The 115,343-nt window shown below is 52.3% G+C and carries 111 protein-coding genes and 5 tRNA genes (2 of these 116 cut by a window edge); 69 read left to right on the top strand and 47 right to left on the bottom strand.

Translation table 11 applies throughout. From position 1 onward, the window contains the following. The 5 genes in view from HVZ39_RS06175 to HVZ39_RS06155 are tightly spaced (at most 2 nt apart) and all read right to left on the bottom strand, a layout consistent with a single transcriptional unit that may run on beyond the window. Nucleotides 1-1,069, bottom strand: the 5' portion of a protein-coding gene (locus HVZ39_RS06175) for an oligosaccharide flippase family protein (protein WP_181633342.1). Its footprint begins 143 nt before the window's first position; the window shows 1,069 of its 1,212 coding nt (coding positions 1-1,069); it begins with the start codon at nucleotides 1,067-1,069; the stop codon falls past the left edge of the window. Next, nucleotides 1,066-3,195, bottom strand: coding sequence for a tyrosine-protein kinase domain-containing protein (locus HVZ39_RS06170; protein ID WP_181633341.1), 2,130 nt, complete (start codon nucleotides 3,193-3,195; stop codon nucleotides 1,066-1,068). Before HVZ39_RS06170 ends, HVZ39_RS06175 begins: the two co-directional genes overlap by 4 nt. Before the next feature lie 2 nt (nucleotides 3,196-3,197). Further along, complete coding sequence (locus HVZ39_RS06165; protein ID WP_016154118.1) at nucleotides 3,198-3,755, bottom strand: polysaccharide biosynthesis/export family protein; 558 nt, start codon at nucleotides 3,753-3,755, stop codon at nucleotides 3,198-3,200. A gap of 1 nt (nucleotide 3,756) precedes the next feature. Next, a complete protein-coding gene (locus HVZ39_RS06160) occupies nucleotides 3,757-5,043 on the bottom strand; it encodes an outer membrane beta-barrel protein (RefSeq protein WP_181633340.1) in 1,287 nt (428 codons plus the stop codon). Continuing rightward, on the bottom strand, nucleotides 5,033-6,448 hold the full coding sequence (locus tag HVZ39_RS06155) for an undecaprenyl-phosphate glucose phosphotransferase (RefSeq protein ID WP_047499487.1): 1,416 nt from the start codon (nucleotides 6,446-6,448) through the stop codon (nucleotides 5,033-5,035). The genes HVZ39_RS06160 and HVZ39_RS06155 overlap by 11 nt, the downstream gene beginning before the upstream one ends. A gap of 1,048 nt (nucleotides 6,449-7,496) precedes the next feature. Between HVZ39_RS06155 and HVZ39_RS06150 the strand changes: the two genes are divergently transcribed. From HVZ39_RS06150 to HVZ39_RS06135, 4 genes are read left to right on the top strand one after another with little or no spacing between them, the layout of a single operon-like run. Next, nucleotides 7,497-8,069: a fimbrial protein gene (locus HVZ39_RS06150; protein WP_181633682.1), complete on the top strand. Its 573-nt coding sequence runs from the start codon at nucleotides 7,497-7,499 to the stop codon at nucleotides 8,067-8,069. Between the two features lie 54 nt (nucleotides 8,070-8,123). Beyond that, nucleotides 8,124-8,795: a molecular chaperone gene (locus HVZ39_RS06145; protein ID WP_047499484.1), complete on the top strand. Its 672-nt coding sequence runs from the start codon at nucleotides 8,124-8,126 to the stop codon at nucleotides 8,793-8,795. A 13-nt stretch (nucleotides 8,796-8,808) separates the two neighbouring features. Beyond that, complete coding sequence (locus HVZ39_RS06140) at nucleotides 8,809-11,361, top strand: fimbria/pilus outer membrane usher protein (protein WP_181633339.1); 2,553 nt, start codon at nucleotides 8,809-8,811, stop codon at nucleotides 11,359-11,361. A 10-nt stretch (nucleotides 11,362-11,371) separates the two neighbouring features. After that, nucleotides 11,372-12,454 (top strand): fimbrial protein, encoded by a 1,083-nt coding sequence (locus tag HVZ39_RS06135; RefSeq protein WP_181633338.1) that lies wholly within the window; start codon nucleotides 11,372-11,374, stop codon nucleotides 12,452-12,454. Here the strand turns inward: HVZ39_RS06135 and HVZ39_RS06130 are convergent. Beyond that, a complete protein-coding gene (locus tag HVZ39_RS06130) occupies nucleotides 12,447-13,898 on the bottom strand; it encodes a sensor histidine kinase (protein WP_181633337.1) in 1,452 nt (483 codons plus the stop codon). The genes HVZ39_RS06135 and HVZ39_RS06130 overlap by 8 nt on opposite strands. Then, nucleotides 13,885-14,559: a transcriptional regulator TctD gene (gene tctD, locus HVZ39_RS06125; RefSeq protein WP_181633336.1), complete on the bottom strand. Its 675-nt coding sequence runs from the start codon at nucleotides 14,557-14,559 to the stop codon at nucleotides 13,885-13,887. Before tctD ends, HVZ39_RS06130 begins: the two co-directional genes overlap by 14 nt. Nucleotides 14,560-14,712: 153 nt before the next feature. Here tctD and HVZ39_RS06120 point away from each other — a divergent pair, with 153 nt between their 5' ends. Genes HVZ39_RS06120 through HVZ39_RS06110 form a run of 3 tightly spaced genes read left to right on the top strand, consistent with a single transcriptional unit; the run spans nucleotide 14,713 to nucleotide 17,664 of the window. Further along, the gene (locus HVZ39_RS06120) at nucleotides 14,713-15,690 is read left to right on the top strand and encodes a tripartite tricarboxylate transporter substrate binding protein (protein WP_016154127.1); all 978 of its coding nucleotides are present in this window, start codon (nucleotides 14,713-14,715) and stop codon (nucleotides 15,688-15,690) included. Between the two features lie 14 nt (nucleotides 15,691-15,704). Next, nucleotides 15,705-16,139 carry a tripartite tricarboxylate transporter TctB family protein gene (locus HVZ39_RS06115; RefSeq protein ID WP_016154128.1) on the top strand — a complete coding sequence of 145 codons (435 nt, stop codon included), beginning with the start codon at nucleotides 15,705-15,707 and terminating at the stop codon, nucleotides 16,137-16,139. Nucleotides 16,140-16,149: 10 nt separating this feature from the next. Continuing rightward, nucleotides 16,150-17,664 carry a tripartite tricarboxylate transporter permease gene (locus tag HVZ39_RS06110; RefSeq protein ID WP_016154129.1) on the top strand — a complete coding sequence of 505 codons (1,515 nt, stop codon included), beginning with the start codon at nucleotides 16,150-16,152 and terminating at the stop codon, nucleotides 17,662-17,664. Between the two features lie 43 nt (nucleotides 17,665-17,707). Here HVZ39_RS06110 and HVZ39_RS06105 read toward each other — a convergent pair whose 3' ends face one another. Continuing rightward, nucleotides 17,708-18,598, bottom strand: coding sequence for a LysR family transcriptional regulator (locus HVZ39_RS06105; protein WP_181633335.1), 891 nt, complete (start codon nucleotides 18,596-18,598; stop codon nucleotides 17,708-17,710). 98 nt (nucleotides 18,599-18,696) lie between these two features. Here HVZ39_RS06105 and HVZ39_RS06100 point away from each other — a divergent pair, with 98 nt between their 5' ends. The 7 genes from HVZ39_RS06100 (at nucleotide 18,697) to csiR (ending at nucleotide 26,892) form a co-directional block, all read left to right on the top strand. Then, entirely contained in the window at nucleotides 18,697-19,299 is a 603-nt protein-coding gene (locus tag HVZ39_RS06100) for a short chain dehydrogenase (protein WP_181627037.1), read from the top strand. Between the two features lie 260 nt (nucleotides 19,300-19,559). After that, nucleotides 19,560-20,537 carry a glutarate dioxygenase GlaH gene (gene glaH / locus HVZ39_RS06095; protein ID WP_181633334.1) on the top strand — a complete coding sequence of 326 codons (978 nt, stop codon included), beginning with the start codon at nucleotides 19,560-19,562 and terminating at the stop codon, nucleotides 20,535-20,537. A 19-nt stretch (nucleotides 20,538-20,556) separates the two neighbouring features. Then, nucleotides 20,557-21,825, top strand: a complete 1,269-nt coding sequence (lhgO, locus tag HVZ39_RS06090) for an L-2-hydroxyglutarate oxidase (RefSeq protein ID WP_181633333.1) — start codon at nucleotides 20,557-20,559, stop codon at nucleotides 21,823-21,825. Between the two features lie 23 nt (nucleotides 21,826-21,848). Continuing rightward, nucleotides 21,849-23,297, top strand: a complete 1,449-nt coding sequence (gabD, locus tag HVZ39_RS06085; RefSeq protein ID WP_016154134.1) for an NADP-dependent succinate-semialdehyde dehydrogenase — start codon at nucleotides 21,849-21,851, stop codon at nucleotides 23,295-23,297. 25 nt (nucleotides 23,298-23,322) lie between these two features. Beyond that, entirely contained in the window at nucleotides 23,323-24,606 is a 1,284-nt protein-coding gene (gene gabT, locus HVZ39_RS06080) for a 4-aminobutyrate--2-oxoglutarate transaminase (protein ID WP_046274853.1), read from the top strand. 153 nt (nucleotides 24,607-24,759) lie between these two features. Continuing rightward, on the top strand, nucleotides 24,760-26,160 hold the full coding sequence (gabP, locus tag HVZ39_RS06075; protein WP_016154136.1) for a GABA permease: 1,401 nt from the start codon (nucleotides 24,760-24,762) through the stop codon (nucleotides 26,158-26,160). Between the two features lie 45 nt (nucleotides 26,161-26,205). Next, nucleotides 26,206-26,892, top strand: coding sequence for a DNA-binding transcriptional regulator CsiR (gene csiR, locus HVZ39_RS06070; protein ID WP_049270954.1), 687 nt, complete (start codon nucleotides 26,206-26,208; stop codon nucleotides 26,890-26,892). Nucleotides 26,893-26,904: 12 nt separating this feature from the next. Here the strand turns inward: csiR and lysM are convergent, their stop codons facing one another. Together lysM and HVZ39_RS06060 are read right to left on the bottom strand one after the other, a co-directional pair. After that, on the bottom strand, nucleotides 26,905-27,354 hold the full coding sequence (gene lysM, locus HVZ39_RS06065) for a peptidoglycan-binding protein LysM (RefSeq protein WP_016154138.1): 450 nt from the start codon (nucleotides 27,352-27,354) through the stop codon (nucleotides 26,905-26,907). 96 nt (nucleotides 27,355-27,450) lie between these two features. After that, nucleotides 27,451-27,609: a YqaE/Pmp3 family membrane protein gene (locus HVZ39_RS06060; protein ID WP_003037242.1), complete on the bottom strand. Its 159-nt coding sequence runs from the start codon at nucleotides 27,607-27,609 to the stop codon at nucleotides 27,451-27,453. Between the two features lie 184 nt (nucleotides 27,610-27,793). Between HVZ39_RS06060 and HVZ39_RS06055 the strand changes: the two genes are divergently transcribed. The 3 genes from HVZ39_RS06055 (at nucleotide 27,794) to HVZ39_RS06045 (ending at nucleotide 28,890) form a co-directional block, all read left to right on the top strand. Continuing rightward, nucleotides 27,794-28,093, top strand: a complete 300-nt coding sequence (locus HVZ39_RS06055; protein WP_016154139.1) for a metalloregulator ArsR/SmtB family transcription factor — start codon at nucleotides 27,794-27,796, stop codon at nucleotides 28,091-28,093. 9 nt (nucleotides 28,094-28,102) lie between these two features. Beyond that, on the top strand, nucleotides 28,103-28,630 hold the full coding sequence (locus tag HVZ39_RS06050) for a rhodanese family protein (RefSeq protein WP_016154140.1): 528 nt from the start codon (nucleotides 28,103-28,105) through the stop codon (nucleotides 28,628-28,630). An 80-nt stretch (nucleotides 28,631-28,710) separates the two neighbouring features. After that, on the top strand, nucleotides 28,711-28,890 hold the full coding sequence (locus tag HVZ39_RS06045; RefSeq protein WP_016154141.1) for a hypothetical protein: 180 nt from the start codon (nucleotides 28,711-28,713) through the stop codon (nucleotides 28,888-28,890). Nucleotides 28,891-28,926: 36 nt separating this feature from the next. On the opposite strand, the gene stpA is transcribed toward HVZ39_RS06045, so the two are convergent. Further along, entirely contained in the window at nucleotides 28,927-29,328 is a 402-nt protein-coding gene (gene stpA, locus HVZ39_RS06040; RefSeq protein ID WP_019077523.1) for a DNA-binding protein StpA, read from the bottom strand. Between the two features lie 557 nt (nucleotides 29,329-29,885). Between stpA and alaE the strand changes: the two genes are divergently transcribed. Next, entirely contained in the window at nucleotides 29,886-30,335 is a 450-nt protein-coding gene (gene alaE, locus HVZ39_RS06035; protein ID WP_016154144.1) for an L-alanine exporter AlaE, read from the top strand. Nucleotides 30,336-30,371: 36 nt separating this feature from the next. On the opposite strand, the gene HVZ39_RS06030 is transcribed toward alaE, so the two are convergent. Together HVZ39_RS06030 and HVZ39_RS06025 are read right to left on the bottom strand one after the other, a co-directional pair. Next, entirely contained in the window at nucleotides 30,372-30,722 is a 351-nt protein-coding gene (locus tag HVZ39_RS06030; RefSeq protein WP_016154145.1) for a DUF2002 family protein, read from the bottom strand. A 124-nt stretch (nucleotides 30,723-30,846) separates the two neighbouring features. Next, nucleotides 30,847-32,181, bottom strand: coding sequence for a PLP-dependent aminotransferase family protein (locus HVZ39_RS06025; RefSeq protein ID WP_181633332.1), 1,335 nt, complete (start codon nucleotides 32,179-32,181; stop codon nucleotides 30,847-30,849). 90 nt (nucleotides 32,182-32,271) lie between these two features. Between HVZ39_RS06025 and HVZ39_RS06020 the strand changes: the two genes are divergently transcribed. The 14 genes from HVZ39_RS06020 to emrB all read left to right on the top strand — a co-directional run bounded on the left by HVZ39_RS06020 (nucleotide 32,272) and on the right by emrB (nucleotide 46,375). Beyond that, entirely contained in the window at nucleotides 32,272-32,703 is a 432-nt protein-coding gene (locus HVZ39_RS06020) for a carboxymuconolactone decarboxylase family protein (protein WP_131346641.1), read from the top strand. Nucleotides 32,704-32,928: 225 nt separating this feature from the next. After that, on the top strand, nucleotides 32,929-33,174 hold the full coding sequence (gene nrdH, locus HVZ39_RS06015; RefSeq protein ID WP_016157297.1) for a glutaredoxin-like protein NrdH: 246 nt from the start codon (nucleotides 32,929-32,931) through the stop codon (nucleotides 33,172-33,174). Further along, nucleotides 33,171-33,581 (top strand): class Ib ribonucleoside-diphosphate reductase assembly flavoprotein NrdI, encoded by a 411-nt coding sequence (gene nrdI, locus HVZ39_RS06010; protein WP_016157298.1) that lies wholly within the window; start codon nucleotides 33,171-33,173, stop codon nucleotides 33,579-33,581. The genes nrdH and nrdI overlap by 4 nt, the downstream gene beginning before the upstream one ends. Beyond that, on the top strand, nucleotides 33,554-35,698 hold the full coding sequence (nrdE, locus tag HVZ39_RS06005; protein ID WP_181633331.1) for a class 1b ribonucleoside-diphosphate reductase subunit alpha: 2,145 nt from the start codon (nucleotides 33,554-33,556) through the stop codon (nucleotides 35,696-35,698). Before nrdI ends, nrdE begins: the two co-directional genes overlap by 28 nt. A 10-nt stretch (nucleotides 35,699-35,708) precedes the next feature. Further along, nucleotides 35,709-36,668 (top strand): class 1b ribonucleoside-diphosphate reductase subunit beta, encoded by a 960-nt coding sequence (gene nrdF / locus HVZ39_RS06000; protein WP_019077528.1) that lies wholly within the window; start codon nucleotides 35,709-35,711, stop codon nucleotides 36,666-36,668. A gap of 354 nt (nucleotides 36,669-37,022) precedes the next feature. Further along, nucleotides 37,023-38,225 carry a glycine betaine/L-proline ABC transporter ATP-binding protein ProV gene (proV, locus tag HVZ39_RS05995; RefSeq protein WP_016157301.1) on the top strand — a complete coding sequence of 401 codons (1,203 nt, stop codon included), beginning with the start codon at nucleotides 37,023-37,025 and terminating at the stop codon, nucleotides 38,223-38,225. Further along, a complete protein-coding gene (gene proW, locus HVZ39_RS05990; protein ID WP_016157302.1) occupies nucleotides 38,218-39,282 on the top strand; it encodes a glycine betaine/L-proline ABC transporter permease ProW in 1,065 nt (354 codons plus the stop codon). Before proV ends, proW begins: the two co-directional genes overlap by 8 nt. A gap of 68 nt (nucleotides 39,283-39,350) precedes the next feature. Further along, on the top strand, nucleotides 39,351-40,346 hold the full coding sequence (gene proX, locus HVZ39_RS05985) for a glycine betaine/L-proline ABC transporter substrate-binding protein ProX (protein ID WP_016154154.1): 996 nt from the start codon (nucleotides 39,351-39,353) through the stop codon (nucleotides 40,344-40,346). Nucleotides 40,347-40,525: 179 nt separating this feature from the next. Continuing rightward, a complete protein-coding gene (locus HVZ39_RS05980; RefSeq protein WP_047358817.1) occupies nucleotides 40,526-41,710 on the top strand; it encodes an MFS transporter in 1,185 nt (394 codons plus the stop codon). 122 nt (nucleotides 41,711-41,832) lie between these two features. Further along, nucleotides 41,833-42,570 (top strand): AzlC family ABC transporter permease, encoded by a 738-nt coding sequence (locus HVZ39_RS05975; RefSeq protein WP_019077531.1) that lies wholly within the window; start codon nucleotides 41,833-41,835, stop codon nucleotides 42,568-42,570. Continuing rightward, nucleotides 42,560-42,895, top strand: coding sequence for an L-valine transporter subunit YgaH (gene ygaH / locus HVZ39_RS05970; RefSeq protein ID WP_181633330.1), 336 nt, complete (start codon nucleotides 42,560-42,562; stop codon nucleotides 42,893-42,895). Before HVZ39_RS05975 ends, ygaH begins: the two co-directional genes overlap by 11 nt. Nucleotides 42,896-42,985: 90 nt before the next feature. Next, nucleotides 42,986-43,516: a multidrug efflux transporter EmrAB transcriptional repressor EmrR gene (gene emrR, locus HVZ39_RS05965; protein ID WP_003037300.1), complete on the top strand. Its 531-nt coding sequence runs from the start codon at nucleotides 42,986-42,988 to the stop codon at nucleotides 43,514-43,516. Between the two features lie 131 nt (nucleotides 43,517-43,647). After that, nucleotides 43,648-44,820: a multidrug efflux MFS transporter periplasmic adaptor subunit EmrA gene (gene emrA, locus HVZ39_RS05960; RefSeq protein ID WP_016154158.1), complete on the top strand. Its 1,173-nt coding sequence runs from the start codon at nucleotides 43,648-43,650 to the stop codon at nucleotides 44,818-44,820. A gap of 16 nt (nucleotides 44,821-44,836) precedes the next feature. Further along, nucleotides 44,837-46,375 carry a multidrug efflux MFS transporter permease subunit EmrB gene (emrB, locus tag HVZ39_RS05955; protein ID WP_016154159.1) on the top strand — a complete coding sequence of 513 codons (1,539 nt, stop codon included), beginning with the start codon at nucleotides 44,837-44,839 and terminating at the stop codon, nucleotides 46,373-46,375. Nucleotides 46,376-46,518: 143 nt separating this feature from the next. On the opposite strand, the gene luxS is transcribed toward emrB, so the two are convergent. The 15 genes from luxS to mltB all read right to left on the bottom strand — a co-directional run bounded on the left by luxS (nucleotide 46,519) and on the right by mltB (nucleotide 57,716). Then, nucleotides 46,519-47,034 (bottom strand): S-ribosylhomocysteine lyase, encoded by a 516-nt coding sequence (gene luxS / locus HVZ39_RS05950; protein WP_016154160.1) that lies wholly within the window; start codon nucleotides 47,032-47,034, stop codon nucleotides 46,519-46,521. Nucleotides 47,035-47,183: 149 nt separating this feature from the next. Beyond that, nucleotides 47,184-48,740 carry a glutamate--cysteine ligase gene (gshA, locus tag HVZ39_RS05945; RefSeq protein WP_016154161.1) on the bottom strand — a complete coding sequence of 519 codons (1,557 nt, stop codon included), beginning with the start codon at nucleotides 48,738-48,740 and terminating at the stop codon, nucleotides 47,184-47,186. 77 nt (nucleotides 48,741-48,817) lie between these two features. After that, the gene (locus tag HVZ39_RS05940; RefSeq protein WP_003825961.1) at nucleotides 48,818-49,246 is read right to left on the bottom strand and encodes a YqaA family protein; all 429 of its coding nucleotides are present in this window, start codon (nucleotides 49,244-49,246) and stop codon (nucleotides 48,818-48,820) included. Further along, nucleotides 49,243-49,809 (bottom strand): fructose-1-phosphate/6-phosphogluconate phosphatase, encoded by a 567-nt coding sequence (gene yqaB, locus HVZ39_RS05935; RefSeq protein WP_181633329.1) that lies wholly within the window; start codon nucleotides 49,807-49,809, stop codon nucleotides 49,243-49,245. Before yqaB ends, HVZ39_RS05940 begins: the two co-directional genes overlap by 4 nt. A 148-nt stretch (nucleotides 49,810-49,957) precedes the next feature. Then, nucleotides 49,958-50,034, bottom strand: a tRNA-Arg gene (locus tag HVZ39_RS05930). A 60-nt stretch (nucleotides 50,035-50,094) separates the two neighbouring features. Further along, nucleotides 50,095-50,171 (bottom strand) — tRNA-Arg (locus HVZ39_RS05925). Nucleotides 50,172-50,363: 192 nt separating this feature from the next. Next, nucleotides 50,364-50,440, bottom strand: a tRNA-Arg gene (locus HVZ39_RS05920). Between the two features lie 91 nt (nucleotides 50,441-50,531). Beyond that, a tRNA-Arg gene (locus tag HVZ39_RS05915) sits at nucleotides 50,532-50,608 on the bottom strand. A 3-nt stretch (nucleotides 50,609-50,611) separates the two neighbouring features. After that, a tRNA-Ser gene (locus HVZ39_RS05910) sits at nucleotides 50,612-50,704 on the bottom strand. A gap of 336 nt (nucleotides 50,705-51,040) precedes the next feature. After that, the gene (csrA, locus tag HVZ39_RS05905; protein WP_000906486.1) at nucleotides 51,041-51,226 is read right to left on the bottom strand and encodes a carbon storage regulator CsrA; all 186 of its coding nucleotides are present in this window, start codon (nucleotides 51,224-51,226) and stop codon (nucleotides 51,041-51,043) included. 238 nt (nucleotides 51,227-51,464) lie between these two features. Further along, nucleotides 51,465-54,092: an alanine--tRNA ligase gene (gene alaS, locus HVZ39_RS05900; protein ID WP_047499455.1), complete on the bottom strand. Its 2,628-nt coding sequence runs from the start codon at nucleotides 54,090-54,092 to the stop codon at nucleotides 51,465-51,467. A gap of 128 nt (nucleotides 54,093-54,220) precedes the next feature. Then, nucleotides 54,221-54,721 (bottom strand): recombination regulator RecX, encoded by a 501-nt coding sequence (gene recX, locus HVZ39_RS05895; RefSeq protein ID WP_016157307.1) that lies wholly within the window; start codon nucleotides 54,719-54,721, stop codon nucleotides 54,221-54,223. Between the two features lie 69 nt (nucleotides 54,722-54,790). Next, complete coding sequence (recA, locus tag HVZ39_RS05890; RefSeq protein ID WP_016154166.1) at nucleotides 54,791-55,855, bottom strand: recombinase RecA; 1,065 nt, start codon at nucleotides 55,853-55,855, stop codon at nucleotides 54,791-54,793. A 92-nt stretch (nucleotides 55,856-55,947) separates the two neighbouring features. Further along, nucleotides 55,948-56,445: a nicotinamide-nucleotide amidase gene (pncC, locus tag HVZ39_RS05885; protein ID WP_016154167.1), complete on the bottom strand. Its 498-nt coding sequence runs from the start codon at nucleotides 56,443-56,445 to the stop codon at nucleotides 55,948-55,950. A gap of 191 nt (nucleotides 56,446-56,636) precedes the next feature. Next, a complete protein-coding gene (mltB, locus tag HVZ39_RS05880; RefSeq protein ID WP_032947148.1) occupies nucleotides 56,637-57,716 on the bottom strand; it encodes a lytic murein transglycosylase B in 1,080 nt (359 codons plus the stop codon). Nucleotides 57,717-57,980: 264 nt separating this feature from the next. Here mltB and srlA point away from each other — a divergent pair, with 264 nt between their 5' ends. From srlA to gutQ, 7 genes are all read left to right on the top strand, one after another. Continuing rightward, the gene (gene srlA / locus HVZ39_RS05875) at nucleotides 57,981-58,544 is read left to right on the top strand and encodes a PTS glucitol/sorbitol transporter subunit IIC (protein ID WP_181633328.1); all 564 of its coding nucleotides are present in this window, start codon (nucleotides 57,981-57,983) and stop codon (nucleotides 58,542-58,544) included. Beyond that, entirely contained in the window at nucleotides 58,541-59,512 is a 972-nt protein-coding gene (locus HVZ39_RS05870; RefSeq protein WP_047357858.1) for a PTS glucitol/sorbitol transporter subunit IIB, read from the top strand. Before srlA ends, HVZ39_RS05870 begins: the two co-directional genes overlap by 4 nt. Before the next feature lie 13 nt (nucleotides 59,513-59,525). After that, on the top strand, nucleotides 59,526-59,888 hold the full coding sequence (srlB, locus tag HVZ39_RS05865; RefSeq protein ID WP_016157310.1) for a PTS glucitol/sorbitol transporter subunit IIA: 363 nt from the start codon (nucleotides 59,526-59,528) through the stop codon (nucleotides 59,886-59,888). Nucleotides 59,889-59,905: 17 nt separating this feature from the next. Further along, the gene (srlD, locus tag HVZ39_RS05860) at nucleotides 59,906-60,685 is read left to right on the top strand and encodes a sorbitol-6-phosphate dehydrogenase (protein WP_003037345.1); all 780 of its coding nucleotides are present in this window, start codon (nucleotides 59,906-59,908) and stop codon (nucleotides 60,683-60,685) included. A 98-nt stretch (nucleotides 60,686-60,783) separates the two neighbouring features. After that, nucleotides 60,784-61,143, top strand: a complete 360-nt coding sequence (gene gutM / locus HVZ39_RS05855) for a transcriptional regulator GutM (protein ID WP_016154172.1) — start codon at nucleotides 60,784-60,786, stop codon at nucleotides 61,141-61,143. Between the two features lie 70 nt (nucleotides 61,144-61,213). Then, on the top strand, nucleotides 61,214-61,987 hold the full coding sequence (locus HVZ39_RS05850) for a DNA-binding transcriptional repressor (protein ID WP_003037350.1): 774 nt from the start codon (nucleotides 61,214-61,216) through the stop codon (nucleotides 61,985-61,987). Next, a complete protein-coding gene (gene gutQ, locus HVZ39_RS05845) occupies nucleotides 61,980-62,945 on the top strand; it encodes an arabinose-5-phosphate isomerase GutQ (protein ID WP_016157311.1) in 966 nt (321 codons plus the stop codon). Before HVZ39_RS05850 ends, gutQ begins: the two co-directional genes overlap by 8 nt. Here gutQ and norR read toward each other — a convergent pair. Continuing rightward, nucleotides 62,942-64,459: a nitric oxide reductase transcriptional regulator NorR gene (gene norR, locus HVZ39_RS05840; protein WP_016154174.1), complete on the bottom strand. Its 1,518-nt coding sequence runs from the start codon at nucleotides 64,457-64,459 to the stop codon at nucleotides 62,942-62,944. The genes gutQ and norR overlap by 4 nt on opposite strands. A 190-nt stretch (nucleotides 64,460-64,649) precedes the next feature. Between norR and norV the strand changes: the two genes are divergently transcribed. Together norV and norW are read left to right on the top strand one after the other, a co-directional pair. Next, nucleotides 64,650-66,098 carry an anaerobic nitric oxide reductase flavorubredoxin gene (norV, locus tag HVZ39_RS05835; protein WP_016154175.1) on the top strand — a complete coding sequence of 483 codons (1,449 nt, stop codon included), beginning with the start codon at nucleotides 64,650-64,652 and terminating at the stop codon, nucleotides 66,096-66,098. Then, nucleotides 66,095-67,228 carry an NADH:flavorubredoxin reductase NorW gene (norW, locus tag HVZ39_RS05830; RefSeq protein ID WP_181633327.1) on the top strand — a complete coding sequence of 378 codons (1,134 nt, stop codon included), beginning with the start codon at nucleotides 66,095-66,097 and terminating at the stop codon, nucleotides 67,226-67,228. Before norV ends, norW begins: the two co-directional genes overlap by 4 nt. A 109-nt stretch (nucleotides 67,229-67,337) precedes the next feature. Here norW and hypF read toward each other — a convergent pair whose 3' ends face one another. From hypF to HVZ39_RS05815, 3 genes are all read right to left on the bottom strand, one after another. Further along, a complete protein-coding gene (gene hypF, locus HVZ39_RS05825; RefSeq protein ID WP_181633326.1) occupies nucleotides 67,338-69,578 on the bottom strand; it encodes a carbamoyltransferase HypF in 2,241 nt (746 codons plus the stop codon). Between the two features lie 94 nt (nucleotides 69,579-69,672). After that, nucleotides 69,673-70,218: an electron transport protein HydN gene (gene hydN / locus HVZ39_RS05820; protein WP_003037366.1), complete on the bottom strand. Its 546-nt coding sequence runs from the start codon at nucleotides 70,216-70,218 to the stop codon at nucleotides 69,673-69,675. A 145-nt stretch (nucleotides 70,219-70,363) separates the two neighbouring features. Beyond that, on the bottom strand, nucleotides 70,364-71,377 hold the full coding sequence (locus HVZ39_RS05815) for a LacI family DNA-binding transcriptional regulator (RefSeq protein ID WP_019077540.1): 1,014 nt from the start codon (nucleotides 71,375-71,377) through the stop codon (nucleotides 70,364-70,366). Nucleotides 71,378-71,641: 264 nt separating this feature from the next. On the opposite strand from HVZ39_RS05815, the gene ascF reads away from it, so the two are divergent. Beyond that, entirely contained in the window at nucleotides 71,642-73,096 is a 1,455-nt protein-coding gene (gene ascF, locus HVZ39_RS05810) for a PTS cellobiose/arbutin/salicin transporter subunit IIBC (RefSeq protein ID WP_046274835.1), read from the top strand. A 22-nt stretch (nucleotides 73,097-73,118) separates the two neighbouring features. Continuing rightward, on the top strand, nucleotides 73,119-74,543 hold the full coding sequence (locus tag HVZ39_RS05805; protein ID WP_137380089.1) for a 6-phospho-beta-glucosidase: 1,425 nt from the start codon (nucleotides 73,119-73,121) through the stop codon (nucleotides 74,541-74,543). A 76-nt stretch (nucleotides 74,544-74,619) separates the two neighbouring features. On the opposite strand, the gene HVZ39_RS05800 is transcribed toward HVZ39_RS05805, so the two are convergent. Beyond that, complete coding sequence (locus tag HVZ39_RS05800; RefSeq protein WP_016157319.1) at nucleotides 74,620-75,084, bottom strand: OB-fold putative lipoprotein; 465 nt, start codon at nucleotides 75,082-75,084, stop codon at nucleotides 74,620-74,622. Nucleotides 75,085-75,355: 271 nt separating this feature from the next. Between HVZ39_RS05800 and HVZ39_RS05795 the strand changes: the two genes are divergently transcribed. After that, nucleotides 75,356-75,595 carry a SymE family type I addiction module toxin gene (locus HVZ39_RS05795; protein ID WP_016154182.1) on the top strand — a complete coding sequence of 80 codons (240 nt, stop codon included), beginning with the start codon at nucleotides 75,356-75,358 and terminating at the stop codon, nucleotides 75,593-75,595. A gap of 74 nt (nucleotides 75,596-75,669) precedes the next feature. On the opposite strand, the gene hycI is transcribed toward HVZ39_RS05795, so the two are convergent. The 9 genes from hycI to hycA form a co-directional block, all read right to left on the bottom strand. Further along, on the bottom strand, nucleotides 75,670-76,140 hold the full coding sequence (gene hycI / locus HVZ39_RS05790; RefSeq protein WP_016154183.1) for a hydrogenase maturation peptidase HycI: 471 nt from the start codon (nucleotides 76,138-76,140) through the stop codon (nucleotides 75,670-75,672). Beyond that, nucleotides 76,133-76,543, bottom strand: coding sequence for a formate hydrogenlyase maturation HycH family protein (locus HVZ39_RS05785; RefSeq protein WP_003037385.1), 411 nt, complete (start codon nucleotides 76,541-76,543; stop codon nucleotides 76,133-76,135). Before HVZ39_RS05785 ends, hycI begins: the two co-directional genes overlap by 8 nt. After that, nucleotides 76,540-77,307, bottom strand: coding sequence for a formate hydrogenlyase subunit HycG (gene hycG, locus HVZ39_RS05780; RefSeq protein ID WP_003037388.1), 768 nt, complete (start codon nucleotides 77,305-77,307; stop codon nucleotides 76,540-76,542). Before hycG ends, HVZ39_RS05785 begins: the two co-directional genes overlap by 4 nt. After that, nucleotides 77,307-77,849: a formate hydrogenlyase subunit HycF gene (hycF, locus tag HVZ39_RS05775; protein ID WP_016154185.1), complete on the bottom strand. Its 543-nt coding sequence runs from the start codon at nucleotides 77,847-77,849 to the stop codon at nucleotides 77,307-77,309. Before hycF ends, hycG begins: the two co-directional genes overlap by 1 nt. Before the next feature lie 9 nt (nucleotides 77,850-77,858). Beyond that, on the bottom strand, nucleotides 77,859-79,568 hold the full coding sequence (gene hycE / locus HVZ39_RS05770) for a formate hydrogenlyase subunit HycE (RefSeq protein WP_016154186.1): 1,710 nt from the start codon (nucleotides 79,566-79,568) through the stop codon (nucleotides 77,859-77,861). A gap of 17 nt (nucleotides 79,569-79,585) precedes the next feature. Further along, nucleotides 79,586-80,509, bottom strand: coding sequence for a respiratory chain complex I subunit 1 family protein (locus HVZ39_RS05765; RefSeq protein WP_019077545.1), 924 nt, complete (start codon nucleotides 80,507-80,509; stop codon nucleotides 79,586-79,588). Between the two features lie 2 nt (nucleotides 80,510-80,511). Continuing rightward, nucleotides 80,512-82,338, bottom strand: a complete 1,827-nt coding sequence (hycC, locus tag HVZ39_RS05760; RefSeq protein WP_181633325.1) for a formate hydrogenlyase subunit 3 — start codon at nucleotides 82,336-82,338, stop codon at nucleotides 80,512-80,514. Then, nucleotides 82,335-82,946: a formate hydrogenlyase subunit HycB gene (gene hycB / locus HVZ39_RS05755; RefSeq protein WP_016154189.1), complete on the bottom strand. Its 612-nt coding sequence runs from the start codon at nucleotides 82,944-82,946 to the stop codon at nucleotides 82,335-82,337. Before hycB ends, hycC begins: the two co-directional genes overlap by 4 nt. A gap of 141 nt (nucleotides 82,947-83,087) precedes the next feature. Continuing rightward, the gene (hycA, locus tag HVZ39_RS05750; protein ID WP_016154190.1) at nucleotides 83,088-83,546 is read right to left on the bottom strand and encodes a formate hydrogenlyase regulator HycA; all 459 of its coding nucleotides are present in this window, start codon (nucleotides 83,544-83,546) and stop codon (nucleotides 83,088-83,090) included. A 198-nt stretch (nucleotides 83,547-83,744) separates the two neighbouring features. Between hycA and hypA the strand changes: the two genes are divergently transcribed. From hypA to HVZ39_RS05715, 7 genes are all read left to right on the top strand, one after another. Continuing rightward, nucleotides 83,745-84,116 (top strand): hydrogenase maturation nickel metallochaperone HypA, encoded by a 372-nt coding sequence (gene hypA / locus HVZ39_RS05745; RefSeq protein ID WP_019077546.1) that lies wholly within the window; start codon nucleotides 83,745-83,747, stop codon nucleotides 84,114-84,116. Nucleotides 84,117-84,168: 52 nt separating this feature from the next. After that, nucleotides 84,169-85,041 (top strand): hydrogenase nickel incorporation protein HypB, encoded by an 873-nt coding sequence (hypB, locus tag HVZ39_RS05740; protein WP_181598946.1) that lies wholly within the window; start codon nucleotides 84,169-84,171, stop codon nucleotides 85,039-85,041. Further along, complete coding sequence (gene hypC / locus HVZ39_RS05735) at nucleotides 85,032-85,304, top strand: hydrogenase 3 maturation protein HypC (protein WP_003037411.1); 273 nt, start codon at nucleotides 85,032-85,034, stop codon at nucleotides 85,302-85,304. Before hypB ends, hypC begins: the two co-directional genes overlap by 10 nt. After that, nucleotides 85,304-86,425 (top strand): hydrogenase formation protein HypD, encoded by a 1,122-nt coding sequence (gene hypD, locus HVZ39_RS05730; RefSeq protein ID WP_019077547.1) that lies wholly within the window; start codon nucleotides 85,304-85,306, stop codon nucleotides 86,423-86,425. Before hypC ends, hypD begins: the two co-directional genes overlap by 1 nt. Continuing rightward, entirely contained in the window at nucleotides 86,422-87,432 is a 1,011-nt protein-coding gene (gene hypE / locus HVZ39_RS05725) for a hydrogenase maturation carbamoyl dehydratase HypE (RefSeq protein WP_016154194.1), read from the top strand. Before hypD ends, hypE begins: the two co-directional genes overlap by 4 nt. A gap of 206 nt (nucleotides 87,433-87,638) precedes the next feature. Then, nucleotides 87,639-89,717, top strand: coding sequence for a formate hydrogenlyase transcriptional activator FlhA (flhA, locus tag HVZ39_RS05720; RefSeq protein ID WP_181633324.1), 2,079 nt, complete (start codon nucleotides 87,639-87,641; stop codon nucleotides 89,715-89,717). A gap of 44 nt (nucleotides 89,718-89,761) precedes the next feature. After that, nucleotides 89,762-90,190, top strand: coding sequence for a TOBE domain-containing protein (locus HVZ39_RS05715; protein ID WP_016154196.1), 429 nt, complete (start codon nucleotides 89,762-89,764; stop codon nucleotides 90,188-90,190). 125 nt (nucleotides 90,191-90,315) lie between these two features. Here HVZ39_RS05715 and HVZ39_RS05710 read toward each other — a convergent pair whose 3' ends face one another. Beyond that, a complete protein-coding gene (locus HVZ39_RS05710) occupies nucleotides 90,316-90,660 on the bottom strand; it encodes a nitrous oxide-stimulated promoter family protein (RefSeq protein ID WP_003825888.1) in 345 nt (114 codons plus the stop codon). A 188-nt stretch (nucleotides 90,661-90,848) separates the two neighbouring features. On the opposite strand from HVZ39_RS05710, the gene HVZ39_RS05705 reads away from it, so the two are divergent. The 4 genes from HVZ39_RS05705 to sitD are packed head-to-tail and all read left to right on the top strand — an operon-like array spanning nucleotide 90,849 to nucleotide 94,286. Continuing rightward, a complete protein-coding gene (locus HVZ39_RS05705; protein ID WP_019077550.1) occupies nucleotides 90,849-91,766 on the top strand; it encodes a metal ABC transporter substrate-binding protein in 918 nt (305 codons plus the stop codon). Next, a complete protein-coding gene (sitB, locus tag HVZ39_RS05700) occupies nucleotides 91,763-92,584 on the top strand; it encodes an iron/manganese ABC transporter ATP-binding protein SitB (protein ID WP_016154198.1) in 822 nt (273 codons plus the stop codon). Before HVZ39_RS05705 ends, sitB begins: the two co-directional genes overlap by 4 nt. Continuing rightward, on the top strand, nucleotides 92,581-93,438 hold the full coding sequence (gene sitC / locus HVZ39_RS05695; RefSeq protein ID WP_016154199.1) for an iron/manganese ABC transporter permease subunit SitC: 858 nt from the start codon (nucleotides 92,581-92,583) through the stop codon (nucleotides 93,436-93,438). The genes sitB and sitC overlap by 4 nt, the downstream gene beginning before the upstream one ends. Next, nucleotides 93,435-94,286, top strand: coding sequence for an iron/manganese ABC transporter permease subunit SitD (gene sitD, locus HVZ39_RS05690; protein ID WP_016154200.1), 852 nt, complete (start codon nucleotides 93,435-93,437; stop codon nucleotides 94,284-94,286). Before sitC ends, sitD begins: the two co-directional genes overlap by 4 nt. A gap of 108 nt (nucleotides 94,287-94,394) precedes the next feature. Here sitD and HVZ39_RS05685 read toward each other — a convergent pair whose 3' ends face one another. Together HVZ39_RS05685 and HVZ39_RS05680 are read right to left on the bottom strand one after the other, a co-directional pair. Further along, complete coding sequence (locus HVZ39_RS05685) at nucleotides 94,395-95,237, bottom strand: EAL domain-containing protein (RefSeq protein WP_249419301.1); 843 nt, start codon at nucleotides 95,235-95,237, stop codon at nucleotides 94,395-94,397. 184 nt (nucleotides 95,238-95,421) lie between these two features. Further along, nucleotides 95,422-96,024 (bottom strand): helix-turn-helix domain-containing protein, encoded by a 603-nt coding sequence (locus HVZ39_RS05680; protein WP_181633323.1) that lies wholly within the window; start codon nucleotides 96,022-96,024, stop codon nucleotides 95,422-95,424. A gap of 456 nt (nucleotides 96,025-96,480) precedes the next feature. Here HVZ39_RS05680 and HVZ39_RS05675 point away from each other — a divergent pair, with 456 nt between their 5' ends. Both HVZ39_RS05675 and HVZ39_RS05670 read left to right on the top strand, forming a co-directional pair. Next, nucleotides 96,481-97,266 carry a winged helix-turn-helix domain-containing protein gene (locus HVZ39_RS05675; protein WP_181633680.1) on the top strand — a complete coding sequence of 262 codons (786 nt, stop codon included), beginning with the start codon at nucleotides 96,481-96,483 and terminating at the stop codon, nucleotides 97,264-97,266. Next, entirely contained in the window at nucleotides 97,266-97,778 is a 513-nt protein-coding gene (locus HVZ39_RS05670; protein WP_181633322.1) for a hypothetical protein, read from the top strand. Before HVZ39_RS05675 ends, HVZ39_RS05670 begins: the two co-directional genes overlap by 1 nt. Before the next feature lie 602 nt (nucleotides 97,779-98,380). Here HVZ39_RS05670 and HVZ39_RS05665 read toward each other — a convergent pair. Both HVZ39_RS05665 and HVZ39_RS05660 read right to left on the bottom strand, forming a co-directional pair. Further along, nucleotides 98,381-98,872, bottom strand: a complete 492-nt coding sequence (locus HVZ39_RS05665) for a hypothetical protein (protein WP_181633321.1) — start codon at nucleotides 98,870-98,872, stop codon at nucleotides 98,381-98,383. After that, nucleotides 98,859-99,665, bottom strand: a complete 807-nt coding sequence (locus tag HVZ39_RS05660) for a winged helix-turn-helix domain-containing protein (protein WP_181633320.1) — start codon at nucleotides 99,663-99,665, stop codon at nucleotides 98,859-98,861. The genes HVZ39_RS05665 and HVZ39_RS05660 overlap by 14 nt, the downstream gene beginning before the upstream one ends. Nucleotides 99,666-99,997: 332 nt before the next feature. Between HVZ39_RS05660 and HVZ39_RS05655 the strand changes: the two genes are divergently transcribed. The 12 genes from HVZ39_RS05655 to HVZ39_RS05600 all read left to right on the top strand — a co-directional run. Beyond that, complete coding sequence (locus HVZ39_RS05655; RefSeq protein ID WP_181633319.1) at nucleotides 99,998-100,795, top strand: EAL domain-containing protein; 798 nt, start codon at nucleotides 99,998-100,000, stop codon at nucleotides 100,793-100,795. A gap of 237 nt (nucleotides 100,796-101,032) precedes the next feature. Then, entirely contained in the window at nucleotides 101,033-102,202 is a 1,170-nt protein-coding gene (locus tag HVZ39_RS05650) for an autotransporter strand-loop-strand O-heptosyltransferase (protein ID WP_181633318.1), read from the top strand. Nucleotides 102,203-102,213: 11 nt separating this feature from the next. Further along, complete coding sequence (locus HVZ39_RS05645; protein ID WP_181633317.1) at nucleotides 102,214-105,558, top strand: autotransporter outer membrane beta-barrel domain-containing protein; 3,345 nt, start codon at nucleotides 102,214-102,216, stop codon at nucleotides 105,556-105,558. Nucleotides 105,559-105,619: 61 nt separating this feature from the next. Further along, complete coding sequence (locus HVZ39_RS05640) at nucleotides 105,620-106,174, top strand: LuxR C-terminal-related transcriptional regulator (RefSeq protein WP_181633316.1); 555 nt, start codon at nucleotides 105,620-105,622, stop codon at nucleotides 106,172-106,174. 1,243 nt (nucleotides 106,175-107,417) lie between these two features. Continuing rightward, nucleotides 107,418-107,978 carry a fimbrial protein gene (locus tag HVZ39_RS05635; protein ID WP_047357877.1) on the top strand — a complete coding sequence of 187 codons (561 nt, stop codon included), beginning with the start codon at nucleotides 107,418-107,420 and terminating at the stop codon, nucleotides 107,976-107,978. Nucleotides 107,979-108,019: 41 nt separating this feature from the next. After that, the gene (locus HVZ39_RS05630) at nucleotides 108,020-108,727 is read left to right on the top strand and encodes a fimbria/pilus periplasmic chaperone (protein ID WP_049040384.1); all 708 of its coding nucleotides are present in this window, start codon (nucleotides 108,020-108,022) and stop codon (nucleotides 108,725-108,727) included. Nucleotides 108,728-108,760: 33 nt separating this feature from the next. Further along, nucleotides 108,761-111,265, top strand: a complete 2,505-nt coding sequence (locus HVZ39_RS05625) for a fimbria/pilus outer membrane usher protein (RefSeq protein WP_103928523.1) — start codon at nucleotides 108,761-108,763, stop codon at nucleotides 111,263-111,265. Between the two features lie 20 nt (nucleotides 111,266-111,285). Then, the gene (locus HVZ39_RS05620) at nucleotides 111,286-112,464 is read left to right on the top strand and encodes a fimbrial protein (protein WP_047414273.1); all 1,179 of its coding nucleotides are present in this window, start codon (nucleotides 111,286-111,288) and stop codon (nucleotides 112,462-112,464) included. A 68-nt stretch (nucleotides 112,465-112,532) separates the two neighbouring features. Then, nucleotides 112,533-113,720, top strand: coding sequence for an HD domain-containing phosphohydrolase (locus tag HVZ39_RS05615; RefSeq protein WP_047414275.1), 1,188 nt, complete (start codon nucleotides 112,533-112,535; stop codon nucleotides 113,718-113,720). A gap of 69 nt (nucleotides 113,721-113,789) precedes the next feature. Continuing rightward, nucleotides 113,790-114,566: a winged helix-turn-helix domain-containing protein gene (locus HVZ39_RS05610; RefSeq protein WP_104651270.1), complete on the top strand. Its 777-nt coding sequence runs from the start codon at nucleotides 113,790-113,792 to the stop codon at nucleotides 114,564-114,566. After that, nucleotides 114,563-115,036: a hypothetical protein gene (locus tag HVZ39_RS05605; protein ID WP_047414279.1), complete on the top strand. Its 474-nt coding sequence runs from the start codon at nucleotides 114,563-114,565 to the stop codon at nucleotides 115,034-115,036. Before HVZ39_RS05610 ends, HVZ39_RS05605 begins: the two co-directional genes overlap by 4 nt. Before the next feature lie 24 nt (nucleotides 115,037-115,060). Further along, nucleotides 115,061-115,343 carry the 5' portion of a Crp/Fnr family transcriptional regulator gene (locus tag HVZ39_RS05600; protein ID WP_047414281.1) on the top strand. The gene runs 392 nt beyond the window's last position, so 283 of the gene's 675 nt are visible here — the first part of the coding sequence; the start codon lies at nucleotides 115,061-115,063; its stop codon lies beyond the right edge, outside the window.

Here is a 115,343-nt window from a genome sequence, read left to right as displayed (position 1 = left end):
ATGCGAATAACACAATCGCCAGCTGTTCCAGTTGGATACGCAGAAAATAGCGGTGGGAACCAAAAATAAGCTCAATCACCGTCAGAGGGCTTATCGCCAGCGCCGGGAACAAATAGGGCAACATGTAGCGCGACGTCTCAATGGAGTTAATCCAGTCTTCGCTAAAGCCCAGACGCATCACTATTGGATAGAAAATAAACACCCCAAGAGTACAGATAACCCCCAGAACCAACAGTAGCATCCGTACCCTGGTATATTCCTGATAATTAAAGGTGTTATTTCTGAAGTCGATAGACCACTTGGAAAAAATAGTATTGCGCACTGCGTTGCCAATGATCACCACTGGCGCCAGGCAAAAGCGGCTAACCACGGAAAAATAACCTGCCGTCAGCGCCGAGAACCAAAAGTTAATCAACATAATCGGCAAATTACTGCTGGCCATCGCCAGCACTTCCGCACTACCGACTTTGGTAATGTGATGGATATTTTGTTTGAAAAAATGCCAGTTACTGGCAGGTCGCAAATGTCTGGCCGCCACAGAGCGAATATCAAACGAATGCAAAATACAGCTTATGGTCAGCACCATCGCCGCGCAGGCCCATGACCAATAAAACAGTTGCACCTGATGCGTAACCAGAACCGAAAGTAATACCACCACAGAGACAGAGATGCGCTGGAAAATCAGAAAACGAAAATTGGCCGTGCGCAGCGACAGGTTTTCCGAGATTAAAACCCACGCCGTCGCCAGCGTCAGCAAATAGAGAAACAGGATATTCTGGTGAAACAGCCACGCTGTCAGTACGGCGTACGGTAAGGCAATGATCGTGCTTTGGAGCAGGCAAAATACGACGTTCTGTACCAGTTCGTCGTCGTGCTGTTTTGGAATTAAAAGCTGCGATGCAAAGGTACACACCTGCGCGCCCACCACGGCGATGCTGTAATTGAGCGCATAAAGCCCCACCTCAGCCATATCGTACTTGTGCGAAATCAACCAGATAGACAGCGCACCAATCAACTGCGAGATGACTGATGAACCGGCTATCGTGGAAGCGCTCTTCAGTAGACTCATACCCGGCCTGGCGTCGTCATCAGTTGATCGGTACTGAAGTTAAGTGAACGCAGACCCTCCTGGGTTTCAAGATCTTTTTCTTCAACCGCATTGAGTACCGCGCCAATCACCACGCCGTTATTTTCCTCAATCTTATCCAGCGCGCTGGCGATGTGTCCCGCCGACTCCACCCCGGCTTTCACTATGAAAACAACCCCATCGACGGCACGTTTGATCAGTTGAACATCCTGGCTCTGATTCACAGCAGCAACATCAATAATGATGCGCTGATAATGCGATTTCAGTTCGCGCATTAAGGGTTCAACGTGCTCCGACGACAACATCAGTAAAGAAGAGATGGTGCTCTTGCCGTGCGCAATAAAGTCGAGATTATCACTGAGCGTGATCCGCGCCTGTTCAAGCTGAGTCTCTCCGCGCAGCAGCTCAGCCAGGCCTGCGGATGTGGCTGATGCCAGTTCAGAAGAAAGCCCGCCCGTATTAAAGAAATCTGCATCAATAAGCAGCGTTTTCTGGTCAAAACTAAAGGAGTTCGCTAACAGATTCGCCAACAAAGAACGCCCATCACCGTGTTCCGTCGATGCCACGGCGAGCGTTTGTAATGGACGATTATCCAGCATAATCCGGGTACGGATACCGTGCACAATATCGGCATTCAGCGGGTTCTTCAGGATCATCTCCCGCACTTGCGCACGCTCTGAGGTTCCACTAAAACGACGGATTTCGCCCAGCGGGGTAACGTTGAGGCGCTTTTTCATGCGACTCAGGCTAGCGATTGAGTTATCCATCGCCGCTTTGACAATGAAATACATGATGCTAAACACGACCACCAGCATGACCACCATCACCAACAGCAGTGATTTATTCGGCTTCGCCGGGTTTAATGCGGGAACTGCGGGATCGTATAACACCGCATCGGCATTCACGTCGGACAGCGACAGCTCCTGAGTACGCTGAAAGAGCGATTTATACAGGTCTTCCATTTTATCTAACGACAGTTTTTGGCCGTTCCAGGCATCCCGTTTTGACGCTATTTTCTGGAAGATCTCTTTCTGCTGTTCCACCTGTTGCTGATAGTTCTTTTCATCCGCCAGCGCCGCCAGATATTGCTGACGTAAGCCGACTTTCAACTCACCCAACACCCATCCGGTTTGGCTTTGGATCGACTGAACATCGGCCTCTGCTTTTAAAATGGCGGGGTTTTTTGGCCCATAAACTTTGCGCAGTTCAGACAACGTACGCTGCGCCTGAATCAACGCAATGCGCAGATCCTGAATCTGAGCGTGGTTAGAGACCGAAGGCAGCGAGATAACGCTCTCGGCGGACTTCCCTGCTCCATTCACCTCGTTATAAATGGATTCAGCGGCAATACGACGTTGGGTCGCGTCGGCCAGACGATTGGTCACGATACTTAACTGCTCGGTTTCAAAACCATCGATACCGCGAAAGGTCAACAGCCCGGCATTTTGCAGATAGCTTTCCATCTCTTCTTTTTGCTTCGCTATCGACTTCTGAATCTCTTCCATTTTTTCATAATTCAGTTCGCGGGCTTTCTCTACTTTCTGACGCTTTTGCTCCAGCGTATAGTTGATGAAAGCCTGCGCGACGCCGTTGGCGATATCAGCCGCAACCTGGGGCGAAGTCGATTCATAGGTAATAGAGGCGAGGTTCGTTGTCCGAATACCGATGACATTCAGGTTTTTCGACAACGTTTTCAGCGCCAGCTCCATTCTCAGTTGCCGACTTTCACTGCTATCAGCGCCCTGAGCATCGGCTTTTTCCCCGGTAAATGCCGGGTTTTCATCCAGCTTCATATCGCGAACGGCTTGCTCGAGCACAATTCGTGAATGCATCAACGCATATTGCGTTTCGTAGTAACCACTGCGCGTTGAATCGAAACCATCAACCTGTGGGAACGGAGAAACGTTATCGGCCTGCGCCTTAATCAGCACCGTCGCCGTTGATACATACTTTGAGGACATCATGCTGATCAACGGATAAGCCACGACCCCGGCAACGATACCGGCCAGCGCGATTTTCCAGGCGTTCTTTTTCAGCGCTTTGGCAAAGCGGGAGAATTCAACAGTGCTTTCTCGTTTTTTGCCGTTTTCCACTATTGATAGTTTCATCGTCAGAAGAACCCCATGCCAATAATCACGACATCCCCAGGATGAACAGAGTGCGTTAAATCAACATTCTCAAGTAGCTGATTGCTACCTGACAGGCGAATGTTGATATCTTGACGGTCAGCACGATCTGTAAATCCCCCCGCCTGCGCAATAGATTTCTCGACGGTAAGCCCTGGCTCATAAGCGAATCCATTCGGACTTTTCACCTCGCCAGAAACATAGTATTTACGGAACTCGGCAATACTCACCGTCACCATCGGAGTAGTAAAATAATCTCCAGTCAGGCGTTGAGTTAATTCGTTAGTCACCTGTTCAACAGTTTTATCTTTTAATATAAGAGCACCAACAAATGGGAAATTAATCTCCCCACTCTTATCCAAAATAAACCGCATCGTCATATCGGGTTGACCATGAACAGCGATATTGACAGTATCCCCTGCCCCAAGTCGGTAATCCTGCTGAACAGTAGCAGGATCGTCCATTAATCTCGGGCTGGACGTTGTGCATCCGACCATCAGGATACTGAATAGCAAAACCGCGCACAGTTCTATTATTTTCATTTTAGATCTGAACCTTAGCTTTAAGCATAATCATAGAATTATCATAACCCAACGTTCTGATGACTTCCTGATTGTCGTTGGGACCGATATAAAACGAATCAGTATCCTTATTCGAATTCAACGTATCTATTTGATATTTAATCTCAAAATTGACCGACGGTGTGTAGTCATAGCTCATGGTTACGCTAAATACCCCATCTTTATCATGCCGATCTTTATTCTGTTTTTTATAGTCTTCTGAAGTGTATGAGTAATCCAGCAAGGTAGAAAAACGGTTGCCTAACCAGAAGTGCTGGTAAGAAAGACCATACTGGGTGACTAAAATATATCCCCCAACTTCCGATGGGTCTTTAATGCTTTGCGCTGAGTGCACCGTGAAAACAGACTGTTGTAACGGCTTCCACTCCCCTTTTATATCCCAGTTTAGGCCATTAAAATCATGCGAGTTTGCGTTATTTTCAAATGTCTTGTACAACCATGAAATATTCATGTCGACATTGGTTTTTCCCGTCAACTGCGACTTCAGGCCATACAGCAAATAATACTCATTAGTGTCTTTTTCTGAGTTGTTATCATAGTGACGCTGGTTAGTAATAAAGCTATAGCGAAAACGCGTTCTGGATGTGTATTGGTCAAAAATTTCTGCCACCAGGCTATTTTCGTGCCATTCCTGTTCCTGAATGTAATTGTAGAAATCTTCACTACTCTCCTGGGCGTCGGACGTATTACCGAACGTCATTTTTTTGTATAACAGCGCCAGTTCCGCTCTCCCGCGTCCATCCGGCGCGCCATAGCTGTAGCGCAATTCATTGTTGATAAAATTCGTTGTCAGCGGAGATTTAATCCCATACTGCTCGAATTGACCCGGTAGAAAACCCTCAGTGATCCCTCGACCGCGGGATTCGTGCCCAAGCGTATCCTCCAGATTGAGTGTTAAGCCGTGCTTGAGCCCATAGCGCCAGGCACCGTTAAAACGGAAAAAATGATCGTTATAGTTATCAGCGGAATCGCTTGAGTAGTTACGATAATCACCGGAGTACATCAGTAAATACTTAGCCTGACCGCGCTCTCCGATCATACTCAAAACGGGCGCTGCGCTCTGAAACGAGGAACCGATAGCATCTCTGCTATGTGGCTGATAAGACACGTTATCATTATAACCATAGTCCACAGCGACCTTGCCCTGGAAGTCGATCCCCGCAAAGCCAATGTGTGATTTCGGTGTTAAATCAGCCCATACGGGCTGCGATATCACGATTCCGGTAATCACGAGCAATTTAGTATGCATTCTTACCGATAAATCCTTTGAAAATAGTTTTAATAATAATTTTTATATCCAACCATAAAGACCAGTTTTGAATGTACTCAATATCGTACTGAACCCTTTTTTCCATCTTATAAAGCGCATCGATTTCCCCGCGGAAACCGTTGATCTGCGCAAGCCCGGTGATCCCAGGCTTAACTTTATGGCGGATCATGTAATTTTCGACCTGTTTACGGTACTGCTCATTATGCGTAACCGCATGAGGTCTGGGACCGACAATCGACATACTTCCCTGCAATACATTGATAAATTGCGGCAGTTCATCCAGTGAGGTGCGGCGTAAGAAACTACCAAACTTGGTTACCCGCGGATCGTTTTTAGTGGCCTGAATAACCGTATCGGCGTTCTCCATAACGCGCATCGAGCGAAACTTCCAGACCTTAATTTTTTGCCCGCTAAGACCATACCGATCTTGTTTGAAAAAGACTGGCCCGCGGGAAGTGAGTTTGATTCCAATGGCAATGGCCAACATTAGCGAAGAAATCATCACCATAATGATGCTGCCAAGCACCAAATCTTCCGCCCGCTTGATAAACGAACCCGCCCCTTCAAACGGCGAACTAAAAATGCCAATAGTTTGCAGGTTGTGAATGGAGCGCAGCTTGGACATGTTGTTACTGTAGGTGTAGAAGTCAGGAACAATATACGTATCTACGGTGGTGTCTGACATCATCGCCAAAAAATGACGAATGCGTTGTAAAGCCACCATCGGTAAAGCGATGTAGATTTCGTCTATATTTCCCTGCCGGGCTTCCTCAACCAGATTGATCACCGGCCCACGAAAGGGGCTTTTAACCTTATCGACGATATCGCCACAGCGGGATAAGGCGCGCTCATCATAAAAAGCCAGATCTAATGTGATATTAGCGTATTCATCCATTAACGCGTTTTCTGCCGCCAGGCCATTGTCGGTCAGACCAATAATCGCCACGCGCATACTCTTTTTCGTTGAATATTTAAAAATGAAAAAGCGAATGTAATAAAGAAAAGGTAATGGGATGAAGTACCAGTAAATAATCGCTGAATAAAAGGGGGAAGGCAGTTTGTCTAAGTAGCCGAGAGACTCGGGTTCAGCCACCGTCATGCTGACCAGTTCGTTCAGAAAAATCGCCAGTAGCGTACAAAAAACCAACCGTTTTTGATTACGTAAACCGATCGTCTTAATCTTTTGTTGATACATTTTAATGTATTCAGCAAACAGTAAGAAAAAGACTGAGAAGAGAATACTCAGAATGGCAATGGTGTTAAATGGCGCCAGACCTAACAGATGGGCGCTAAAAATTAACGTCGCATTGATTACAATGAAATCGACCAGCTTTAAAAAGACTGGATATCCCTGGCTGCTAATCTTTAGCGATTTTTTAAGCATATCTCAGCCCATTATTTATTGATCTTTAATTGTTTTTTTCTCATTTATGTTGCTAATTATATCACAAGTCTTAAAAACGCAATGGCACACTGTCAGTAAATGTAAAAAACAATGTAATACAATGTGATGGATTTCGCACCATACAAATGCAACACAATGATTTAAATGATTATTTATTAGTGATTTTTTTTAATTTCATCCTTGAAAAACATGATTAATTGCAACATAAACGTCATTGACAGATCACAATTCATAAGCTATCAGTGGGTAGAATCACATGATGATCGCCTGACAACGGCTTAACCTTACAAAAAGCAATACTTTGTCCAAACCTCGTTGCGCTACGGCCAGTGATGAGAGTCCTGGAGAGCGACAGAAGAAATCAATAAATGTATTTATAATTCCCACCATAAAAATAACTTAGTAACACATTTACAAAGCAATGATTAGCAACCTTATTATAAATAAGGTATTTTACGAAGAGTCTGCGATTGCTTTCATTTTCACGCTCAAATTTCAAAAAAAAACGAATAGTAAAAAAATTTTAGTTTAAATAATTGTAGCAACTCCGATGAGTAGAAGCGGCAAGCATGGATTAAATTAAAACGATAGCCAATCATTGAGAAAATGCGTGTTACATATTACTAATGTCAACATTCTGCATGAACACACCTTTAACATCAGAATTTTCAGCGCTTACCAACATATCGATTTAAAATAAAGAGAAGTGAATAAATGACAGCATTAAATTTTTGTTAAAAGCAGCATAAATCAACCCAGCGAACTATTGATAACAATGTATACGCTTTTGTTAAGATATATATAAAAAACCCTCCCAAAGCCATTCAATGATGCCAAAAAATTTTGTTTACTTATTTTTCGCAAATAAATAATATCCGCCCCGGATTACTTGTTGAGCAATTTACGCACGTTAATCGTTTCTTTCAAATGAAGTCCTACATCATTTTTTGACGTTGATGAACTCCAGCTGAATCTGTGCCTCTGACAAGTACTTTTCTGGGTAAATAATAAATTTAACGGAGTTATGATGATGAAAACTGCACTTACCAGCAGTGTACTGGTCGCTTTGTTTGCCGCTAATGCTGGCGCAGCAGCGAATTACGTTACCACTGCCGCAACAGGTTCTAAAGCCACCGCGACGGTCCATTTTACCGGTGAAATTGTTGCCAGTACCTGCGTGGTGAGCACAGCAAACCAGTCAGGTAAAACAGTGGCATTGCCACAAGTTACCAACCAGCTATTTAGCGGCGCGGGCTCTAGCACCGGTAATACTCCGTTTACGTTGCAATTTAGCGGCTGTAGTGGGGTAACTGGAGGAAGCGGCTATGTGGTGGTCTTTACCGGTAAAACCCCTGGCAGTAACGCAGCACTTCTGGAAGCGAAACGTGGTTCGACTCCTGCCACCGATGTTGGCATCGAAGTGGATCAAGCGGGTCATGCCCTTAATTTCGCTTCAGGTAGTAATGAGGTGATATTAACACCAGATCATAATGGCGATGCACAAATCGATCTGGTCGCCAAATATCAGCAAATTGGCGCAGCGCTGCCTGCAGCTGGCACGATCACTGCGGATATGAATTACACCGTCATTTATAAATAACGGACGTTGATTGCTATGGATGGCACTCTTCCCTGAACCTGGAAAGTGCACCTGATGAATAAAATATTCTTTTACCTGTTGCTGTGTGTGGTTAGCACCGCTCACAGCGCAATTAATTTGGGTCAAACGCGCGTTATTTATAATGAGAACGATAAAGCGGCGATGTTTGACGTCAACAATAATACAGACAAACCATATATGGTACAGACGTGGCTGGATAATGGTAATCCGGATGAGACGCCAGCCAATCTGCCAATGTTAATTACGCCCCCGATCCTGAAACTTGACGGCCATAAATCAGCCGTGTTGCGAGCTATTTATCAGGGCAACGGCTTTCCTGAGGATGTTGAATCTGTAGTGTGGATTAATGTGCAGGAAATCCCCACCATCGAGAATGAAGAAAATACCTTACAGCTGGCGCAGCGTATTCGCATCAAACTATTTTATCGCCCTGTTGGGCTGAATATGACGCTACCTGAAGCCGTTGAGAAATTACAGTGGCAGTGCCACGGTCATACTCTGCGGGCGGTCAATGCGACGCCGTTACATATCTCCCTGACGCAATTACATATTAACGGCCAAAACATTGATGCCGACATGATTAATCCACATGGCGAACGCACGTTTGCGTTGTCACAGCAAAAAGTCAGCCATATCGGTTTTAGCTGGGTAGATGATTACGGCGGCACTAACGCGGTTAATAACGTCCCGGTATCTTGCAATTAAGTTAGGGTTGCACATGATGAAAAAAAATAAGCACCCGCAACGGTACACCCTCTTTACGCTGTCAACGCTGGTCGTGTGCATACCTGCATACGCCAGCAGCACGCCGCAGTTTAATACCCGTTTTGTACATGGTACGCAAAATATTACCTCCGTAGTGCAAATAGCCCGTAATGACGGACTTAGCGAAGGCACGTTTGAATACGATATATATCTTGACCATAGCTTCGTCGAAACGCGCAATGTTGACTTTAAAAGACGTCAACCACAAGGCAAGCCGCAACCTTGCCTGAGCGCGGACGATCTGCGCAAATACGGGATTAAAATCCCTGAAGGTAACGCCGATACCTGCGTGGAGCTCACGGCTCTGATCGCAAACAGCCGCCTGACGGCAGATGCAAACTACCAGCGCATTGATATTTCAGTACCAGAAGCGTTTCTGCTTTCGACTGCGCATGACGCCGTGCCTGAATCGGCCTATGACGATGGGATTAATGCCGCTTTTGTCGGCTACAACGCCAATACGACGCACCTGATTGAACAGGGCCAGGATCATGACTCTGTTTTTGCCAGTTTTGCCAACGGTATAAACCTGGCGGGATGGCATTTTCGCAACCAGTCTACTTTCAGCTATGCCAGCGGTTCAGGCCGTCAATGGCAGGCGGTTTCCACGTGGGTGGAACGTAATATTATTGCGCTGCGTAGCCGCTTGCGCTTCGGGCAAACATATACGGACGACGATGTGTTTGACAGCATCCAGTTTACCGGGGCACAGCTCACCAGCGATGAAAACATGTTGCCTGATAGCCAGCGCGATTTTGCGCCAGTCGTTCGCGGCGTCGCCAATAGCAATGCCACAATCGAAATCCGTCAAAATGGCTATCTGATTTACAGTAAAAACGTCGCGCCGGGCGCATTTGACATTGACGATATTAACCCCAGCAACCAAAGCGGCGACCTGAACGTTAGCGTTATTGAAGCCGATGGCAGTCGGCGTAATTTCAGTGTGCCTTATTCGGCGGTACCGAACATGCTGCGTGCAGGTAACAACCGCTTTCAGTTTACGGCAGGGGAATACCGCGACGGTTACAGCGGCGGTTGGCGGCCCCGCTTTGTTCAAGGCACATTGAGTTATGGTCTCAGCTTTGGCTCCACGTTGTACGGTGGTTTCCTGACCGCAGAAAGCTATAATGCGATTGCCACCGGGATCGCGCAGGATCTGCACCAGTTCGGCGCGATCTCTTTCGATATCACTACCGCCAGAGCGCAGCTCGCCAGTGGAGATGCGTCCACAGGACAAAGTTATCGTTTCTTATACTCCAAATCGCTGAACCAGTACGGTACGGATTTCCGTCTGGTTGGCTACCGCTACAATACCTCCGGTTATTACAGCTTTAGCGACACCATTAACGAGCATAACAGCTGGTCCTCGGGCTATTACGACATCGCCTATGACGACCCGAATCAACAGCTGCGTTTTCCTGGCGAGGAGCACAACAAAAAGCATTACTACACCACTAACTACAATAATCGCCGCCAACGTTTTGAGGTCTCTGTTAACCAGCGTTTGTGGGATAACGCCTCTCTTTACGTCAGCGCCAGCCAGCAAAACTACTGGCACAACGGGAGTCACGACCGCACGATACAGCTGGGTTACAACGATACACTGGGGAAAATCAACTGGAGCGTTTATGTACAGGATACCCGTAACCAGTACGACTACCAGGACCGCAGTATCAACCTGACGCTTTCCATTCCATTCGATTTCATGGATAGCCGCGGCTTTGTCTCCACCAACATCATGCATAGCCAGCAGAATGGCGACAGCTACTCCACCAGCTACAGCAATACAGCATTTGACGATCGTCTGAGCTGGGGCGTTCAGGGCAGTACCACCGATCGACAGGATTCCTCTGCCGGGGTTAACGCCGCCTGGCAAGGTGACAAGATGAATGTTCAGGGGGGCTACAGCGCAGGACGCAACTACCAGAATATGAATATGGGCATCAGCGGCGGGGCAATGCTGCACGCAGGCGGCGTGACGCTCATGCACTCTCCTGGCGATACCATGGTGTTGGTCGAGGCCAAAAATGCCGACGGTGTCCATATCCAGCAACAAAATGGCGTGGCAATTGACGGTAACGGCTATGCGGTCCTTACCGCCGCAGACGCATGGCATTACAACGTGGTGAGTCTGAATACCGCTGATATTGGTGCCGGGCTGGATATTCCGCAGGCACAGAAAAAAATTGTTCCAACAGAGAAAGCCATCGGCAAAGTGGTGTTTGAAACCTTCAGCGGCCGCAACTATCTGGTAAATGCCGTCATGCCCGGCAATATTGCCCCCCCGGTCGGCGCGAACGTACGAGATACCAAAGGTCGTAGCCACGGTCTGGTCGGTATGCATGGCGCACTGTATGCCAGCGGCGTGGAAGACAATTCTCGCCTGGAAGTGCGCTGGGGCTCCCATGCAAATGAACACTGCTTTATTCAAATGCCGGATAACCATAACCAGCCGGTGAAGAAAATCGGATATACACAAATTACCGCCCAGTGCGTCGGCTCGTAAGGTGCAATCAATGAATCCGTTAAAAATAGTTAAACTTGTGGTGCTGCTTTGTTTGCCGATATTCAGTAGTGCAAGCTATGCGGTTACCTGTACAGCAAACAGCGTCTCCGTACACGTTGATCCCATTAAAATCAGCCACAGTACCACCGCTGGGGACACCGTTTGGGTGTCCAATCCACAAACCGTTAGCGTCACTTGCCGCGACACAGACTATATGCCCCACGGCGAAGCCGCCAGAATCTACATCGACCCTGATCATGAGTTTGCGCATTTTCTGCAGGGAACCAATATGAAACTGGTGGTGAGCATTGATGGTCGCCCCTACGATCAAAGTGCCCAGGCCGTCACCACCCAATATCAGGCAACGTTGCCCCGAACACGTTCAGACAACTACTGCAGCAGTAATAACCACAGCCATTCCAGTGACTGCCAGGCGCGCCCACAAACATTTTCTTTCACCTTTAACCTCAGTCTGGTCGCTACCGGAAAACTCCCGGATCCTTTGCCTGCGCTGGCCGGTCGCACCATCAACAAAGTTTTTGTCGTCGACGGTATTGGCAGCATTAACGCCTGCGGTTCGCATTGCTCCACCAGCAATCCGGCAAAAAACTTTGGCCCCGCGCTTAATGGCCTGAATAACATCAGTTATATCAACTGCGAACCGATCGTCTCTATCAGCTCTGACAAAGGAACGGATACCGTCGAGTTTGGCAGGATCAGCATTACCGAAGCAAAAGTGGGAAAAGATAACAGCCACAGTAAACAGTTTGCCGTTATTGCCGCAGAAGCCGCCGGGAAGCATGAATGTCGCGGCATCAACTACGCGGTAACGTTTACCGGCACCACAAGCAACAGCGGCGCAGTTTTTACCGGTCAGGGTACGCCAGATATCGGCGTTACGCTCCAGGATGCTGCACAACCCGGCTCCGGGGACATTATCAGCGGCAACCGTATCGATTTTGCCAGCAGCGCGTTTACCAACCAGAGCGACAGCCGACGCAAAGAGTTCATGGCAACCCTGTTCTGGCTGAAGAATCCTCCCCAACCCGGCACATTTAGTATTCCTGTCAATGCGACGGTGACCTTTAAATAACAGGCGCAGGACGATGCTGATCGTCCTGCGCGTCTCGCACCAGGCATAAAAACCGCAGTCGTACGCTTAACCCGCCTAATGTTTCACTCCGTGATAGCTGAGGGTGCGTGCGGTGCAGACGAGCAATGTCGTTGACCAGCGCCAGGCCTATCCCGGCGCCAGGGACATTACCGACGTTATCAAGGCGATGAAACGGTAGCAGCGCCTGGTGCACCATCTGCTCATCGATACCCGGCCCGCTATCTTCAACCACCAGCACCACCGCCTCTCCTTTTCGCAGCAGACGGGCGGTTACCACACCATGCGGCGGCGTGTATTTCAGTGCGTTATCCAGCAGATTCCCGCACAGTTCGCCAAGCAGGACTTCATCGCCCTCAATCCACACCGCATCCTGTTCCCCTTCATAGCCCAGATCGATCCCTTTACTGCGCGCCTGCGCCAGTCGCGTGAAACAACTGCTTTGCACCACCTCATACAAATTAACCGGCGAGAAGTGCCTTTCTCCTTGCTCTTTGCGCTTCACAGCCGACAGCTGTAACAGCCTTTCCGTCAGTTGAATGGTGTTATCCAGCGTGGAGCTCATGGCTTGCAGACTCTCATACCATTGCTGCGGCTGCTGGCTGGCGAGGGCCACCGCCACCTGAGTTTTTAGCACCGCCAGCGGCGTTTTAAGCTGATGGGAAGCATCCGCGCTGAAGCGCTCCTGGCGAGAGATCAGGCCGCGAAGTCGGTCCAGATAACGGTTGAATGCCACAATCAACAGACGGGTTTCCGACCACGGCAGCAGCTCCGGCAGCGGCGTCAGCAGCCCAGGCTCGCGACGCACCATCAGCGATGACAGCTGGCGCATCGGGCGTAACACCCGACGCAGCAACCAGCCGACCAGCACCAGCGTGAGCAGCACCAGTAGCCCTTGCGAAACCCACGAGGAAAACAGCAGCTGTCGCGCCAGGTAACGTCGCGATTGCAGCGTTTCGGCGACATAAATCTCGGCCATGCCGATAATGCCGCCCTCGTTGACGGGCTGCAGCAGACGCGCCACGCGAATTGCCTCCCCGCGATATTCAGTGTGATAAAACCACGCCAGCGCCGGATAAAGCCGCGTACGCGATGTCGCAGGCGGCATCGCAGGTAAATCGTCATAACCTGAGATAACCTTCCCCGCCGGGTCGACCACCTTGTAATACAATCTGTCGTTCATATTCAGCTCAAAGCTGTCCAGCACCACCCACGGCACATTCACTTCCAGCTGTTTGTTGTGCACCACCAGTCGCTCGGAGACGGTTCTGGCAGACGAGAGCAGCGTCCGGTCATACGCCTGCGTCGCCGCCTGTAGCGCGCTGACATAGCTGTTAAATGCCGACAGCCCCCACAACAACATGAGCGGCAAACCCAGAAACATCAGCAGTTGCAGGTATAACGATTGGGGTTTAACCCACTTCATCGCTACGCTCCAGCACATAGCCCAGTCCGCGCAGCGTGGCGATGCGCACATCGCTTCCCTGTAGCTTTTTACGCAGACGATGGATGTAGAGCTCAATGCTTTCGGGGCTGACCTCATCGTTTAGACTGAAGACCTGTTCAAACAACTGCTGACGCGAAACCGGTCGCAATCGACGGTACATCAGCACCGTCAGCAATGCCTGTTCGCGCGGCGTGAGCGCCAGCGGCTGCCCCTGCAACAGAAAATAGCCCTCATCGTGAAACGCCAGTTCGCCCAGTTGCTGTATGCCCTGCACCTGCCCCGCGCTGCGGCGTAGCAAAGCCCTCAGCCGGGCATCCAGCTCCTCGATTTCAAACGGTTTTGCCAGATAATCATCGGCCCCGACGTTCAATCCTTTCACCCGATCGGCCACCGCGCTGCGCGCCGTCAGCAGCAGAACAGGAAACGTCTGCCCGCGTTTGCGCAGGCGCTGAACGACGTCAAGACCATCCAGTCCCGGCATATTGATATCCAGCACCGCCAGCGCGTACGTTTCGCTATGTAAAAGATGGTCGGCCGCCAGGCCATCAAAAACGCAGTCGACGGCAAAACCGTTTTGCACCAGCGCTTTCTCCAGCCAGTGAGCTAACTCACGGTTATCTTCCGCTAATAAGAGACGCATATCACATCCTGTAAAGTTTCTGCCGCATTGAAAGGGAATTGAAAGGTTAATGTTTTAACAATCATGCAACCGAACTGCTACACATCGGCTCACATAATCACAAAAATCTTCTTCCGTACCCGAAAATCCGGTTTTCCGGCGTGAGGATAAACAATGAAAAAACAGTTACTTCGTACCCTTACTGCAAGCATTTTACTGATGAGTACCTCTGTTCTGGCGGAACAAGCGCCATCGCGCACAGAATGTATCGCCCCTGCTAAACCTGGCGGTGGTTTCGATCTCACCTGTAAGTTGATTCAAGTGAGCATGATGGAAACCGGCGCTATCGAAAAACCGATGCGCGTAACCTACATGCCCGGCGGCGTTGGCGCCGTGGCCTATAACGCGATCGTCGCGCAACGTCCGGCTGAAGCGGGTACCGTAGTGGCATTCTCCGGCGGCTCGCTGCTGAACCTGTCACAAGGGAAGTTTGGTCGCTACGGCGTTGATGATGTCCGCTGGCTGGCAAGCGTCGGCACTGACTACGGCATGATTGCCGTACGCCAGGACTCACCCTGGAAAACGCTGAAAGATCTGCTGACGGCAATGGAGAAAGATCCTAACAGCGTGGTCATTGGCGCAGGCGCCTCTATCGGTAGTCAGGACTGGATGAAGTCGGCGCTGCTGGCGCAAAAAGCCAATGTCGATCCACACAAGATGCGCTATGTGGCCTTTGAGGGCGGCGGCGAACCGGTCACCGCGCTGATGGGGAATCACGTCCAGGTGGTTTCCGGCGATCTCAGCGAGATGGTGCCTTATCTTAGCGGCGACAAAATCCGCGTGCTCGCCGTGTTCTCTGATCAACGTCTGCCAGGCCAGTTAGCTAACGTACCAACCGCCAAAGAGCAGGGTTACGACCTCGTGTGGCCCATCATTCGTGGCTTCTACGTTGGACCAAAAGTCAGCGACGCCGAGTATCAGTGGTGGGTTGATGCCTTTAACAAACTCCAGCAGACCGATGAGTTTAAAAAGCAGCGCGATCTGCGCGGCCTGTTTGAATTCAACATGAGCGGTAAGCAGCTCGACGAATACGTGAAAAAGCAGGTCACGGATTACCGTGAGCAGGCGAAAGCCTTCGGTCTGGCGAAATAAGCGCAGAGGCAAAGATGATGAGCGATCGTATTTTTGCAGGTATCTGGCTGTTGCTCTGTATAGCCGGGCTGTTCGTGGCCTGGCAAATCACCAGCGAATACAGCTATGAGCCGGTTGGGCCGCGTCCCTTTCCGCTTGGCATTATCAGCCTGATGCTGGTATGCGCCGTGGCGCTGCTGTTGCGCCATCCCGACACCATCAGTTGGCCCCGCCGTCACGTGCTGCAAAAGCTGCTGACGATGGTGATTGTTCTGTTGATGTACGCCTGGGGTTTCGAATGGCTCGGTTTTCCCATCTCCACCGCCATTCTCACCGTGGTGATTGGCATGCTGTTCGGCGCAACGATTCCGGCTGCGGGTATTTCCGGCGCGGTACTCGGCATTCTGCTGTGGTATGCCTTTGACCGACTGCTTGACGTCACCTTACCACTCGGCGCCTGGCTGGGTTAACGGAGAAACGATGGATACCTGGATTTATCTTTCTCAGGGTTTCGCGGTGGCCATGACGCCGGAAAACCTGGTCATCGCCCTGATTGGCTGTTTTGTCGGTACCATTGTCGGGCTGTTGCCTGGTCTTGGACCCATTAACGGCGTGGCGATCCTCCTGCCTCTGGCCTTCGCTTTGCATCTGCCTGCAGAATCTGCGCTGATCCTGCTGGCTACGGTCTACATAGGTTGTGAATACGGCGGACGTATCTCCTCCATCCTGCTGAATGTTCCCGGCGATGCGGCGGCGATTATGACCGCGCTGGATGGCTACCCGATGGCGCAGCAAGGCCGCGGCGGCGTTGCGCTCTCTATCTCGGCGGTCAGCTCTTTCATTGGTTCGCTTATCGCTATCGGCGGCATCATTCTGTTTGCCCCGGCGTTAGCCCAATGGTCGCTGGCCTTCGGTCCGGCGGAATACTTTGCCTTAATGGTTTTCGCCATTGCCTGCCTCGGCAGCATGATGGCGCAAAACCCGCTGAAATCATTTCTGGCAGCGCTTATCGGTCTCGGCCTTGCGACCGTTGGCGTAGACGCCAATACCGGGGTTTATCGCTTTACCTTTGACAGCGTTCATCTCTCCGACGGTGTGCAGTTTATCGTGGTAGTGATTGGGCTGTTCTCAGTCTCTGAAATACTGTTAATGCTGGAACATACCAGCAGTGGCCAGACGCTGGTGCGTAAAACGGGCCGCATGTTATTTAACGCCAAAGAAGGTGCGCAGTGCGTTGGCGCAACTCTGCGTTCATCGGTGATTGGCTTTTTCGTCGGCGTCCTGCCTGGCGCGGGCGCAACCATTGCCAGCGCTATCACCTACATGACCGAGAAAAAGCTCAGCGGCAATAGCGACAGCTTCGGCAAAGGGGATATACGCGGCGTGGCGGCCCCCGAAGCCGCCAACAACGCCTCGGCCTGTGGCTCCTTTATCCCGATGCTGACGCTCGGCGTACCGGGCTCCGGCACCACAGCGGTGATGATGGGCGCGCTGACGCTGTACAATATCACCCCGGGTCCGGCCATGTTCACCGAACAGCCGGACATCGTCTGGGGGCTGATTGCGGCGCTGCTGATTGCTAACGTGATGCTGCTGGTGATGAACATCCCGTTGATCGGCCTGTTTACCCGTATGCTGACCATCCCCTTGTGGTTTTTGGTACCGGCTATCGCGGCAGTCTCCGCGGTGGGCGTGTATGCCGTCCACAGCACCACTTTCGATCTGGTGCTGATGGTTGCCCTCGGCGTGCTAGGCTACATATTGCGCAAAATGCACTTCCCGATGTCGCCGTTGATTTTAGGCTTCGTTCTCGGGGAAATGCTGGAGCAGAACCTGCGTCGGGCGCTGTCTATCAGTAACGGTAATATGGATATTCTGTGGGCCAGCGGCGTGGCGAAAGTGCTGCTGGTGATGGCGGTACTGGTTATCGTGGTCCCGCCAGTGCTACGCCTGATTCGTAAACGTAACAGCAAACCGCAGGTGGATATCAGCTAATAATATGCCGGGTAGCGGCGCTGACGCGTCTTATCCGGCATTTTCATCTTAATTCCTGAACGGCACTGAGTACGTGTTCAACAAACCGCGTCAGCTTGGGCAGCGGACGCAAATCTTGTCGCCACAGTAGATGAATCGGCCGCGGCTGCGGCGTAAACGTTTCCAGTATCCGAATCAGTTTCCCGGTAGCCAGCTCTTGCGCCAGCAGCACCTCCGGTTGTAATAACAGTCCGGCCCCCGCTACCGCCGCCATACGCAGGCCATGACCATCGTTACAGCGCAGGATCGCATCGCGCTTCCATCTGACTTCGCCCGTCACGCCAGGCAGTATCCATTCGTTGCGAGCCGTCCACACGGTATGGGACAGGCACAGATGATCCACCAGATCCGCTGGCGTAAGGGGCGTGCCATGACGGGCAAGATAATCCTTTGATGCACAGATCGCCATACGGTAAGGACACAGGTATTTCGCCACCACATCAGTCTGATGGATATCGCCAATACGGATCGCCAGGTCGACGCCTTCATTCACCAGATCAACCATCCGGTTGGTCAGATCCAGCTCAATGCGCACCTCTGGCCAGGCCTGTAAAAACGCAGCGGCCAACGGCGAGATAACGCAAGCGCCAAAAGAAGTAGGCGCGCTAATGCGCAGCGTCCCCGCAGGGGCCAGCCGCAGACGCTCTACCGAACGCTCAGCTATCGACACCTGCTCCAGCACGCGGCGGGCTTCTTCAAAATAGACACGCCCGGCATCGGTCAGGCTCTGGCGGCGAGTATTGCGCTCCAGCAGACGCGTGCCAAGCTGTGCTTCCAGTTGGGTGATATATTTTCCCACCATCACCGCAGACATCTCGAGTCTTATTGCCGCGGAGGTAAAGCTTCCGCTCTCCACCACGGCGATAAACGTTTCCATGCCGCGCAGCTTATCCATATTACAAACCTCTGGTTAGTAATCATCTAACTTATAGCCAGTTTATCCGATTTCATTTTCATTAAAGAATAGTGGCTCACACTATTCTGGAGGTGGTTATGAAAATCGTCATTATTGGTGCCAGCGGTACAGTGGGGCGCGCAGTTACAGAAACGTTAAGCCGTAAACATGAGGTGATCCGCGTAGGTCGCACGCGGGGAGATTACCAGGTCGATATCACCTCGCAGGAGAGTGTCGGGGCATTGTTTGAAAAAGTCGGTCGGATAGATGCGATCGTTTCCGCCACCGGCAACCTGTTCTTTGGCCCGCTGTCGACAATGACCGACGAGGACTTTAATCAGGGATTACAGGATAAGCTGTTAGGCCAGATACGTCTGGCATTAACCGGGCAACATTTCCTCAATGATGGCGGCTCGATTACGCTGATTAGCGGCATTATCGCCCATGAACCCATCGCACAAGGGGCGAATGCGGCAACGATCAATGCCGGGCTGGAAGGATTTGTGCGCGCTGCTGCCTGTGAGCTAGGTCGTGGTCAGCGCATAAACCTGATAAGCCCAACCGTACTCAGTGAATCCGCCGAAGCATACGATGGTTTCTTCCCTGGCTTTGAAAGCGTCCCCGCCGCTACCGTTGCCAACGCCTATCGCCGCAGCGTGGAAGGCATCCAAACCGGGCGGATTTATAAAGTCGGTTACTGACTTTGCTGCTGCCGTTGAGTTACCCTCAGCGGCAGAATAATTAACTCTTTGTTTTAAAATAACATTACCTGTCCTCCCTTCTCCTCCCCGCACTTAACCTCACTTTTTATAATGTTAAATAATTGTTGTTTTTGATCACAAATAATAAACAAACAAGCCCATTCTGTGCGCGTTTTTCAAAAATGTAGATATTTTTAATTTATGGCTACGAAACGAGCTGCGCCATATCTCCCTGACAATCTACTGAGAGGAACGATTTGATGAACGCACTGACTGCCGTAAAACCGAACGCTGATGATCCAGCCCAGCACTACAGCGGTTTCACGTTGAAACCATCAGCCCAGTCCCCACGCCTGCTGGAGCTGACTTTTTCCGCTGAGAGCACTGAGCAATTTCTGAAAGCCGTAGCGCAGTGGCCGGTGCAGGCACTGGAATACAAATCCTTCCTGCGCTTCAAAGTGGGCAAGATCCTCGACGACCTGTGCGGCAATCAGTTGCAGCCTTTGCTGCTGAAAACGTTGCTCGATCGTGCCGAAGGCGCACTGCTGATCAACGCCGTCGGCGTAGATGAAGTGGCACAGGCTGAAGAGATGGTCAAGCTGGCGACGGCGGTAGCGCATCTTATCGGGCGCTCCAATTTTGATGCGATGAGCGGTCAATACTATGCCCGTTTTGTGGTGAAAAACGTTGATAACTCAGACAGCTACCTGCGCCAGCCGCACCGTGTAATGGAGCTGCATAACGACGGAACCTACCTCGAAGAAATCACCGACTATGTGCTGATGATGAAGATTGACGAGCAGAACATGACCGGCGGTAACTCGCTGCTGCTGCACCTCGACGACTGGGAACATCTGGATCAGTACTTTACCCACCCGCTGGCGCGTCGCGCCATGCGCTTTGCCGCACCGCCAAGCAAAAACGTCAGCCAGGAAGTGTTCCATCCGGTGTTTGACGTTGACCAGCAGGGCCGCCCGGTGATGCGCTACATCGACCAGTTCGTCCAGCCAAAAGATTATGAAGAAGGCGTCTGGCTGAGCGATTTGTCCGATGCGTTGGAAACCAGCAAGGCCATTATTTCAGTTCCGGTTTCAGTCGGTAAATTCCTGTTAATCAACAACCTGTTCTGGTTGCACGGTCGCGATCGCTTTACCTCGCATCCTGACCTGCGCCGCGAACTGATGCGCCAGCGTGGTTATTTCGCTTACGCGACAAACCACTACCAGACCCATCAGTAAGCGCGAAGGAATAAAGCGGATGTATGATTTTGTGATTATTGGCGGCGGCATTATCGGCATGTCGACCGCCATGCAGCTAATTGATGTCTATCCGGACGCCAGAATCGCGCTGCTGGAAAAAGAGTCCGGCCCAGCCTGTCACCAGACGGGCCACAACAGCGGCGTAATTCATGCCGGGGTCTATTACACCCCCGGCAGCCTGAAGGCGCAGTTTTGCCTGGCCGGAAATCGCGCCACAAAAACCTTTTGCGACCAAAACGGCATCCGCTACGACGTCTGCGGAAAAATGCTGGTTGCCACCTCCGAACTGGAAATGGAGCGCATGCGCGCGCTGTGGGATCGCACCGCCGCTAACGGCCTTGAGCGCGAATGGCTGAATGCGCAGGAGCTTCGCGAGCGTGAACCCAACATCACCGGGCTGGGCGGTATTTTTGTTCCGTCGAGCGGGATCGTCAGCTACCGCGAAGTCACCGCCGCGATGGCGAAGATATTTCAGACCAAAGGCGGTGAGATTATCTACAACGCTGAGGTCAGCGCGCTAAAAGAGCACGCTGCGGGCGTTGTCGTACATACCCGTCAGGGTCAGGAATTTGAGGGAGCGACGCTGATTAGCTGCTCTGGCCTGATGGCGGACCGACTAGTGAAAATGCTCGGCGTTGAACCCGGCTTTATCATCTGTCCGTTCCGTGGCGAATATTTCCGTCTGGCGTCAGAACATAACCAGATAGTCAACCATCTGATCTACCCCATCCCCGACCCGGCGATGCCGTTTCTCGGCGTTCATCTGACCCGGATGATTGACGGCAGCGTCACCGTGGGCCCCAACGCGGTACTGGCATTTAAACGTGAAGGCTACCGTAAACGCGACTTCTCGCTCAGCGATACGCTGGAGATCCTCAGCTCTTCCGGCATTCGTCGCGTGCTGCAAAACAACCTGCGCTCAGGACTTGGCGAAATGAAGAATTCGCTGTGCAAAAGCGGTTATCTGCGGCTGGTACAAAAGTACTGCCCGAGTCTGACGCTCAAGGATCTGCAGCCCTGGCCTGCAGGCGTGCGGGCACAGGCTGTGTCGCCGGACGGCAAGCTAATCGACGATTTCCTGTTTGTCACCACACCACGCTCAATTCACACCTGTAACGCGCCTTCTCCGGCAGCAACGTCGGCGATCCCTATCGGCGCGCATATTGTCAGCAAAGTTCATGCGCTGCTGGAGAACCAGAGTAATCCCGGACGCACGCTGCGTGCGGCACGTAGCGTGGAAACATTACACGCCGCATTCACCCGTTAAAACGATTAAGACAGGACGCAATTATGCAACTTAACGATCCAACCTTATTTCGCCAGCAAGCACTGATCGATGGCAACTGGCGTGACGCCAACAGCGGCGAGACCATCGCGGTGACCAACCCCGCCAACGGTCAGCAATTAGGTAGCGTACCGAAAATGGGGGCGGATGAAACCCGCGAAGCGATTAACGCCGCTAACCGCGCTCTGCCCGCCTGGCGTGCGCTGACCGCCAAAGAGCGGGCCAACATCCTGCGCCGCTGGTTCAACCTGATGATTGAGCATCAGGACGATCTCGCCCGTCTGATGACCCTGGAACAGGGTAAACCGCTGGCAGAAGCCAAAGGTGAAATCACCTATGCCGCTTCCTTTATTGAGTGGTTTGCCGAAGAGGGCAAACGTATCTATGGCGATACGATCCCCGGCCACCAGGCCGACAAACGCCTAATCGTCATCAAACAGCCGATCGGCGTTACCGCCGCGATTACGCCGTGGAACTTCCCCGCGGCGATGATTACCCGCAAAGCCGGTCCGGCGCTGGCGGCTGGTTGCACAATGGTGCTTAAACCGGCCAGCCAGACCCCCTACTCCGCACTGGCGCTGGCAGAGCTTGCCAATCGCGCCGGGATCCCGGCAGGCGTTTTCAGTGTGGTGACCGGTTCAGCGAGCGCGGTCGGCAACGAGCTGACCGGCAACCCGCTGGTACGCAAGCTGTCATTTACCGGCTCAACCGAAATTGGCCGTCAGTTAATGCAGCAGTGCGCCAAAGACATCAAAAAAGTGTCGCTGGAGCTGGGCGGCAATGCGCCGTTTATCGTCTTTGACGATGCCGATCTTGATAAAGCCGTGGAAGGCGCACTGGCATCGAAGTTCCGTAACGCAGGCCAAACCTGTGTCTGCGCCAACCGCCTGTACGTGCAGGACGGCGTGTATGACCGTTTTGCCGAAAAACTCCAGCAGGCAGTAAGCAAACTGCACCTCGGTGATGGTCTGCAACCTGACGTCACCACCGGGCCGCTGATCGACGAGAAAGCGGTAGCCAAAGTGCAGGAACACATCGCCGATGCTCTGGATAAAGGCGCGCGCATTATCGCGGGCGGCAAACCTCACGCACTCGGCGGCAACTTCTTCCAGCCCACCATTTTGGTGGATGTGCCTGACAACGCGAAGGTCGCCAAAGAAGAGACGTTCGGCCCGCTGGCTCCGCTGTTCCGGTTTAAGGACGAGGCTGACGTCATCGCTCAGGCCAATGACACCGAGTTTGGTCTGGCCGCCTATTTCTACGCCCGTGATTTGAGCCGCGTCTTTCGCGTTGGCGAAGCGCTGGAATACGGCATTGTCGGGATTAACACCGGCATTATCTCCAACGAAGTCGCCCCGTTTGGGGGAATTAAAGCCTCCGGTCTTGGCCGTGAAGGATCGAAATACGGCATCGAAGACTACTTAGAAATCAAATATATGTGCATCGGCCTTTAATAAAATAAATACTGGAGAACACCTGATGAGCACCAACAAAGAACTTATGCAACGTCGCAGCAACGCCGTTCCCCGTGGCGTAGGACAAATCCACCCTATTTTTGCCGAGCGTGCAGAAAACTGTCGAGTCTGGGACGTTGAAGGCCGTGAATTCCTCGATTTTGCTGGCGGTATTGCGGTGCTGAACACCGGCCACCTGCACCCGCAGATCGTCTCTGCGGTAGAAGCACAGTTGAAAAAGCTGTCCCATACCTGTTTTCAGGTGCTGGCCTATGAGCCGTACCTGGAGCTGTGCGAAATCATGAATAAGAAAGTGCCGGGCGATTTCGCTAAAAAAACCCTGCTGGTGACAACCGGCTCGGAAGCGGTGGAAAACGCGGTGAAAATCGCCCGCGCCGCCACCAAACGAACCGGCACTATCGCCTTCAGCGGCGCTTACCACGGTCGAACCCACTACACCCTGTCGCTGACCGGGAAAGTAAATCCGTACTCTGCAGGAATGGGGTTAATGCCGGGCCACGTGTATCGTGCGCTTTATCCTTGCCCGCTGCACGGCATCAGTGAAGACGATGCTATCGCCAGCATTCACCGTATCTTCAAAAATGATGCCGCTCCGGAAGACGTTGCCGCCATCGTGATTGAGCCCGTCCAGGGCGAAGGTGGTTTTTACGCCGCCTCTCCTGCTTTTATGCAACGTCTGCGCGCCATTTGTGACGAGCACGGCATCATGCTGATTGCCGATGAAGTACAGAGCGGCGCAGGCCGTACCGGTACGCTGTTCGCTATGGAGCAGATGGGCGTTGCGCCCGATCTCACCACCTTCGCCAAATCTATTGCCGGTGGCTTCCCGCTGGCGGGAGTGACCGGGCGCGCCGAAGTCATGGACGCAATCCCACCGGGCGGTCTGGGCGGTACCTATGCCGGTAACCCGATTGCCTGCGCCGCCGCACTGGCGGTACTGAATATTTTCGAACAGGAAAATCTGCTGCAAAAAGCCAACGACCTGGGGCAAACCCTGCGCGAAGGCCTGCTGGCTATCGCGGAAACCCACCGCGAGATTGGCGATGTACGCGGGCTGGGAGCGATGATCGCAATCGAACTGTTTGAAGACGGCGATCACACGAAACCAGACGCCAAACTGACCGCGGAAATCGTCGCGCGTGCGCGCGATAAAGGGCTGATCCTGCTCTCCTGCGGACCTTACTACAACGTACTGCGCATTCTTGTCCCACTGACCATTGAAGATGCCCAAATCCGCCAGGGGCTGGACATTATCGCTCAGTGTTTTGCCGAAGCGAAGCAGGGTTAACACCGCATTCGACCAATAAAAAACGCAATCCTCAGGCCGGATAAGGCGGAGCCGCCATCCGGCAGACAGGGTCAATAACAATAAATACGCGTGCCCCGGCGCGGGAATGCCGGGGTGCTCTCCCAAGTGAAATACTTTCGAGAGGTTTAAAAGATGGGGCAAGTGTCACAATCACATGATTTAGGGGGCGGGCTGAAATCACGCCACGTCACCATGCTGTCTATTGCCGGGGTTATCGGCGCAAGTTTGTTTGTGGGTTCAAGCGTGGCGATTGCAGAAGCCGGTCCCGCAGTATTACTGGCCTATCTGTTCGCCGGATTGCTGGTGGTGATGATTATGCGCATGCTGGCCGAAATGGCCGTTGCCACCCCGGATACCGGTTCCTTTTCCACCTACGCCGATAAGGCCATTGGGCCGTGGGCGGGTTATACCATCGGCTGGCTGTACTGGTGGTTCTGGGTGTTGGTTATCCCGCTGGAAGCGAATATTGCCGCCATCATTCTGCACTCCTGGGTTCCAGGCATTCCTATCTGGCTGTTTTCTCTGGTTATCACGTTGGCATTAACCGGCAGTAATTTGCTGAGCGTCAAAAATTACGGTGAGTTCGAGTTCTGGCTGGCGCTGTGCAAAGTGATTGCCATTCTGGCGTTTATCACTCTCGGCGCGGTGGCGATTAGCGGTTTCTATCCCTATGCCGAGGTCAGCGGAGTTTCGCGTCTGTGGGATCAGGGCGGCTTCATGCCCAACGGTTTTGGCGCGGTGATCAGCGCGATGCTAATCACCATGTTCTCCTTTATGGGCGCAGAGATTGTTACCATCGCCGCCGCCGAGTCCGATACCCCGGATAAGCACATCGTCCGCGCCACCAACTCGGTTATCTGGCGTATCTCCATCTTCTATCTGTGCTCTATTTTTGTGGTCGTCGCGCTGATTCCGTGGAACATGCCGGGACTGAAAGAGGTGGGCTCTTACCGCTCAGTGCTGGAGTTACTGCATATCCCACACGCGAAGCTGATCATGGACTGTGTCATATTGCTCTCGGTAACCAGTTGTCTGAACTCCGCGCTGTATACGTCCTCGCGTATGCTTTACTCCCTGAGCCGTCGTGGCGATGCTCCCGCCTTTATGGGTAAAACGAACCGGAGTAAAACGCCTTATGTGGCGGTGTTGCTGTCTACGGGTGCCGCGTTCCTCACCGTGGTGGTCAACTATTACGCCCCGGCCAAGGTGTTCAAATTCCTGATCGACAGCTCTGGCGCCATCGCCCTGCTGGTTTATCTGGTGATTGCAATTTCCCAACTGCGGATGCGCAAAATCCTGCTGGCGCGAGGCGGTGAAATTAAACTGAAAATGTGGCTCTATCCGTGGCTTACCTGGCTGGTAATCGCCTTTATTATCTTTGTGCTGGTGGTGATGCTCTTTCGCCCGGCTCAACAACTGGAAGTTATCTCTACCGGGTTGTTAGCCATAGGAATTATTTGCACCGTGCCTATTATGTCACGCTGGAAAAAACTGCTATCGTGGCAAAAAGCACCGTTGCAAAATACGCATTAAACCTTTTCCCGGCGCAGGCCGGGAAAACCGTTCAGGAGTAAGACCATGACCGCCATTCCCCAACCGACGGCCATTGATGGATACCGCTGGCTGAAAAACGACATCATCCGCGGTGTGTATCAGCCTGATGAAAAACTGCGTATGAGCCTGCTGACCTCACGCTATGAGCTTGGCGTGGGACCGCTACGCGAAGCGCTTTCGCAGTTGGTTGCCGAGCGGCTGGTCACGGTGGTCAATCAGAAAGGGTATCGTGTCGCCCCAATGTCCGAACAGGAGTTGCTCGATATTTTCGATGCCCGCGCCAATATGGAAGCCATGCTGGTCGCGCTGGCCATTGAACGCGGCGACGACGCCTGGGAAGCTGAAATTCTGGCGCGGGCGCATATGCTCGGCAAGCTTGAAGCCGTTGACGCCAGTGAACAGATGCTCGACGAGTGGGATCAGCGCCATCAGGCTTTTCATTCGGCAATTGTCGCTGGCTGCGGTTCACAGTATCTGCTGCAAATGCGCGAACGGCTATTCGATTTGGCGGCGCGCTACCGGTTTATCTGGCTGCGAAAGACGGTGCTGTCGGTGGAGATGTTGGAAGATAAACACGATCAGCACCAAACCCTGACCGAAGCAATTCTGGCACGCGATGCCGCACGTGCCAGCGAATTAATGCGCCAGCACCTGCTGACGCCCATTCCGATTATTCAACAAGCGATGTCCGGCAAATTGCTGACGCAATAAGCCTGAACTTTCTTATTGTTCTGGAATACGCAAAACCTGCCCTGGATAAATTTTATCCGGGCTTTTCAGCATCGGTTTATTCGCTTCAAATATCTGGTTATACAGGTTGGCGTTACCGTATACCTGTTTGGCAATAGCGCTCAGGGTATCTCCTGATTTTACGGTATAAAACTGGCTTTCACTCGCCGGCGCAGAAGTTTTTACCTGATCGTCGACGCTGGCAATACCAGAGATATTACCAATCGCAATCAGGATTTTTTCTTTCGCTTCCTGACTTAATCCATCGCCAGAAACGGTGGCTTTACCTTCGTTAATTTGGACGTTCACTTTATCCGCATCCGGGATGCCCGTTTTGTTCAGGTGTTCCTGTACCTTTTTTGCCAGATCGGCAGTGTCATGGTTGCCAGTAACCGCATCCCACAGTTTTTCACCCGCATCTTTTACAAAATTAAAGAGTCCCATATCCACCTCGGTAGTTAACAATCAACACCAGGAAGTGTAGCAGAGGAGAAAGGAGCGCAAAGAAAACGGCGCCAGAGCGCCGTAGTAGAAAGGTAATTAGTTACGCGTTTGTATCCAGAAGGCGTGGATCAGACCCGGGATGTAGCCCAGCAGCGTCAGAACAATATTGAGGATAAATGCCCAGCCGAACCCCTTCCCCAGCAGCACGCCAAGCGGGGGCAGAATAATAGTAAAAACGATTCTCCAGAAACCCATACACACTCCATACAAGCAAAAAGTTACTCATTGTTTAAAAAGAGATTTTATCTCTAAGCATAGTCAGTGTACCTAACTCTGCCAGCCTTCCCCTGCTGTTTTACCCTCCTTTACGCTCTTTACGCTGGCGTACGTTGACCGTTTATTTTAGAATAAGCTTAATTTAGAACATACTTAAATACATATGACTGAACTTGAACAACTCCAGGCCAGCGCTGAGCAGGCTGCCGCCCTGCTAAAAGCGATGAGTAACCCGAAAAGGTTGCTGATTTTGTGCATGCTCTGCGGCTCACCCGGTACCAGCGCGGGCGAATTAGCCCGTGTTACCGGCCTGAGTCCTTCCGCCACTTCGCAGCATCTGGCGCGTATGCGTGAAGAGGGCCTGATAGACAGCCAACGCGATGCCCAGCGCATCCTGTACTCCATCAAAAATGCGGCCGTGAATTCACTGATCGCCACATTAAAAACACTGTATTGCCCATAAGGAGCCATCATGACCATTGGGACGATTTCCCCGCGCGAGGCGCAGACGCTGGTCGCACAAGGCGCAAAACTGATTGATATCCGCGATGCTGACGAGTATCTGTACGAGCATATTCCGGAGGCGCATCTGGCGCCATTACCTACGCTAGAGCAGGGATCGCTGCCTGCGAATTTACGCGCCGGGCAGGTGATTTTTCACTGCCAGTCAGGCAAACGTACACAAAACGCGGCGACAAAACTGAACGCTATTGCCGCGCCTGCGCAGGTCTGGTTGTTGGAAGGTGGTATTGACGGCTGGAAAGCCGCAGGTTTTCCGGTGGCAAAAGATCGTTCACAACCGTTACCGCTGATGCGCCAGGTGCAGATAGCCGCAGGCAGCCTTGCCTTACTCGGCGTCATTCTGGGCTACACCGTTAGCAGCGCCTTCTTCCTACTGAGCGGTTTTGTGGGCGCCGGGCTAATACTCGCTGGCGTGACCGGCTTTTGCGGCATGGCGCGATTGCTGGATATCATGCCCTGGAACCGACGTACTCATTAAGCGGTAATCATTGAAACTGCACTGTACCCGCTGATTGACGTGATCTATGGTGAGTTCTGCGATAAATAAAGGAGAGCAATATGTTTAAACCTGGCGATCTGGTTCAACCACGCATGGGTGGACCTAAACTGAAAGTTGTCGAAGTCAATGGCGATCACATTGTGGCGGTACACGCCAGTAATGAAAGCGGCGAAAAATTCACGCTAAAAGCAGCTGACGTGACGCGATATACCGAAGAGGGTGATTTTGGCGTTTGCTGAAAATAAGCGGTGAGGTCGCCCTCACCGCATTAATAATCAGATCAAAAAGTCATCAAGAGATTTACCGGCAGCCAGTGCCTGGGCAATTGGCTTCGGTGTGCGACCCTGTCCGGTCCATGTTTTTGTTTCACCATTGAGATCGGTAAAACGATATTTCGCCGGGCGCGGCTGACGTTTTTTAACTGAACGTGCCGTCGCAGGCGTCATGCTCAGCAGCTCTTCCGGATTGATCCCGTCTGCCTGCATCAGCGCCAGCAAAGTATTAATTTTTTCCTGCTGTTCTGCACGTTGGCGCTGTAGTTGTTCTTCTTCATCACGGCGTTCTTTGGTCACTACCCTAAATTTTTCAAGCATATCTTCCAGCACATCAACGGAAAATTCACGAGCCATTGCACGCAGCGAGCGGATATTATTTAAGTTTTTTAACATTGAACTCATATTAACAAAACCTCTTTAACGTAAAACATAAAAACGGTATTACCCTAAATATTGTATGCAACTGCTTATTATATTTCCAGTCTAATTTATTCGCATATTACTAATCAAAAAAGCTAATTCGTGTATTTATAGCATCCATTTTGACATCGCCTATGCGATATATTCTATTCCTCTGCTAGTCGCTATAAATATACCTGCAAGGAGTCTCAGGGTATCAGTCGAGAAACAGGCCACAACATCGCGCGGAGCCGGTGCGTATACATATTGCACATTAGTCAACATTGAGAAAAGGAGCGCAAAAAATTCAGAAAAACAAATTTCCATAACCCATTGATCTAAAATGCCTTTAATTAAATCAGCAACGAAAATACCAAAACGAACAAAAAACAAACCATTGCAGAGCATTTTATCGACAAAAAGGTAATAAATAAAAATTTTAAGCTAGTTGCTAGTTATTATCCAGGCAGATATCCTATTCAAACGCGAAAGCAACAAGACAAATCACTAGCAAGAAGGTATTCAAAACCTTTTTTTCCCTTTTTACAAGGAGCATTAACATGTTCTCTCCGCAGTCACGCTTGCGTCATGCAGTAGCAGACACGTTCGCGATGGTTGTTTATTGTTCTGTCGTGAACATGTTGATCGAAATATTCCTTTCAGGAATGAGCTTCGAACAGTCTCTGTACTCCAGACTGGTGGCTATCCCCGTCAACATCCTGATCGCGTGGCCATACGGCATGTATCGCGATTTGTTTATGCGCGCGGCGCGTAAAGCCACGCAAGCAGGATGGGGGAAAAACCTGGCGGACGTGCTGGCTTATGTCACCTTCCAGTCACCAGTGTATGTGATTATTCTATTGACGGTTGGCGCAGACTGGCACCAGATTACGGCTGCAGTAAGTTCGAACATCGTGGTATCAATGCTGATGGGCGCGGTCTATGGCTACTTTCTTGATTATTGCCGCCGCCTGTTTAAGGTCAGCAGCTATCACCAGGCTAAAGCCTGACAGATCTCTTCGCGACTGGCCCTGCCAGTCGCATTATTAGTTTGAACTAACGTCGCCAAACAACCCACTCAGATAACGCTCAAGCGCAATTCGCGAACTGAAGCCGTGCGGAATACCATAATGTTCGTGAGTCTCTCCGGCTAAATATAGCGGGAATTGCTGGTAGTGATCGCAGGTTTTAATATCCGTCGCAGGTTCCGCCAGCGAAGAGCTGCGCTCTTTTAGCGTGGGATGGATAACTAATGCGGTACGTCCCATACGTGCTTCACGGTTAACGTACACATAATTTTCGCCACGACGATAGCCGTACGTTTTTTGCGTCACTACATCGACGGTAAAGCCCACTTTTTCAAGTACGCGCGCCACCTCATCAGGTCGTAAATACATATATTTTCCTCGTTATCTTTTTTACTGCGGGCTTACCTTACCTGATTCAGCATTAGCAACGCTTTCAGAAAAGTCCATAAACGAGTGGCGATGGTGGGACGAATATCTTAAGAACCGCGCAGAATTATGTCAGCGACATCCGCAGTTGATACGCCGCCTGCTGCGCCATTTCCACCGAGCTGATGTTGGTAAACGACAGCAATATTCCCCCCTTTCCTGCTGAAGTTATTCGCCAGCGGCTTAACGCCTGAACCGCCAGCCCGACCTGATTCGCTTTGCGCACTAGCGCAACATCATCTCCGTCGACAGTTATCACCAGCTGAATCCCTCCTTCCTGAGGAATGACGTTAAATCCTTGTTCGCTCAGCGCGTTTTCCATCCATTGACGTCGCAGGGCATAATTCTGGCGCATACGTTTTAAGTGCCGCCAGAAGTGGCCATCTTGCATAAAATCCGCCAGCGTTTGCTGCCATAAAACCGGAACGCTACAGGCCGTTAGCGCCGCCTGCTGACGAAAATGTTCGACCTGAGTCAGGGGTACCACCAGCCATGCCGTGCGCAAAGCCGGAAACATCGATTTGCTGAACGTTCCGGCATAAATCACCCGCTGGGGCGCATCCAGACTTTTTAGCGGCGGCAACGGTTTACCGTGGTAGCGAAATTCACTGTCGTAATCATCTTCAATGATCCACGCCTGCGCCCGAGTCGCCCATTCAAGCAGTTGGTGGCGACGGTCTAATGACAGGGCGACGCCCAGCGGACTTTGGTGTGCGGGTGTGAGCAGCACAAAACGCGCCTGCGGGTAGTCACGGATCCCAGCGCAGACATCCAGGCCATCGGCATCAACTGCCACCGGCATCAGCTCAATGCGCTCCTGAGCCACCACGGGGTGAATCAACGGAAAGCCAGGATCTTCGACCCACATCCCCTCACCGGGTTGAGACAGAGCGCGCAGGATTAACGTCATTGATGCCGCGTAACCTGAAGTAATAAAAATCTGCTCCGGCTGGCACTCAATACTGCGTGAGACGCGTAGGTAATCGACAATCGCCTGACGTAACACCCGTTCGCCGCAAACATCGCCCACGGCCAGGTCAAAACGCGTTTGGGTGCGTAAACGCCGCCCCATCACCCGCGCCCAGACGTCCCGCGGGAAGAGATCGAGTGCGGGTAATCCCATCTGAAAAGGCTGCGGCCTGGGGTTTTCTCCGGCGAAGATAGCGGGAGACACAGGTGCGTTTTCCGGTCGCAGTTGCTCACTGACAAATGTTCCTGCCTGCCCGCGCCGCGTGAGCCAGCCCTGCGCCACCAGATCTGCATAGGCATTTTCCACCGTCGAACGTGATACCCCCTGCTCCTGGGCCCAGGTCCGACTGGAGGGCAATCTTGTGCCTGGCTTTAGTTCACCTTTCTCAATGGCGTTTTTTAACTGACGGGCGATTTGCTGATAGCGTGGCATTTATGGTCTGCTTTTTTGGCAACAATATGGCTCTCTGTAGCAGTCCATTATAGTGCTACATTGCGGGTCATCCAAACGAGGAGAAATACCATGACAATGTTACGCCAGCCCTATTATGAACTCAGTCCAGAAATCTATAACGCTTTGGTTCAGGCCAGCAAAGCGCTGGAAAACTGCGCGCTGGAACCTACGCTGACGGAACTGATTTACCTGCGAGTCTCGCAAATCAACGGCTGCGCCTTTTGCCTGGAAATGCACAGTAAGGCGCTGCGCAAATCCGGTGTTGCACAGGCCAAACTGGACGCGCTGGCAGGCTGGCGGGTGAGTCATCACTTCAGCGAGCAGGAGCGTGCGGCGCTGGCGTGGGCCGAATCCGTCACCCATATAGCCAGCACCCATGCCGAAGATGACGTTTATCTGCCGCTGCTCAACCATTTTAGCGCGAAAGAGATTAGCGATCTGACGTTTGCTATTAGCCTGATGAACTGCTTTAACCGTCTGGCGGTAGGGATGCGCATGTGATTCTGCGCTGCCGGATGGCGACATAAACGCCATCCGGCAACCTGCCATAGTTTCTATCACTTCCTCCGTCACGCTCATCACCCAGGCCCTCATCAATCTAAAATTACCATATCTTGTATGGTTGAATCTTTTTAAAACTACATCTAGTATCTCCTCTATCAAGACACACACAACCTGACGCCCTCTATCGCGTCATTCTTTTACTTTTAGATGGAAATACGAATCATGCGCATTGTTATTTACACTCGTAACAACTGTGTTCAGTGCCACGCCACTAAGCGGGCGATGGAAAGCCGCGGGTTTGACTTTGAGATGGTAAACGTCGATTTACACCCCGATATGGCTGATCGCCTGCGCGATCAAGGCTTTCGTCAGTTACCGGTCGTGGTCGCAGGGGAAACCAGTTGGTCAGGATTTCGCCCGGACATGATCAACCGTCTGCGCCCGGCTCCTCAAGTGGCCAGCGCATGAGTCAGCTCGTCTACTTTTCCAGCAGCTCCGAAAATACGCACCGCTTCATGCAGCGTCTGGGGCTGCCTGCCATCCGCATTCCGCTTAACGAACGCGAGCGGATCCGGGTAGACGAACCTTACATTTTAATCGTGCCCTCCTACGGTGGCGGCGGTACAGCTGGCGCGGTCCCGAGACAGGTGATCCGCTTTTTAAACGATACGCACAACCGGGCGTTAATCCGTGGAGTGATCGCCTCCGGCAATCGCAATTTCGGGGACGCCTACGGTCGCGCGGGTGATGTCATCTCACAAAAATGCGGCGTGCCGTGGCTCTATCGCTTTGAGCTGATGGGCACCCAAAGCGATATCGACAACGTGCAAAAAGGAGTGAGCGAATTTTGGCAACGACAACCGCAGAACGTGTAGAACAGCAGACGCTGGATTATCACGCCCTGAACGCCATGCTGAATCTGTACGATAAGGCCGGGCGCATTCAGTTCGACAAAGACCATCAGGCGGTGGAAGCATTCTTTACCGCCCACGTCCGCCCCAACTCGGTGGCGTTTGCCAGCCAGCAGGCGCGTCTGGACACGTTGGTGGATGAAGGCTATTACGATGCCAGCGTGTTAGCCCGCTACGATCGCGCGTTTGTGCTGAAGCTATTCGCCCACGCCCACGCCAGCGGATTCCGTTTCCAGACGTTCCTCGGCGCATGGAAGTTCTACACCAGCTATACGCTGAAAACGTTCGACGGGAAGCGCTATCTCGAAGACTTTGAGGATCGCGTAACGATGGTGGCGCTCACGCTGGCGCAGGGCGATGAAGCGCTCGCTCTGCAACTGACCGATGAAATGCTCTCCGGGCGTTTTCAACCCGCCACGCCAACCTTTTTAAACTGCGGTAAACAGCAACGCGGCGAGCTGGTTTCCTGCTTCCTGTTACGCATTGAAGACAACATGGGGTCAATTGGACGGGCGGTCAACTCGGCGCTGCAACTCTCCAAACGCGGCGGCGGCGTGGCATTTTTGCTCTCTAACCTGCGTGAGGCGGGTGCGCCCATTAAGCGCATTGAGAACCAGTCCTCTGGGGTGATCCCGGTAATGAAAATGCTGGAGGATGCGTTTTCTTATGCGAATCAATTAGGGGCGCGTCAGGGTGCGGGCGCGGTGTATCTGCACGCGCATCATCCGGATATTTTGCGTTTTCTCGATACCAAACGTGAAAACGCCGACGAGAAAATCCGTATCAAAACGCTCTCGCTTGGTGTGGTGATCCCGGATGTCACCTTCCAGTTAGCCAAAGAAAATGCCCAAATGGCGCTGTTTTCACCGTATGACGTGGAACGCATTTACGGCAAACCATTCGGTGATATCGCCGTAACTGAACGGTATGACGAACTGGTTGCCGACAAACGAGTGCGCAAAAAATACATTAACGCCCGCGATTTCTTCCAGCGGCTGGCCGAGATCCAGTTCGAGTCCGGCTACCCTTACATCATGTTTGAAGACACGGTGAATCGCGCTAATCCAATTGCCGGTCGTATCAATATGAGCAACCTGTGCTCAGAGATTTTGCAGGTTAACAGCGCTTCCACCTACGATGAAAACCTCAATTACGCACAAACAGGGCACGATATCTCCTGCAACCTCGGCTCGTTGAATATCGCTCATACCATGGATTCGCCAGACTTTGGTCGCACAGTGGAAACGGCGGTTCGCGGTTTAACGGCCGTTTCGGACATGAGCCATATCCGCAGCGTACCCTCAATTGAGGCCGGGAACAGCGCATCGCACGCTATCGGTCTTGGGCAGATGAACCTGCACGGGTATCTGGCACGGGAAGGTATCGCCTACGGCTCACCTGAAGGGCTGGATTTCACCAATCTCTATTTCTACACCATCACCTGGCATGCGCTGAATACGTCGATGAAGCTCGCCCGGGAACGCGGCAAAACTTTTGCCGGATTCAGGCAGTCCCGCTACGCCAGCGGTGAGTATTTTAACCAGTATCTGCAGGGCGACTGGCAGCCAAAAACCGCCAAGGTTCGCACACTGTTTGCCGCCAGCGGCATTACGCTGCCAACGCGTGAAATGTGGTCGCAGCTGCGTGAAGATGTCATGCGCTACGGCATTTATAACCAGAATTTACAAGCGGTTCCGCCAACGGGTTCTATCTCCTACATCAACCATGCGACATCAAGCATTCACCCGATCGTGTCAAAAGTGGAGATTCGCAAAGAGGGCAAAACCGGGCGCGTTTACTACCCTGCCCCGTTTATGACCAATGAGAATCTGGCCTTGTATCAGGATGCCTACGAGATTGGTCCACAAAAAATCATTGATACCTACGCTGAAGCAACGCGGCATGTCGATCAGGGGCTTTCACTGACGCTCTTTTTCCCCGATACCGCCACCACTCGCGATATCAACAAAGCGCAGATTTATGCCTGGCGTAAGGGCATCAAATCGCTGTACTACATCCGACTACGCCAGTTGGCGCTGGAAGGAACCGAAATCGAAGGTTGCGTGTCATGCGCGCTGTAAGGAGGACAACATGACATTATCCCGCGTGAGTGCCATCAACTGGAACAAGATTGAGGATGATAAAGATCTCGAGGTTTGGAATCGCCTGACCAGTAACTTCTGGCTACCGGAAAAGGTCCCGCTCTCCAACGATATCCCGGCCTGGCAAACGTTGAACGCCGCCGAACAGCAGCTGACTATCCGCGTTTTTACCGGGCTGACGCTGCTCGACACTATTCAGAACATAGCCGGTGCGCCAGCATTGATGGCCGATTCGTTAACGCCGCATGAAGAGGCGGTGCTATCGAATATCAGCTTTATGGAAGCGGTGCACGCCCGTTCGTACAGCTCAATTTTCTCCACACTTTGCCAGACCAAAGACGTGGATGCGGCTTACGCGTGGAGTGAAGAAAATACCCCACTCCAGCGCAAGGCGCAGATCGTTTTGACACATTACGCCAGCGACGAACCGTTGAAGAAAAAAATTGCCAGCGTGTTTCTGGAATCCTTTCTGTTCTATTCCGGCTTCTGGTTGCCAATGTATTTCTCCAGCCGCGGAAAACTGACCAATACCGCCGATCTCATTCGTCTGATCATTCGTGATGAAGCCGTTCACGGGTATTACATTGGTTATAAATATCAAAAAGGTCTGGAGCACATTTCTGAATCCGCACGCGAGGAGTTAAAGAATTTTGCCCTCGATCTGCTGATGGAATTGTATGATAACGAAGCGCGTTATACGGAAGAATTGTATGCAGAAACCGGCTGGGTGGATGACGTCAAAGCCTTCCTTTGCTACAACGCCAATAAGGCATTAATGAATTTGGGATATGAGGCATTATTCCCGCCAGAAATGGCGGAGGTTAACCCGGCAATCCTTGCCGCGCTGTCGCCCAACGCTGACGAAAACCACGATTTCTTCTCGGGTTCCGGCTCATCATACGTGATGGGAAAAGCTGTCGAAACCGAAGACGACGACTGGAATTTCTAGCACTCATTTCCGCGGGAAATACCGTACATTTTTCGCGGAAATATTTTAACAGGATCACACTTTTGTCGTGCAAATATAATTGTGTGATCTACACTCAATATCAGCCGCATTATTCGCCTGCATTTCAGCAATTCAGGCGACTTTTCATTGCCATTTACAAAAAATATTACCCCATTCACATTCGCGCTCAGCCCTTATATCACGGGAAGTCCCGCCACATGGCCTTCAGCAATATTCGTGCCACAAACAAATTCAGGGTTGTCTCAGATTCTCAGTATGTTAGGGTAGAAAAAGGTCACTATTTCCATCAGGTAATATATCGATATAAACAAATAACAGGAATCATTCTATTGCATGGCAATTAAATTAGAAGTTAAAAATCTCTATAAGATATTTGGAGAGCATCCGCAGAGAGCCTTCAAATATATTGAAAAAGGACTTTCAAAAGAGCAGATTCTGGATAAAACAGGGCTATCGCTTGGCGTTAAGAACGCCAGTCTGGCCATTGAAGAAGGCGAGATATTTGTCATCATGGGATTATCCGGTTCGGGTAAATCCACAATGGTACGCCTTCTCAATCGCCTGATTGAACCCACCCGCGGGCAAGTATTGATTGACGGCGTAGACATCGCCCGGATATCCGATGCTGAGCTTCGCGAGGTGCGCAGAAAAAAGATTGCGATGGTTTTCCAGTCCTTTGCCCTGATGCCGCACATGACGGTCCTGGACAATACGGCATTCGGCATGGAATTAGCCGGTGTTGGCGCGGATGAACGTCGTGAAAAAGCGTTAGATGCGCTGCGTCAGGTTGGTCTGGAGAATTATGCTCACGGATACCCGGATGAACTTTCCGGAGGGATGCGCCAGCGTGTGGGCCTCGCCCGTGCATTAGCCATTAACCCTGACATCTTATTAATGGATGAGGCCTTTTCTGCCCTCGATCCGTTAATTCGTACCGAGATGCAGGATGAACTGGTAAAACTACAGGCGAAACATCAACGAACCGTGGTCTTTATTTCCCACGATCTCGACGAAGCTATGCGTATTGGCGACAGAATTGCCATTATGCAAAACGGTGAAGTGGTCCAGGTCGGCACGCCAGATGAAATCCTGAATAATCCGGCCAATGATTATGTACGCACCTTCTTCCGCGGCGTTGATATTAGCCAGGTCTTTAGTGCCAAGGATATTTCACGTCGTAGCCCTGAAGGTTTAATTCGTAAAACGCCCGGGGTCGGTCCACGTTCAGCGCTGCAATTATTGCAGGACAAAGATCGCGAATATGGTTACGTGATCGAGCGCGGCAATAAATTCGTCGGCGTTGTCTCTATCGACTCTTTAAAAACAGCATTAAGTCAGGCGCAAGGTATTGAAGCGGCATTGATCGATGAGCCGCTAGCCGTGGATGCACAAACTCCTCTCAGCGAGTTGCTTTCTCATGTCGGCCAGGCCCCGTGCGCGGTGCCGGTTGTTGATGAGGAACAGCAGTATGTGGGCATCATTTCAAAACGCATGCTGTTACAGGCTTTAGATCGTGAGGGGGCAAACAATGGCTGATCAAACCAATCCGTGGGATACCACACCAGCGGCCGACAGTGCCGCACAAACCGCCGATGCCTGGAGTACGCCATCAGGCGCGCCAGCTGACGGCGGTGGCGCAGACTGGCTGACCAGCGCACCCGCGCCGGCGCCAGAGCATTTCAATATTATGGATCCGTTCCATAAAACGCTGATCCCGCTGGATAGCTGGGTCACAGAAGGGATCGACTGGGTCGTTACCCATTTCCGTCCGGTCTTCCAGGGCATTCGAGTCCCGGTGGATTATATTCTCAACGGCTTCCAGCAGCTTCTGTTGGGTATGCCTGCCCCGGTGGCGATTATCCTGTTCGCTCTGATTGCCTGGCAGATTTCCGGCGTTGGAATGGGCGTTGCTACGCTGATTTCATTGATTGCAATCGGGGCCATCGGCGCGTGGTCGCAGGCCATGATCACCCTGGCGCTGGTACTAACCGCGCTGCTGTTCTGCGTGGTGATCGGTCTACCGATGGGGATCTGGTTGGCGCGCAGTCCACGGGCGGCAAAAATTGTTCGTCCGCTGCTGGACGCCATGCAAACCACACCGGCGTTCGTCTATCTGGTGCCGATCGTCATGCTGTTTGGTATCGGCAACGTCCCGGGCGTGGTGGTGACGATTATCTTCGCCCTGCCGCCAATCGTGCGTCTGACCATTCTGGGGATTAACCAGGTGCCAGCCGACTTGATTGAAGCCTCGCGCTCATTTGGCGCCAGCCCGCGTCAGATGCTGTTTAAAGTCCAGCTCCCGCTGGCGATGCCTACCATTATGGCCGGGGTCAACCAGACGCTGATGCTGGCGCTCTCAATGGTCGTCATCGCGTCGATGATCGCCGTCGGCGGACTGGGTCAGATGGTTCTGCGCGGAATCGGTCGTCTGGATATGGGGCTTGCCACCGTCGGCGGGGTTGGGATCGTGATCCTCGCCATCATTCTCGACCGCCTGACGCAGGCTGTCGGTCGTGACGCCCGTAGCCGTGGTAACCGTCGCTGGTACACCACCGGTCCCGTTGGGCTTATCACTCGCCCATTCACGAAGTAATTCACCCGTTGCCCGGTGGCGCATTGCTTACCGGGCCTATACGTCCCTCCAATAATTAAGGAACAACGATGCGACAGAACGTCATTATTGCCACAGCGTTTGCCACCCTTGTCTCCACCAGCACTTTCGCTGCCGATCTGCCTGGCAAAGGCATCACTGTACAGCCAATCCAGAGCACTATCTCTGAAGAATCCTTCCAGACGCAACTGGTCGCCCGTGCGCTGGAGAAACTGGGTTATACCGTTAACAAAACAAGCGAAGTTGACTACAACGTCGGCTATACCTCCATTGCCTCTGGCGATGCAACTTTTACCGCTGTGAACTGGCAGCCGCTGCATGATGATATGTATGCCGCAGCGGGCGGAGACAAAAAGTTCTATCGCGAGGGGGTATTCGTTACGGGTGCCGCGCAAGGTTATCTGATCGATAAAAAAACCGCTGAGCAGTATAAAATCACCAACATTGCCCAGTTAAAAGATCCGAAGATCGCCAAAATCTTTGACACCAACGGCGACGGAAAAGCAGACATGATGGGCTGCTCGCCGGGCTGGGGCTGCGAAGCGGTGATCAACCACCAGAACAAAGCCTTCGATCTGGAAAAAACCGTCGAGGTAAGCCACGGTAACTATGCGGCGATGATGGCTGACACCATTACCCGCTTTAAAGAAGGCAAACCCATTCTTTACTACACCTGGACACCGTACTGGGTGAGCGACGTAATGAAACCGGGTAAAGATGTGGTCTGGCTGCAGGTGCCGTTCTCTTCCCTGCCAGGCGAGCAGAAAGACATTGATACCAAGCTGCCAAACGGCGCCAACTACGGCTTCCCGGTGAACACTATGCATATCGTCGCCAACAAAGCCTGGGCGGAGAAAAACCCGGCTGCGGCGAAACTGTTTGCCGTCATGAAGCTGCCGCTGGCAGATATCAACGCGCAGAACGCGATGATGCACGACGGGAAGGCATCTGAAGCCGACGTGCAGGGTCACGTTGACGGCTGGATCAAAGCCCACCAGCAACAGTTTGATGGCTGGGTGAAAGAAGCGCTGGCTGCGCAGAAATAACCCCCTCGTAGGCCTGATAAGCGTAGCGCCATCACACCAATGCCGGATGGTGGCGCGATGCGCCTTATCCGGCCTACACGCCCTCCTCCCAACCGCACAATCCATCACCCAACAAATCAGCAACATTTAATCACTTACGTTATGATTGTTTTCTGCAACCCATTTTTCAGTTGAAAACCATGACGAAAACCACTCAGGGACTTAGCCCTTCGCTGATCCTGTTAATGTCTATCGCCACCGGCCTCGCCGTCGCCAGTAACTATTACGCGCAGCCGCTGCTCGACACCATCGCACGTAACTTTTCGCTATCGGCCAGCACCGCTGGCTTTATCGTCACCGCGGCCCAGCTCGGCTATGCCGCCGGCCTGCTGTTTTTAGTACCGCTTGGCGATATGTTTGAACGTCGGATGCTGATCGTCTCCATGACGCTGTTAGCGGCAGGCGGCATGCTTATTACCGCCAGCAGCCAGTCGCTGGGCATGCTGATCCTCGGCACCGCCCTGACCGGGTTGTTCTCGGTAGTGGCACAGATTCTGGTTCCACTGGCGGCGACGCTTGCCACGCCGGATAAGCGCGGTAAAGTTGTCGGCACCATTATGAGCGGCCTGCTGCTGGGTATCCTGCTGGCGCGCACCGTGGCGGGATTACTGGCCAATCTTGGCGGCTGGCGCACCGTATTTTGGGTCGCATCGATATTAATGGCGCTGATGGCGATTGCGCTGTGGCGCGGTCTGCCGAAGATGAAATCAGATACTCATCTCAACTATCCACAACTGTTAGGCTCCGTATTCAGCCTGTTTATCCATGATAAATTGCTGCGTACCCGCGCGATGTTGGGCTGCCTGACCTTTGCCAATTTCAGTATTCTCTGGACCTCTATGGCGTTTTTGCTCGCCGCGCCGCCGTTTAACTACTCCGAAGGAACGATCGGGCTGTTTGGCCTGGCAGGGGCCGCAGGGGCGTTAGGCGCGCGTCCGGCAGGTGGTTTTGCCGATAAGGGAAAATCACATCTCACCACGACCACAGGTCTGTTATTACTGCTGCTCTCTTGGTGGGCTATCTGGTTAGGGCATAGTTCCGTGCCAATGCTGATTATCGGTATCCTGGTCCTGGACCTCACCGTTCAGGGTGTGCATATCACCAACCAGACGGTTATCTATCGCATTCATCCGGACGCGCGTAATCGCCTGACCGCCGGATACATGACCAGCTATTTTATTGGCGGGGCGGCAGGTTCGCTGATTTCGGCCTCCGCCTGGCAGCATGCCGGTTGGGCTGGCGTTTGTCTGGCCGGTACGACCGTTGCCCTACTCAACCTGTTGGTCTGGTGGCGAGGATATCACCGTCAGGAAGCCGTAAATTAAGCATATAGCGTATGTTTACCGCTGATTGGGCTCCGCAGGGTGTTAAGGAGCCCATCAGTCTGCTAAGGTTATAACTCATTGAACCAAGTTATATTAATTTCGGTAATGAAACCTATAACCCTATGGAAAGCCCGATATCCCAGTCTGAACCCAGTTCTGCGACGCTAACTGAAGGATTCAAAGACAGCCTGCCAATAGTCATCAGCTATATTCCGGTCGCTTTTGCATTTGGTCTCAATGCCACTCGCCTTGGCTTTACTCCGGTTGAAAGCGTGTTTTTCTCCTGCATTATCTATGCGGGAGCCAGCCAGTTTGTCATCACCACAATGCTCGCCGCAGGCAGTTCTTTGTGGGTCGCCGCACTGACCGTCATGGCCATGGATGTACGCCATGTTTTGTACGGACCTTCCCTGCGTAGCCGAATCGCCCAGCGACTGAGCAAACCCAAAAGCGCGCTGTGGGCCTTTGGCCTCACCGATGAAGTCTTTGCCGCCGCCACGGCGAAGCTGGTACGGGATAACCGGCGCTGGAGTGAAAACTGGATGATCGGCATTGCGCTATGCTCCTGGGCCTCCTGGGTGTTTGGCACGGTGATCGGCGCGTTTTCCGGTAGTGGTTTACTCAAGGATTACCCGGCAGTTGAAGCGGCGTTGGGCTTCATGCTCCCGGCGCTGTTCATGAGCTTCCTGCTCGCCTCTTTCCAGCGTCAACAAGCACTTTGTGTAACTGCAGCACTGGCCGGCGCGCTGGCTGGCGTCATGCTGTTTTCCATTCCTGCCGCCATCCTTGCAGGCATTGTCTGCGGATGTCTGACGGCTCTTATCCAGTCATTTTGGCAGGGAGGTCCCGATGAGCTATGAGATCCTGCTGCTTGGCCTGTTGGTTGGCTGCGTTAACTACTGTTTTCGTTATTTGCCGCTCCGTCTTGGAGTGGGGAATGTTCGCCCGACGAAGCGCGGCGCGACGGGCATATTACTCGACACCATTGGCATTGCATCAATTTGCGCCCTGTTGGTGGTGTCTACCGCGCCAGAAGTGATGCACGACTCTCGTCGGTTCGTGCCTACGCTGGTGGGGTTTGTCATACTGGGCGCAAGCTTCTATAAGACCCGCAGCATCATCATTCCAACCTTACTGAGTGCTCTGGGCTATGGATTAGCCTGGAAAATGCTGATTGTCTTATAGATAAAAACAATCATTTTAAATAAATAATACATTTACTTTATTTGTCACTGTCGTTACTATATCGGCTGAAATTAATGAGGTTATACCCAAATGGATAGTTCGTTTACGCCCATTGAACAAATGCTAAAATTTCGCGCCAGCCGCTACGAAGAGTTCCCTTATCAGGAAGTGCTTCTGACTCGTCTATGCATGCACATGCAGGGCAAGCTGCTGGAAAACCGCAATAAGATGCTGAAAGCTCAAGGGATTAACGAGACATTGTTTATGGCGTTGATTACGCTGGAGTCTCAGGAAAACCACAGTATTCAGCCTTCTGAACTGAGTTGCGCGCTTGGCTCGTCACGCACTAACGCAACCCGCATTGCGGATGAGTTAGAAAAACGTGGCTGGATCGAACGTCGCGAAAGCGATAACGATCGCCGCTGTCTGCATCTGCAATTGACCGAGAAAGGCCACGCATTTTTGCAAGAGGTGTTACCGCCTCAGCATAACTGCCTGCATCAGCTTTGGTCATCTCTCAGCACCACCGAAAAAGATCAGCTTGAGCAAATTACCCGTAAACTTCTGACCCGTCTTGACCAGATGGAGCAGGATGGCGCGGTATTAGAAGCGTTGCGCTAACGCGCCGACTCGCTCAGAAATCCAGATTTATAAATGAAAAAACCGACAGGCCAGCACGCATACTGCTGGCCTGTCTGATAAACAGGTCGGCTCAGCCGATGTGAAAAAAAAAGAAGATCGTGGAGAACAACATGAGCGTAAATGCGGAGACTCAAACCCCGCAGCAACCGGTCAAGAAGAATGGCAAACGTAAAAGTATGCTGCTCCTTCTGACCTTGCTCTTTATTATTATTGCCGTGGCATATGGGATTTATTGGTTTTTAGTACTGCGTCATGTCGAAGAGACAGACGATGCGTACGTGGCAGGGAACCAGGTTCAAATCATGGCGCAGGTATCAGGCAGCGTGACGAAAGTCTGGGCTGATAACACGGACTTTGTAAAACAAGGCGATGTACTGGTCACCCTCGACCAGACGGACGCAAAGCAGGCATTTGAAAAAGCCAAAACTGCGCTGGCTTCCAGCGTGCGTCAGACGCACCAGTTGATGATCAATAGCAAGCAGTTACAGGCAAGCATTGAAGTGCAGAGAACCGCGCTGGCGCAGGCACAAAGCGACTTTAATCGCCGTGTCCCGCTGGGCAACGCCAACCTGATTGGCCGCGAAGAGCTGCAACATGCGCGTGATGCCGTCGCCAGCGCTCAGGCTCAGCTTGATGTTGCTATCCAACAATATAATGCCAACCAGGCGATGATTCTCGGCAGTAAGCTGGAAGACCAGCCCGCCGTGCAACAGGCGGCCACTGAAGTGCGCAATGCCTGGCTGGCGCTGGAACGAACCCGAATCGTCAGCCCAATGACTGGCTATGTTTCCCGTCGTTCCGTGCAGCCGGGAGCGCAAATTAGCCCGACCACGCCGCTGATGGCGGTCGTTCCAGCCACTAACCTGTGGGTGGATGCCAACTTCAAAGAAACACAGCTCGCGCACATGCGTATCGGTCAACCGGCGACCGTGATCAGCGATATTTACGGCGATGACGTGAAATATACCGGTAAGGTTGTCGGGCTGGATATGGGTACGGGCAGCGCCTTTTCCCTGCTGCCAGCACAAAACGCAACGGGTAACTGGATCAAAGTCGTCCAGCGTCTGCCGGTGCGTATTGAACTGGATGCACAGCAGCTGGCGCAGCATCCGCTGCGTATCGGTTTATCTACGCTGGTTACGGTAGATACCTCAAATCGTGACGGACAAATTCTGGCAAGCCAGGTTCGCACCACGCCGGTATCAGAAAGTAATGCACGGGAAATCAACCTTGCTCCGGTCAATAAGATGATCGAAGAGATCGTGCAGGCCAACGCGGGCTAATTCAAAGGTGCGTGTGATGCAACAGCAAAAACCGCTGGAAGGCGCGCAGCTCGTCATTATGACGATCGCGCTGTCCCTGGCGACATTCATGCAGGTGCTGGACTCCACCATTGCTAACGTGGCGATCCCCACTATCGCCGGGAACCTCGGCTCTTCACTGAGCCAGGGAACCTGGGTGATCACCTCATTCGGGGTGGCGAACGCTATCTCGATTCCGATCACCGGCTGGCTGGCAAAGCGCTTTGGCGAAGTAAGGCTATTCATGTGGTCAACTATCGCCTTCGTCATTGCGTCATGGGCATGCGGGATGTCCACCAGCCTGAACATGCTGATTTTCTTCCGCGTAATCCAGGGGATTGTCGCCGGGCCATTAATTCCGCTGTCACAAAGCTTATTGCTGAATAACTATCCTCCCGCCAAACGTTCTATCGCTCTGGCGCTATGGTCGATGACGGTGATTGTTGCCCCGATATGCGGCCCTATTCTTGGGGGCTATATCAGCGACAACTATCACTGGGGCTGGATATTTTTCATCAACGTGCCAATCGGTGCTGCGGTGGTATTGATGACCCTGCAAACCCTGCGCGGTCGGGAAACCAAAACCGAGCAGCGGCGCATCGATGCCATTGGTCTGGCCCTGCTGGTCATTGGTATCGGCAGCTTGCAGATTATGCTCGACCGCGGCAAAGAGCTGGACTGGTTCGCCTCTCAGGAGATTATCATCCTGACGGTGGTCGCCGTGGTCGCCATCAGCTTCCTGATCGTCTGGGAGCTTACCGACGAGCACCCCATTGTCGACCTCTCGCTGTTTAAGTCGCGCAACTTTACCATCGGCTGTCTGTGTATCAGTCTGGCCTATATGCTCTACTTCGGCGCAATCGTCCTGCTGCCGCAGCTGTTGCAGGAGGTATACGGCTATACGGCAACCTGGGCCGGTCTGGCGTCAGCGCCGGTTGGGGTGATTCCGGTGATCTTATCGCCGATTATCGGCCGCTTCGCGCACAAGCTTGATATGCGTCGGTTAGTCACGTTCAGTTTTATTATGTACGCCGTCTGTTTCTACTGGCGTGCGTGGACGTTCGAACCAGGTATGGACTTTGGCGCATCGGCCTGGCCACAGTTTATTCAGGGTTTCGCGGTAGCCTGCTTCTTTATGCCGCTGACGACTATCACGCTGTCCGGCTTACCACCTGAGCGTCTGGCCGCGGCATCAAGTTTGTCGAACTTTACGCGAACGCTGGCCGGCTCTATTGGCACATCAATTACGACGACGATGTGGACTAACCGTGAGTCACTTCACCATGCGCAGTTAACGGAATCCGTTAATCCCTACAATCCAAACGCGCAGGCAATGTACGATAAGCTGCAGGATTTAGGGATGACGCACCAGCAGGCGTCAGGCTGGATAGCCCAGCAGATCACCAATCAGGGGCTGATTATTTCCGCCAACGAAATCTTCTGGATGTCGGCGGGGATCTTCCTGGTCTTGCTTGGCCTGGTGTGGTTTGCCAAGCCACCCTTCGGTGCGGGCGGCGGCGGCGGTGGCGCGCACTAAATATCTGATAAAAGGGATCTGCGGATCCCTTTTTTATTGCCTCCCGTAAACCACCTCCCAGGGAGATGGTTTACGGGAGGCAATAAAAAACCCCGGTTATAAGCCGAGGTTAATTTAAATACTGGAACAACTAATCAGTATGACTAAATATGCAGTTCCTGCAGTTTCTCTTTCGGCAGCGCCAGCTCTTCATTGCTGTTAACGCGTACATCATGCTCCAGAATATGACGTGCGATATCCTGTGCTTCGCTAAGAGAGTGCATCTGATACGTGCCACACTGGTAAACGTTCAGCTCCGGGATCTGGTTTTGATCCTGCACTTTCAGCACGTCCGCCATCGCCGCTTTCCACGCGTCGGCAACACGCTGCTCGTCTGGCGTACCAATCAGGCTCATGTAAAAGCCAGTGCGGCATCCCATCGGAGAGATATCGATAATCTCCACGCCGTTGCCGTTGAGATGGTTACGCATAAAACCTGCAAACAGGTGTTCCAGCGTGTGGATACCTTTCTCAGGCATCACTTCTTTGTTCGGAATGCAGAAACGCAGATCAAACACGGTGATTGCGTCGCCATGCGGGGTGTTCATCGTTTTTGCAACCCGGACCGCGGGAGCTTCCATCCGGGTGTGATCGACAGTAAAACTATCTAACAACGGCATTTAGCCACCTCCGATAAATTTTTTGAAAATAATCTGAACTCTTTGTTCCGGGGCGAGTCTGAGTATATGAAAGACGCGCATTTGTTATCATCATCCCTGTTTTCAGAGATGAAATTTTGGCCACTCCCGAGTGGCCTTTTTCTTTTGTATCAAGCGTGCTTTTCCAGCCACACGCTAAACGGCTCAGTATCAGCCGCTTCGATCTCCTGCTGACGACGCTTTGAAGCCTCGGTTTCAGCAATAAATTCCGCTTCCTGCAATATTTCTAACGGCTCTTCACGCAGCAGATTTCGGTAAGCCTCACCCAGCGCTTTACCCGTGCCGCCAATGCCTTCATCAATCATAGACCGTAGGATGCGGGCAGAGAAAGTCAGTTCTGGGTTGTCAAAACAGGCAACCAGTTCATCACAGACCTTTTGATACTCCTCTCCCCCATCGATGCTGTCCAGCGTTTGTGCCACGCGTTTCAGATCACGGAACAGATCTTTCCCTACCTTAGGCAGCGGGAACTGGGCTGTTTCACAGCCAATACCTAACGTCAGCCCAGGCTTACGACCTTCGAGAATCACCCGATTCCAGTTTTTACGCGTACACAGCAATTCATCGCTGCTCATTTCCGGGGCATCGGCCAGCGCACACCAGACCATAAACAGATCGAGGAAGCGCACCTGCTGCTCGTCCACGCCGATCGGTGAGAACGGGTTGATATCCAGTGAGCGAACTTCAATGTACTCAATACCGCCACGCAAAAGCGCGTCAGAAGGCGTTTCGCCACGACGAGTGACGCGTTTCGGGCGAATAGGCGCATACAGCTCATTTTCAATCTGCAGAACGTTGCTGTTGATTTGCAGACGCTTACCGTCCTTCTCCAGACCGATCGCCGCGTACTCCTCGGAAGGGGTTTTAATCGCGCGCTTTAATCCTGCCACATACTCATGCAAATCGTTAAACGTAATTCCGAGATTGCTTTGCGACTTATTGGTATAGCCCAAATCACTCAGGCGCAGCGACGTCGCATACGGCAGGTAATACATCCCACAGTCGGTTTTTTCAAACGGCAGGGTTGTCGGTTTTCCTTGCAGGAAAGAGGAACAAATGGCCGGAGAGGCGCCAAACAGATACGGGATCACCCAACCAAAACGGTAGTAGTTGCGGATCAGACGGAAGTAACCCGCGGAGATCTTCTCTTTAGCATCTTCGCCGTCCGTTACGCCACATTTCGCCTGCCAGAAAGCCATCGGCAATGAGAAATTGTAGTGTACGCCGGAGATAGTCTGCATCAGCGCGCCGTAACGGTTTTTGAGGCCTTCACGGTACAGCGTTTTCAGACGACCGGTATTCGACGTACCGTACTGTGCCAGTTCGATATCCTGGCCTTCGGCAATATAGCAAGGCATGCTCAGCGGCCACATACGCTCGTCGCCCAGGTTCCTGGCGGTATACCGATGCAGGTCGCGCATGAACGTGAGCATTTTCTCAATGTCGTCGCCTGGAGGCGTAATAAACTCCAGCAGCGCTTCGGCAAAGTCAGTGGTTATCCATTTATGCGTTAGCGCTGAGCCTAACACCTCAGGATGGCCTGTCGTTGCTAATGACCCATCTGCATTAACGCGCAGCGTTTCGCGCTCCAGCCCACGTTGAATCCCCTTTAACGCCTGAGGATGGTTTTCCAGCCAGGCCAGCGCCTGTGATACGTCCGGGATCAAATTGACCTCCCGCCTGTCAAAATCGTTTTAATTAGCATAATGGTATTGGTTACCCTGAAGGCTATCTCACAACACAATTAGTGCCACCACATAATGCCTTGCGTCGTAACCGCTGCGACAACTACATAGCGCAGCGCCTTGCCAAGGCATAAGAAAAAAAGTACTGGACCCCACGAGATGCGCATCCATCCAGCTAACAGGCACAGTAAATCACCCACAACCGGCATCCAGCTTAATAATAGTGTGACAGCGCCATAGCGCCGCAGCCAGCCAGTGGCTTTTTCTTGCCAGCGCGATGTTTTACGCAATGGAAAGAAACGCCCAAGGATAACGTTAGTTAACCCTCCAAGGCTATTACCCATTGTTGCTGTTAAGACTAAGACCCAGGGATGACTTACCCCAGAGACCAGCAAAGCAACTAAAACAACTTCAGAATTGCCGGGTAATAGCGTAGCGCTGAGAAAACTGCTGGCAAACAGTGACAGGAGCGATAGTCCATCACTCACAATAACCGGACATCCACCGCGTCCATTCCTGCGGCACGCGCCGCCTGCAGCCCAAAATCGGCATCTTCAAATACGACACAGCGCGCCGGAGCAACACCCATACGTTCGGCACAGAGCAAAAACGTATCAGGAGCAGGTTTATGGTGTTGTACGTGATCGGCTGCGACTACAGCATCAAAATAGCGACGCAGCCCAAGGTGTGCGAGCAGAGCTTCCGCAATCGCGCTTTCACTCCCCGTACCTACCGACATAGGACGACGACCATGCCAGGCTTTCACGACGTCAACCAATGGCAAAGGCTGGACGCTATCCAGCAGCATGTTTCTCACCTTGTCGGTTTTTTCACGCGCCAATGCATGAGGGTCAAGATCGGCATGATTCAATTCAATTACCGACTGGGCAATACGCCACGTTGGGGAGCCATTGAGGGCGACCATGGCTTGTTCATCAAAACGTAATCCATAATGCCCCAATACCTCATGCCACGCCTTACGGTGCGTTGGCTCGGTATCCAGGATGGTGCCATCCATATCAAAAATCAAACCCGCATAACGTTCGTACATCGTCTTCTCACAAGCCGAATGACCAGACGTTATTTTATCGTAATTGATTGATTTTGTCGCTGACAGCGAATTAAGGGGTGTTCCGGGAGTATGTGGAAATGATTCAAAGGAGAGAAGATGGTGCATCCGGGAGTTATCTCGGAGAAGATGGTGCATCCGGGAGGATTCGAACCTCCGACCGCTCGGTTCGTAGCCGAGTACTCTATCCAGCTGAGCTACGGATGCATCAGGGAAACTTGCTTTACTGCAGACTTGATGTCGCTGCTAAAGCGCTATCAAGTAAGATGGTGCATCCGGGAGGATTCGAACCTCCGACCGCTCGGTTCGTAGCCGAGTACTCTATCCAGCTGAGCTACGGATGCATCGGGAAACTTGCTTTGCTGCCGATATTGATATCGTAATGAGCGATATCAAGTAAGAGATGGTGCATCCGGGAGGATTACTCGGCTGCGCCTCGCCCTGTGGGCCGTTGCTGAAGCAACGTTATCCTCCCTGGTGCTCACGATTATCTCGCAGACCATGAAACAACAGTTTTGCTGTTATCTCGGAGAAGATGGTGCATCCGGGAGGATTCGAACCTCCGACCGCTCGGTTCGTAGCCGAGTACTCTATCCAGCTGAGCTACGGATGCATCAGGGAAACTTACTTACTGCAGATTTGATATCGCTGCTAAAGTGATATCGATTTTCTGTAACAACGCTAATGCGCTATTGCAGAGAAGATGGTGCATCCGGGAGGATTCGAACCTCCGACCGCTCGGTTCGTAGCCGAGTACTCTATCCAGCTGAGCTACGGATGCAAATGGCGGTGAGGCGGGGATTCGAACCCCGGATGCAGCTTTTGACCGCATACTCCCTTAGCAGGGGAGCGCCTTCAGCCTCTCGGCCACCTCACCAACACGCCTCTTGCGAGTGCTTCGAAGAACTTGTTTCTGCTCATCGTCGCTGCGTGGCGCACATATTACTTTCTGGGACTTATAAGTCAAACAATTTTTCCAGCGCTTTTATCGTTTGCACATTTCACGCGCAATTAGTCTGCAAAAACGGCAAAAAGAGTGTTTTATCAACAGATAAATTAGCAATTTCCTGAGGCAATGAACAAACGGAAAAATCGCAGGGAAAGGCAATGCGCGGATGGGAATCGAAAAAATGAGGAAGACGAAGAAGAAAAGAGAAGAAAAGGGATAATTCAATCAGGTTGCGCCTCACCAGAAAGGTGAGACGCGAAAACCTTAGTAACTGGACTGCTGGGATTTTTCAGCCTGGATACGCTGGTAGATCTCTTCACGATGGACAGAAACTTCTTTCGGGGCGTTTACGCCAATGCGCACCTGGTTGCCCTTCACCCCTAAAACTGTCACGGTGACCTCATCGCCTATCATGAGGGTCTCACCAACTCGACGAGTCAGAATCAGCATTCTTTGCTCCTTGAAAGATTAAAAGAGTCGGGTCTCTCTGTATCCCGGCATTATCCATCATATAACGCCAAAAAGTAAGCGATGACAAACACCTAAGTGTAAGCAGTCACGGCATCACATTCTGTTAAACCTAAGTTTAGCCGATATACACAACTTCAACCTGACTTTATCGTTGTCGATAGCGTTGATACAAACGCTGCGGATTGAAGTCCGCAGCGTCGACTTACGCTTATAATTATTACAGTTTTGCGCTGACCCAGCCTTTCACACTGGCTAACGCTGCTGGCAGAGCCGCAGCATCCGTACCACCGGCTTGCGCCATGTCCGGACGACCACCACCCTTACCGCCTACCTGCTGAGCGACCATTCCAACCAGTTCCCCTGCTTTCACGCGATCTGTCACATCCTTAGACACACCCGCAATCAGAGAAACCTTACCTTCCACTACCGTTGCCAGAACGATAACGGTAGACCCCAGTTGATTTTTCAGATCATCAACCATGGTACGCAACATTTTCGGCTCAACGTCCGCGAGTTCGCTGACCAGCAGCTTCACGCCATTGATATCAACCGCTTTGCTGGAGAGATTTGCACTCTCCTGCGCCGCAGCCTGTTCCTTCAATTGCTGCAATTCTTTTTCGAGTTGACGCGTACGCTCCAGCACGGAACGAACTTTGTCACCAATATTCTGGCTATCGCCTTTCAGCAGCTGCGCAATATCGCTTAAGCGATCGCTCTCAGCATGCACGGTTTGGATAGCGCCTTCACCGGTCACAGCTTCAATACGACGAACGCCCGCCGCAGTGCCTGACTCAGACACAATACGGAACAGACCAATATCCCCCGTACGGCTGGCATGAGTACCACCACACAGTTCGGTAGAGAAATCCCCCATGCTCAGAACACGCACGTGGTCGTCATATTTCTCGCCAAACAGCGCCATTGCGCCTTTGGCTTTCGCCGCTTCGAGATCCATGATGTTCGTTTCAATCGGCAGGTTGCGACGAATTTGCGCATTCACCAGATCTTCAACGGCACGGATTTCAGCAGGCTTCATAGCTTCAGTATGAGAGAAGTCGAAGCGCAGCACTTTATCGTTAACCAACGAGCCTTTCTGTGCCACATGCGTGCCCAGTACCTGGCGCAGCGCCGCGTGCATCAGGTGCGTTGCGGAGTGGTTCAAGCGAATGCGCGCACGACGAGTTTCATCAACATCAGCCTGTACTGCATCGCCAATTTTCAGAGAACCCGCAGACAGCTTACCGATGTGACCAATGGCCTGGCCATATTTCTGCGTGTCGCTCACGGCAAACGCGAAGCCTGCGCCTTTCAGTTCACCCTTGTCGCCAACCTGACCACCAGATTCCGCATAGAACGGAGTCTGATCCAGTACGACAACTGCGTCCTGACCTGCGTTAATTGCGTCTACCGCTTTACCATCAACAAACAGCGCGGTCACTTTGCCGTTCAGTTCCAGGTGTTCGTAGCCTTTAAATTCAGAGGCGCCATCAACACGAATCATCGCATTGTAGTCTGCGCCAAAGCCGCTGGCTTCACGTGCGCGACGGCGCTGTTCTTCCATTGCGGCTTCAAAGCCCGCTTCGTCAACCTTAATGTTGCGCTCGCGGCAAACGTCCGCCGTCAGGTCAACCGGGAAACCGTAGGTGTCATACAGACGGAATGCGGTTTCGCCATCCAGTGTATCACCGGACAGTTTTGCCAGTTCTTCATCCAGCAGCGCCAGACCACGCTCCAGTGTACGCGCAAACTGCTCTTCTTCGGTTTTCAGAACTTGCTCAACCATAGCCTGCTGACGCTTCAGTTCTTCACCTGCGGAGCCCATGACGTCCACCAGCGGACCAACCAGCTTGTAGAAGAAGGTATCCTTCGCGCCCAGCATGTTGCCATGACGTACCGCGCGACGAATGATACGACGCAGCACATAACCACGGTTTTCATTCGACGGGACAACGCCATCGGCAATCAGGAATGCACAGGAGCGGATATGGTCAGCGATAACGCGAAGCGACTTGTTGCTCAGATCGGTCGCACCAGTGACTTTCGCCACGGACTCAATCAGTGAACGGAACAGGTCGATTTCATAGTTGGAGTTAACGTGTTGCAGCACGGCCGCAATACGCTCAAGGCCCATACCGGTATCCACGGACGGCTTCGGCAGCGGTTCCATGGTACCGTCAGCCTGACGGTTGAACTGCATGAAGACGATGTTCCAGATCTCAATGTAGCGATCGCCATCTTCTTCTGCGCTTCCCGGAGGGCCACCCCAAATGTGGTCGCCATGGTCGTAGAAAATTTCGGTGCACGGACCGCAAGGGCCGGTATCACCCATCTGCCAGAAGTTGTCGGAAGCATAAGCCGCGCCTTTGTTATCACCGATACGGATGATACGTTCGCGCGGAATGCCGACTTCTTTTTCCCAGATTTCATAGGCTTCATCGTCAGTTTCATAGACGGTGACCCACAGACGCTCTTTTGGCAGGGCAAACCAGTTTTCACCGGTCAGCAGTTCCCATGCGTATTGAATAGCATCATGTTTGAAATAATCGCCGAAGCTGAAGTTGCCCAGCATTTCGAAGAAAGTATGGTGACGTGCAGTGTAACCGACGTTTTCCAGGTCGTTGTGCTTACCGCCCGCACGCACGCAACGCTGCGAGGTGGTTGCGCGGGAATAATTACGCTTGTCGAGGCCAAGGAACACATCCTTGAACTGGTTCATCCCGGCGTTGGTAAACAACAAAGTAGGGTCATTGTTCGGTACCAGGGAGCTGCTGGCAACTACCTGATGTCCTTTACTATGGAAAAAATCGAGAAACGCCTGACGGATCTCAGCGGTGCTCTTGCTCATAATTATCCTGAAGAAATCAAGCTAACGAAATGTCATTACCAGCATCGGCACGTAAACTGCGCCTCTGGCAATCGAAAAGTGGGAATAAGATAAGTTTTCTTTACTGGGAAGTAAAATCCCGTATGCGCTCAATCGTCAAAATTTCGCCATATTGCCTGAATATCTTCCATCAGATAGCCACGGTAGAGCAAAAAGCGCTGGACCTTTACCTTATCTGAAAAATCTACAGGTAAAGGTTCTCCGTATTTACGAATGGCCTGCGCGCGCGCAAGCCCTGCCCAGTCAATTTCGCACTCGCGCATGGCCCGTTCAACGGCTTCCCGCGAAATCCCTTTTTGGTTTAATTCCTGACGCACACGCGCGGGTCCATAACCTTTACGGCTACGGCTGGAGATAAACTGCTGAACGAAGCGGTCATCATCCAGATAACGACTTTCAATACACCAGGCGATGACCTTGTCGTAATCCTCCGGCGTTGCATCAATGTCTTCCGGTCCATTTTTTCCCATCACCGGAGCGGCCAGCTTACGCCGCAGTTCCTGCTCGCTGTGATCGCGCATCGCCAGTATACGTACAGCGCGGTCAAGAAGTCGGGAATAAGCGGAGCGGCGGGAAGTTGCTTCTGTCATAGTGAGCCTTCAGAAATGGAAAAGGGCTGCATGGTATGCAGCCCTTCTATGTGCGATAACGTCAGATTATCAGAAATCTTCGTTCGTTTCTTTTACATCTTCACCGCTGTCATCAACAGAGAAGTCTGGTTTTGAATCCGGGTTATTGAGCAGTAACTCGCGTACTTTCTTCTCAATTTCCTTCGCAGTTGCCGGGTTTTCCTTCAGCCAGTTAGTGGCATTCGCTTTACCCTGACCAATTTTCTCACCGTTGTAGCTGTACCATGCACCGGCTTTTTCAATCAGCTTCTCTTTCACGCCCAAATCAACCAGTTCGCCGTAGAAGTTGATACCTTCACCGTAAAGAATCTGGAATTCAGCCTGTTTGAACGGCGCTGCAATTTTGTTTTTCACGACCTTAACACGGGTTTCGCTACCAACCACGTTGTCGCCTTCTTTCACCGCGCCAATACGACGGATATCCAGGCGAACAGAAGCATAGAATTTCAGGGCGTTACCACCGGTGGTGGTTTCCGGGTTACCGAACATAACGCCAATCTTCATACGGATCTGGTTGATGAAAATCAGTAGCGTGTTGGACTGCTTCAGGTTACCGGCCAGCTTACGCATGGCCTGGCTCATCATACGTGCCGCAAGGCCCATGTGAGAGTCACCAATCTCGCCTTCGATTTCTGCCTTCGGCGTCAATGCGGCAACGGAGTCGACAACGATAACATCAACCGCACCGGAGCGCGCCAGCGCATCACAGATTTCCAGCGCTTGTTCACCGGTATCCGGCTGAGAGCACAGCAGGTTGTCGATATCAACGCCAAGCTTGCGCGCATAGACGGGATCCAGTGCGTGTTCCGCATCGATGAACGCACAGGTTTTACCTTCGCGCTGTGCGGCAGCAATAACCTGCAGGGTCAGCGTCGTTTTACCGGAAGATTCAGGCCCGTAGATTTCAACGATACGGCCCATTGGCAAACCGCCCGCGCCCAATGCTATATCCAGAGAAAGCGAACCGGTGGAGATGGTTTCCACATCCATGGAACGGTCTTCACCCAGGCGCATGATGGAGCCTTTACCGAATTGCTTTTCGATCTGACCCAGCGCTGCCGCCAACGCTTTCTGTTTGTTTTCGTCGATAGCCATTAATTACTCCTGTCATGCCGCTTTCGGGTTAAACCGCGAAACGTGATAGATAATGTTCTGTTGGGGCAATTATACTGTATGCTCATACAGTATCAAGTGTTTTGTAGAAATTGTTGCCACAGGGTTTGTAACGCGTAGGCGGTCGCCTGTCGACGTACCGCATCGCGATCGCCGCTGAAGCATTCCCGGCGAGTAATCCCCTCGCCGCTCGCGCTGGCAAAAGCGAACCATACCGTCCCCACGGGCTTTTCTTCACTGCCGCCATCTGGCCCCGCAATGCCGCTAATCGAAACAGCGAAATGCGCGCGGGCCGCTTTTAGCGCGCCAATCGCCATCTCCACCACCACAGGTTCGCTCACCGCCCCATGCTGGACCAGCGTCTCTTCGCGCACGCCAATCATCTGCGCTTTGGCTTCATTGCTGTAGGTCACAAACCCGCGCTCAAACCAGGCGGAGCTGCCGGCAATATCCGTAATTGCTTTGGCTACCCAGCCGCCAGTGCAGGATTCTGCCGTCGTCACGGTTGCCCCGCGCGCTTTCAACGCCAGGCCAACCTGCTCGCTTAACTGCATCAGTTCACTGTCGGTCATTTCAGCCTCTGTCAGTTAAAAAAATATGCCGGACAAGATAGCACTTTCATAACCAAGATGGGGATGAGGAGACAATTTTACGAGGGGCATTCAGAAAATAGATAAACCGCATTCAAAAGAGTACCGGATAACGCACCAGGATAGCCTATTCGGTCTACAAGGGATTGCCCCTGTAGACCGATAACAAATGATTACTGCACGCGCGCCAGCGCGACCGCCTGACCCAATTGCCACACGGCCATTGCATAGTGGGTACTGTGGTTATAGCGGGTGATGGTGTAGAAGTTCGGCAGTCCATACCAATACTGATAACCGGTACCGATATCCAGTCGCAGCAGGCTGGCCTGCTGATGATTACCCAGAGACTGCTGCGGCGTCAGGCCCGCGGCGGCAAGTTGAGAAATGCTGTACTGGGTTTTAAAGCCGTTCGCCAGCCCAGGCGCCTGGCCATTCGCCGGAACCGCGACCGTATCGCCTTTCACCCAACCGTGGCCTTTGAAATAGTTCGCCACGCTACCGATAGCATCAACCGGATCCCACAGGTTAATGTGACCATCGCCATTGAAATCAACGGCATATTGCTTATAGGAAGATGGCATAAATTGGCCGTAGCCCATCGCCCCTGCGAAAGAACCTTTCAAATCGAGCGGATCGTCGCTTTCATCTCGCGCCATTAGCAGGAAGGTTTCCAGTTCACCAGAGAAATATTCCGCACGACGAGGATAGTTAAACGACAACGTCGCCAGCGCATCCAGAATCCGCGTTTTACCCATCACGCGGCCCCAGCGAGTCTCTACGCCAATAATGCCAACGATTATTTCCGGCGGTACGCCGTAGACCTGCCATGCACGGTTCAGCGCATCTTCATATTGGTTCCAGAAGGCCACACCGTTTTGCACGTTATCCGGAGTGATGAACTGTTTACGATACCGCAGCCATGCACCGTTAGGTCCGGCTGGCGGTTGAGTCGTCGGCGCCTGGCGGTCCATCAAACGCAATACCGAGTCCAGACGCTTGGCCTGCGACAGGATCTCCTGCAACTGCTGGCGGTCAAAGCCGTGCTTATTCACCATTTTCTCGATGAACTGCTGCGCGTTCGGATTATTGGCAAAATCGCCGCCCGTTTGCATGACATTGTGCTGTGGCTCAAGCAGGAAGCCGCCGGATGGCGTACCCGTAGTCGTTTGAGTCTCTGAAGGTTTAGGTTTGCTGCTACAAGCAGCAAGCAATACGAAAAGGGGAAGTAACGCTACATAACGACGCTTGAACATGAGACATCCATTAAACAAATTCAGCCTGGGAGAAGTATGGTAAAGCATCCTCCGCCACACAAGGAAGCAGTAGTCGCTCTCCTTCACAGAATTTCCCCCCTCTTACACTCCTGACCGGCACATTTGCGCGTTCTCACGCACAACCTTTCAAATTAAAATATTTATCTTTCATTTTGCGATCAAAATAACACTTTTAAATCTTTCGATCTGATTAAAATTAGTTACCGTTTGGCAAGATAACTAAAACCCCTACAGGAGAGAATAATGATCGACACCATCACACTCGGTGCTGAGTGGTTTATCGGATTGTTCCAGAAAGGCGGAGAGGTGTTTACCGGCATGGTGACCGGTATTCTGCCTCTGCTGATCAGTCTGCTGGTCATCATGAATGCGCTGATTAACTTTATCGGTCAGCAACGTATTGAACGTTTTGCCCAGCGCTGCGCCGGAAACCCGCTGTCCCGCTATCTACTGCTGCCGTGCATCGACACATTTGTGTTTTGTAATCCTATGACACTGAGCCTGGGCCGCTTTATGCCGGAAAAGTTCAAGCCCAGCTACTACGCAGCCGCCTCTTACAGCTGCCATTCAATGAACGGCTTATTTCCCCACATCAATCCCGGTGAGCTGTTCGTCTATCTGGGGATCGCCAGCGGTCTGACCACGCTGGGTCTTCCGCTCGGCCCGCTGGCGGTAAGCTATTTGCTGGTCGGCCTGGTGACCAACTTCTTCCGCGGCTGGGTGACCGATTTCACCACCACCATCTTTGAGAAAAAAATGGGCATTCAACTTGAGCAGAAAGTACATCTGGCGGGAGCAGCATCATGACGCGTATTCGTATTGAAAAAGGCACCGGCGGCTGGGGCGGCCCGCTTGAACTGGATGCCGAGCCAGGCAAGAAAATTGTCTATATCACCGCCGGGACTCGCCCCGCAATTGTCGACAGGATAGCCAGCCTGACAGGTTGGCAGGCCGTTGATGGCTTCAAAGAAGGCGAGCCGCCAGAGAACGAAATTGGCGTGGCGATCATCGACTGCGGCGGCACGCTGCGCTGCGGGATCTATCCAAAACGCCGTATACCAACAGTGAATATTCACGCGACGGGTAAATCAGGTCCGCTGGCCCAATATATTATCGAAGATATCTATGTCTCTGGCGTGAAAGAAGAAAACATTACCGTCGTCGGTGAAGCATCCGCTGCGCCAACGCCAGCAAACAGCACGATGGGTCGCGAGTACGACACCAGCAAGAAAATTACCGAACAAAGCGACGGTCTGCTGGCAAAAGTCGGCATGGGAATGGGTTCAGCCGTTGCGGTTCTGTTTCAGGCTGGGCGAGACACTATCGATACCGTCCTGAAAACCATTCTGCCGTTTATGGCGTTCGTCTCGGCGCTGATCGGCATCATTATGGCGTCTGGCCTGGGGGACTGGATTGCCCATGGACTCGCACCGCTGGCCAGCCATCCGCTGGGGCTGGTAACCCTGGCGCTGATCTGCTCTTTCCCGCTGCTGTCCCCTTTCCTCGGCCCTGGTGCGGTCATCGCCCAGGTTATCGGCGTCCTGATCGGCGTACAGATTGGTTTGGGGAACATTCCTCCGCATCTGGCGCTACCTGCCTTGTTCGCCATTAACGCTCAGGCGGCATGCGACTTTATTCCAGTCGGATTGTCGCTAGCCGAAGCGCGCCAGGACACGGTCCGCGTCGGTGTGCCATCCGTACTGGTGAGTCGTTTTCTGACCGGCGCACCGACCGTTCTCATCGCCTGGTTTGTTTCCGGCTTTATTTACCAATAAGAGGCACTCAAAAATGACCGTGATTTATGAAACCACCATCACCCGCATCGGCCAGAGCGCCCCGGATGCACTCTGCGACCAGATGCTAATTACCTTTCGTGAAGGCGCGCCTGCGGATATAGAAGAATTTTGCTTCATCCATTGCCATGGGGAGCTGAACGGCTCTTTGCAGGCTGGGATCCAATTTGAGCTAGGCCAGCATCACTACCCGGTCACAGCCGTTGGCAGCGTGGCGGAACAAAACTTACGTGAACTGGGGCATATCACTCTGCGTTTTGACGGACTGAGTGAAGCGGAATTTCCCGGCACCGTACACGTTGCGGGCCCCGTACCGGACGGTATCGCACCGGGCTGTATTTTGAAGTTTATTGCTTAAGATTTAAGGAGATAAAGATGAATCAGGTTGCCGTTGTCATTGGTGGAGGCCAGACCCTGGGGGCATTCCTTTGCCGTGGGCTTGCGACAGAAGGGTACCGCGTCGCGGTGGTGGATATCCAAAGCGATAAAGCCGCCAACGTCGCGCAGGAAATTAACGCCGAGTTTGGCGAAGGCACCGCCTACGGTTTTGGCGCTGATGCCACCAGCGAACAGAGTGTGCTGGCGCTGTCGCGCGGAGTGGATGAAATATTTGGCCGCGTCGATCTGCTGGTTTACAGCGCGGGTATCGCAAAAGCCGCGTTTATCAGCGACTTTCAGCTTGGGGATTTCGACCGCTCGCTGCAGGTGAATCTGGTCGGCTACTTCCTCTGCGCACGTGAATTTTCACGCCTGATGATCCGCGATGGCGTCCAGGGACGCATTATCCAGATCAACTCCAAATCAGGGAAAGTGGGCAGTAAACACAACTCAGGCTATAGCGCGGCAAAATTTGGCGGCGTAGGTTTAACCCAGTCGCTGGCGCTGGATCTGGCAGAGTACGGGATCACCGTGCATTCACTGATGCTCGGCAATCTGCTGAAATCACCGATGTTCCAGTCATTATTACCGCAATATGCGACCAAGCTTGGCCTTAAGCCAGACGAAGTCGAGCAGTACTACATTGATAAGGTTCCACTTAAGCGCGGCTGCGATTATCAGGACGTGCTGAACATGCTGCTGTTTTACGCCAGCCCGAAAGCCTCTTACTGCACCGGTCAGTCCATTAACGTGACCGGTGGTCAGGTGATGTTCTAAGAAACATGATTGCCCGGTGGCGCTGCGCTTACCGGGCCTACACACATCTGTGTCGGATAAGGCACAGCCGCCATCCGGCAAAATCAAAGGAGCACATTATGGTTTCCGCACTGATTACCGTCGCCGCTATCGCCTGGTGCCTGCAACTGGCGCTCGGTGGCTGGCAAATATCCCGCTTTAACCGGGCGTTTGATCAACTCTGCCAGCGGGGTCGGGTTGGCGTAGGTCGTTCCGGTGGACGGTTTAAACCCCGCGTGGTGGTCGCCATCGCGCTGGATGAACAGCAGCGGGTTACCGATTCGTTATTTATGAAAGGTCTTACTGTATTTGCCAGGCCCGGTAAAATTGCCACGATAATGGGCAAACATCTTGATGATTTACAGCCTGATGTGATCTTTCCCCATGATCCGTTAGCGCAGAATGCACTATCATTGGCGCTTAAACTGAAACATGGGTAATTTCGTTGTGAATGCTAATAGCTTGCGAAATTATCATTTTGCAACCTAATAAGTCAGGGTAATCACGCCTATGAAACCTCGTCAGCGACAGGCGGCCATACTGGAGCACCTGCAAAAGCAGGGAAAATGCTCGGTTGAAGAACTGGCCCACTACTTTGACACAACCGGCACGACCATTCGCAAAGACCTGGTCATTCTGGAGAATGCCGGAACCGTCATTCGTACCTATGGCGGCGTGGTATTAAATAAAGACGAATCCGACCCGCCAATCGATCACAAAACGCTAATCAATACGCATAAAAAAGAGCAGATTGCTGAAGCCGCCGTCCGTTTTATTCACGATGGCGACTCGATTATTCTGGATGCGGGCAGCACCGTATTGCAGATGGTGCCGATGCTCACCCGCTTTAGCAACATCACCGTCATGACCAACAGTCTGCACATTGTTAACGCCCTTTCAGAGCTGGACAACGAGCAAACTATCCTGATGCCCGGCGGGACCTTTCGCAAAAAATCTGCGTCATTTCACGGTCAGCTGGCAGAAAACGCCTTTGAGCAGTTCAGCTTTGATAAACTCTTCATGGGCACCGACGGCATTGACCTCAATGCCGGCGTGACCACCTTTAATGAGGTGTTTAGCGTCAGTAAAGCGATGTGCAATGCCGCTCGCGAAGTGATTCTGATGGCTGACTCGTCAAAATTTGGGCGCAAAAGCCCCAATGTTGTGTGCAGTCTGGAAAGCGTCGACAAGCTGATTACCGATGCGGGTATCGACCCTGCGTTTCGTCAGGCGCTGGAAGCAAAAGGGATTGAAGTGATCATAACCGGAGAAACCAATGAGTGATGCACTACTGAACGCGGGCCGTCAGACGTTAATGCTGGAGCTACAGGAAGCCAGCCGACTGCCTGAACGACTGGGCGATGATTTTGTTCGCGCCGCCAATACTATCATCCACTGCGAAGGCAAAGTGATTGTCTCCGGGATTGGCAAATCAGGCCATATTGGCAAAAAAATAGCCGCGACCCTCGCCAGTACCGGCACACCCGCCTTTTTTGTGCATCCGGCTGAAGCGCTGCACGGCGACTTAGGGATGATTGAAAGCCGTGATGTCATGCTGTTTATTTCCTACTCCGGCGGCGCAAAAGAACTGGATCTCATCATTCCGCGCCTGGAAGACAAATCCGTCGCTCTGCTGGCAATGACCGGAAAACCGACCTCACCGCTGGGTTTGGCAGCCAAAGCCGTGCTGGATATTTCCGTTGAGCGCGAAGCCTGTCCGATGCGCCTGGCACCGACTTCCAGCACCGTGAACACTCTGATGATGGGCGACGCGTTGGCAATCGCCGTGATGCAGGCGCGCGGCTTTAACGAAGAAGATTTTGCCCGCTCGCATCCGGCGGGTGCGCTGGGCGCTCGTCTGCTAAATAAAGTGCATCATCTGATGCGCCGTGACGATGCCATTCCGCAGGTGACGCTCACCACCAGCGTCATGGACGCGATGCTGGAACTAAGCCGTACGGGTCTTGGCCTGGTGGCAGTCTGCGACGACGAGTCGCTGGTGAAAGGCGTCTTTACCGACGGCGACCTGCGCCGCTGGCTGGTTGGCGGCGGAGCGCTCACCACTCAGGTTAGCGAAGCAATGACCCATAATGGCATTACGCTGCAGGCGCAGAGCCGCGCCATTGACGCCAAAGAGATCCTGATGAAGCGCAAAATCACTGCCGCACCGGTGGTTGATGAAAACGGTAAACTCACCGGTGCTATCAACCTGCAGGATTTCTATCAGGCAGGTATTATCTAATCCTTCAGCCCCAGACGTTTCGCCAGCCGGTGCAGGTTGGCGACGTCTGTTTCCAGCGCCCGCGCACTTGCCGCCCAACTGTGATTATTTTGCGCCAACGCCCGGCGGATCATCTCCCGCTGGAATGACTCCGTTGCCTCACGCAGGTTGCGATGCTGCGGGATCTCCGCAACAACCTCCGCCTGCGGAGCCGGGGTTTCATCCTGCAGGGCAAAATGCTGCGCCTCAAGCACCACTTCATCCCCTGCCCTGGTGGCCCTTGCCAGAACAACCGCCCGGTGAATGGCATGTTCCAGCTCACGCACGTTCCCGGGCCAGCCATAATTCAACAGATGGCTACGCGCGCCGGGACTTAACACCACGCGGGAAAGTCCCAGCCGCAGCCGACATTGTTCGCAAAAATAACCGGCCAGCAGTACCACATCTTCGCCGCGTTCACGAAGGGGCGGTACGGAAAGGGGAAAGACGCTCAGACGGTGGAACAAATCCGCACGGAAATTCCCGGCCAGCACCTCTTCCCGTAAATCACGGTTCGTTGCCGCCAGCACCCGAACATCCACGCGCAGGCTGCGATCGTCACCCACACGCTGAATATCGCCGTACTGCAACACACGTAGCAACTTAGCCTGTAACGCCAGCGAGAGCTCGCCAATCTCATCGAGAAACAGCGTCCCATTGTCAGCCATTTCAAACTTACCGCTACGATTGCTGATAGCCCCGGTAAAGGCGCCTTTTACGTGACCAAACAGCTCACTTTCCGCTACGGTTTCCGGCAACGCCGCGCAGTTCAGATACACCAGCGGATTCACCGCGCGCGGCGAACCTTCATGGATAGCCTTAGCTACCAGCTCCTTCCCGGTCCCCGTTTCGCCGCTAATCAGTACGTTGAGATCGGATCCCGCCACAATCTCAATCTCTTTTTTCAACTGCAGCATATTGGGCGACAGGCCAATCATTTGGGTTTCAGTCACCTGCTCGAAGGCCGTCGATGGGCCCGGCAACATATTCTGGCTTTCCAGTTGTTCAATCAGCAGCGCATTGCTCAGCGCGCCCGCCGCCAGCGCGGCAATCAGCCTAAGTTCTTCATCGCTGAAAACATCGAATTGATCGGGCTCCATGCCATCCAGCGTTAACGCGCCAATCAGATTTTGACCGGCGAACAGCGGTAAGCCAATGCAGGCGTGTACCTTCAGGCTCTCCTGGCCCGGAATCAGCCCATCGTAAGGGTCTGGCAAATCGCTGTCAGCAGGGAAACGAACCACGTCCCCGGCGCGGGCAATCGCCTCCAGACGAGGATGCCCTTCCAGGGTAAAGCGCCTGCCGAGAACGTCCTGCGCCAGCCCATCGATCGCCAGCGGAATAAACTGTCGCGACTCATAGCGCAGCAATGCCGACGCGTCGCACTCCAACACCTGACGCAAGGTGGTTATCAGGCGTTGAAAACGGTCCTGATGTCCAATACCGCTTTGTAATTCAATGGCGATACCCGCCAGCACGTCTACGGAAAAACTCATGACGACCTCATTGTCATTTTGACAATTCATATTGTCATATTGACAATAAAATGAATAGTCATTTTGACTACCACCTTATAGGCATTAAAAAACAAACCATTTAAAATCAACAAATAAAAAGTTGGCACGCAACCTGCAATAAGCAAAACATCTTTTTTAGAAAAACGCTGAATTAATTACTGAGGTTGCTATGTCTATTCTGGTTAAAAATAACATTCATTGGGTTGGCCAACGTGACTGGGAAGTTCGTGATTTCCACGGGACTGAATATAAAACGCTGCGCGGTAGCAGCTACAACAGCTATCTCATCCGTGAAGAAAAAAATGTCCTGATCGATACAGTAGACCACAAGTTTAGCCGTGAATTCGTGCAGAACCTGCGCAGTGAAATTGACCTGGCAGATATCGACTACATCATCATTAACCACGCGGAAGAGGACCATGCCGGTGCGCTGACTGAGCTGATGTCCTGCATCCCTGACACCCCAATTTACTGCACAGCCAACGCTATTGACTCTATCAACGGGCACCACCACCACCCGGAGTGGAACTTCAACGTGGTGAAAACCGGCGACTCGCTGGACATTGGCAACGGTAAGCAACTGATCTTCGTTGAAACGCCGATGCTGCACTGGCCTGACAGCATGATGACCTACATGACCGGCGATGCGGTGCTGTTCAGTAACGACGCCTTCGGCCAGCACTATTGTGATGAACGTCTGTTTAACGACGAAGTTGACCAGACCGAACTGTTCGAACAGTGCCAGCGTTACTACGCCAACATCCTGACGCCGTTCAGCCGTCTGGTTACACCGAAAATCACTGAGATTCTCGGCTTCAACCTGCCGGTGGATATGATTGCCACTTCCCACGGCGTGGTATGGCGCGACAACCCGACACAAATCGTTGAAATGTATCTGAAATGGGCGGCTGACTATCAGGAAGACCGTATCACCATTTTCTACGACACCATGTCCAACAACACCCGCATGATGGCGGACGCCATTGCCCAGGGCATCAACGAAGTTGACCCCAACGTGGCGGTGAAAATCTTTAACGTCGCCCGTAGCGACAAAAACGAAGTCCTGACTAACGTCTTCCGCTCTAAAGGCGTGCTGGTTGGTACTTCAACGATGAATAACGTAATGATGCCAAAAATCGCTGGTCTGGTAGAAGAGATGACCGGCCTGCGTTTTCGTAACAAACGCGCCAGCGCCTTTGGTTCACACGGCTGGAGCGGCGGCGCGGTAGACCGTTTGTCCACACGCTTGCAGGATGCCGGTTTCGAGATGTCGCTGAGTCTGAAAGCGAAATGGCGTCCGGATCTGGACGCGCTGGAACTGTGTCGCCAGCATGGCCGTGAAATCGCACGTCAGTGGGCGCTTGCTCCGCTGCCGGAAACAATCGTCAAAACGGCAACCAAAGAGGAAGAGTGCGCCTGTGCCGCGGCGGCTGCCGCTGATCTTGGTCCAAGCATGCAGTGCAGCGTATGCCAGTGGATTTACGACCCGGCAAAAGGTGAACCGCTGCAGGATGTCGCGCCGGGAACACCGTGGAGCGACGTGCCGGATAACTTCCTGTGCCCGGAATGTTCATTAGGTAAAGACGTCTTTGACGTACTGGCAACGGAGGCAAAATGAGCCGCGGAATTGTCATTATTGGTTCAGGCTTCGCCGCCCGCCAGTTAGTCAAAAATATCCGTAAGCAGGATGCAAATGTCCCGCTGACCCTGATTGCTGCAGACAGTATGGATGAGTACAACAAGCCCGATCTCAGCCATGTTATCAGTCAGTCGCAACGTGCAGACGACCTCACCCGCCAGTCGGCGGGGGAGTTTGCCGAACAGTTTAATTTGCGCCTCTTTCCGCACACCTGGGTAACCGACATCGATGCCGATGCTCACGTAGTGAAAAGCCAGGAGCAACAGTGGCCATACGACAAACTGGTGCTGGCGACGGGAGCGTCGGCCTTCGTACCGCCGATTACCGGACGTGAGTTAATGCTCACATTGAACAGCCAACAAGAGTATCGCGCCTGTGAAACACAACTGCGTGACGCCCAACGGGTGCTGATTGTCGGCGGCGGCTTGATTGGCAGCGAACTGGCGATGGATTTTTGTCGTGCTGGTAAAGCGGTGACGCTTATCGACAACGCCGCCAGCATTCTGGCTTCGCTGATGCCGCCAGAAGTAAGCAGTCGCTTACAGCATCGTCTGACCGATATGGGCGTACACCTGCTGCTGAAATCGCAGCTTCAGGGGCTGGAGAAAACGGAGTCGGGGATTCGCGCCACGCTCGATCGTAGCCGCAGCGTAGAAGTCGATGCGGTGATCGCCGCTACGGGTCTGCGCCCTGAAACCGCGCTGGCGCGTCGCGCCGGATTGAACATCAATCGTGGCGTCTGCGTCGACAGCTACCTGCAAACCAGTCACCCGGACATTTATGCTCTCGGTGACTGTGCAGAAATTAACGGTCAGGTACTCCCGTTCCTGCAACCGATTCAGCTGAGCGCCATGTATCTGGCGAAAAACCTGCTCGGCGGCAATGCACCATTGAAGTTGCCTGCCATGCTGGTAAAAGTCAAAACGCCGGAATTACCCTTGCATCTGGCTGGGGATACCCAGTGCCGCGATCTGAACTGGCATATTGCCGCCGAAGCGCAAGGGATGGTGGCCAGAGGGATGAACGACGCAGGCCAGCTATGTGCCTTTGTCGTCAGCGAAGACCGCATGAAAGAGGCCTTTGCGCTGCTGAAAACGCTGCCCGTTTAAGTACAGGATACCGTTGCTTGATTTATTAACCTCACGCACATGGATGTGCGTTGCCACTTGTCGGTATGCCCCGACCTGTTGTTCTTGCCCCGCCAGTCCCGGGGCTTTTTTATTTTTGCGCCAACGCCCGCGCCGCGGCAATCACGCCCTGCCCCAACGACAACCCGCCGTCGCCCGCCGGTAAACGCTGCGGGAACAGTAAGGTAAAATCATGCAGATAAAACGCCAGCCGGGCTGACAATAAGCGGTTATGCATCACACCTCCGCTGAATACCAGCGTCTTAATCCTCCGCTCTTCGGCCTGCAAACGCATCAGGGTAGCAAACCCACGCGCCAGCGCGTCGTGAAACGCCCACGCTCTTTCGGCAGGTTTGGCCTGCCAGGTCAGCCATTGCTGCCAAAAAACCGCTAAGTCCAGCTGATTGCCATCAAGCGGCACCGTGACAGGGTGCTCAACGCCAGCACAATGCGATGCCATCGCCTCCAGCGCGCAGGCCGCCTCACCTTCATAACTCAGCGATTCCGGCGCACATTGAAGCGCGGCGGCAACGGCATCAAACAGCCGTCCGCACGATGACGCCAGCGGTGTGTTAATCCCCCGCTCAATGGCGCGCGCCAGCACGTTCCAGTTTTGATGTTGCAGCACCGATGTTTCCGGGTAGCGCTGCCAGTCAGGAACAAAGCGCAGGCACTGCGCGAGCAAATTGCGCCACGGCTGTTTTGCCGCCAGATCGCCCCCCGCCAGCGCTACCGCTGGCAAGCCGCCAAGGTGCTCGCATTCACGATAGTTGACCCGCAAACACTCTCCCCCCCACAGCGCGCCGTTTTCCCCCATGCCGATACCGTCTAACGTCAGAGCAATCACGTCACCACCATCGAGCGACCAGCCGTGCTCGGCCAGACACGCAGCGGCATGCGCATGGTGATGCAACACCGTTTCGGTTGGCAGATTCATTTCGCTGGCCCACTGGCTGGAAACATAACCAGGGTGTGCATCATGCACGATACGCTGCGGCGTAAAGTCATAAATGTTTTGGATCAGGTGCAGCGCATCACGCCACTGCTGCTGAATGCCGTCATCGCTGAGATCGCCCAAATGCTGGCTAATAACCGCCTGTTCACCACGCACCAGGCAGAAGGTATTTTTCAGATCTGCGCCCAGGCAAAGCATCGGCGGCACGTCGTGAAATCCTGGCGGCAGCGCCACCGCATCCGGCACGTAACCCCGTGAACGACGCAGCATCTCCCCACTGTCGCGTACCACAGAGTCATCCATCCGCTGCACAATTTCGCGGTTATGCAACAGGAAACCATCGGCAATTTCGTGTAAATCTTCCAGCGCCTGCGCGTTGGTAATAGCGGGCGGTCTGCCGCTGAGATTGCCGGAGGTCATTACCAACGGACACTTCATCTCTTGTAAGAGCAAATGCTGCAACGGATTCGCTGGCAGCATGACGCCCACTTCCGTTAACCCTGGCGCAATGCCCTCGCTCAATGCTGCGATATAGCGTTTCTGCACCAACACGATCGGCGCGGCTGGGGTTGTCAGCAAACGATGAGCGGGTTCAGGCAGTCCGTCATCACTGGGCAGCATCACTGCCAGAGGTTTTGCCGGACGGTGTTTGCGCAGCCTGAGCAGCGCTACGGCGTCATCATTTCGTGCATCGCACACCAGATGAAACCCACCAATCCCTTTAACGGCCACAATACCGCCTGCTTTTAGGCGCGATACTGCCGCCTGCAACGCCTCTTCTTTCTCCGCCCGCTCACCCGCGCTAAACCATTCGAGGTGGGGACCGCATGCCGGACAGGCAACGGGCTGGGCATGGAAGCGACGGTCGTACGGATCACGATACTCTTTATCGCATTGCGCACAGAGTGGGAATGACGCCATCACGGTAAACGGGCGATCGTAGGGCATGGCGCGGATGATCGTAAAGCGCGGGCCACAGTGGGTGCAGTTGATAAAGGGATAACGATAGCGGCGTTCGCCGGGGGTGCTCATTTCAACCAGACATTCTGGACAGGTCGCGGCATCCGGAACGATTTGCGTATTCATCGTGCCGCCAGCACTTTGCCGAATCGAGAAATCGGCAGGCGGCTGCGTCCAGGCGAACGGTTCGCTCTCAACGCTGTCAATGCGCGCCAGCGGCGGGCAGTGTTGATGCAATTGCGCAATAAACTCTGCCGGATCTTCCTGTATACGCACAACCACACCGTCACCGTCGTTACACACATCGCCATGTAACTGTAACCGCTGCGCCAGTTGCCAGACGTAGGGGCGAAATCCGACGCCCTGTACCTTACCGCGAATACGCAGCTGTACGCCGGAGTGGTTGTTTATTGTCATGATGAATTCCCGCGGTATTGTATCCCTGAAATGTCCGTTTGCCGGATGGCGGCTTCGCCTTATCCGGCACGTATTTTACGCGGATTTTCAGATATCAGAACAGCAAAGATGCAGTGGAATCCAGCGCCGCGCGACGGCGTTTTTCAGCGCTCAGTTGCTCAAGCTTATTGCGATCCACATAAATCAGCGCGTGAGTCGGGCAGACTTCCATACAGGCAGGGCCGGCCTCACGATGGTGGCACAGGTCGCACTTATTGGCTTCGGCTTTTTCTGCCCGGACGTTCAGACCTGCCCCGCTGTTACGAACAACCGGACGCACGACCACTTCCATTGCGCCATAAGGGCAAGCCACAACGCAGGTTTTACACCCAATACAGCGCTCCTGCATCACGTGAACAAAGCCTTTATCACGGCTGATTGCACCGTTCGGACAGACGTTAGCGCACGGCGCGTCTTCACACTGGCGACACAGCGTCGCCGTGGAGACATTAACGCCTTTGATGACGTGAATGCGGGGTAAAAAGGTTTCAGGGGTCAGCGATGCGCAGTCCTGGTTATCCTGATGGGATACCACGCAGGCCACTTCACAGGTACGGCAACCAATGCATTTATTGGCGTCTGCAATGATGAAACGGTTCATCAATTTCTCCAGCAATGACAGATTATCTACCGAAGCATTCATAAATCGTGCCAGAATTTAATTAACTGTTATTAAAGGTTTTTTATTTTGATGAATGCAGAGAAGCCGTGTCATCGTCACTAGTGACGATGACAAATGACAGCCGTCAGCGCAAAACGAGCGGCGCAACAGAGTCGCGTTGAATGAGTTCACCGGTGAAGGTTTTTGGCGGCGTAAACGCCCCGTCATCCAGCATAAAGATCAGGCGGCCTATCGTTTCCTGGATCATTTCCGTTACCGGGATTTTGACGCTGGAAAGCGCCGGAATAGTGTATGGCGCGATGGCGATATCATCGAAGCCAATCACCGACACCTGAGCAGGGACGCTCACGCCATGCGCGTGCAACTGCTTTATCGCACCGATCGCCATATCATCATTGCTGGCCACCAGCGCGGTAAAATTGACCTTATGCGAAAGCAAAGTATCGACTCCCGCCGCGCCGCAGGCTGGCGTCCATTTCCCTTTAACAATCAAATCATTATTAAGCGGAATACCATGATGTGCCAGCGCGTCTTTATAGCCTGAAAGTCGCTCCACGCCGGTAGGCGAATCCATCGAGCCAGTAATAAAACCAATCTCTTTGTGCCCGGCGGCAATGAGCTGAGTAACGGCGTTAAAACTGGTTTGCTTTTGATCGCACCACACGCAGTGGCTGGTATTTTTCCGCAGCCGCCGATTAAGCACCATAATCGGCTGGGCGTGGGCGTCGATGATATCGTCTATCTCATCCACGCTAAGAAAACGCGGATAGATCATAATCGCGTCACAGCGCAGGTCGAGCAGGTACTGGATCGCCTGACGCTCTTCCTCTGCGCTGTGCTTACCGTCAGCCAGCAACAACTGGCGTCCCTTATCTTCCGCCATCCGCGCGGTATGAAACAGCAGTTCGCTGAAATAGACGCCGTGATAAAGGGTGTTAGTTACCACCAGACCCAGCGTCTGCGTGGTTTTCGCTGCCAGACTGCGTGCCAGCAAGTTAGGGCGGTAACCACTCTCTTCAATGGCCTGAAACACGCGATCTTTGGTTTCCTGGCTGACATAGCCATTCCCGGAAAGCACCCGGGAAACCGTCGCTTTTGACACCCCGGCACGCTTCGCCACCTCCAGCATCGTGGTCATATTACTCATCCCTTTTCTCTCAATGTGACGCAGTGTACTGCACCGTTTCGCCGCTGTCCTTGCTGCTAAATTGCAAACGCTGACATCTGGTGATCGGAGTCACAATTATAAAAAATGATCAAAATTAAAACTTGCCCATTACGTGTAATTTAAACATGATTTTGTGGAACCGGTTTCCTATCTGCGTTTCATCACCCCAGAAAAGCGACCAACGTGAACGGATAAAACATAACGTACTCTACTGATAAAACAGGATTAAATCCGATGTCCAAAAATTATGCAGCGCTGGCGCGCTCGGTTGTGACGGCTCTGGGAGGCGTGGACAACATCACAGCAGTGACCCACTGTATGACCCGTTTGCGTTTCGTTATCAAAGATGACTCGCAGGTCGACAGCACGACGCTGAAGACGCTCCCTGGCGTGCTCGGCGTGGTGCGCAGCGATAACCAGTGCCAGGTGATCATCGGCAACACCGTTTCGCAGGCGTATCGCGAGGTAGTCAGCCTGTTACCTGCCAATATGCAACCTGCAGAGCCGCAAACCAAACCTCGGCTGACGCTGAAGCGGATTGGCGCTGGGATCCTCGACGCGCTGATCGGCACAATGTCCCCGTTGATCCCGGCTATTATCGGCGGATCAATGCTCAAGCTGCTGGCAATGATCCTCGAAATGACCGGCGTGCTGGTGAAAGGATCGTCCACGCTCACTATTCTGACCGTTATCGGCGACGGTGCCTTCTTCTTCCTGCCACTGATGGTCGCCGCCTCAGCAGCCATAAAATTCAAAACCAACATGTCGCTGGCAATCGCCATCGCTGGCGTACTGGTGCATCCCAGCTTCATCGAACTGATGGCGAAGGCCGCGCAGGGTGAGCACGTTGAGTTTGCCCTGATCCCGGTGACGGCGGTGAAATACACCTACACGGTGATCCCGGCGCTGGTCATGACCTGGTGTCTGTCCTACATCGAACGCTGGGTCGATCGCATCACTCCGGCAGTAACCAAAAACTTCCTTAAACCGATGCTAATCGTGCTGATCGCCGCCCCACTCGCCATCGTCATCATTGGCCCGATCGGCATCTGGATCGGTAGTGCAATTTCAGCGCTGGTTTATACCATTCACGGCTATCTCGGCTGGCTGTCGGTGGCCATTATGGGCGCATTGTGGCCGTTGCTGGTGATGACCGGTATGCACCGCGTCTTCACGCCAACCATTATTCAGACCATTGCCGAAACCGGAAAAGAAGGCATGGTGATGCCGTCGGAAATCGGCGCCAATTTGTCGCTGGGCGGTTCATCGCTGGCAGTGGCATGGAAAACCAAAAACCCGGAACTGCGTCAGACGGCGTTAGCGGCAGCCGCCTCGGCCATCATGGCAGGCATTTCCGAACCCGCGCTGTATGGCGTGGCGATCCGCCTGAAACGCCCACTGATTGCGAGTCTTATCAGCGGCTTTATCTGCGGTGCCGTTGCCGGAATGGCCGGACTGGCGAGCCACTCCATGGCGGCTCCAGGCTTGTTCACCAGCGTACAGTTTTTCGATCCAGCCAATCCGATGACCATCGTTTGGGTGTTTGGCGTGATGGCGCTGGCGGTCGTGCTTTCCTTTGTATTAACACTGCTCCTCGGCTTTGAAGATATTCCTGTCGAAGATGCAGCCGCGCAGGCCAGAAAAAACCAGGCCGCGCAACCAGGCAATATCAATAGAGCCAGCATTTGACTGGTATGAACTGAGGTTAACTATGTCTGTTTTTCCGCAAGGATTTTTATGGGGCGGCGCACTGGCCGCCAACCAGTCTGAAGGGGCATACCGGGAAGGCGGCAAAGGGCTGACCACCGTCGATATGATCCCCCACGGCACAAACCGCATGGCCGTCAAACTGGGTCAGGAAAAACGCTTTACGCTGCGGGATGACGAATTTTATCCCAGCCATCAGGCAATCGACTTTTATCATCGCTATAAAGAAGATATCGCGCTGATGGCGGAAATGGGGTTTACGGTTTTTCGTACTTCCATTGCCTGGAGCCGTCTCTACCCCAACGGCGACGAGCTGACGCCTAATGAAGAGGGTATCGCGTTTTACCGGTCCGTGTTTGCCGAGTGTAAAAAATACGGTATTGAGCCGTTAGTTACGCTGTGTCACTTCGATGTGCCGATGCATCTGGTCAGCGAGTATGGCTCCTGGCGTAACCGCAAAATGGTGGAGTTCTTTACCCGCTACGCCCGTACCTGCTTCGAGGCCTTTGACGGTCTGGTGAAGTACTGGCTAACGTTCAACGAAATCAACATTATGCTGCACAGCCCTTTTTCTGGCGCCGGACTGGTGTTTGAAGAAGGAGAGAATCAGGATCAGGTGAAATATCAGTCCGCCCACCACGAACTGATTGCCAGCGCCCTGGCAACTAAAATTGCCCATGAAATTAATCCGCAAAACCAGGTCGGCTGTATGCTGGCGGGCGGTAATTTTTATCCTTATTCCTGTAAACCGGCAGATGTGTGGACCGCGCTGGAAAAAGACCGCGAAAACCTGTTCTTTATTGATGTGCAGGCGCGCGGGGCTTACCCCGCTTACTCTGCCCGTGTGTTTCGCGAAAAAGGCGTGGTGATAGAAAAAGCGGCGGGAGATGACGATATCCTGAAAAACACCGTCGATTTCGTCTCGTTTAGCTATTACGCATCGCGCTGCGCCTCCGCTGAAATGAATACTGGCAATACCAGCGCCGCTAACGTGGTGAAGTCGCTGCGTAATCCGTACATTGCCGCCAGCGAATGGGGCTGGGGTATCGATCCGCTCGGTCTGCGCATCACCATGAATATGATGTATGACCGCTACCAGAAGCCGTTGTTTCTGGTGGAAAACGGGCTGGGGGCGAAAGATGAGAGCGATGCTAACGGCGAAATCAATGACGACTATCGCATTAGCTATTTACGCGAGCACATTCGCGCCATGGCAGATGCTATTGAGGATGGCGTGCCGCTGCTGGGCTACACCACCTGGGGCTGTATCGATCTGGTTTCAGCCTCAACCGGTGAGATGAGCAAACGCTACGGTTTTGTGTATGTGGACCGCGATGACGCGGGCAACGGCACGTTAGCGCGTAAACGCAAAAAATCGTTCTGGTGGTATAAGAAAGTGATTGCGAGCAACGGGACCGATCTGGAATAACAATGTTGCCGGATGACACTGCCATCCGGCAACACGTATTATTCAGAATATATATACCCGCTGTCTGTTATCATTTTTATTGTACAACTTTAGGATTTTGCAGCAGCGGCAAAGGCGCTTCGCCCAACGCGTGGACCTGACCAATAATTGTCGCGCTCCGGCCAATCTGTAATGACTCAACATTCGTACTATTATGGGAGCCAAACTGGAACTGAATCACGTTGTTCGTTTTATTATTTTCGTCTTTCAGGCTGACAAGATAAGAATAAGCATTGGAAATACCATTAACCTTACGAATATCAATGACCACGCCCCGCAGCTTCACCCATTCACCAAGATAGTCCTTATTGGCTTTAACAGGATTTAAGGTATAGGGCGCGACAAAATCAGCGACGGACAAGGTTGGCATTGACGCAGCTGATGACTCCCCCGGTTGAAATAATCGGTCTCCCGCAGAGAAGAACGCGTCAGCCGCCGTCTCGCACCCGCTAAGAAGAGAGGAAATAATAATTAAATTTACCAAACGAATACCTGAACGCATAAATAACTCCTGTATATTAATTTCCCATATATTCAAATTCTAAATAATTCGAGTATATAACCTCCCTGAACAACGCCGAAATATAATATAACTCCCGTATTAGTAAAAGAAGAGAATATTCCCCCCCAACTATTATCAACTTCTCATCTTTTTCATTATTTGCATTCTATTTTCTGGATCTGCCTTCCAGTTTCGGGTTTGCCCTCCCGCCTTTTTACTGGCATTTTATTCAGTAGTTTTCCATCTCTTTATTTGTAACAAGGGAGTGTTTATGTCTGGTAAAAATGGCAATGCCGAAGCGGTTATCAACAAGCCATTACGTCATTTTAAAGTCAGCTATGTCAGAGTACGGCATGAAGATCGCAAAACCGGTTTTACACGACGTATAAGCCGCCATGCTTCACTCACGATGAACGGAGACTGGCTGGAACAGGCGGGGTTCCCAACGGGCACGTCGGTAAAAGTATCGGTTACGCAGGGGAAATTAATTATTGAACAAGCAGGTGAATAGTCTGTTTCGAGGGTGTCGACGTTATCCGGATGGTGGTAATGCGACACACCATCCGGTATTCAGTGCCCTCAGGCTCAGGCTTCCGGTGCCTCTAATTCAGCGAACCCACCGTGTCCTTCCCACCCGGCTAATCGCTGATAGACGGTATCTACCGCATCTTTGATCGGCTGTGTCATCGGGTAGTAAAAACCGACAATATCCGGCTGAATGCCAAGGAAAATCACCTCGCCAACGTCGTCTTTCAGCTGATCGACCAGGTAGTTCAGCGGCATGTTGTGGGTGGTCATCATGAACATCTCGGCAATATCATCAGGATCGATAATGCGGATTTCACCAGGGTTTAGCCCCATGTCGGTAGCATCCACAATCAACAGACGCTGCGGGCGCAACTCACGGATGGCGACGATGTCGTTTTCCGGCGCGCTACCGCCGTCGATGACAACCCATTGTCCTTGAGGATTTGCAGCACACATTTCGGCCAACAGCGGCCCCGCGCCGTCATCGCCCATCATGCTGTTACCCACACATAATAAAACGTCAGTCACGATGTCTCCTCACCATCAGATAGATGGCGCTTTCCTGGTGGATATCGTGCAGCATGCTAAGCATCAGCTTGCTCCACTCCTGCTGCTGCGGGGTCTGCACGGCACGCGCATCATCGAACGCGCGCGCCAGCATCTGCACATGGTTGAAATCGATGACGATCTCGCCGTACTTCGGCACGCCTTCCATTTTCCGGCGGGCTTCACTGCCTTCGGCAAGCGTGGCAATCCACGCCAGATATTCATCCCACGGACAGGTTAACGCCGCTTCCAGGCAATCGATGATCCCAAGGTGGTGACCAATCGCCAGGCTGTAATAGACAACCTGCTGCGCCTCAGCGGGCGTTGCATCGTTCTCATCAATAAACTTACGGCTCAGTTGACTGAACACCACCGTTTCACTCATCGGATACGCGCCTCTTCGACAACATGATTAAGATGCGTGACGATCTCGGTCAGACGCGGATCATTTTCCGCTTCCAGCCAGCGCGCCACCTGATGCTCGCCCTGCCCTAACTGTGTCATATAGTCATCAGCAATCTGGCGACCATAGCGGTAGCCCGCCAGACGGCGGGCTTCACGATCCACCTTCACGCGCAGCGGCTGAACCATGTCCGGATGCAGAATTTCAGCCGGCTGTTCGTCCAGTTCACCTGGCGCACGCGCGTGAATTTTTTGTTCCAGCAGACCCAGCGCCATTGCAAAACCGTACAGCGTAGCCGCAGGCGTTGGCGGACAGCCAGGAATATACACATCCACCGGTACGATTTTATCCGTGCCGCCCCATACGCAGTATAAGTCGTGGAAGATACCGCCGCTGTTACCGCAGGCACCGTAAGAGATACAAATTTTCGGATCTGGCGCAGACTGCCAGGCGCGCAGCGCCGGAGAGCGCATGGCACGCGTTACCGCGCCGGTAAACAGCAGGATATCCGCATGGCGCGGTGATGGTACAACTTTGATACCAAAACGTTCGGCATCAAACAGCGGAGAAAGCGTAGCGAAGATTTCGATTTCACAGCCGTTGCAGCCGCCGCAGTCCACACGGTAAACGTACGCTGAACGCTTGATGCTTTTAAGCAGCGATGCTTTCATGCTGGCAATGGATTCATCCACCGTCATCGGTACCGGAATACCGTTGGCGTCACGTGGGCCTAATAAATTGCTCATCAGCTGGCCTCTTTCATATGGCGAGTCAGTTCAATACGGTCAGACGGCACCAGGCATTTCTGGCGCTTACAATCCGGGCAGGTCTCAAAGCTTTCACGGTGGTTTTCCGCACGGCTGTCGCCGTTGTGCTTAAGTAGCGCAATGGCGTAATCGATCTCTTTTTGTACCGCAAATGGGCGGTTACATACGCGACAATTACACAGCGCAAAGCGGGACTGCTGCAGGAAATCCTCTTTCTTCCACACCGCCAGTTCATACTCCTGCGACAGCTTGATTGCCGCCGTCGGGCAGACTTCTTCGCAGCGGGCGCAGAAGATGCAACGGCCGAGATTGAACTGCCACGCCAGCTCATGGGTAACCAGATCGGTTTCTACCGTCAGCGCGTTCGACGGGCACGCATTCACACAGGCCGCACAGCCAATGCACTGCTGCGGATTGTGTTCCGGTTTGCCACGGAAGTTTTTATCGACCGCAATCGGCTCCAGCGGATACGACGATGTCGGCGCCCCGGTTTTGATGACTTTTTTGATAAAGGTAAACATGGCGATTCCTTATTTCAGCGGCGAGTTTTTACGCTCGATGCTGTAGCGCTCAAGTTCTTTGTACGGCACGACTTTGCTCTTCTTCTTACGCACATCGACCACGGTCATACGGTCGGTACAGGAGTAGCAAGGATCGAGGCTACCGATAATCAGCGGGGCATCGGAAACGGTGTTGCCACGCAGCATGTAGCGCAGCGTCGGCCAGTTGGCGTAAGTCGCCGCGCGACAGCGCCAGCGATACAGTTTCTGGTTGTCGCCAGTCATACTCCAGTGGATGTCATCCCCGCGCGGCGCTTCAGCAAAGCCCAGCGCAAAGCGGTGTGGAATGTAGGTGAAACCTTCCACAGCCAGCGGGCCGCCTGGCAGGTTGTCCAGACCAAAGTCGATCATATTCAGTGCGGTGTAGACTTCATTGATACGGACTTTCAGACGAGAAATAACGTCGCAACCCTGCTCACTGTGAACTTCCATCGGCAGCAGACCATAGCCCACAAACGGGTGATCGGCGCGGGTGTCACGCGCATGGCCGCTGGCGCGTACCATCGGGCCGACGTTACTGAAGTCACGGGCAATTTCCGGATCCAGACGACCAATACCTACGGTACGCTGTTCCATGTTCGGCGTGCTGAGCAGCATATCGACCAGTTCCTGCACGTCACGACGCATCTGCTGCGCCAGTTGACGGGTCTGGATCATATCCTCTTTCAACAGATCACGACGAATACCGCCGATCAGGTTCAGACCGTAAGTTTTACGTGCCCCGGTGAGGATCTCCGCCATCTTCATGGAGGTTTCACGCACGCGGAAGAACTGCATAAAGCCGGAGTCAAAACCGGTAAAGTGACAGGCCAGGCCGAGGTTCAGCAGGTGCGAGTGCAGGCGTTCAACTTCCAGCAGAATGGCGCGGATCATCTGCGCACGTTCCGGCACGACGATGCCCATCGCGTTCTCGACGGAGGTGGTATAGGCGGTGCTGTGCGCAAAGCCGCAAATGCCGCACACGCGGTCGGACAAGAAGGTCACTTCGTTGTAACCCATGCGGGTTTCCGCCAGCTTCTCCATGCCGCGGTGGACATAGAACAGACGGTAGTCGGCGTCGATGATGTTCTCGCCGTCAACAAACAGACGGAAGTGACCGGGTTCATCAGAGGTGACGTGCAGTGGGCCAATCGGCACTACATTATTTTTCTTGTCTCCCAGTTCGTTGATGAACTCGTAGGTTTCAGCATCGGTAGTCGGCGCGGGGCGCTGGCGATAATCCATGCTGTCTTTACGCAGCGGGTAGAGTTCGTCCGGCCAGTCATCCGGCAGTACCAGACGACGCTCATCGGGCAAACCAACCGGGATCAAACCGTACATATCGCGCACTTCGCGCTCGCCCCAGACCGCAGCAGGCACGCGCGGCGTGACGGACGGGAACTCCAGCTTATTGGCATCGACCTCAACGCGCACGGTAATCCAGCACTTGGTTCCCTGCTCCATCGACAGCACGTAGTAAACGGCATAATGACCGCACAGCTGACGTTCGTCGTTACCAAACAGCACGGACAACCAGCCGCCCTGTTTGTAGTACAGGAACTCCACCACTTCCGGCAGGTAGTTCACCTTGACGGTGATCGTCAGTTGATCTTTGGTCTGCCAGGCTTCATCCAGCACGACGCCCGGGAAGGCCTGGTGCAGCGCCGCGAGATATTGTTGACCTAATTTTTCTTCAGACATGCTCAAACTCTCTTAAATCACGCCACCAGCAAGGAGACGAACGCTAAAAACGCAAACCCAAAACCGGCCCAGGTCACGCGTGAAGTGGCGCAAAAACGCAGACGCGCCATGCTGTTTTCGAACAGGGCGATGACCAGCACGCCGAGAACCAGTTTGATGACGGCAATCACCAGCGCCAGCAGCAGCCCACCCGAGGTGAAGGTTTCCATCTGTCCCCACGGCAGGAACACGCCAACGAACATTTGCAGAACGACCAGTTGCTTAAGGCTAATGCCCCATTTCAGCACCGCAAAACCGCTGCCGCTGTATTCGGTCAATGGACCTTCCTGCAGCTCCTGCTCTGCCTCTGCCAGATCGAACGGCAGTTTGCCCATTTCGATAAAGGTGGCGAAAGCACAGGCGCACAGCGCCAGAATCAACGGAATGCTGCGTGCAGCTGGCCAGTGATAAATGGTATCGGCGATATTGCTGATATGCGTTGAGCCAGCAACCTGCGCCGCAACCCACAGACCCAACAGCAGGATAGGTTCAACCAGCACGCCGAGCATCGCTTCGCGGCTGGCGCCAATAGCGGTAAACGGGCTACCGGTATCCAGGCCCGCGATAGAGAAGAAGAAGCGGGCGATGGCGAACAGGTAAATTAAGGTGATCAGATCGCCCAGTTGCGGCAGCGGTGAGCCAACGGTCACTACCGGCAACGCGGTGGCGATAGTCAGCATCACACCCACCATCACAAACGGCGTCAGGCGGAAAACCCAACTGGAATCCGCAGGCGCAATGCTCTGACGGCCCAGCAGTTTGATAATGTCGCGGTATTCCTGCAAAACGCCCGGACCGCGGCGATTGTGCAAACGCGCACGTGCCACGCGGGTAATACCGGACAGCAGCGGCGCAACGGCAAACAGCACCAGCGCCTGAATTAACGGATATAAAACACTCATTCTCAGGCTCCTCGTGAAACCACAATCACCACCAGTACCGCCAGCTCAATCAGCGCCAGGCGACGGAACAGCACCGGTGCAGCCGCATTCTGCCAGCCCGGAACCAGTGATACCGGATTCAGCCATTTGCGCAGTTTGAGTACCGGCGCAAAGGCTTCTTTCACCGGCATGGCAAAACCGTGTGCGGTAATGACCATTGACTGCTCGTGATCGTAACCACACACCCATGCCGCACCGCGTGAACGCGATGGCAGACGGTTGCCTTTGAAAATCGCCATGATGATGAACGGCAACAGCGGACATGCGATCAGCAGCAGCGTGATCATTGGCTGAGAAACGGTGGTGTTCGCGGTTTCCAGCGGCAGCGGAACGGCAGCGGAGATCATCGGCAGCAGCCACGGCGCAGCAACGCCCCCAATCACGCAGCAGATAGCCAACGCGACTACGCTAACGCCCATCAGAATTGGCGCGCAGCAGGCATTTTCAGCTTCCTTCGTGCGCGGTGCGCCAAGGAACGTAACGCCATAGACTTTCGCCATACACATCACCGCCAGCGCGCCGGTAATCGCCAGTCCCACCGCCAGCAACGGTCCTAACAGACGACCGACAAAAGCACCACTGTTGCCAAGCTTAAAGAAGGACTGGTAGATAACCCACTCACCGGCAAAACCGTTCAGCGGCGGCAGTGCGGCCATCGCCATCAGGCCAACCAGCATCGCCAGAGAGATAACCGGCATACGTTTACCGATACCGCCCAGTTTTTCGATATCACGATGACCGGTACGGAACCAGATGCTGCCTGCGCCCAGGAACAGAACGCTTTTGAACAGGCTGTGGTTTACCAGGTGGTACAGACCGCCGGTCAAACCCAGCGCAATCAGCGCAGGTTGATTCAGGGAAATTCCGGTTACGCCTGCGCCCAGACCCAGCAGAATAATGCCGATGTTTTCCAGCGTGTGGTATGCCAGCAGACGCTGAATGTTATGCTCCATCAGCGCATACAGACCGCCGACAAACGCGGTGATCATTCCCAGCACCAGCAGCGTAATGCCCCACCACAGCGGTGCATTACCGCCCAGCAGCGACAGGGAGAGAATACCCAGCAGCCCCACTTTCATGACGACGGTAGAGAACAGCGCCGCAGCCGGTGCGCTGGCGTTGGCGTGTGCCTGTGGCACCCATCCGTGCAGCGGAATAATCCCGGCCAGCAGGCCAAAACCCGCCACGCCCAGCAGCCAGATATCAGACCCGAGCGGCAGCTCCTGTGCGCGCAGGTCAAGCAGGCGCAGCTCCAGGGTGCCGTAGCGTTGCCACACCAGGTAGCAGGCAATAGCCAGCAGTAGCGTGCCGACACGGCCCAGCGCAAACCACAGTTTGCCCTCTTTGCTGCAGCCGGTGAGGAACACGGCACACAGCGCCATGATTTCCGCCATCACCACCAGCGTTCCGAGATTGCTGGCAACCACCGCACATACCGCCGCGGCCATCAGCAGATTCACCAGCAGCCCGTTGGCTTTTACCTGCGGATGACGATGCCAGTCAATGTTGTACAGGCTGACAAACAGGCCGCACAGGCCCAGCGTAATCAGCCAGATAGCGTTCAACGGGGTAATTTGCACACTGTGACCAATAAATGGCATCACACCGCTTAAAGCCAGGGCATTAGTCAGTACGGTGAAACCCGCAGCCGCTGTACACAGGCTGCCAACCGCACCGCCAACCCCGGCAATCCAGCCGCTCAGCGGTTTGTAAAATGAAAACAGAAATGCCAGAACCGCAGCCGCCGTAAACCAGGCTACGCCGCTGTTAATCAGTGAAATTGCGCTCATTTTGCATCCCCACTCTGAGCCTGCTGAAACAAGGTGAGATCGCCGAAGTCGGTATTGAAAGTCAGCTCACGCTTACGTTTGCTGGCGCGGGCAATATCCACGTTACTCACCAGGTGCAGGGCTTTGGTCGGGCACATGCGTACGCAGGCCGGACCAAGCTCGTCAAAACTGCACAGATCGCATTTCACCGCGATGGCACGAATACCCGGAACCCAGTCCAGCAACGTGCTCACGCGGGCAGGCGCTGGCGGAGCCGGAGGCGCTTTTGGCGTATTGGCGTTTGCCGGGATATGCAGCGGACGGCTACCGGAAAACTCAATCGCGCCAAACGGACAGGCGATCCCGCACAGTTTGCAGCTTACACACAGGCTTTCATTCAGCTGCACGGCACCATCAACGCGATTAATCGCATTAACCGGACAAACGGTGGCGCAAGGCGCATCTTCACAATGGTGGCAAAGCTGCGGGGCGGATTCTTTTTCATTTAACATCACTTTCAGGCGCGGCATTGACTGCAGGCCATGCTGGCGATGTGTCTCTGAGCAGGCGGCTTCACAGGTGTGGCAGCCGATGCAAAGAGTGGAGTCAGCAATTACAAAACGATTCACCAGGCATTCCTCAGGTGATAGTCATTTTTGACGAAAACATGTCTGGAAAATGTCATTTCGACATTTTTCGACATGCCCATTCCCTAAACGTCGTGACGCAGTATGAAAGTGCATCATGACAAAAGTGGGCACACCCAAGGCTTAAGCCGGGCTATGTCCCTCAATCAGCTGGCTTAAATTCACCGGCATATTGTTCTCAACAGCGGTATAGAGGCTGTCGTAGACGGTGGCGATTTTTTCGAGATAGTGCTCCAGCACCTGCTCGCGATCGCGGTTGCTGATACGCTCATCAACCTTACCATCGATGGTCAACTCAGCCTGTGCAATCAGTTGCTTATCATCACCGTCTTTCGTTTCAACGTAGTACTCGATGGTGTGGCTGTTAAAGCCGTCCGCCAGCGTGACGTAGATAGTGAAGTGTTCAAAAAGGACGAAGCAGAGATCCTTGTCCGGTGCGCAGCTCATTGCATGATGCAAACGCGCTTTTGACAGGGTGATCCCCTGAACCAGCGAGTTGCAGTAAATACGCCACTGGTCCTGTAGGCGACGATGCCGTTCAGCGATGTAATCGGCTTTTTCGCTTATTTCCCAAATAGTCATGTCAGGTTACCCGTTTAGCAGAGATGAACAGCTTTAAGCACATTTCATGCCAAAATTAAAAACCTTGATTTTCATATAGATAAAAAATCAAAGAGCGGTGACGACATGTCATTTCGTCATCGTCGTCATTGTCACGATAGAAAAAATTCAAGCTGGCATGTTTATTGCTTTTAATACGGCAACTTCATAGGAGGCGGTATGCACGAAATAACCCTCTGCCAACGGGCACTGGAATTGATTGAACAACAGGCCACGCAATACGGTGCTCAACGAGTAACTGGGGTCTGGCTCAAAATTGGCGCATTTTCTTGCGTAGAAACCAGCGCTCTCGCCTTTTGTTTTGATCTGGTATGCCGCGGGACCCTTGCAGAAGGTTGTAAACTCCACCTCGAAGAACAAGAAGCCGAATGTTGGTGCGAATCTTGTCAGCAATACGTCACCTTACTGACGCAACGCGTGCGCAGATGTCCGCAATGCAACAGCGATATGCTGAGAATTGTGGCCGATGACGGCTTACAGATTCGACGTATTGAAATAGATGAAACTCCAGCGTCGGATGCCGACGCCTAAGCGTCATCATCCGGCAACTGAAGTATCGCAAGTAATAAATCAGGAGTGAGCGATGTGTACGACATGTGGTTGCGCTGAAGGCAACCTTTATATAGAGGGTGATGAGCATAATCCCCACTCGGCGTTTCGCAGCGCGCCATTTGCCCCAGCGGCTCGTCCGGCGCTGAATATTACCGGGGTGAAGACCTCCAGTTTCACACCGAGCCAGACCGAAGAAGGCGATTTGCATTACGGTAACGGTGAAGCAGGCACCCACGCGCCTGGCATGAGTCAGCGCCGAATGCTGGAAGTGGAAATTGACGTGCTGGATAAAAACAACCGTCTGGCCGAGCGCAACCGCGCCCGCTTTGCTGCCCGTCAACATCTGGTATTAAACCTTGTCTCAAGCCCAGGCTCCGGTAAAACCACGCTGCTGACCGAAACGCTGATGAAGCTCAAAGACAGCGTGCCTTGCGCCGTCATTGAAGGCGACCAGCAGACGGTTAACGATGCCGCCCGTATTCGCGCCACAGGTACGCCCGCCATCCAGGTCAACACCGGTAAAGGTTGCCACCTTGACGCACAAATGATTGCTGACGCCGCGCCACGTTTGCCGCTTGAAGACAACGGCATCCTGTTCATTGAAAACGTCGGGAACCTGGTTTGCCCGGCCAGCTTCGACCTCGGAGAACGCCATAAAGTGGCGGTGCTTTCCGTCACCGAAGGCGAAGACAAGCCGCTGAAATACCCGCATATGTTTGCCGCCGCGTCGCTGATGCTGCTCAACAAAGTAGACCTACTGCCGTACCTCAATTTTGACGTAGAAAAGTGCATCGCCAGCGCCCGGGAAGTGAACCCGGAAATTGAGATTATCCTGATTTCCGCCACCAGTGGCGAAGGCATGGACCAATGGCTCTCCTGGCTGGAGACGCAGCGATGTGCATAGGTGTTCCGGGTCAAATCCGCACCATTGATGGCAACCAGGCCAAAGTCGACGTTTGCGGTATTCAGCGCGACGTCGACCTGACGCTGGTCGGAAGCTGCGATGAACACGGTCAACCCCGTCTGGGCCAGTGGGTACTGGTCCACGTCGGCTTTGCCATGAGCATCATTAATGAAGCTGAAGCGCGCGACACGCTCGACGCGCTGCAAAACATGTTTGACGTTGAGCCGGATGTCGGCGCGTTGTTGTATGGCGAGGAAAAATAATGCGTTTTGTTGACGAATACCGCGCACCAGAACAGGTGATGCAGTTGATAGAGCACCTGTGTGAACGTGCCGCACACCTCCCCTACACTGCTGAACGCCCGCTGCGCATCATGGAAGTGTGTGGTGGCCATACCCACGCTATCTTCAAGTTCGGTCTCGACCAATTGCTGCCTGACAACGTCGAGTTTATTCATGGCCCGGGCTGCCCGGTTTGCGTTCTGCCGATGGGCAGAATCGACAGCTGTGTGGAAATCGCCAGCCATCCGGAAGTGATTTTTTGCACCTTTGGCGATGCGATGCGCGTTCCGGGTAAACAAGGTTCTTTGCTACAAGCCAAAGCGCGCGGCGCGGATATCCGCATCGTCTATTCACCGATGGATGCGCTGAAGCTGGCGCAGGAAAACCCAACGCGTAAGGTTGTGTTCTTTGGCCTGGGTTTTGAAACCACAATGCCAACCACCGCCATCACCCTTCAGCAGGCAAAACAGCGTGACGTGCAGAATTTTTACTTTTTCTGCCAGCACATCACACTTATCCCTACGCTGCGCAGCCTGCTGGAACAGCCGGACAACGGCATCGACGCCTTCTTAGCGCCGGGCCATGTCAGCATGGTGATTGGCACTGATGCCTATAATTTCATTGCTTCAGATTTCCATCGTCCGTTGGTGGTCGCCGGTTTTGAACCGCTCGATCTGCTGCAGGGCGTGGTGATGTTGATTGAACAGAAGATTGCCGCACATAGCCAGGTCGAAAACCAGTATCGCCGCGTGGTGCCGGACGCCGGTAACCTGTTAGCGCAACAGGCCATCGCCGAAGTGTTCTGCGTCAATGGCGATAGCGAATGGCGCGGTCTGGGCGTCATTGAATCCTCTGGCGTTCACCTGACGCCAGACTATCAGCGCTTTGATGCCGAAGCGCATTTCCAGCCAGCGCCGCAGCAGGTGTATGACGATCCGCGCGCGCGTTGCGGCGAGGTATTGACCGGCAGATGCAAACCGCATCAGTGCCCGCTATTTGGCAAAACCTGTAACCCGGAGACCGCGTTTGGCGCCCTGATGGTCTCCTCAGAAGGCGCATGTGCCGCCTGGTATCAGTATCGTCAGCAGGAGTGTGAAGCATGAACAGCGTACAACTCGCCCACGGTAGCGGCGGTCAGGCTATGCAGCAGTTGATCAACAATCTGTTTATGGAAGCTTTTGCTAATCCGTGGCTGGCGGAACAAGAAGATCAGGCTCGTCTGGACCTGGCGCAACTGGTTGCAGAAGGCGATCGTCTGGCGTTTTCAACCGACAGCTATGTTATCGATCCGTTGTTCTTCCCGGGTGGCAATATCGGCAAGCTGGCCATCTGCGGTACGGCTAACGACGTGGCGGTCAGCGGCGCGATCCCTCGCTACCTCTCCTGCGGTTTTATCCTCGAAGAGGGTTTGCCGATGGAGACGTTGAAAACCGTCGTCAACAGTATGGCGGCGACCGCGCGTGAAGCAGGCATCGCCATCGTGACCGGCGATACCAAAGTCGTGCAGCGCGGCGCTGCAGACAAGCTGTTCATCAACACGGCCGGAATGGGGGCGATCCCCGCCAACATTCACTGGGGCGCACAGACCCTCGGCCCAGGCGATGTGCTGCTGGTCAGCGGTACGCTTGGCGATCACGGCGCAACTATCCTTAACCTGCGCGAACAGCTGGGTCTTGATGGCGAACTGGTCAGCGACTGCGCGGTATTGACGCCGCTTATCCAGACGCTGCGTGATATTCCCGGCGTGAAGGCGCTGCGTGACGCGACCCGTGGCGGCGTAAATGCGGTAACGCATGAATTTGCCGCCTCATGCGGGTTTGGTATTGAGCTGTCTGAAGCGGCCCTGCCCGTGAAGCCCGCGGTGCGTGGCGTTTGCGAACTGCTGGGTCTGGATGCGCTTAACTTTGCTAACGAAGGCAAGCTGGTGATTGCCGTTGAGCGTCAGGCTGCTGAAACGGTGCTTGCCGCGCTGCGCGCACATCCGTTAGGACGCGATGCCGCAATGATTGGTGAAGTGGTAGAACGCAAAGGTGTGCGTCTTGCCGGACTCTACGGCGTGAAACGCACTCTCGATTTACCACACGCCGAACCATTACCTCGTATATGCTAACAGCCGGTTGGCAGCAAGCTGTAGGCCGGGTAAGACGCATTTGCGTCGACATCCGGCCTTTACGCTGCATTATCACCTGATGGCGTTTTGCCGATCGGGTCTACGGTTCGTGTAGCAGGACCAGTCCGGCAATAATTTACGACTTATACCTATAATTCATTTACCGTTTTCGCACCGTTCTGCGGTGCTTTTCCTGGAAAAGCAATATGTCGTATACACCGATGAGTGACCTCGGACAGCAAGGCCTGTTCGATATTACTCGTACATTATTACAGCAGCCCGACCTGCCGTCTCTCAGCGAGGCGCTTTCGCAACTGGTCAAGCGTTCAGCGCTGGCCGACTGCGCGGCTATTGTCTTATGGCAGGCACAAACGCAGCGTGCGCGTTATTTTGCGACGCGTGAAAATGGTAACCCCATCGATTATGAAGACGAAACGGTGCTGGCGCATGGCCCGGTACGCCGTATTTTGTCTCGCCCCGATGCGCTGCACTGCAACTATCACGAGTTTAGCGAAACCTGGCCACAGCTGGCCTCTGGCGGGCTGTATTCTAAATTTGGTCACTACTGCCTGCTACCGCTGGCAGCAGATGGGCGAATCTTTGGCGGTTGCGAATTTATCCGTAACGAAGACCAACCGTGGAGTGAAAAAGAGTACAACCGGCTGCAGACCTTCACCCAAATAGTCGGCGTCGTTGCTGAACAAATTCAAAGCCGGGTCAGCAACAATGTCGATTACGATCTCCTGTGCCGTGAGCGTGATAACTTTCGCATCCTGGTCGCCATCACCAATGCTGTGCTCTCCCGCCTGGATATTGATGAGCTGGTCAGCGAAGTCGCCAAAGAGATCCATCACTACTTCGACATTGATGCCATCAGCATCGTGTTACGCAGCGATCGCAAAAACAAGCTCAGCATTTATTCCACTCACTATCTGGATGAACATCATCCGGCACACGAACAAAGTGAAGTGGACGAAGCCGGCACGCTCTCTGAACGGGTCTTCAAAAGTAAAGAGATGCTGCTGATTAACCTGAGCGAACGCGATACCCTGGCCCCTTACGAAAGAATGTTGTTCGAAACCTGGGGCAACCAGCTACAGACTCTGTGCCTGCTGCCGCTGATGTCCGGCAATAATATGCTCGGCGTACTTAAGCTGGCGCAATGCGAAGAGAAAGTATTCACCACTGCCAATCTCAAACTGCTGCGCCAAATCGCAGAACGCGTGGCGATCGCCGTGGATAACGCCCTCGCCTACCAGGAGATCCACCGCCTGAAGGAGCGGCTGGTCGATGAAAACCTGGCGCTGACTGAACAACTCAACAACGTGGAAAGTGAGTTCGGAGAAATCATTGGCCGCAGCGAAGCGATGTACAGCGTACTCAAACAGGTCGAAATGGTGGCGCAAAGCGACAGCACTGTCCTGATTCTTGGTGAAACCGGGACGGGTAAGGAGCTGATTGCACGAGCAATTCACAACCTGAGCGGACGTAACGCCCGTCGGATGGTGAAAATGAACTGCGCGGCAATGCCTGCCGGATTGCTGGAAAGCGATCTGTTTGGCCATGAGCGTGGCGCATTTACCGGGGCCAGCACGCAGCGGATTGGACGCTTTGAACTGGCGGACAAAAGTTCGTTATTTCTCGATGAAGTTGGCGACATGCCGCTGGAGCTTCAGCCCAAGCTGCTGCGCGTTCTGCAGGAGCAGGAGTTTGAACGTCTGGGCAGCAATAAACTGATCCAGACCGACGTTCGCTTGATCGCTGCCACTAACCGCGATCTGAAAAAGATGGTCGCCGATCGCGAGTTTCGTAACGATCTCTACTATCGACTGAACGTCTTCCCGATCCATCTGCCACCGCTGCGCGAGCGCCCGGAAGATATTCCGCTGCTGGTGAAAGCCTTCACCTTCAAAATTGCCCGCCGGATGGGGCGCAATATCGACAGCATTCCCGCCGAAGCCCTGCGTACGCTGAGCAGCATGGAATGGCCGGGTAACGTGCGCGAGCTGGAAAACGTCGTAGAACGTGCGGTTCTGCTCACCCGGGGCAACGTGCTGCAACTGTCCCTGCCGGATGTAATCGCTATGGCGCCGTCTACGCCGCTGGTGGCCACCGAAGTTGCGCAGGATGGCGAAGATGAATACCAGTTGATAATGCGCGTTCTGAAAGAAACCAATGGCGTTGTCGCCGGTCCTAAAGGCGCGGCACAAAGACTGGGGTTGAAACGCACAACGTTACTCTCGCGCATGAAGCGCCTGGGCATTGATAAGGACGCACTGGTTTAGCCAATGTGGCTATACTGGGTGATATCTCAACGAAAGGAGGCAGTATGGCAGTATCAGCACGTAATCAATTAACCGGCACAGTGAGCGCAGTCGCTACAGGCGCAGTGAATGATGAAGTTGAACTGACGCTGGCTGGCGGCGCAAAACTGGTCGCGATTGTGACCCATAGCAGCCAGCAGGCGCTGGGTCTGACAAAAGGGAAAGAGGCGATTGCCTTGATTAAAGCGCCGTGGGTGACGCTGGCAACAGAAGACTGCGGTCTGAGATTCTCTGCCCGCAACCAGTTTGCCGGTAGCGTTTCCCAGGTCACCGAAGGCGCAGTCAACGCCACGGTGCATATCAAAACTGACGCAGGCTTTGATATTGTTGCCGTCGTCACCAACGAAAGTCAGCATGAGATGAAACTGAGTCAGGGCAGCCGCGTTATTGCGCTGATCAAAGCCTCAGCCATTCTGATTGCCACCAAAGCGTAATATCCATTCGTCAACGCATGACCAAATTGCCCGATAGCGCTACGCTTATCGGGCCTACGCCACTGGTGCGTTTGTCTTTGTCGGCCAGATAAGGCGCAGCCGCCACCCGGCATAGAATAGCTAAATCACTTCTTCCGCTGGTATTTCTCGGGTAACTCCGGCACCGGACGTTTGTCATCAATCAGATGACGCACGGTCAGGATCGGATGACGCCAGAGCATTCTGGGTCCAGCCCAACGCATAATTTGCTTCATCTCTTCGCGTTTAGCGGGCTGGTAACAGTGCACCGGACACTGTTTGCAGGCCGGTTTTTCCTCACCAAATACGCATTTATCCAGGCGCTTTTGCGCATAGGCAAACAACGCATCGTAATGCCCCGGTTCATCTGAAGCCTGCGGACACTGGCTCTCATACAGCGAGATCATTCTCTGGATCGTCATTTTCTCACGTGCAATACGTTTGCCGGACATGATGCCTCCATAATTAAGTTGCATAAATAATACACCTTAACTAAGCGCAGGACTATTACCTGGCGGTGATACATTCCTTAGCACCCTACGCAAATAAGAATTATTTTCATTTGTTTATGCCATGTGCTATATAACATAGCAAAGGCTATATTCGATGATAAATTAACCACTTTGTTGTGAGGGATACTATGCCGCATCTGCCCCATCTGAAGTCATTTCTCCTTGCCAGCGTGTTAACGGCGCTTACGCTGTCACCTGCCTGGGCGAAAGAAAAGTTCAAAGTGATAACCACCTTTACGGTGATTGCCGATATGGCAAGCAACGTGGCAGGTGACGCGGCGGACGTCAGTTCCATCACCAAACCCGGGGCAGAAATTCACGAATATCAACCCACACCGGGGGATATTAAACGGGCGCAAGGCGCACAGCTTATTCTCTCCAACGGCCTTAATCTCGAACTATGGTTTGCCCGCTTCTACCAAAATTTGTCCGGCGTACCGGAGGTCATGGTCTCAAATGGCGTGCAGCCAATGGGTATCAGCGAAGGGCCATACAACGGCAAACCGAATCCGCATGCCTGGATGTCAGCGGAGAACGCGCTTATCTACGTGGACAACATTCGCGATGCGCTGATGAAATACGATCCCGACCATGCCGCAACCTACCAGAAAAATGCGGAGAATTATAAAGCGAAAATCCAGCAAACTCTGGCGCCACTGCATGCAGAACTGGCGAAGCTCCCTGCAGATAAACGCTGGCTGGTCACCAGCGAAGGCGCATTCTCTTACCTCGCGCGTGATAACGGCCTGAAAGAGCTGTATCTATGGCCGATCAATGCCGATCAGCAAGGCACGCCCAAGCAGGTACGCAAAGTGATCGATGCGATCAGAAAACATCAAATCCCTACCGTATTTAGCGAAAGCACCGTGTCCGACAAACCTGCGCGTCAGGTCGCCCGCGAGTCTGGCGCGTATTACGGCGGCGTGCTGTATGTCGATTCGCTCAGCGCTGCCGATGGTCCGGTACCGACCTATCTGGATTTACTGCGCGTGACGACAGAAACCATCGTCAGCGGCATCAACGACGGGTTAAGGAGCCAAAAATGAGTCAATCTGCGATTACCGTGAATCAGGTTACGGTGACGTATCGCAACGGCCACACCGCGCTGCGGGATGCCACTTTTCAGGTTCCGGGCGGCTCAATTGCCGCTCTGGTCGGCGTAAACGGTTCGGGAAAATCAACGCTTTTTAAAGCGCTGATGGGTTTTGTCCGGTTGGCGAAAGGGGAAATATCTATTCTGCAACAACCGGTTAATAAGGCGCTCAAACAGAATCTTATCGCCTATGTCCCCCAGTCAGAAGAGGTGGACTGGTCGTTTCCGGTACTGGTGGAAGATGTAGTGATGATGGGCCGCTTTGGCCATATGGGGTGGCTGCGTCGACCAAAACAAATCGACCACGACTGCGTGGATGCGGCGCTGGCGCGGGTAGATATGCTGGACTATCGCCATCGCCAGATAGGTGAACTGTCCGGCGGGCAGAAAAAACGCGTTTTTCTGGCAAGAGCCATCGCACAGGACGGGCAGGTTATTTTACTGGATGAACCCTTCACCGGCGTGGATGTGAAAACCGAGGCCCGGATCATCGATCTGCTGCGTGAACTGCGTGATGAAGGCCGGACCATGCTGGTCTCTACCCATAATCTGGGATCCGTCACCGAATTTTGCGATTACACGGTGATGATTAAGGGCACGGTGCTGGCAAGTGGGCCAACCGAAACCACCTTTACCCACGAGAATCTCGAGCTGGCATTCAGCGGCGTTCTGCGTCACGTCGCGCTGAGCGGCGGTGAACAACACGTGATTACCGATGATGAACGTCCGTTTATTTCGCGACGCGCGGCAAGCGAGGGGGAGCAATCATGAACTGGCTGACGGAGCCGTTTGGCTACCAGTACATGCTCAACGCCATGTGGGTTTCGGCGATGGTCGGCGGCCTGTGCGCATTTCTCTCCTGCTATCTGATGCTCAAAGGCTGGTCGCTGATTGGCGATGCGCTGTCGCACTCGATCGTTCCAGGCGTGGCCGGAGCCTATATGTTAGGGCTTCCCTTTGCGCTGGGCGCATTTCTTTCCGGTGGACTGGCGGCGGGCAGCATGCTGTTTCTCAATCAGCGTTCACGCCTGAAGGAAGATGCCATTATCGGGCTGATTTTTTCGTCCTTTTTCGGTATCGGGCTGTTTATGGTGTCGCTTAATCCGATGTCGGTAAACATCCAGACCATTATTCTGGGTAACATCCTGGCGATTGCGCCGGAAGATATCCTGCAACTGGCGATCATCGGCGTGGTTTCGCTGACCATTCTGTTTTTGAAGTGGAAAGATCTGATGGTGGTCTTTTTTGATGAAAACCACGCGCGGTCTATCGGTCTGAATCCGGGTCGGCTGAAGCTATTGTTTTTTACGCTGCTCTCCGTTTCCACGATCGCCGCACTGCAAACCGTCGGTGCCTTTCTGGTGATTTGCCTGGTGGTTACGCCCGGTGCGACGGCCTGGCTGCTGACCGATCGTTTTCCTCGCCTGCTCACCATCGCCGTGGCGCTCGGCAGCCTGACCAGCTTTTTCGGCGCCTGGCTAAGCTACTGGCTGGACGGTGCAACCGGCGGAATTATCGTCGTTCTGCAAACGCTGCTGTTCCTGCTGGCATTTGTCTTCGCACCAAAACACGGTCTGCTGGCAAATCGCCGCCGCGCCCGTCTGGTGAACAAGGAGCAAGTATGATCTTAACAACGCTGCTGGAACCTTTTCAGTTTAGCTTTATGGTTAATGCGCTGGTCATCTCTACCATCGTCGCTGTGCCCTGCGCGCTGCTGTCGGTATTTTTAGTACTCAAAGGCTGGGCGCTGATGGGCGATGCCATGAGTCATGCGGTTTTCCCAGGGATTGTCCTGGCGTGGATTGCGGGCATCCCGCTGGCAATTGGCGCGTTTATCGCCGGTCTGTTCTGCGCGGTGGCAACCGGATACCTCGACGATAACAGCCGCATTAAGCGCGACACCATCATGGGTATTGTTTTCTCCGGGATGTTTGGTGCGGGTCTGGTGCTGTACGTCTCTATCCAGTCAGAAGTCCATCTCGATCATATTCTGTTCGGCGACATGCTGGGCGTATCGTTAAGCGATATCATGCAAACCGCGGTTATTACTCTGGGGATCGCGCTTATCATCGGACTTAAATGGAAAGATTTGCTGCTGCATGCGTTCGACCCACATCAGGCAAAGGCCAGTGGGCTTAACACCGCACTGCTGCATTACGGCCTGTTGTGCATGATCGCCCTGACGATTGTCGCCACGCTAAAATCGGTAGGGATTATTTTGTCAATTTCATTACTGATTGCACCTGGCGCCATCGCGATTTTAATGACGCGGAAATTTTCCCACGCCTTATGGCTGGCGGTGGCGATGTCGGTCATTACCTCATTTATGGGCGTGTACCTGTCATTTTTCATCGACAGCGCGCCGGCTCCCACCATCGTCGTACTATTTTCTCTGCTGTTTGTGATTACCTTTATTTATGCAACCCTGCGCGATCGGCGTTTAGAGAATCAGCTTCAGCTGCAGGATCCGTAAATTATGGGGCAGCTAATGTTCTTGATATTAATATAGCCTCCGCCAGGAGGTTATATTATCGGCAGATTACAGCATCGTGATGATACGTTTAAATAAACGGATTATAGATTACTCTAACGTGAACAACGGTTGTGGCTTGCCAATGTGGTATCCCTGTAACCACCCGACATTCATGTGTTCCAGGTGCATCTGGATTTCGGCACTTTCAACAAACTCGGCGACAACCTGCATACCTTTCATTGCCGCAACCCGGCAGAAAGATTCGATGATATAGCGACTAACCTCACATTTTATAATCCTACGAACGAAAGACCCATCAATCTTCAAAATATCTGCTTCAATGTTCATCAGGCGTTCATAGCTTGCAAACCCGGCACCGAAGTCATCAATCGCGATTCGGCATCCCAATTGACGTAGTAAGCGTAGTGTTTCTGCTGTGTGTTCTTTATCTGACAGGGTATCAGCCTCGGTTATCTCAAAAATAATCCGTTGCGGTATCACCACATATTCCTGCAACAACGCAGTTATCTTTGCAACGATACCTGAACTACATAGCGTCACTGGCGCCAGGTTAATGGAAAAACAACTCAGCGGATGGTAGCGCATGTACTTCAGGGTGTTCTCAATAACCCAAAGATCGATATCGGGTGCTAACCCTGTGTCGCGTGCAACCGACAGAAAATGGTCAGGGGAAAGAAATTCCCCGTGCTCATTGAGCATGCGGATCAATATCTCATGATAGGATTCATCACCACGAGTACTGACGATAGGCTGGGCCAGCAGGACAAAGGTATTGTGATCCAACGCGTTTTGCAGTGCAGCGCGAACATCCGTTGTATCGGTAGTAGGGTTGCCAAACAGTCGGCTATGCTGTGCCTCAAGGTTTTCCGGCCTGCCGTTGGTCATTGGCGATATGACTTTTGTTATTATTGGAGGGAACATCATATTCATATCAAATTAATAAATAAATACTAATTTATAGATAAAAATGGACATTCCGCGTAGCTGGCATCAGCGGTGAAGAAAAAGACAAAAACCAACATACTGATAATCAACAAAAATCACAAACCCAGTTTTTTCATTATCATTCCAGCTGAGTGCAAAAAAAACACGTCAGATGCTTTTAATGTTAACTTTAACATACAAAAAAAGAGAGTTTCCCTCGCTTCATAATTATTTTTCCGTCACTCACTAACTCCTGCAATACTTTGTGGATAGCACTGCGTGAGATATGATTTCGAGCGAGAATGAATGTATACACAGATGTGTTTTCACGCATCTCAGGCTCCATCGACCAAATATATTTCAGGTGTTCAATAATCAATTCACGGATAGTGCGATGCGATTGCAATTTTTCTCGTTGAAAATAGCGTTGCAGATGTAGCGTTAAAATATCAAATGCATGTTTCCAAAGATTCTTCGCAGTGAACAAACGTTCGGCATTGGGTGCACTCATCGCCCACATTTCACAATCGGTATCACAACGTAAATAGTGTCCGGCAACTTCCGTACGCATTTGTGGCAAGCCGAGGATGGCCGGTGCAGATATACTTACCATCACCAAATCATTTTCCACACGATGAACAGAGACGGCCCCTTTCTCCAGAAACAAGATATTTCCATCACTCTTCAGATCAATACGCTGGCGTTTTTTGCGTAAGGACAGCCAGGCATTATCTGACTTTTTCATTTCATCACCAACAAGCACTACAGCATTTTCAATATCTTTCTGGAACATGGGACTCTCTACCGCAAATTATGGCTTTGTCAAAACGAGGGTGGATTTTTACTCAACACGAAAAATAAATGTCAGCTCATCAACAAGCTGACATTTATTCCCATCTACATCTACCACCGGCATTCCCTGGTGCCGTTGACGCGTTCAGACTCATGCTGTTTTCGCGTGGTGGCGCCAGGCAGTATATGACGCTGTCCATAAAGAATTAATGGCAATCATCTTTGTCGTTGTTATTTCATCTTTCTGTTCTTTGCAACGTAGCTAAAAAGACACAATGCATTGATTTATATATGGTTTATTTTCATTAAAAAGTTATCATTGTTGTTATATTATGATACTAAATTGAAACACTTCGCGGTTCTCGCTGCAGGGTCGGGTCCATACTGGTGGTCTTTATGGGCTAAGTGGTATCATGACTCGCCAACCGCCTGGCGCACCAGCAAGAGTAGAAACATCATGTCTGAGACTGGCAATGTCAGTTATCTGATTGAAAAAATAATAATATTTACGCCAGCTACACAATCGCTGGCGCGGATAGATCAACCCAATCAGCGGATAAAACTCAAACACTCGGCGTCATTATGTCTTTTATTACTTATTCAACATCGTGGGCAAGTGGTTTCCCAAAACGAACTACTGGAATTCGGCTGGGGTAAAAATCACCGCCAGGTGAGCTTCAACGCCTTTTATCAAAGCATTCTCTCTTTGCGCAAAAGTTTGCTGCAGCTGGAACTGGAGCAACCGCTTATCACCACGATCCCCCGCAAAGGGCTGATCATCCAGGAAGAGTTCAATATTCAGGTGATTGAAACTCTGGAGGAGAGCGTATCTTTTACAGCAGAACCTTTAGTGCCGGATGTCGCCATCGAAGAACTGTCAGATGACACAGCGCGCCAACCTTTGATCACCACTGCTGAAATGGTAATACTTGCTATTACCCTGATAGTTTGTGTGCTTATAATGTATCCGTGGCAAACCAGTGATAACTATTTCTCCGGCTATATCACCGCAGACAAACCCCCTACTGACTGTCAGTATTATTTTAATAATGATGCCAGTAATTTCTCCCGACATACGGCATTTATCAACAAAAATCCTGGGCTGTGTCAGAGCCATAAATTTATCTATATCACCACCTATCCTGAATCCAAGAAATTATCCGTGCTTGTATGTCGCTCACCGATGAAAAACAGGCAGGAAAACGCCTGTCAGTCGGTTTATTACCCACGGTATGATAGCTAATGAATTTTTTTTCCCGAACGCCCCGCATCCAGACAGGTATTATCCTGTTGCTTTGTTTTGCTGCGCTAATTGTTACCGCCGTCTACCGGTACAGTAAAAACAATGGTCAGTTACATAATCTGACCTGTCGGTCTGCCATCGAGATTGTACGCAATACAAGCTCATTCCGAGGGATCATTGATATCAAAACCGGCGGCAGCAAAGGTATTGTGAATATTGATGGCATTATCAAAGATGCCGAAAATAATGAGCAGACCGTGCAACGCATGGTACTTTTTACACAATCCAGCTACGGCTCAAGCCCGGTTTGGATTTCGCAGAAAATCCAAATCTCCAATCGCGAAACAGCACCCGCCAGTCTCATTCAGGAACTCCTCCCCGACTTCTTCCTGACCAACACCAGCGTATCCAACGTCGATTTTTTTGCGCTGAATAGAGAGACGTATTTGATTACCAAAGAGGGGATCCCCTATCTGTACTGCCAGAATTATGCGTTGCCGGAAAATGAATAATCAATAAGCGAAGATTAAAAAAGAGCAAAAACGATTTGAAAGAGTCACTTGATACGGACTTCATGAACCACACGCCAATGATGCCTTGGTGTGTTAATGCTGATTAATAAAGATTATTTTCTCTCATAATATAAAAACCCTATTCTAACCTACACTACCATAACTCACTGATTATGCGAACATTGTTACCCTGCTCGTCCAGCGTTATAACTTTCTGGTTTTCCAATAATCTCTTCCCCCCATCAATGCAGGATGTCAGCGACGAAGGACGGGCTGACCTGTGAAAAAAACGTATATGCTCGACACCTGTATCTGAGCGTTCATCCTGCACGGGCAGCTGTAATTCGTACTGAAGCGCCTGGAGCAGGCGGTGTTGGCCAGCGATCGGACGTGGTCTCGGCTATCAACTGGGCCGAACGACACGGCGATTGCCGGCATGCTATCGCCGCCGGCGTGTGCTGGTGACCATTAATGTGAGGGAGTTTGAGCGGGTGCCGGGGCTCACGCTGGAAGACTGGGCAAAATAAGCCGTAGTCTCCTGGAGTATCCTCTGAGCATACCCGGTATGGTTTTTGAGCATGTCGGGTATGCTGTCTTTATCGCTACCTGTCCTTATTCACGCAAAGCGCAAACGGCGACTGCAGATTTTCAATCAACCAGCCATTTAACAACGGATTGATCCTGATCTGACGGACTGTACCTTCCGGAACATAAAAGAAGCTGTGTCTGAATATTTCATCACTGGCGGTGTCCTGTGATTTTTTGGCATAGTGCATATTGCTCACTGAAATTTCGCCTGGCCTGTTCACCTCGTAACCGAAATGAATCGTCCTGGAAACCGTTTCGGGGTCACCTTCAGAATTGATATATCCGGACAACACAACCTGACCAGAGAATTGTTTATCGAGGCGAAAGACGAGGTTCAGTGTTGCAGTAAAATCAGGGTTAAGATGGTTATAACGAATGATCGTGCTGCAGTCGATGTCCATGCCATTCTGTCGCTTAAGCATGTACATATAGAACCCGATGGACGATGCCATGACCAGTAGCAGACTGACAGCTGCACAGAGGCGACTTATCTTAATTGCTTTCATAGCCATTCCAGTAGTTATTAAGGCAGGATATATACTGCTTGTCTTTCGTTGTACATCTGCTGATAAATACCCGGCCTTTACTGCCATAAATATAAGCGTCTGACGCCTGATAAAGAAATACAGCCCCGTCCAGGCAGTCAATATTATTCTGCCGGGCCAGGGTGACAAAAACGTCCTTCTTTTTTTCGAGGAATGAAGCGGAGTTTTTCTGAATGGTGTACACCGGGCAGTTCTGATAGTTAAACAGAAAATGGGTCTGTATATCTTTCAGGGTCGATGTGGTTATTGTAGGGATCTGACTGCCCGCAATAAAAATGACGGCGCTGGCGACAAACAAAGCTAAAAGCAGAATATTAAAGGTAAGTCTGTGTTTTAACGAAAATGCAGAAAACCGTCGGTTTATTCCAGGTCCGGCGCTGTCTGTTACTGCAGTCGACTCATGCACCGGGAGGGTATCAGTCATCACCACGACATCGATATCCTGATTAAACATAAAACCGATTCGTGGCACAGTGGTAATACATTCTGCCTGAATCCCGGTGCTGACAAAGTGCTTCCTGATTTCGGAAATATATTTATTAAGGGTGTGGTTTGACGAACGCAGGCCGTGTAAATCCCAGACATTATCCAGCAGCTCATCCCGGTTAATCACCTGCCCCTGTCTTTCCAGCAGATAGGTTAAAAGTCTGTTCATGGTTGCTGTCAGAATAATGACAGAATCTTCATCCGAGACCGGCCAGATTGTGCCATCATCTGAACGATACCTGGCCAGAGAACTGATTAAATAATCCAAATGAACACTCCAATATCCTGAACGTAAGGCGATAAAAACGCCTGTTCCACCTCATTATCACTACGTCTGACTTTTGCAAAGCATACCATACGCAGCCAGGATTCCTTAATTACTAGGTTAATTGATTGTAAATCACTTATATTTTAGCATTTTAATCCGCAAAATGACTTAACGCCGATACATGTACTGACTTACCACTCTTCTCAGTTAAGATTGTTCGCAGAATGAGCGGGTTCTTATCATCTAATAGTCATCAGCATTACTGCCATTCACCATCCGGGATATGAAGAGTTCCCAGGTTAACGGATCCACCATGGTTCAGGAGCAACTCCATGATAAGCACCAACATGCTCAGGAAGGCAGAACGTTTCTTCAGTAAGGCCGGAACACGGATAAGAGAGTCGATCCTGTCAGCAGAACTGGCTGGAGCTGAGTTTGTGCCTTATGTGCAACCGGTTTACAGGGCTTACAAGGTTGCAGGCGGAGAAGTGTTATTGAGGATCCGAAAAGATGGAGTCCTTCACTTTCCGGAGAAATACATCTCTGCAATGGAGTCATGCGAGGTGATTAATGATGTGACATGCTCTTTGCTGTCTGATGTTAAAACCTTTTTCAACGGCTATGAAGGAGCCCTTCCCGATGACTTCTATCTTTCCTTCAATATCTGTGCGAGACAACTGAATTCCCCGGACGTTATTGAAGCAGTGACCGATTTTAATAAAACATTTGCAGGACGCATTGCTGTATTACTTGAAATTGTCGAACGTGGCACGATGCATCTCGATGACTTTGCGCTTGACGCAATGCAACAACTTACCGATGCAGGTGTGCGATTTGCGATTGATGACTTCGGAAACGGAAGTTCGTGTCTTAAATATATTGAGCATTCAGGTTTTTCTACAATTAAGATGGATAAATGCTTTACAGTGGTCAGCAACGGTACATTAATTTATTCCGCGGTAATTGATTCAATCGTAACCCTCTCTGAACGACTGCAAATCCAGCTCGTGGCAAAGGGAGTGGAAAATAAAGAGCAATTATCGCTTTTGAAAGATAAAGGGGTGAATGTTTTCCAGGGCTATCTTTTTTCCAGGCCGGTGAGCATGCACGAGTTCTGCAAACACATTTAACACCTTCACTCCTGTAAACAGACCGGACATGACTGACTGAGAGGAAATAAAAAGCCCGCCCTCAGCTGCAGCGGAATTTTAAACGCATTTACAGTCTCGGAATATTTAATCCGGGACCGCTTATGGGCCTGAGTTAAAAACAGCTCACAGCCCGTCACAAAATATATTACCGATATGAACCAGTGCAATTGACTCAGCAATTTTCGATTGCACATGAATACCGAGGACAGATGAAATATGTCAGCTAACTTTGCAACACCTCCTGAATTTCCGACCTGTGCCGGACCGGAAGGCATTCTTTTTGACTTTAATTACGGCGCGCGCGTTTACCTTCCGGAAGGGAAATGGCATGTCATTTTACTGGATGATGATTCCGGCAATGTTCTTTTCAGCTGTGATTCTGACGGCGGGTGGGTCGCCAGCACCAAAAAATATTACGTTCGTTTCCGTATTCAGGTATTCCACCAGGGAGAAACGCATCCGGTCCTGGATGAAACACTGGACATGAAGGACAAGCCAGTCGTCATCTTTTTCCCGACCGGAACACTGGGCGATATGCTTGGCTGGTTCCATTACGCCGAGCGATTTCGTCAGCTGCACCGGTGCCGGCTTGAATGCGTCATGGGGCAGGAAATCATTGACCTGCTCAGCGCACAATATCCGGAGATTACCTTCTCCACCAAAGCATCCCTCCGGACAGTCAATCCCTACGCGTCCTGGTACGTCGGTCTTTTCTTTAAGGGTGACACCCTTCATCAGCCCGTTGATTTCAGGAAAGTCGGCTTCCACCGCAATGCCGGCTACATCCTCGGGGTTGACCCGCGGGAGTGCCCGCCTCGCCTGAAACTGGATGCAGAGCGAAAAATAGCGGAGCCCTACGTCTGCATCGCCGCGCAGTCAACCAACCAGGCGAAATACTGGAACAACGGTCATGGCTGGGCAGAGGTGGTGGTCCACCTTAAATCACTGGGATACCGGGTGCTGTGCATTGACCGCCAGGCCCGTCACGGTCAGGGCTTCGTCTGGAACCACATCCCCTATGGTGCCGAAGACTTCACGGGCGACATTCCGCTTCAGGAGCGGGTGGACCTGTTAAGGCATGCGAGCTTCTTTATCGGTCTGGGCAGCGGGCTGTCATGGCTTGCCTGGGCGGCCGGCATTCCAGTGGTGTTAATCAGCGGATTCAGTCTGCCCAACAGCGAATTTCACACCCCCTGGCGGGTGTTCAGCAGTCATGGCTGTAACGGCTGCTGGGATGACACGTCGGTTGATTTTGACCACCAGGATTTTTTGTGGTGCCCGCATCACAGGGATACCCCAAGACAGTATGAGTGCACGCGGCTGATAACCGGACGACAGGTTACAGGGGTGGTGGACCGTCTGCATGCAGGATTAGTTGATAATTAAGGAGCGTTACTATGAACAAGATATATACCACCGTCTGGTGCGAGTCGCGCCAGCAGTGGGTGGTCACCTCTGAGCTGGCATCCGGGTCAGGCCGCCCGAAGCTGGCGCCGAAGAAAAGCGCGCTGGCGCTGCTGCTGGGAGCAATGCTGCTGCCGTCAGCGCCGGTTATGGCTGTGGATTATGTGGACGTGACACTAACGGGTATGCAGAATCTTTATCCAGGAGACACTGCCACTTACACCATCATCAATAGCGGTGGTACTCAGAACGTCTCCAGCGGCGGCACTGCCACTATCACCCAAATCAACAGTGGCGGCTTGCAGACCGTCTACGTTGGGGGCTCAGCAACTGCCACCTCCATTAACTACAGTGGTACTCAGAACGTCTCCAGCGGCGGCACTGCCACTTCCACCACCATCAATCTCGGTGGCCGGCAGAATGTCTACAGTGGCGGCACTGCTGTTGGCACCCACATCCACAGTGGCGGCTTTCAAAACGTCTCCAGTGGGGGCTCTGCCAATAACACCATCATCAATCTCGGTGGCCGGCAGAATGTCTACAGTGGCGGCATAGCCACTTCCACCACCATCAACGGCGGTGGCACTCAGAGCGTCTCCAGTGGTGGCACAGCCACTGACACCACCATTAACAGCGGTGGGGAACAGCTCGTCTCAACTGGTGGCGCAGCTACCGATACCATTATCAACAGCGGTGGCACTCAGAACATCTCCAGCGGAGGCGCGGCCAGTGACACCTCCATCAACAGTAGCGGCTTGCAGACCGTCTACAATGGGGGCTCTGCCAATAACACTACCCTCAACAGCGGTGGTGAGCAGATCGTCACCCATGGTGGCGGAGCCATGGTCACCGCCATCAACGGCGGTGGCACTCAGAGCGTCCGCAGTGGCGGCACTGCTGTTGGCACCCTCATCAACAGCGGAGGCACTCAAAACGTTGACAATGGCGGCTCGGCAACCAGCACCTCCATCCGCAGTGGCGGCTTTCAAAACGTATCCAGTGGGGGCTCTGCCAATAACACCATCATCTATCTCGGTGGCTGGCAGTACGTCTCAAGTGGCGGCGCTGCCACTGACACCACCATCAACAACAGTGGAACGCAGAACGTCTACAGTGGCGGCATAGCCACTGATACCACTATCAACGCCGGTGGGGAACAGCACGTATCCAGTGGCGGCACGGCTACCAACACCACCATCAACACCGGTGGCCAGCAAAACGTCTCCAGTGGCGGCACGGCTACCAACACCAACGTAAGCGGTGGTACACAGATCGCATACAGTGGCGGCACGGCAACCAGTACCACCATTCACAACGGTGGAGAGCAGACCCTCTACGGCGGCTCGGCCACTTACACCACTATCAGCAGCGGTGGTATGCAAAACGTCTCTAATGGCGCCACAGCCACTGACACCACTATCAGCCGTGGCGGCTTGCAGACCGTCTACAGGAAGGGCACGGCTACTGACACCTCCATTAACAGCGGTGGCGCGCAGCACGTCTACAGTGGCGGCACGACCACTGACACCACCATAAACGGAGGCCGATCGTGGCTGCTGACAGGCGCACTGGCTGACGGCGAAACCAAAGTGAACGCCGGTGGTGAACTGCTGATGGACGCTGACTCTGTCGCAACGGACGTGCGCATCACTGGGGGCACCCTCTCTGTCGTCGACCTTACCAGTACCACCGCCAGTTATACCCCGGCTCAGGTCGATAAGCTCACCATGAACGGCGGTAACGTCAACTTCCTGCGCTACAGCGACGGTGAATTCGCGAAACTGACGATTACGGAACTGAACGGAACCGGGAACTTCCTCTTCAACACCTCGCTTGCCGACCGCAAAGCCAACTTTGTCACCATCGAGCAGGGCTCAGGTCAGTTTGGCATTGCCGTGAATGACTCCGGTAAGGAGATATCAGACCACACTGACCTCACAGTGAACCTCATCCATGAGAAGGGGGGTGACATTGATTTTGAGATGGTCACGGCGAACGGGCGAAGCACCAACATGGTTGACGGCGGGACCTACATGTACACCCTGTTCAGCGAGCAGAATAAGGACGGTCTCAGCGGCGGTAACGTCTGGTACCTGGGCGCGATGACGGAAGAGCCTGGCGGCGGTGAGAACCCTGGCGGTGGTGAGAACCCTGGCGGCGGTGAGAACCCTGGCGGTGGCGAGAACCCTGGCGGTGGTGAAAACCCTGGCGGTGGTGAAAACCCTGGCGGTGGTGAAAACCCTGGCGGTGGTGAGAACCCGGACGGCGGCGAGAACCCTGGCGGTGGTGAGAACCCGGGCGGCGGTGAGAATCCTGGCGGTGGTGAAAACCCGGGCGGTGGTGAGAACCCGGGCGGTGGTGAAAACCCTGGCGGTGGTGAGAACCCTGGCGGTGGTGAAAACCCGGGCGGCGGCAAGAAGCCGATGACCACCCCGGCAACGGACGCCATCCTGGCCATGTCGAATGCCGGCCTGAATGTCATCCACTCCGAGCTGGAAGGCCTGCGCATGTACCGGGCGAATCTGGATAAAACCGGACCGGAAAGTAACGTCTGGGGTCACTACCTTGGCAGCAAAAACCATTCGGATACCAGCAACGGCGCGGCGTATCAGCTTAATCAGAACGGCATTGAAATCGGTGCCGACACGCGGACGGATTTTGCGCGCGGCAGCCTCGTTACGGGGGCATTCATGTCTTACAGCGACAACGCTGTTAAGCATGCCCGCGGTGGAAAAAGCAAAATCGACAGCTACGGTATCGGACTGTATGCAACATGGTTTGATGCCAGCGGCTTCTACGCTGACGGTGTGGTGAAGGGTAACCGTCTGAACAACAAACTGAGAGCCGTGATGACCAACGGCGGCAGAACCGGCGGTGACTGGACGCAGTATGGTCTCAGCACAGCCGTTGAAGGTGGCTATCAGTTTGATGTGAGGGACGACCTGAGCCTCACGCCTTATGCCCGCCTGGCGTATGTTCAGATGAGCAGTGAGGACGTGAAGCTGAGCAACGGCATGAAGGGTAACACCGGCACGCCGCGCTCGGTAACGGGTGAGGCCGGCGCGAAGCTGACCGGCAAGTTCAGCCTCGGTGCGGCAGAATTTAAACCTTACCTGTCGGCGGCGATCGTGCAGGAGTATGCAGACTCAAATGAAGTTACCATCAATGCGCGCAACCGCTTTGACAACAACGTTAAAGGCACGTCGGGCAAGTATGGTCTGGGCGCATCGGTCAGTGTCGGCAAGGACGTAACGCTGTACGGCGAGGCGAATTATCGTCAGGGCAGCCATACGGAGACGCCGGTTCAGGGTGTGGCCGGTATCCGTATCGGATTCTGATGTTATCTCAGGGGTCTCAGGGCCCCTTTTCATTCTTATCCTTCATGTACGGGTAATGTCTATGCCTCACATAATTTTGACAAAAGATGTTTATTTAAAGAAAGCGTTGTCTGTCATCCTTGAACAGGTGTCTCCCGCCAGGAAGCTCTGCATTGTTGATATTGAATCTTACAGAAGCTTGGGCGCGATTTTCAGACTACTGAAAAGAAAGAAACTGACTGATAAGCACGGGTTAATCTTCATCGGTGGCAAAGATGTCAGTTCAAGGGTTCTTGAGCCGCTTGTGACGATATACAGAAAATCGTGCTTTAAGGACTTTCGAAAACAACTCAATGACGGCAGGACGCATTCACCTCAATATGCGTTAAATCATATTGCATGCTGCAGGGATCTCAGCTTGCTTTCAGGTCAGGAAAAAAAGACACTTTTTGCCCTGCGTGATACTGACGACACCTTGGCGATTGCCAGGAAAATTCATCTGTCGCCAAAAACTGTTTATACCTATACCAGCAAGATCAGGCAAAAGTTTAACCTCAGTTCGATACTGCAGATCAGACAATTTATTTTCTCAGAGTTTGTCCTTGATGCTGAAACCGGAGAAGGGCTTTTCCCCTGAACCTCCGAGATTTTTAATATCAACAGACCATTAAAGAATGCAGGCAGAAAGTGATGGCCTCAAGGGGTATTTGATAATAGACAGGATGAAATAACAACCACCAACTGGTCTTTTCGAACGTTGTTACTTATAGCAGGTGGAAGCACAGGAACGGGTACATTTAACCGCATTGTTGATGCCACGATCACTTGCCCGTGATCAGTATTTGAGGGTGGTCTGTTTTAGCTGACATTAGCTAAAATCCCGACTGGAAAGACGGAGAGATAATAATCAACAGGAGTGTACAGGATAAACTTGCACGTTCTCTTGCCGCTGAAACAACTGATGCTATCCCATTTATTCCGTACATGTTGCAGGATCTCTGAGCACCTGGTATCAATCCTGAAATTGTCCTGGCACTACTTTAAAGGTATTTAAAGAACGATAGCTTCAGATAACACAGAATCTTGAAACGGTAAAAATCGTCGGCGAGCGCTACTCACCGTAGCATCTGGCTCGTGTAGACCGGTAAAACTCAGGCGGGTCCGCAGCGAATTGCAGACCCGATATACGGCATCCCTTCCCTCTCTGACCGCCAGTAATAAATGTCACCGACAGTTGTATATTGATGCAACGATGATTTTATAGCTCGGGCGACTTTTCAGGCGCAGAGTTAGCGGTGAAATTTGACGGTGTGCCAAGCTGATATTCTGCAATGCGGCACAATCATCCGGTCAGACAGGTATTGATCATGTTCATAACCCGATTGATTGCCCTGCCTGGGAGTCCACTTTAGCCCAGGGCCGACACAGTAATTGTATCTAACACGTTTATTTTATTAAGCTTTTGATAACAATTAGTTAATTAATTTATTCATTCGCCTATTCCGCTGTTCTGCAAAAACGTCATTTGCAGCTTTTGTCCATCATCTAACCAGTAATTACTTTCTTAACGCTAGCCTCTTCACCCCCTCGCTCATGATATAAATTTATAAAAAACATTAAAAATAGCGTTTTAATCTTAAAAAAATAATTTAATCGATATTTACATTTACCAAATATGCAAACAATGGTCTTATATTCCAACCTTACAGCGTGACGCGAAATGTTGTTCTGCAACCGAATGCGCCACTCCAGAGAAGGTGAAATGAATCATCAACATCTGTTCAGATGCCAGGGATGATGTAGCGCGAACCAGGGAGCAGGGAAAAAGTTTCACGCTACTGACAAAAGTAAATTTGATTATGAAAATGGGATATACACAAATGTTTAACAAAACATTCATCGTAGCGGCATTGATGGTTTCCAGCTCTGCATTTGCAGCTGAATCAACCGGCGTAGCGGGTGGCACTATTACCTTTAACGGTTCAGTGTCCGATACCACCTGTAACGTAGTGACCAATAACGGTTCAGACTTCACGGTAAACCTTTCCCCTATTGCTGTGGGTGATATGGGCACCACCGCCGGTGTTGTTAAAACCAACGCCAAAGACTTCACCATGAATCTGAAAAACTGCTCTGCGGCATCGGACGAAGCTAAAACGCTTAAAATCACTTTCAGCAGCAGCAACCTGTCGGATGATGCTAAATACCTGAAAAACTACAGCGACAATGGTGCCGAGGGTGTGGGTATTGCGCTAACCAAAGACGGTAACACTGCCGTACCGTTTGATACCGCTTTCGATACTGGTCTGAGTTCCGCTGACGCTGCCACCGAAGATGGCGTCACACTGACCATGTATGCCAACTACTACAACTACGGTGGCGCGGCCGTAACAACCGGTAAAGTGGTTACTGACGCAACTTATTCCTTCAGCTACGACTAACTCATTCAGCCGGGGTCTCCCCGGCTCTCCTCTACGACATTATGAAAACTCTGATATTTTTTCTTGCGGCTACGTTCATTTCCATGAATGCCAGCGCAAGCGTTGTGATCAACGAAACGCGTGTTATTTATCCGGCCAGCGCCAAATTTGTGTCGGTGCAACTGGTAAACGACAGCGAACAAACCCATCTGGTGCAGTCCTGGATTGACGAGGGCGATGCTTCCGCCGCGCCGGAGAAAGTCAAAGTGCCGTTTTCTCTGCTGCCTCCGGTCGTAAAAATGAGCGGACACGCCGGACAGGCTCTGAAAATCTCGGCGATGAACACCCATTCGCTGCCAAAAGACCGCGAAAGTGTGTTCTGGCTTAACGTTCTGGATGTCCCTCCCGTCCCTGAAGGCAGTGGCGATAGCTACCTACAAGTGGCCATTCGCAATCGTATAAAACTGTTCTATCGTCCGGATCAACTGAGCGATCTCGACAGCAGCGTGGCGGAGAAAATTACCGTTTCGACTTCTGGCGGTCACACCTGCCTGAAGAATAATTCGCCATATTACATGACCATCCCTCAGGTCGTGACCTGGCAGGGGGGCGAGCTAAAGCAAAGCCGAAAAGATAATTTACTGGCTGAGACTGCGTTTATACCGCCGTTTGGCTGCGCGCTGGTATCCAGCAAAATTCAGTCCGGTGGGCAATATCGCCTTACCTGGCTTGATGATTATGGCGCAAAGAGATTCAGCACTATCCACTGATATCCCAGATAAATGACTCCAGGTTCAATTCTGATGAAAAACAGTTCTCTGTTTCGTATAAGTTTGCTAGTTCACTCTGTCAGCCTCGCGATATTTTCATACGGCGCGTTGGCGGAGGATTTTAATAGCAGCCTGCTGGTAGGTAATTCAGCAGATATGGACTGGAGTAATTCTCGGCTGGTTATGACGCCGGGGGCTTATGATTTGGATGTTTATGTGAATAACGTCTGGCGCGGGAAATTTAATATTTCCGTCGCTAATGACGATAAAGGTACTCTGCTTATTAATAAAGACGACGCATCTCTACTGGATATTCAGGGGCTGGATGATATTGTAAATAAAAGCACCGCTGAAAAGCTCGACGTTAATACCCTGCTACACGGAGGGAAAAGCGCCCTGATACCCGGCACACTGCGTTTGGATTTAGAAGTACCTCAGGCTTTCGTAAAAGAATATAGCCGTAACTGGGTGTCACCGCAAAAATGGGATCAGGGAATTAATGGCCTGTATACCAATTACAATTTCAACTATTACAATTTTCACGGCCTGCAGAATGGCTATAGTGACAGCGATAATCTGTATTTATCGCTGAACAGCGGACTAAACATGTATGGCTGGCATTTTCTCGATAGCTCATCGTGGATGCGCTACAGCGCAATGAACAAAGGTAGCTGGATAAATACCACGCGTTTTGTTGAAAAACCAATTGCGGCAATCGATTCGGTACTGCGCATTGGTCGAAGCTATACGACGTCTGATTATTTTGACACGGTCCGTTTTCGTGGGGTGACACTGAATAAAAGTCGTCAGATGTTACCGGACAGCGAAAACGTTTATATGCCGGTGATCGAAGGTGTTGCAACCAGTTCTGCGGTGGTCAGTATCTCCCAGGATGGTCATATCATCCACCAGATCAATGTCCCGCCAGGTCCCTTTGCCATCCGCGATCTGATGCCTACCGGCTCACGCAGCGATTTATCCGTCGAGGTAAAAAACACCGGCGGCAACATTGAGCGCTTCATTGTGCCATTCTCCTCGATCCCGGATATGCAGCGCCCCGGCAGCAGCGACTATCAGATTAACGTCGGGGCGGTGGACATGCGCAACGTCGACGATAGCAGCCATTTTACCCAGGTGAGCTATTCACGTGGGGTGAATAACTACCTCACCGCGTCAGCGGGCGGGATCTGGAGCCAGAATTATCAGTCTCTGCTTCTGGGAGGAGCTGTTTCCATCCCCTACGCTGGGTCACTCTCGGCTTCCGTGGAGGAGTCGCAGTATCGTCTGCCTGGCGATAGCCGTCGCCACGGAGAAAAATACGCGCTGTCCTGGAGTAAATACTTCCCGACCCGCACCAATATTTCGCTGGCTTCGTATTATTACCGTACTCAGGATTACGCTTCTTTTAGCGATTATATCCTGACCAAATCCAATATTAAGGATTATGGCGGAACGGGCACCTCAACGATCAACAGCAAACAAGCCTTTAGCGCCAATATTAATCAGCCGCTGGGGGAACAATTTGGAAGACTGTCGCTTTCAGCCTACTGGCGCGATTACTGGCGCGGTCAGAAAAGTAGCCGTCAGTACAACCTGACCTGGAGCAATGCCAGTCACGGCGTCAACTACTCGGTTTCGCTGCGCCGCTCGGAGGTTACGCAGTCCTATTACGACTATGAAACCAATTATGAAGGCGACCTGGTGAGCGCGTTGCGTTCACGCGGTAAGACGGAAAACAACCTCTATTTTTCTGTCACGATACCGATGTCGATATTCGGCAGCGGCGGCAGCCTGTCTTCTCATGCCAGCGTGCAGAACGGCAAATATTCCTCTTCTGATGTCAGCATGAGCGGGAATATGCATGATGTTGACTACAGCCTGATGCTGAGCCACGACAGTGACAACGATTCGCGGGCAGCCGATCTCTACACCAGCTGGAAAAATGACTATACCAGCATGAACAGCGGCGCGACGCTGGCCCGTGAATATCGCCAGCTAAGCCTGGGTGCCAGCGGCAATCTGCTGGCATGGAAGGGTGGGCTGCTGGCGTCTCCTCATAACGGACGTAATTTTGTCATTATTGAAGCGCCTGGAGTGGTGAACGCGGTCGTTAACGGCGATACCTCCGCACACACCAACAGCAAAGGTATCGCCCTCATCACCAGCGCGACACCGTACCGACAGAATAATTTCCATCTGGAGCAGGATGGGACCCAAAAAAGCGACGTCGACCTTGAAGGTAATTTACTCAATGTGGCGCCGTACGAAGGCAGTATCAGCTGGCTGAAGTACAAAACTGACACGCGCAGACTCTTCACTTTTGATGTGCAAACCGCTGAAGGGGGTCAGTTGCCGTTTGGCGCGGTTGTCAGCGGTGCCGGGAATGAAGAAGTCGGCTATGTCGCACAGGGGAGTCAGATTTTTATTAAGTCAGAGACGCTTCCCGCCAGCCTGAAAGTGAATATCAGCAAAGGCAAGACTAAAAAATTCTGCACTATTTCCCAGCCTGCAGAGCATGCTGAAAATATTTGTCGCTAACTCAGCTAACAGAATCAATCATGAAAAAATTATTTTATCTTATGGTTACGGCCATAATACTGACCGCACTCCCAATATTATCTGCACAAGCACAGTCGCAGGCTCAGTCTCGCGGTGTAACAGGCGATACCTGCCGTAATTCCGGCATACTTTTTACCAGCGTCGCAGAATCGGATAAGTCGCTAAATCTTTCATCGGCTTTCGTGAATTCAAACGTCGTTGAATATTCCTATACCACCAGTTGGTCGGGTAGCATGACCTGTACTTACGGGAATATTGGGATCGGTGGTCTGGCGCAAGACCACTTATATTATTTTACCGGTTTCAACGGTTCTCCTGTTTATTTGAATTTCAACAGTGCGGATGGTGAAAGTAGCTACTGGATAAAATTAACGGCCACCATTAGTGGCGATACCAAAGTGACTGTCAGCGGTATCGTGGGCATTCACTCTCTGTCATATCAGACACAATATACGCTGCGGGCGGAGTTAATGTCGGCTCCGCCTGTGGGCATGGAAAGCTATACCAAAACCACAACCAGCGGCGCACTGTCGGTCATACCTGCGGTGATGAGCGGTACCGGAAGCGGCTCCAGCTCACCGTTCCTTTCCAGCAAAACATATGCTTATCGCGCCTGGTCCAATATGATGTCTGAAACCGCACGCAAAAGCTGGAATACCGATTATTTTATTGCTTATGAGAAGCTGACGATTCAGTTTGAGCCAAAAGAAACAACCTGCAATATGACGCGGGACATGAGCGTGAAATTACCCCCTGCTCCGTTTAGCGTCCTGAAAAAAAATGGAAAGGCAGCTGGTGCCGATTTCACGATCCCGCTGAAGTGCGGCAACCTGGCCGGAATTAAAACGTCTACCCGCAATGTTAAGGCCTGGTTATCCAGCAATGATTTAGTCAGTTCTGATACCAGCTACCAGATAATGGTCAACGATGAAACCACGGCGGGAGGGGTAGGTATTGCCATTCGTAGCCGGATGTTTATGGGTGACTATGATGAGGTGCAAATATCCAGTAGCAATAATATGGAACATGCCTCACAAATATTAGATATCGCTAAAGATGATGATATAAGCAATACGCAATACATTTATCTTCATGCTTATTACAAAGTTTATAACGCATCAGCATTATCAACCGGTAGCGTGGTGGCGACTGCGCAGATAATGTTTGGCTACGATTAACCCCCCTATTTTACTGTGGCCCAGACGGGCTACAGTAAGTTTTTAATTTAATTCTCTTAAAGGATTTTATGAAAATATCTGTTCAAACCGTGCTTGATCTTCTGCACAGCATTATGCACCCGCTTTCTCCTGAACTGGTGCATCATTTGCAACGCACGGGTCTCATTTGCTGGTATCTCGGGAATCGAGCCGGTTTTGACAGTGCAGCCATCAATAACGCCTGGCTTGCGGGTATGTTGCACAATATCGGGGCGCTGAGCAAAGTGCATCCCTTCAGTGGCGCCCATGGTAAAGCCTTTATTGAAGAGCATGGACGACTTGGCGCCTCAATGATGTCCGGCGTACGTTTTTTACAGCCAGTGACCGCAATTCTTGAAACGCGCCACGCGGATGCCTTGGGTTACACGCAGAATACAATGCTAAATACCTGGCATCTGGTGCATCTGGCCGATGAGTTTGAGCTGTGGCTGCGCGGGATTGAAGGTGACTATGTGGCCCAACGGCATAATATTGTTTCCGGTTTTCTGGCCAGTAGCCCACTATGGCCATCGTGCCTGGTCGAGGCGCTACAGGATGCCAGCCATGAGGATGGTTTCTGGTTTCGCCTGAGTTCGCCCTCATTACAACAGGTGCTGCGCGTTATCAGCCCGCTCAATGATGTGGTGCTGGATCACCATGATTTTCTGGAGGTCTGCCTGCTGATTTCGAATATCGTCGATAAATACAGCAGCTTTACGCAGACTCACAGTACCAGCGTGGCTCACGTGGCGGCGAAGCTTGCGGAGCTGTACGGCTGCGATCGCTACACCCAGGATAAAATCCGCATCGCGGGGTACCTGCACGATATTGGCAAGCTGGGTATTCCACTGGAAATCCTCGAGAAGCAGGGAAAGCTGGAGCCGGACGAGTATGCGCAAATGAAGCGCCACAGCTATAAGACGCTGGAGATGCTACACCCTATTGAAGAGCTGGGTGAAATCGTACACTGGGCGGCAAGACATCATGAACGCCTCGACGGCAGCGGCTACCCTTTTCGTCTGGGTGCGGCTGCGCTGGATATCCCTTCGCGTATTATTGCTGTGGCTGATGTTTTCACCGCGATGACCGAGAACCGCCCCTATCGTCAGGGGATGTCCAGCGAAAAAGCATTGATTATTCTGGAGGAAGAGGCGTCAAATTTTCGTCTGGATCGGGACATTGTCGATCTGCTAAGCCATAATATTGCAGTGCTCAGACCTTTGGTTGCGATGTACTAAGCCAGGCATAACCCGAAATCGCAGCCGTGCAGAATGCATATTGTATAAATTTACCGAAAGAAAACGCGAATGAAATATTTGATAGCCAATAGAGTCATTTACGATAGCGAGAGCGGGGAACTTGTGGTCAAGGAACCCGGAAACGAGCAAAGTAAAAGGCTAACAAATACCGCTAACCGTATTCTTTCGTTACTGATTGCGTCGCCAGGCCGGGTACTTGAACGCGATTATCTTCTGGATAAAGTCTGGGAGGAAGCGGGCCATCCGGGTTCCAGTTCATCGCTGAGCCAGTACATTAGTATCCTCAGAAAAACATTAACATCCTTAATATTCATTGAGGAAATTATTGTAGCCGTACCCAAGGTGGGCTTTTACTTCTCACCGGAAATCGCCGTTGAACTGCAGAATGATGAAGAAATGGTGAGTACCACACCTCTTCCGGTATCCCTGCGTAAGGCGGCAACGAAGGATAAAAAAAACCTCTGGCTGATTGCGGCTATCGCGTTTTTGCTGCTGGCCAATCTGTGGATACTCAGCCAGAAACAGGGTTCACCGCGTTTTGCAGCCGAATACCGTATTGGTGAAATCGGGAACTGCAAATTTACTGCCTATGAAGATTTATCGGAGGAAGTTGACCCTCAGGTCATGAATATTATCCGTCAGCTACAGCCTGAACTTGAGCTAAAGTGCGCCCGGAAACCCGCGCAGATTATGGTTTATTTTCAACCCAGTGTTCTTTACGGTAGTCATGGTCGGTTTTTCTACTCTTATTGTCCAACAGATAAGGCAACAGCAAAAATTGTCTATTGTGAGAACCATTATGCTTTTAACTGGAAATTAAAATGAAGCTGATGACAACCTTAGTGCTGGCAGTGGTCGCGTTGATTTGTCTGTTAACATGGCAACTAAGCCTGCGATCGGGTGTTTATTTTGACAAACGCTGCTTTGCGAATATCACCTATGTTGACGCTTCGGATCACGCTCTCTTATTCAAAGGAAATATCACGTTTGAATTTAACAAGAACGAAACGGGCGTATTTAATCTTTCCGGCAACATTGACTATCAGGGGCGTCAATATCGATTGTCGCGTTATATAACATTTACCTATCATAACGTCAGTGGGAACCAGTATCGTATGAATACGACGACAAAAGATATCATGGCTCACGATAATGTGCCGGAAGACATTACCCTGCTGACAACAAAAATATTTGGGATGGAAGGGGAATACGTTATTTCCTTAGACAAAAAAGACAATAACTATATTACGATTGCAAATACCTTATCACCCTTAATGAACTGTGTGATTCAATAACAGGGATGGTGTTATACATTCACTATGAAAAGAAATAATTGTGTCAATTGTGAAGAGTGCGGTTTTGCAGAACTGTGCTCTGCCTATCTGTTCAGGCAGAAAGATCCATTGTTTATCCGCAATCTGGAGACAAAAAAGAAGATTGCCAGAGGTGAATATATTTATCGTCGGGGAGAGAAAATAGACGAGCTGTATGCCCTACGTAGCGGGGCCGCTAAGGTTTACGATGCGCGCGGGCAACTGATGGGGATCGTTTTGCCAGGACAGGTGATGGGCGTGGAGGAGCTGCACATCGGGTACAGTCAGC

This window comes from Citrobacter sp. RHB35-C21 (genome assembly GCF_013816515.1).
GTDB classification, from domain to species: Bacteria; Pseudomonadota; Gammaproteobacteria; order Enterobacterales; family Enterobacteriaceae; genus Citrobacter; species Citrobacter braakii.
The sequence above is the reverse complement of the archived record's forward strand: the minus strand, read 5'-3'. Positions and strand labels throughout refer to the sequence as shown.

Coding starts and splice junctions, on each gene's coding strand:
- HVZ39_RS06150 (WP_181633682.1), top strand. CDS start 7,497: ATGATGAAAACTGCACTTACCAGCAGTGTACTGGTCGCTTTGTTTGCC.
- HVZ39_RS05870 (WP_047357858.1), top strand. CDS start 58,541: ATGACGCGTATTCGTATTGAAAAAGGCACCGGCGGCTGGGGCGGCCCG.
- emrA (WP_016154158.1), top strand. CDS start 43,648: ATGAGCGTAAATGCGGAGACTCAAACCCCGCAGCAACCGGTCAAGAAG.
- recX (WP_016157307.1), bottom strand. CDS start 54,721: ATGACAGAAGCAACTTCCCGCCGCTCCGCTTATTCCCGACTTCTTGAC.
- HVZ39_RS06115 (WP_016154128.1), top strand. CDS start 15,705: ATGATGAGCGATCGTATTTTTGCAGGTATCTGGCTGTTGCTCTGTATA.
- sitD (WP_016154200.1), top strand. CDS start 93,435: ATGATCTTAACAACGCTGCTGGAACCTTTTCAGTTTAGCTTTATGGTT.
- HVZ39_RS05795 (WP_016154182.1), top strand. CDS start 75,356: ATGTCTGGTAAAAATGGCAATGCCGAAGCGGTTATCAACAAGCCATTA.
- HVZ39_RS05630 (WP_049040384.1), top strand. CDS start 108,020: ATGAAAACTCTGATATTTTTTCTTGCGGCTACGTTCATTTCCATGAAT.
- gabT (WP_046274853.1), top strand. CDS start 23,323: ATGAGCACCAACAAAGAACTTATGCAACGTCGCAGCAACGCCGTTCCC.
- nrdH (WP_016157297.1), top strand. CDS start 32,929: ATGCGCATTGTTATTTACACTCGTAACAACTGTGTTCAGTGCCACGCC.
- HVZ39_RS05805 (WP_137380089.1), top strand. CDS start 73,119: ATGTCTGTTTTTCCGCAAGGATTTTTATGGGGCGGCGCACTGGCCGCC.
- proX (WP_016154154.1), top strand. CDS start 39,351: ATGCGACAGAACGTCATTATTGCCACAGCGTTTGCCACCCTTGTCTCC.
- luxS (WP_016154160.1), bottom strand. CDS start 47,034: ATGCCGTTGTTAGATAGTTTTACTGTCGATCACACCCGGATGGAAGCT.
- emrB (WP_016154159.1), top strand. CDS start 44,837: ATGCAACAGCAAAAACCGCTGGAAGGCGCGCAGCTCGTCATTATGACG.
- HVZ39_RS06020 (WP_131346641.1), top strand. CDS start 32,272: ATGACAATGTTACGCCAGCCCTATTATGAACTCAGTCCAGAAATCTAT.
- ascF (WP_046274835.1), top strand. CDS start 71,642: ATGTCCAAAAATTATGCAGCGCTGGCGCGCTCGGTTGTGACGGCTCTG.
- HVZ39_RS06055 (WP_016154139.1), top strand. CDS start 27,794: ATGACTGAACTTGAACAACTCCAGGCCAGCGCTGAGCAGGCTGCCGCC.
- ygaH (WP_181633330.1), top strand. CDS start 42,560: ATGAGCTATGAGATCCTGCTGCTTGGCCTGTTGGTTGGCTGCGTTAAC.
- hycE (WP_016154186.1), bottom strand. CDS start 79,568: ATGTCTGAAGAAAAATTAGGTCAACAATATCTCGCGGCGCTGCACCAG.
- hypF (WP_181633326.1), bottom strand. CDS start 69,578: ATGACAATAAACAACCACTCCGGCGTACAGCTGCGTATTCGCGGTAAG.
- HVZ39_RS05710 (WP_003825888.1), bottom strand. CDS start 90,660: ATGTCCGGCAAACGTATTGCACGTGAGAAAATGACGATCCAGAGAATG.
- sitB (WP_016154198.1), top strand. CDS start 91,763: ATGAGTCAATCTGCGATTACCGTGAATCAGGTTACGGTGACGTATCGC.
- HVZ39_RS05665 (WP_181633321.1), bottom strand. CDS start 98,872: ATGAAAGCAATTAAGATAAGTCGCCTCTGTGCAGCTGTCAGTCTGCTA.
- mltB (WP_032947148.1), bottom strand. CDS start 57,716: ATGTTCAAGCGTCGTTATGTAGCGTTACTTCCCCTTTTCGTATTGCTT.
- HVZ39_RS06145 (WP_047499484.1), top strand. CDS start 8,124: ATGAATAAAATATTCTTTTACCTGTTGCTGTGTGTGGTTAGCACCGCT.
- HVZ39_RS05640 (WP_181633316.1), top strand. CDS start 105,620: ATGCCTCACATAATTTTGACAAAAGATGTTTATTTAAAGAAAGCGTTG.
- glaH (WP_181633334.1), top strand. CDS start 19,560: ATGAACGCACTGACTGCCGTAAAACCGAACGCTGATGATCCAGCCCAG.
- pncC (WP_016154167.1), bottom strand. CDS start 56,445: ATGACCGACAGTGAACTGATGCAGTTAAGCGAGCAGGTTGGCCTGGCG.
- HVZ39_RS05635 (WP_047357877.1), top strand. CDS start 107,418: ATGTTTAACAAAACATTCATCGTAGCGGCATTGATGGTTTCCAGCTCT.
- hypD (WP_019077547.1), top strand. CDS start 85,304: ATGCGTTTTGTTGACGAATACCGCGCACCAGAACAGGTGATGCAGTTG.
- HVZ39_RS05785 (WP_003037385.1), bottom strand. CDS start 76,543: ATGAGTGAAACGGTGGTGTTCAGTCAACTGAGCCGTAAGTTTATTGAT.
- HVZ39_RS05680 (WP_181633323.1), bottom strand. CDS start 96,024: ATGTTCCAGAAAGATATTGAAAATGCTGTAGTGCTTGTTGGTGATGAA.
- HVZ39_RS06105 (WP_181633335.1), bottom strand. CDS start 18,598: ATGGATAAGCTGCGCGGCATGGAAACGTTTATCGCCGTGGTGGAGAGC.
- nrdI (WP_016157298.1), top strand. CDS start 33,171: ATGAGTCAGCTCGTCTACTTTTCCAGCAGCTCCGAAAATACGCACCGC.
- gutM (WP_016154172.1), top strand. CDS start 60,784: ATGGTTTCCGCACTGATTACCGTCGCCGCTATCGCCTGGTGCCTGCAA.
- sitC (WP_016154199.1), top strand. CDS start 92,581: ATGAACTGGCTGACGGAGCCGTTTGGCTACCAGTACATGCTCAACGCC.
- tctD (WP_181633336.1), bottom strand. CDS start 14,559: ATGCGTCTCTTATTAGCGGAAGATAACCGTGAGTTAGCTCACTGGCTG.
- HVZ39_RS05610 (WP_104651270.1), top strand. CDS start 113,790: ATGAAATATTTGATAGCCAATAGAGTCATTTACGATAGCGAGAGCGGG.
- HVZ39_RS06140 (WP_181633339.1), top strand. CDS start 8,809: ATGATGAAAAAAAATAAGCACCCGCAACGGTACACCCTCTTTACGCTG.
- csrA (WP_000906486.1), bottom strand. CDS start 51,226: ATGCTGATTCTGACTCGTCGAGTTGGTGAGACCCTCATGATAGGCGAT.
- srlB (WP_016157310.1), top strand. CDS start 59,526: ATGACCGTGATTTATGAAACCACCATCACCCGCATCGGCCAGAGCGCC.
- gutQ (WP_016157311.1), top strand. CDS start 61,980: ATGAGTGATGCACTACTGAACGCGGGCCGTCAGACGTTAATGCTGGAG.
- HVZ39_RS06170 (WP_181633341.1), bottom strand. CDS start 3,195: ATGAAACTATCAATAGTGGAAAACGGCAAAAAACGAGAAAGCACTGTT.
- HVZ39_RS05975 (WP_019077531.1), top strand. CDS start 41,833: ATGGAAAGCCCGATATCCCAGTCTGAACCCAGTTCTGCGACGCTAACT.
- HVZ39_RS05815 (WP_019077540.1), bottom strand. CDS start 71,377: ATGACCACGATGCTGGAGGTGGCGAAGCGTGCCGGGGTGTCAAAAGCG.
- proW (WP_016157302.1), top strand. CDS start 38,218: ATGGCTGATCAAACCAATCCGTGGGATACCACACCAGCGGCCGACAGT.
- hydN (WP_003037366.1), bottom strand. CDS start 70,218: ATGAACCGTTTCATCATTGCAGACGCCAATAAATGCATTGGTTGCCGT.
- HVZ39_RS05670 (WP_181633322.1), top strand. CDS start 97,266: ATGAATTTTTTTTCCCGAACGCCCCGCATCCAGACAGGTATTATCCTG.
- hypA (WP_019077546.1), top strand. CDS start 83,745: ATGCACGAAATAACCCTCTGCCAACGGGCACTGGAATTGATTGAACAA.
- HVZ39_RS05620 (WP_047414273.1), top strand. CDS start 111,286: ATGAAAAAATTATTTTATCTTATGGTTACGGCCATAATACTGACCGCA.
- HVZ39_RS05605 (WP_047414279.1), top strand. CDS start 114,563: ATGAAGCTGATGACAACCTTAGTGCTGGCAGTGGTCGCGTTGATTTGT.
- HVZ39_RS05980 (WP_047358817.1), top strand. CDS start 40,526: ATGACGAAAACCACTCAGGGACTTAGCCCTTCGCTGATCCTGTTAATG.
- HVZ39_RS06060 (WP_003037242.1), bottom strand. CDS start 27,609: ATGGGTTTCTGGAGAATCGTTTTTACTATTATTCTGCCCCCGCTTGGC.
- HVZ39_RS05650 (WP_181633318.1), top strand. CDS start 101,033: ATGTCAGCTAACTTTGCAACACCTCCTGAATTTCCGACCTGTGCCGGA.
- nrdF (WP_019077528.1), top strand. CDS start 35,709: ATGACATTATCCCGCGTGAGTGCCATCAACTGGAACAAGATTGAGGAT.
- norV (WP_016154175.1), top strand. CDS start 64,650: ATGTCTATTCTGGTTAAAAATAACATTCATTGGGTTGGCCAACGTGAC.
- HVZ39_RS05655 (WP_181633319.1), top strand. CDS start 99,998: ATGATAAGCACCAACATGCTCAGGAAGGCAGAACGTTTCTTCAGTAAG.
- gabD (WP_016154134.1), top strand. CDS start 21,849: ATGCAACTTAACGATCCAACCTTATTTCGCCAGCAAGCACTGATCGAT.
- HVZ39_RS05715 (WP_016154196.1), top strand. CDS start 89,762: ATGGCAGTATCAGCACGTAATCAATTAACCGGCACAGTGAGCGCAGTC.
- HVZ39_RS06135 (WP_181633338.1), top strand. CDS start 11,372: ATGAATCCGTTAAAAATAGTTAAACTTGTGGTGCTGCTTTGTTTGCCG.
- HVZ39_RS05675 (WP_181633680.1), top strand. CDS start 96,481: ATGTCTGAGACTGGCAATGTCAGTTATCTGATTGAAAAAATAATAATA.
- alaS (WP_047499455.1), bottom strand. CDS start 54,092: ATGAGCAAGAGCACCGCTGAGATCCGTCAGGCGTTTCTCGATTTTTTC.
- flhA (WP_181633324.1), top strand. CDS start 87,639: ATGTCGTATACACCGATGAGTGACCTCGGACAGCAAGGCCTGTTCGAT.
- hypB (WP_181598946.1), top strand. CDS start 84,169: ATGTGTACGACATGTGGTTGCGCTGAAGGCAACCTTTATATAGAGGGT.
- HVZ39_RS05800 (WP_016157319.1), bottom strand. CDS start 75,084: ATGCGTTCAGGTATTCGTTTGGTAAATTTAATTATTATTTCCTCTCTT.
- HVZ39_RS05765 (WP_019077545.1), bottom strand. CDS start 80,509: ATGAGTGTTTTATATCCGTTAATTCAGGCGCTGGTGCTGTTTGCCGTT.
- gabP (WP_016154136.1), top strand. CDS start 24,760: ATGGGGCAAGTGTCACAATCACATGATTTAGGGGGCGGGCTGAAATCA.
- lysM (WP_016154138.1), bottom strand. CDS start 27,354: ATGGGACTCTTTAATTTTGTAAAAGATGCGGGTGAAAAACTGTGGGAT.
- hycA (WP_016154190.1), bottom strand. CDS start 83,546: ATGACTATTTGGGAAATAAGCGAAAAAGCCGATTACATCGCTGAACGG.
- srlA (WP_181633328.1), top strand. CDS start 57,981: ATGATCGACACCATCACACTCGGTGCTGAGTGGTTTATCGGATTGTTC.
- HVZ39_RS06130 (WP_181633337.1), bottom strand. CDS start 13,898: ATGAAGTGGGTTAAACCCCAATCGTTATACCTGCAACTGCTGATGTTT.
- HVZ39_RS06155 (WP_047499487.1), bottom strand. CDS start 6,448: ATGCTTAAAAAATCGCTAAAGATTAGCAGCCAGGGATATCCAGTCTTT.
- yqaB (WP_181633329.1), bottom strand. CDS start 49,809: ATGTACGAACGTTATGCGGGTTTGATTTTTGATATGGATGGCACCATC.
- proV (WP_016157301.1), top strand. CDS start 37,023: ATGGCAATTAAATTAGAAGTTAAAAATCTCTATAAGATATTTGGAGAG.
- HVZ39_RS06100 (WP_181627037.1), top strand. CDS start 18,697: ATGAAAATCGTCATTATTGGTGCCAGCGGTACAGTGGGGCGCGCAGTT.
- HVZ39_RS06160 (WP_181633340.1), bottom strand. CDS start 5,043: ATGCATACTAAATTGCTCGTGATTACCGGAATCGTGATATCGCAGCCC.
- csiR (WP_049270954.1), top strand. CDS start 26,206: ATGACCGCCATTCCCCAACCGACGGCCATTGATGGATACCGCTGGCTG.
- HVZ39_RS06045 (WP_016154141.1), top strand. CDS start 28,711: ATGTTTAAACCTGGCGATCTGGTTCAACCACGCATGGGTGGACCTAAA.
- HVZ39_RS06050 (WP_016154140.1), top strand. CDS start 28,103: ATGACCATTGGGACGATTTCCCCGCGCGAGGCGCAGACGCTGGTCGCA.
- norR (WP_016154174.1), bottom strand. CDS start 64,459: ATGAGTTTTTCCGTAGACGTGCTGGCGGGTATCGCCATTGAATTACAA.
- hycF (WP_016154185.1), bottom strand. CDS start 77,849: ATGTTTACCTTTATCAAAAAAGTCATCAAAACCGGGGCGCCGACATCG.
- HVZ39_RS06025 (WP_181633332.1), bottom strand. CDS start 32,181: ATGCCACGCTATCAGCAAATCGCCCGTCAGTTAAAAAACGCCATTGAG.
- recA (WP_016154166.1), bottom strand. CDS start 55,855: ATGGCTATCGACGAAAACAAACAGAAAGCGTTGGCGGCAGCGCTGGGT.
- lhgO (WP_181633333.1), top strand. CDS start 20,557: ATGTATGATTTTGTGATTATTGGCGGCGGCATTATCGGCATGTCGACC.
- stpA (WP_019077523.1), bottom strand. CDS start 29,328: ATGAGTTCAATGTTAAAAAACTTAAATAATATCCGCTCGCTGCGTGCA.
- srlD (WP_003037345.1), top strand. CDS start 59,906: ATGAATCAGGTTGCCGTTGTCATTGGTGGAGGCCAGACCCTGGGGGCA.
- hycG (WP_003037388.1), bottom strand. CDS start 77,307: ATGAGCAATTTATTAGGCCCACGTGACGCCAACGGTATTCCGGTACCG.
- HVZ39_RS06120 (WP_016154127.1), top strand. CDS start 14,713: ATGAAAAAACAGTTACTTCGTACCCTTACTGCAAGCATTTTACTGATG.
- hypC (WP_003037411.1), top strand. CDS start 85,032: ATGTGCATAGGTGTTCCGGGTCAAATCCGCACCATTGATGGCAACCAG.
- HVZ39_RS05850 (WP_003037350.1), top strand. CDS start 61,214: ATGAAACCTCGTCAGCGACAGGCGGCCATACTGGAGCACCTGCAAAAG.
- HVZ39_RS05625 (WP_103928523.1), top strand. CDS start 108,761: ATGAAAAACAGTTCTCTGTTTCGTATAAGTTTGCTAGTTCACTCTGTC.
- HVZ39_RS06110 (WP_016154129.1), top strand. CDS start 16,150: ATGGATACCTGGATTTATCTTTCTCAGGGTTTCGCGGTGGCCATGACG.
- HVZ39_RS05705 (WP_019077550.1), top strand. CDS start 90,849: ATGCCGCATCTGCCCCATCTGAAGTCATTTCTCCTTGCCAGCGTGTTA.
- HVZ39_RS05685 (WP_249419301.1), bottom strand. CDS start 95,237: ATGAATATGATGTTCCCTCCAATAATAACAAAAGTCATATCGCCAATG.
- emrR (WP_003037300.1), top strand. CDS start 42,986: ATGGATAGTTCGTTTACGCCCATTGAACAAATGCTAAAATTTCGCGCC.
- hycC (WP_181633325.1), bottom strand. CDS start 82,338: ATGAGCGCAATTTCACTGATTAACAGCGGCGTAGCCTGGTTTACGGCG.
- HVZ39_RS05645 (WP_181633317.1), top strand. CDS start 102,214: ATGAACAAGATATATACCACCGTCTGGTGCGAGTCGCGCCAGCAGTGG.
- HVZ39_RS06165 (WP_016154118.1), bottom strand. CDS start 3,755: ATGAAAATAATAGAACTGTGCGCGGTTTTGCTATTCAGTATCCTGATG.
- norW (WP_181633327.1), top strand. CDS start 66,095: ATGAGCCGCGGAATTGTCATTATTGGTTCAGGCTTCGCCGCCCGCCAG.
- HVZ39_RS05615 (WP_047414275.1), top strand. CDS start 112,533: ATGAAAATATCTGTTCAAACCGTGCTTGATCTTCTGCACAGCATTATG.
- HVZ39_RS06030 (WP_016154145.1), bottom strand. CDS start 30,722: ATGTATTTACGACCTGATGAGGTGGCGCGCGTACTTGAAAAAGTGGGC.
- hypE (WP_016154194.1), top strand. CDS start 86,422: ATGAACAGCGTACAACTCGCCCACGGTAGCGGCGGTCAGGCTATGCAG.
- alaE (WP_016154144.1), top strand. CDS start 29,886: ATGTTCTCTCCGCAGTCACGCTTGCGTCATGCAGTAGCAGACACGTTC.